Below are 94,385 nucleotides of genomic sequence, written 5' to 3' on the forward strand. Positions count from 1 at the left end.
CATCAAAGTTGCTTGAAAGTATTGAGGGAGATTTGATAGAAGCATATGAAGATGATCTTCGCAGGGTAGGAGAGGCAACGGCAAAAAGACGACTACTGTTCAACGTCATCAAATTCCTTCGTCCGGGAATTCTACTAAGACATCATTTTTCATTTCAACTCATGCAATACGCTATGCTGAAAAGTTATTGGATTATCGCCATAAGAAACATCAACAAGAGCAAAGTTTTCTCCACCATCAATATTCTTGGACTAGGCATTGCCATTGCTGCCGTTCTGCTCATCGTTCAATTTGTGATGTTCGAGTTAAGCTATGATAAGTTTCATACAAACTTCGATCGAACGTATCGGATCACAAACGACAGATTTCAAAATGGACAACTTATCCAGCACGGCACGATTACTTACCCTACGATCGGACCAACGATGGCAAAAGATTTTCCAGAAATTGAAATGTATACCCGACTAATGCCCAGCGGCGAGTTGAATGTTAAAATAGGCGAAAACATTTTTCAAGGAGAAGAAGCAATGTTTGCGGATGAACACTTCATGTCGGTATTCAGCTTTCCGATGCTCGCGGGCGATCGCGTGAAGGCATTAAAAGAAAAATATTCACTCCTGATCACACGAAAAACCGCGATGCGTTACTTTAATGTGAAGGATGAGAACTTTGATGCTGTAGTAGGCAAGACCGTTTATTGGGGACTCGATACACAGCCCTACACCGTCACAGGTGTCTGCGACGACATCCCGGAGAATTCCCATTTACAATTCAACGCCTTAGTCTCATATGCATCATTAATTAGTCCGGATGACCATGGCGCCGACGACAGTTGGACATGGTCTGATATGCGACACTATTTGGTTCTTGCGCCAGGCACCGATCCAAAAACACTTGAAGCTAAGTTCGATGATTTCAGCGAGCGATACTTTAAAGGCGACAAGGTATCGGGAAGCATTGAGAAATTTTACCTCCAACCGTTAAAAGAAGCACACCTGTATTCAAACTATGAATACGACATCGCGAAAACTGCGAATGGAAAAGCAGTTTGGGCAATGCTCATTGTGGCTGTGTTTATTCTCATCATTGCAGGAATCAACTACATTAACTTAACGACGTCACGTGCACTGGAGCGCGCAAAAGAAGTAGGGTTACGAAAAGTGATGGGCGCGGTAAAATCACAACTTGTTAGGCAATTCATTTTTGAATCTGTGCTTGTTAGTCTATTAGCCTTCATCGTTGCTATTATACTCACGCAAATCGTACAGCATCCGTTCAATCAAATCATCGGTGGAAATTTATCGTGGTGGGTCGTCCTTTCACAAATAGAAATGAAGGTAAAATTGTTGATGCTTGGCACCGCTGCTGCGGCGATAATCGTGTCTGGATTTTATCCAGCGTTTGTACTTTCATCCCATCAGCCCATCACAGTGTTGAAGGGCAAGTTCCGACATACAACAAAAGGTAACGTGCTTCAAAAAGGATTAGTAATTTTCCAATTCATGTCCGCTGCAGTGCTTATCACGGGTACGATCATGGTGTCGCAGCAAATTAAATTCATGAACAATAGCGACCTTGGAATTAACATTAACAATACCATCATTGTTGAATCGCCCGAACGAACATCATGGGATTCGACATTCATTCAACGCGTTGAAAGTTTCAAAAATGAATTGCAAACCATCGACAATGTAAAGTCCGCTGCAACATCCAATAATATTCCTGGCGCGCGATTGGGCCGCACCTTCAACGTCCATCTTTCCGATGCTTCTTCAGGACCGAAATACACCATGAGCTTCCTCGGTATCGATCATTCATTTGTCCAAACATTTGATCTTAAAGTTGTCGCTGGACGTGGTTTCGAAACGACAGACCATCACGCTGACTTTGATCAACTTCAAAATGCCATGGTCAACGTAGGTGCTACACGCCTTTTGGGAATGAAATCACCCGATGAGATTATTGGACGCCATGTTAACTTCTGGGGCAAGAACTGGACGGTGGTCGGTGTAATACCTGATTATCATCAACAAGGATTGAAGAATGCAATGGAGCCGATGATCTTTTTTCCTGCGTACTCAACCTACTACCCAACATCGATTAAGATTGGAAGCGGCGACAGCAAAGCTACGTTGGCACAAATTGAAGCAACGTTTAAAAAATTCTTTCCCGACAACGTCTTCCAATATTCATATCTTGAAGATCGCTACAAATCACAATACAAAGACGACAATCGCTTCGGGCAAATCGTCAGTATATTCACCATCTTGGCCATCATCATTTCTTGTCTCGGGCTTATTGGGCTGTCGTCGTACACGGCCATTCAGCGGACAAAAGAAATTGGCATACGAAAGGTGCTCGGCGCGTCGGTGATGAATGTAGTTTCGTTATTATCAATTGACTTTATGAAACTCATTCTCATAGCGACTATTCTCTCATTGCCAATTTCCTACTTTGTTTTAGAACGATGGCTCGACGGTTATGCTTACAAAATCCGTATGGAATGGCTACTCTTCCTTTTGCCCGTTGTATTAATTGTTGTTATCGCGGCCCTGACGATGAGTTTTCAAATCATCAAAACGGCGCTTACGAAACCTGCCGACACGCTTAAATACGAATAGTAATTTGCGCTATCGGAAATTTCTTATTCCACGCGCAAGTTATCTACGGGATTGGTGTTAGCAGCTTTCCATGTCTGAGATAATATTGTCGTCATCCCCAATGCCAGCATGATAGCCAAACTGACGAGAGCTTCCACGGCGCCGATGGGAACGTTATAGTATTGTGCTGTGAGCAAGAGTTTTCGCATCAAATAAGTCACTGTTGGAATTGTGATGACACTTGCGATAATGATCAGTATCACAAAATCTTTAGACAACATGTACACCAGACTTTCGGATGAGGCACCCATCACTTTTCGAATACTTACTTCCTTAACCCTGTTCCTCACGGTGAATACTACTGTGCCCAACAACCCAAGGCACGCTACCGTGATCGCCAGCATTCCCATAAATCCCCAAATCTTTACAAGAACAAAATAAAAGCCATACGTATCGCGGATCTGATCGGACAAATACGCCGATTTAAATTTTGTTTCTTTCCCGATGGACTTCCATATATCTTCCATTTCAGAAAAAGCATGGAGGGCATCCGTCGGCGCAAGATGAACGTTTGCGTATACAAAATCTTTCGGCGCATATTCAAAGAAAAAATTTCCAACACGATCATTCAAGCTTGCATAATGAAAATCTTTTACGATACCGGCAACACGAACTTCCCTTTTATCCGGCAACATAATCACCTGACCGATGGCGTCGTACTCTTTTAGATCGTCAGGATTTGCGCTGATGCTTCTTGCAAATACTTCATTGATAATAATCATACGCGAATTGTCGATAGAGTCACTGCTAAAATTTCTTCCGCGGATCATCGTAAGTCCCATCGTCGACATAAAACCTTCGTCGATCGACATCGTGCTGGCGGCTAAGGAATCTGTTTTTCCAACAGCGTGTACAAACACCTCCGGCACTGACCCCGCACCTAACGCATGCGATGACATCGATATGGTTTCGACGAACGATAACTTTCCGAATTCATTCTTTACTACCTGAGGGTCGGCCTGCTGAAGATCAACATTCAGTATATTGTTCTGTTCAAAACCTAAATCGTAATTGACAGAATACCGGTATTGTTGTATCACAATGACAACTGCCATAATGAAGCCAAGGGATAAAATAAACTGAGTCATGATCACCAACTTGCGTATGGGCATGCGAGTCCATTTTCCGGTTTGCAGTGCTTTACCTTTCAACGCCGTAACAGGAACAATCTTCGAAAAATGTAGGGCCGGTACAACCCCTGAAACAACGCCTACGAATAGCGCAAAGAGTATAAACCCTACAAACGTGCCAAGAGTAGGATTCAAGTCCACCAGGTCCGTTTCGCCGGCAATAGCAAGCGCTTCATCACGCACAATCTCAAAAAGGAAATAGGACAACACCAGTGCGAGCAACATAATCATCGTGCTTTCTACAATGAACTGCGTGAAGATCTGATGTTTCTGTCCACCCATAACTTTACGAACACCAATCTCCTTCATCCGCTTGAGCGATTGCGATATGGAAAGACTGACGTAATTTGTACACGCCGCCAATAGGATAATCAGTGGAAACATTCCGTTAAGAATCATCGATTCATAACTCCAACCATCTCCGATAGGATTGGACAGCGCATCACCAGGCACTATTTTATCGAGACGCTGAAGTTCAAAAGACGCTTTGTAATCATTTGTCTTGTATTTTTCTTTAGCGATGTCATTGAGAAATCGTTCAATACCAGTAGGCATTGCGTTGTGCGAGAGTAGGAGATAGGTGTACGAATCGGTGAATGTATTCCAATGTTTCTCATCATCGGTGAAAGAAGGGCCGTGATGAGATGTCAACGTTTCAATCGACATGAGTGCTTCGAATTTCATGTGCGAATTCTTAGGCACATTCTTGGCTACACCCGTAATCATCACCTCACCGAAAGGCTCAATAAATGCAAGTTGTCCCATCGGGTCTTTTGTACCAAAAATTTTTGCAGCAGCGGCTTCTGTGATCACCATCGTGTTCGGCTTGGTAAGTGCAGTCATGGCATTACCTTGCAGAAGGGGAAAATTAAACACTGAGAGATAGGCGGCATCTACAAAATATCCACGCACTGGAATTTTAGCGTCACCAACGCCAACGTTGTGAGCCAGTGATCCTTGAACGCGCACCACTTTTTCGACACCGCTAACATTATTGGTTAGCAGTTGAGCCGTGCCAATGGGCGCTGAGGCAAAGGAAGGATTTTCATTTCGATCTTGAACATGCGTGATCACCCTATAAATGCGCGTTCGATTAGGATGAAAATTATCGAATTGAAATACAAATACGACCATCGCTACAAAAAGTAAACTGAGCGACATGCCTACCGCTAGACCGAACACGTTTAGCGTCGCGAAAAATTTGTTCTTAGACAAATTCCGAATGGCTGTTTTAAAATAGTTCTTGAACATACCTGGCGTAAATTGAGTATATGAAAAATGATGAAAAGCCGCGTCCTTCTTGCGCTTCACGAGCGTGTATGAAAAAACTAGCGACACAACCCTACACCAATATCTGAACCCTGCTCGAAAGCGGCCGTAAAGCTTCACATCGGCATAGAACAGCTCCTCGATATCACCCTGCAAATCATCAACTTGAGCTCTCTCGCTGTAGCATTGAAGCAGGTATGAAGCGAGTCGTGGCGGCCTGATTCGTGAATCCATAGAATTTCCATTTATATCCACAAGACGACGAACTCGGCAATATGTTTCTATTATTCAGAATAAATATTTTTGAATTTTAGTTGGCTGTCCTTTCAACCTAAAGAAAGGCTCATTTAAAAAGATAAGTGTGGAACTAGAAAACGATAAGATAAAGTATCACCCATTTTAGGGTAGCGCGTTGAAAACAAAAGATGAAGTCTTCAGGCGTTTTGCTTTTACTCAGATCAAGTTCGTTCTTTTTGGTGGCTAAAAGGCAGAGGGTTAATCAATGTTGATACTCAATTTTTTTCACATGCCACACAAAATCGCGCATGCCCGTTTTTACAATTACCTCGTCACCAACTTCTTTTTTCATCAGCGCACGCGCCATTGGTGAATCCATCGAGATGTAATCCTTGGTGTCGAAAATTTCGTCTGGCCCGACTATTCGTAGTCGCTTTTTTAAGCCTAGTTCATTTTCAATTTCCACCCAGGCGCCGAATAAAACTTTCCCTTCTTGAAAGGGCGAGTAGGGCACAACCTTCAAATCGTCGATACATTTACGGAGATAAAGAATACGTCGGTCTATTTCCCGCAAGCGCTTCTTATTGTAATGGTAATCTGCATTTTCGGAACGATCGCCAAGGCTCGCTGCCCATGAAACTTTTTGCGTCGTATCTGGGCGTTCAACGCGCCACAATTGATCTAACTCCGCTTTTAACTTTTCTAAACCTTCGGGCGTAATTAATTGCGTCTTCATGTTCCTTCTCGAATAAAAATGCGGAAGCTAATCAATTACAACGCGCGAAAGAAGCCCATCTTGATATTCATAGTGCCACGCGTCAATCACCCTGTCACCAGAGAGGTCCAACGCTTGTACCAACTTATCATCTTTATCGTACTCGTAGATCAACCGATCACTCATCGATTGGGATGAAGCGGTAAGGCCCACAGGCAATCCATTCCTGTACGTCCAATCGAGATGTGATTTAATCACCTTTTGGTTTAGCTGATCCACGAGCCAACCGTCAGCATCAAATAAATATTCTCGCGCACTTCCGGCACTGTGTTGTGCTACGATTTTCGCTAGCGTGCGATCTTCATCTTTTCGATATTCAAATATCCAACTTCGCTCACGGCGATCTCCCTTTTCAACAACGTTTATAGGATCTCCATGAAGATTAAAAGTAAATGTTGTTGTGTACGCTAATTTATTTCCCGCCTTATAAATCAATATAGTGAGCGATGTAATCTTGCGCTTGCGCATGAGGTCGGCATTGATTTTAAACGGAAGGTACGCCATGCCCGGAACGAAATTTCCAGGAACGCCAGAGGGATAAAGATCCGATCTCAAATCAAAAAAATGATTTTTTGGCTGCTCTTCACCCAATACTGGTAACGCTTTCTTCAGCTTAAACTGTGGTTTGTCATAGAGCCCCAAGATGTTTCTTGTATCGAATTTCAATATGCCAGTAATCGGGTCGATTAAAATTGATATCGAGTCGCCACGCATGTAATGCACCAAGTTGTTACCTATTCGCTTCATCGACAGCGGCGCATCTTTGTCAAAGAACACAAAGTAAGAAGGAGACCTCCGACCAACCTTGCGAATGGTTATTCGTTTCATACTTACCCCAGGGCCAAGAACTGGAATCGAATCAATTTTAATATTTTCCCAAACGCCCTCGATCTCACCCGTAGCCTGCCCCGACGTACATCCACACAAAGACATTGCAATAAGCGTCGTCATAACAATACGTAGAATGCCTTTCCACACAGATTTAATTTTAGAAGCAGCAATGTACATGTTTTAGTTAACGCAATCGGTGTTATTATGCGGATCCGCTGTGATCTGCCTTTATATTTAACATAATATAAATTATATAACGAATTTAGCCAGTTAGCCGCAAAAGGTTCTGAGCCCAAATTCATCCGCCGCCGCACCCACGACTAAGCGATTCAACTTCGAAATGTTCTCAGGAAAGACCTTCTACTAACTGTTAACAGCATGAATCACTCACTCCACGGTGGTTTGATTCCATTGGAGCGCGCATAGGCTATCAGTTGTCCGAGGTGTTCGTTGGAATGACCGAGCATGATCAAAATCGCTGACATCTTGGTATACTCTCCTGGGAATGGAAATTCAACTTTCGTTGCTAGTGTTGCATCTGTGGTGCCCTTAATCGCTTCTGTCGCTACTTCGTAAGAGCGCTTCAATTCTTTTGCAATGGCATCTTTCGTCTTCAAATCTTTTTCGAGTGTTTCCATGTTTACGCCATCGGGAATTTTCGCACCCAACTTCGATGCAAACCAGTAATTAGCGGAAATAATGTGCGCACAAACCTGGGCAACATTTCGCACTCCCGACTGCGGAGACCACGAGTACTTATCGGCAGGAATAGCTTCCGCCAATTTCATAACATGCCCAGAAACAAAGGCGATTGAACCCGCAGATTCTTTTTGGAATTGCCCCTGCGCAAAAATGTGCACGGAAAGGGTCAGTGCTAAAAACGTTAATAGTGTTTTCATGGTGGAAGGTTTATTGATTGCAGGAAGATAGTAAAAATATTTCCGCTAGTCTTCGTCTGGCTGGTTTCAGATTCCGCAGATCACCGCTTTCTAGTAGTACGATCTTTTAACTATACCGACCGCGTCTTGCCTAGCAAAGTAAACTCAACAATAATTTTCCCCGCACTGAAATTCGAGTACAATAGCTTCACCAGATTACGATTATCCATTTCAAGCGCTACATCGAAAGCGTGCTGATAATTCTCGGGATAAACATTCAGCACTTCTATTACATTCAGCATATCGGTGTCACTACGGCGGGCGTGTAATATCATCATTATATCGCTGTCTAATTTGATCGCATCCATGCTTCAAGATGTAAATGTAATTCGACATTTTAAAATCACGCGCTTGCTCACGGTCTGCAGTTTAATGTTGGAAATAACTTCTTCACTGGCCACTCATCTCCGACACAATGGCGTTCATCAATGCTTCAGCACGCTTATGTTTTACGACAGGAGCAACCTGCCCTCCCCAAAACAAAATCAGATCCCACTTCTCTTGTTCTAGTGCCGCGCTCCTGATGTGTGACATAAACTGTGACTGTAATGGGAAAGGTAGAAACTTCTTTTCTTGGTTGACTAAATCTTTTGCAATACGACTCGTAATTCCGCGCCCCAATCTTCCCGTGAATGCACGCGAAAGCGTCGTATTCCGCGCACGCTCAGAGAACAACATCTCTCGATGCATAGCCGTAGCGTTGGACTCTTCCGTTGCCAGAAACGCCGTGCCTATCTGTACACCATCAGCGCCAAGCGTTAACGCAGCAGCCACTCCTCTCCCATTCGCTATTCCACCCGCGGCAATCACCGGTGTTTTTACGCTCTCTTTGATTAGCTGAACTAAAACAAATGTGCCCGTCGTAGAAGATTCAGCGGAAGCAAGAAACGACGGACGATGTCCACCACCTTCAAAGCCAGAAGCAACGATCAAGTCAACGCCTGCAGATTCCAGCGCGATCGCTTCATCGACCGTTGTCGCTGCACCAACCGTTACAATACCAAGTTTTCGACACTGCTCCAAAATGTCCGCTGCAGGAATACCAAACACAAAGCTGAATACTGCAGGTTTCTGACGAAGTATAACATCGACTTGATTCTCAAATCTACTCCTAAATGATTCAGGCTTACTTGGCAAAGCAATACCAAGCTCATCGAAGTACGGCTTGAATAAATCTTGCGCCTGTTTAAAGTGTTCTTCTGAAACATCCTCGGCATCATGATCAGATACCCATAAATTGATATTGTATGGCTTGTTCGTCGCTGCTTTTATTTGTGTGTCTATTTTAAAAATTTCTTCCGGCGTCAAGGTGTATGCGCCATATCCACCAAGGCCGCCAGCATTGGACACCGCCGATACTAGCGCTACCGATGACAGGTTGCCGCCAAAGGGACCTTGTAATATGGGACATTTAATCCCTAAAATTTTTGATACGTTCGTTTGATACCACATTGTACTGTTTTGCTTAATCGATCACAACATCTGACATCATCTTGTTGACAATCACCCAGCGTCCATCAATCTTATGAAACGAAAGGAACTCTTCATAGTTAAAGTCGTACATTTTTACTTTCACTTTCGCCAAAGCAATCGAATTGATCACTTCAACAGAAAGTATCGTTCCTTTAAAAGGCTTACCTGAATCTTTCGGACTTTGTCTATTCCTGACTACCTTCAAATATTCATCACGCGTTTTTGCGTACGGTGCACCTTTCACATCGCCGTATAGCAATGTGCCGGTATGTAAAACATTTCCCAACTTCTCGATATCACCAGTGTAGATTCCGTCGAAATATTCATTCGCTAATGCTGCGGTAATCGCAAGCGAATCTATTGTCTCATTTCTCATAGCTTCTGATTTTATGATTTGTTAAAATATGATTCACCTTCTTTAACTCACGTGATGTCCTGCGCCCATTCCACCATCGACATTTATAATCGCTCCGGTTATAAAAATTACTTTTCGCAACGGCATACACCATCGCGGCCACGTCTTCTGTTTCACCAACTCGATTTAGCAGATGAATCCCTGCATTCCGATCCGCATGTTCTCCGTGCATCGGTGTACGGATTATCCCAGGCGCAATGGTATTCACCCTGATGTTGTGTTTTCCGAACTCCGCGGCCAACTGCAATGTAAGCGCATGGATTGCCCCTTTTGAGGCGATCGGTGCTGCGCTCGGCGCGCCTCCCAAGGCATGATAGACTAGCGGAGTGCCTATATTGATCACAACTCCTTCACCTGCCCGCAACATCTGCGGAATGATCGCCTGTGTTGTAAAAAAAGTACCCTTCAAATTCGTGTTCAAAAATCGGTTAAGATAATTTTCATCGACTTCTAGAAAAGGTTTGGTTTCGTAAATACCAGCGTCGTTCACCAGCACATCAGCCGAACCAAATTTTCCCAAGGCCGTTGCCAATAATTTGATTCCAGTATTCTTTTCGCTTACGTCGCCCGCGAACATGGCGAGGCTATTACCACCGCCAAATTCATCGTAAACCAATTTCAGTTTCGACTCAGTCGTCGCGTTGATCACGACGTTATCACCGCGTTGCAAAAAATATTTTGCTACTTCTCTACCGATGCCAGACGAGGCACCGGTAACAATGATCGTTTGTTTTTTCATGTTACTTTTTATCTGCTGTTATACCACGCTCGCGAAGAACAGACACCTGTTCACCGGCAAATCCCCAATTATCGAGTTGCACCTCTTCAATCACCACATGGGTAAGTTGAGGATCCTTATTCAACACGTCTGTAATAACATCCGTTACGCCTTTGATCAATGCTTTCTTTTGATCACGGGTCACTCCTTCTTTTGTTATTTCAATTTTTATGTAAGGCATAATTTTGTTTGATTAAACTAGACTTAATATTTCTTGACGTAAGCTTGCAATGATAGTTACCTGGAGTTCAAAATCATTGTATATCAATGTATCCCCAAGGTTGGTAAAGAAGTTTCCTGACCGGAACTTCATATCATATTTCGTGCGATCAATGATGATTCTTGCATCAGCGCGAAGCACACCGTTCTCTACGCGAACGATTGTATCAAACGCGATACGATTCGTAATCCCTTTGATGGTAAGATTTCCTTCGACATGATTATCGCTCACTGAAATAATTTCTAGAACAGCTTCCGGAAATTGCTGCGATGAAAAGAAGTCATCGGAAGCCAGATGCCCTGCAAATTGGGCATTGGTTTCGGGATCTGTGATGTCAAGGATTTTAATGGATGTTGTATCCACTATAAAGAATCCTTTGATGAGTTTGTTATCAGAAACAACGATCTCCCCGCGTTTAAGATCTATCGTACCGTCGTGTGCTCCTGTGACTTTCTTACCAACCCATGTTATGTTACTTTGGGAGCTGGTGATATCAAATTTTTGAGTCTCCATTTATTTGTGTGCTTTAAATTATCTACACAAATAAACGGGCAACGACTCAGGATGGCGGGTGACCTAGATCACATTTGCCTGTCAGGAATCGATATGTGACGTAGATCACTTTACGTATTGTACAACCGACTTAAAGTCTCCCTCGACACCCCTAGGTAAGCCGCTATTAAGTTTTTGGGAACTATATTATAGACATCCGGGTATAGTTTGAGAAATTCCTCGTATCGAAACTTTACATTATTATTCATAAAAGACAGCAGCCGCTTTTGACTTGCGACATAGCCCCTATTTGTACGCCACCGAAAAAAATACTCCAGGTTATGAAAATCCCTACAGAGTTTTTCTCGATCGTCATTCGTGATAGAGAGGACGACAGCGTCAGTAACCGAATCGACGTTGATGGTTGCGCGGGTTCGTTCGTACAACGCGTGGTAGTCTGACGCCCACCAGGTAGGCATTGCAAATTGTAGGATGAACATCTTCATGTCTTCATTGATGAAGAACGTTTTCAAACAGCCAGATACAACAAAATATTCCTCATCCGCCATATCTCCCGCTGTAACAACAGCTTGTCCTTTCTGAAATTGCCGCAGCTTGAATTGGGCAAAGCAGTGATCAAATTCTGCATCCGTTAACTGGGTAACTTTCGCGATGTGGCCCTTCAGCAAATTTTTCGCATCCATGCTCAAATAAATTGACTTTGAAAGGTACCCTTTTTCGGCCTGTATTCAACAATGTCCGAACGCTTGAAATCCTAAATCCAGTTCTGCGACACCATACTGAATTTGACAACACATCAATTGATAAATGGCGTGTTCTATCTTATTATTGCTATCTTCCGACCTAACGTGAAGTTCCATGGTATGCTGCGCAACAAGCTAAAAATATTCGCGATGATATTCTCTATATTGTTTTGGACTGTCTCCGCGTTCTATTTTGTGACAATCAGATATTTCGGCCTCGGAGAATTTGCGCCACCAGATCTCGATTACGCCAACGTCGCTACTTATGCGGCATCTGTGGGTTTTTCTATCGGATTACTCTTCGGACTCGTACCGCTGACAAGCGCAGTTTGGTTCAAACGACGACAATCTTTCACGAGCGTCATTCTCATTGGAACGTGTTGTTACGTGGCTTTCTTTGCAGCGGTTATATTCATTGCAAGCGCCATCGGAAATTCAATGAAATTCGCCTCTTCCTATCTTTTTTCACCAGACGGGTTGATCGTTATTTTCCACCTCACCACGTCTAGTGCGTTGTATCATTTCATCTTACAGATTAACAAGAAGTTTGGACCAGGTGTGCTTTCGGAATATACCATGGGAAAATACTTCGCCCCGAAAGAAGAAGTGCGCGCTTTCATGTTTTTGGATCTGAAGTCTTCCACACATCTAGCGGAGACGCTTGAACATGTCACATATAGCAAACTCATTCAGGATTGTTATGCAGAACTTACGGATCCGCTTATCGATCACTTCGCCCACGTCTATCAGTATGTCGGTGATGAGGTCGTCGTGTCATGGACCATGAACCAATCATTCAGTGCTAACCATTGCATCAATTTCTTCTATGCCTTTCAACAACGCTTAGAAGGAAAGAAAAAGTATTTCCTTAAACGATACGGCGTTTTCCCTGAATTTAAAGCTGGCACACATTGCGGAAAAGTGACTGTAGCAGAAGTCGGTGAAATCAAAACTGAAATTGCCTATCATGGTGATGTACTCAACACCGCATCCCGAATTCAAAGCCTATGTAATCAATTCGATAGAAAGTTATTGATTTCAGAAACACTCTTAAACCATTTAGCGGAAACACACCACCGATCAATAGCATTTGTCGCAGAAGTCGCACTTCGCGGAAAGGAGTCGGCTACAAAAGTATTTGCAGCAGAACGATTAGACTCAACATCGAGCACGTCCCTACCCTAGTTAACGCGGCGCTGTTCCGCAAGTCGTGCATAAAGGCTATTACTAAACACATTTACTAGCCCAAGCCCAGAGTAAAAATAAGGTAATTTGAATATTCTTTTTTTTAAAACGGCAAGCGTCAGTAGCCACTCCGTTGTGCCGTAGTGCGTTCGAAGGCGTTAATGTTATTTCGTCTCCCGCGTTGGTTCAATCACACATTCGCAATGGGTGTTTTTATATTTCATGTTCTACATTTCTTGTGGCGCCGAAAAATAATTACCAACCTAAACTCAGAAAGAAATGAACCTTAAAAATCAGGGCAGATTCATATTGAATCACAAAGTACTTCACTTTTTCCTCGCGATTCTATTGCTCTCCACTGTGAGCTGCGAACGAGACGAAAGCGCGACACCGAAACCAACAACTGACAAACTTGAAAAATATTTGCAGTTCCTAGAAGAATCCGGATTCCATCGGGAGCACATTACGTATGATGCCACAACAGAAGAATTCACGGTTGAGAAAGACATGATCTTATCAAAAACTCAAATTGATGAGTATCTCGCGGAAGGCCCAAGTGCAAGTGGAAAAATCAAGCAGCGTCGCTATACATACATTGTTAACGGATCGCGTGTGACAAACATCAAATATTATGTTGATGGAACAGTACCGACCGATTGGAGAACGGCAATCAGTCAAGCGATTACCCAATGGAATAATGTGAATGGAACAGCGCTTTTCATTTCGCTGGTGAATACCAGCTCCGGCGCCGATGTCCGTGTAAACGCGATCACAGAGAATGGCGCCTCATGGATCGCTCGCGCCACACTTCCTTCTTCTGGCGGCGCACCTGGCAGCATCATGACCATCAACACCTATTATAACACGCTTGATGCGGGCAGAAAACTTTTTGCAATGGCACACGAAATGGGACATAACTTCGGTCTGTTACACACGAATCAAACTGATGGAGCCGTTATTCCAGGAACACCTGTTACCGATGCAAATTCTGTGATGAACTCTTATGTGTTACCCTGGAATGGGTTTACGCAGTATGATCAAGTTGCCGTACAAGTTTTGTATCCAAACAGCGGAGGTGGTTCGGTCACACTTCGTCAACATTGCGATTACTCAGGATGGACAGCAAACTTTGGTATAGGCAGTTATAACCTCGCCGCACTACAAGCAGCCGGAGCCGTCAACAATGATGCGTCTTCAATTCGCGTTCCCGCGGGTTTACGTGTGACGTTTTACGAAAACGATAATCTTACGGGTGCTACCCTAGTGCGTACTGCGGACGATAATTGTTTTGTTAATGAAGGATGGAATGACCGGGTGTCGTCACTACGGGTGGAGGCGAACTGAGAAGAAGTAAGAAGTAAGAAGTAAGAAGTAAGAAGTAAGAAGTAAGAAGTAAACAAACAAGAATGACTGTCTCATTGACTGAGGCAGTCATTCTTTATATCATTAATGGGTGATAGATCACTTGAACGACGCCGGATTTAAATACTTTCGTTTGTATCAATTTTAAGTTAAGGCGTTGCTGTAATTTTTCGAATAGCGGCTTCCCACTTCCTAACACGGTGGGATGAATGGATAATCTATAAACGTCGATCAAATCCTTGTCGACAAAAGTCTTGATCAAACTCGCGCCACCGTACAACCATATATCCTTTCCCGCTTTACTTTTCATTGTATTTACATATCCTGAAATATTATCACTCACGGTGATGGCATTTCTATCATTGAAACGTGCACGAGAAAATACGACTTTTTCTTTTGCATGGACGGCACGCCACACAGCACGCGCTTCTTCACTTTCGTGAGCATCCGGCTGGTAGTTACCCCATGCTTCGTAGCTTACACGCCCATAAAAAATCGTATCTACAGTTGACAGGAACCCTTGAAAATCCATGTCATCGTCCATGATACACCAGTCGATTTCACCATTCGGACCTTCTATAAAACCGTCTAACGTGACGGCTAAATCTAAAACCACGTTTCTCATGATGTATTGTAAACTTCAAGAAACAAAAATGTACGGCATGGATGTGCTCCCAGCGTTCAATCAACGCAGGGCAATTTTTATGTGCTCAAGATGGTGACGCACATGCCACGCGGTCATCGCAATGGCCTGCTTTTGTGTGAGCATCATTTTCCGAACAGGATGGTAGTACGCGATTTCCTGTTGTTCTTCAGTTAACGATCGCATTAACAGCACGAAACGTTTGGTGATGCTTTCGATCATATCCAATGCGTCGGGCACTGGCGATGTTAGCCCATCCGTTGTATGAGCCCATCCCGGAATGTTTACCAAAGTAATTTCCTTATAATCAGGTTCTGTCAAAGCTTTCTTCATTCTAAAGAAATGAAGCATCTGCATGTCGGCGACATGGCTTACAAGCTGTTGTATATTCCACGCTCCTTCACGGTAAGTCTTTTGCAAGTCGTTAGGCGAAAGGTTCGATGTTAACGTTCTATACTTTGCAACAGTCGATTCGATTGTATCGATAAGGTCTGCTAACGCTTCTTTAGTAAGATTTGCGGGCGATTCGAATGTACCTATTGGAAATTTGAGTTGTTCAAGTGCGTCTGTCATACGGTATTATGATTTCGACAAATATAGCGAATGCATAAACTTAAATCACGCGGAAAAAGTTTCAACGGAGACCTACATCAAATGAAATCCCTTCTTATGGGGTTAAAGCTATCAACCAATCTCGCTGTCTTGGAAAGCAACTGTATCGTATGCAACTTATTCGAGGGCACGCTGAACATATCGCCAGCTTTCAATATTTGATCTGGTTCTCCTTCGCAAATAAAAATGATCTCCCCTTCTGCCAGGTAACAGGTTTGTTCATGCGGATGTGAATGCGGCGCATCTGGTTCATCCCAGGGACCATTGGTAAAATCAATAATCACTGTCATCAGGTCATTCAAATAGAGCAACTTCCTATTCACGCCTTCTTTTACTTGATGGGCAGGCGTTTCATTATATTTTAAAACAGGCATAAAAAATTATTCAATTTTTGTTCTACTTCGTATTTCCTCTTTTCTAAGTCCCCAATAAGATAACAATTCTTCGGACGACATCATGTTCATCTTTTTCCACACCAATTTTGGATCGTAGTAGTAACCATCTCTAACCTCTTTCATGAACGAACTTGTTTCTCGCAAAAAATCTTTCAAGCGTTCAAATTTACTTTCAGCGAACTCGGTCGTCAACTTGTCAAATACATCTTCAGCGCACAGTTCATGCAAAATCAGGCTTTTCGTAAACTGCGTAATCGCTTCAACTTCATTGTGATTAAACAACGCAATCCGTCCCAACAATATGTACGGATAGCTCAAATAGCCCTCTGACTCCAATTCAATTTTCTCCGCTAACAATTGCAAATCCGGCAACGTCGGCTTTTCAATGTTTCCTTTGAGGCCGTAACAATACTCCATAAATTGGGCATATCTGAGATGTGCTGAACGGTTAACAGTGATTGTATTGATGTGCTTTTTACAAAGATCAATAGCGCGCATCATTGCTACATCGGCCATCACTGTTTCATTTCTCGTTAAATGTATTTCAGCAATCTGTTTCAACAATTCAACAATGCTGACAATTTCATTTGCACAGTCAACATCATTACTTATGATTCGTTCATATATTGTAATTGCTTTAGAAAGAAAATCAACACGCGCCAATCTCGTTCCGATCTCATGAAAGAATTGCGCGCATTCATAAAAATCTATTCGCGTTATGTTCTCAGGATTATAATTCAAAGCATGTTCAGTCCAATGCAACGCAATTGAAGCTGGAAACCGATCACCAGACTTGCGCCATTCGAGTTGCTGCCTTAAATGTTCATACGCAAGTGCTAGCGGGTATGCGATCTTTGTGCCTAATTGATTCTCTAAAGTATACATTCGTTTTTCAGCATCGCGTTCAAGATCGGATTGAGCCGCTGTTATTTCCGATTGTTCAAAATTCATGTAGATCAATTCCAGAAGTGATGACCAGGGCCCATCGATCGGCGAAAAAACAATCGCCTCATAAATTTCGTCTACAGCCTTTTTCCAATACTGAAAAGCATGGCTAGCATCTGCATCCACCATCCAACGATAAGACAGCGAAAGCAAACGATGAATTTCTATTTTCTCCGCTGGGCACGACACTAAATACTCACGAAATGCAGCGACTGTATCTTCTAAGATTGCTGCAGACGAAACTAGATTATTTTTACAAGCTTCTTCGAGCTGTATGTGTAACGCAAAACTACGATGCTGCCATTTCCTTTCGCGCGTCAAAGCCTCAAGCTTATCGACCATTGGCAACAATAAGCTCACACCGACGGAAGTTAATTTCCCACAGGCGTGATCATAGTTCATGTCCCAAAACAAACTGTCATAGCCATTAATAGCCAGGTCTTGCAATTCGAGTGTTGACAACGATCCGTTTTTCGTTTTTTCGAAGAGCTCATCGAGTCCATCCACGTCGTAGTTAGCCGCACAATTCATAATTTGCTCGTGGAAAATAGACATCTCGTAGGGCTCATCTAAAACACGATTTGTAACCGTCGTATGCCGCAGGTATTGCATTAAATTCTTTTCTGAATGAATCTGGAAATATGGATTGGCTACATAATAGTATTTAAAATACACATGCGTCTCAGTTTTAACGCGTTGCTGTCGCGCAGCATGCACACGAGCCTGTAACGCGTCAACACTGCAGTATTCAAAATATTCGTCGGAATCTGTTGCTTTGTTCGTGTGTTCAATCACAATAAAGGGGAAAACATCAATTTGAATCTGATGTACAGAAGCAAGTCGTCGCATTTCCTCAGAAAGTCCGGTGAGATAATCGACTATTTCGTGTTCCGTTGACGCGATTGCTACAATCCAGGTTTCCGATAACTGCTTAATTCGTGCTATATACATAAATGAACCTTTGGCCGCTTGAAGCAAGAATAAACCACAGACTGCTCATTTCAAATGATTGACTGATTCGTAATGCTAAATATTTACAACGTGATGGTGCGCGTGTAGATATCGATAAAAGGATCAACAAGCCACATATAGACAAATCCTATATCTCCATAAAAACCATCAATTTGATTTATCATGCTCATGGTCGTAACCTTGAGGGCTGATTACGAAATGCGACCAACAATTTGTAATTTCTCCTTTCGTAACAGCATGGTATTTCGAACCAAAAATTTACAAATCTATAAACATGGAAAACAGCACGCCCACAAAACAAAAGTCGTTAAATGTTAACGACAGCGAAGTCAAATGTCCGTTTCATGGCGGTTCGCTCAAGCAAAGCGCCGGTGGCGGAACACGAAATCGTGACTGGTGGCCCAATCAGTTAAAGCTGAACATTCTTCGTCAGCAGTCTTCATTATCCAATCCGATGGATAAAAATTTCAACTATGCAAAAGAGTTTAAGTCACTCGATTTGAAGACTGTTAAGAAAGACATTTTTGATTTGATGACGACATCACAAGAATGGTGGCCAGCGGATTATGGTCACTATGGTCCATTCTTCATTCGTATGGCTTGGCACAGTGCCGGCACGTATCGAGTGGGTGACGGGCGTGGTGGCGCTGGTGCAGGACAACAACGTTTTGCTCCGCTCAACAGCTGGCCTGATAACGCGAACCTGGATAAAGCACGCCTATTGCTTTGGCCAATTAAGCAGAAGTATGGTAAAAAATTATCGTGGGCAGATTTGATGATTCTCGCCGGTAACTGCGCACTCGAATCGATGGGATTCAAAACATTTGGTTTTGCCGGTGGACGTGAAGATGTGTGGGAGCCACAAGAAGATGTTTATTGGGGATCTGAAACAAAATGGTTAGGCGACGAACGCTATACAAAGTCGCGTGAACTCGAAGCTCCACTTGGTGCCGTGCAAATGGGACTTATTTATGTTAACCCAGAAGGGCCTAACGGTAATCCAGATCCCGTTGCAGCTGCGCGCGACATTCGCGAAACATTTGGTCGCATGGCCATGAACGACGAAGAAACAGTAGCGCTCATCGCTGGTGGTCACTCCTTCGGAAAAACACACGGTGCTGCCGACCCTGGTAAATACGTTGCTGCAGAGCCCGCTGCCGCTACAATTGCTGAGCAGAGCATGGGTTGGAAAAATACATTTGGGAAAGGACATGGCGCCGATACAATCACCAGTGGTTTAGAAGGTGCGTGGACAACTACACCGACAAAATGGAGCAACAACTTCTTCGAAAACTTGTTCGGCTTCGAGTGGGAGCTTTCAAAAAGTCCGGCTGGAGCGCACCAATGGAAACCAAAAAACGGTGGTGGCGCTGGAACAGTACCAGACGCGCACGATAAATCTAAGAAACATGCACCAACCATGTTGACAACAGATCTTTCGTTGCGCTTTGATCCGATATATGAAAAAATATCGAGACGCTTTCTCGAAAATCCGGATGCCTTTGCAGATGCATTTGCAAGAGCGTGGTACAAGCTTACACACCGCGACATGGGTCCGCGTGCACGTTACCTGGGATCAGAAGTACCTGCCGAAGAATTGATCTGGCAAGACCCACTTCCTACAGCAAACTACAAACAGATCGACGACGGTGATGTAGCAACACTTAAAGCGAAAGTTTTGTCATCAGGGCTTTCCGTGTCTGAATTGGTTTCGACAGCATGGGCATCGGCTTCATCATTCCGTGGCTCTGATAAGCGCGGCGGTGCCAATGGTGCGCGTATTCGTCTTGCTCCACAAAAAGACTGGGACGCAAATAATCCCGCACAACTCGCTAAAGTGTTGAAAGCTTTAGAAGGAATTCAAAAGGATTTCAACGCGCAAGGTGGTGGTAAGCAAGTGTCAATTGCCGACTTGATCGTGATCGCCGGAAATGCAGGTATAGAAAAAGCTGCGAAGAATGCCGGTAAAGACGTAAAAGTTCCTTTCACACCAGGTCGCGTTGATGCATCCCAAGAGCAAACTGACATCGAATCATTTGAGGTCCTTGAAGGTGCTGGTGATGGTTTCAGAAACTATGTGAAGTCGCATCACAAGTCTGCCGCCGAGGAAATCCTCATCGACAAAGCTCAGTTGTTAACGCTCACAGCTCCCGAACTTACAGTATTGGTTGGTGGTATGCGTGTGCTTAATACCAACTTCGACAAGTCGCAGCATGGTGTTTTCACGACGCGTCCAGAGTCGCTCACCAATGACTTTTTTGTGAATCTATTAGACTTCGGAATCACGTGGAATGCAACATCAGACGCACAAACTGTATTCGAAGCACGCGATCGTAAAACCGGAAAAGTAAAATGGACGGGAACGCGCGTTGATTTGATCTTCGGCTCTAATTCTGAATTGCGTGCCCTTGCTGAAGTTTATGGTTGCTCAGATTCACAAGATAAATTTGTGAATGACTTTGTGGCGGCATGGACGAAAGTGATGAACCTCGATCGTTTCGATCTACAATAGTCACTTCAATATTAAATGAGAAAAAAAGGCAGCTTGTCAAGGCTGCCTTTTTTATGTGATATCGAACAAGGAATGACGCATCTCCCCCTCCAAGTTTACGCGCCACTTCCTCGTTCTTCAATCATACCCTTAACCTTTTATTTTCAGAAATAAATTGATGCCTAGCGGCTCCTGATCAACAACGATACATTCTTCTTTGGCGCCTGCCAATAGGGAAAGCCGTATCAATTCTTCTTTACTACGATGAATAAGAATCCAATCTCCAAAAATTTCCATGTACCCCCTATCTGTATTGTCTTCTGAGAAGTTTCCAATAATGATTTCTCCTCCAGGCTTCAACCAGCTCATAAATCGCTTTAAGGCGAGTACAAAAATCTTATCTTCAAAATAATCAAATAGGCCTGCCGACCAAATCACATCGAATTTATCTTGCGTAGAAAATCGGAGCACGTTCTTATTACAAAAAGTAGTTTGTGAAGCGTAATCCCTACAAAGTTCCTGCGCAAAAGATAGCGCTCTTGCATCCACGTCAATACAGGTTGTTTGCAAACGTTGAGGATCAATTTCCTGGTAAAGCTCAAACAGATCACGTGCAGGTCCACTGGCAACATTCAACAGCGTCATTGATGAGCGTTGCGTCTGTAGCGTGGCTAACATTTGCGCTTTAAAATAATCCTTTCGGTTACGAACAGCTTGCGTCGCGCGTAACGCATGAAAATATTGATCCCATTTTTTGTAACGTCTGTGCGACGTTTTATAAAATGTGTAGATTTTGTCGATCAACAAATAATCACCCGCGTATCCAAGTGGTTTTCGATACGCATAACCGTGAACAGTTTCTTCCAAAAATTCCGTATGAAAGCACTTCTTTAATGAATCAAGTTCATGAGGCATCAGATCGCCTTCTTTCACTGCTTGATGCAAATTTATCATTAGATCATCAAGCACATTGTAGTCAGATCTATCAGGACCACCCTTCGCGATAAGGCGTTGAAGTCTCTCAGTAAAATCCTCGAGCATTCTGTTCTGCGAAGATGTTTCCGAGAAACCTTCGATGAGCGAGTCATATGAATGAGAAAATTGTTGTAATTCCATGGGTCTTTTATTTATGTGATACGTTAGTTCATTTTTATTTGACATGGCGATCCCACGACTGCCCAATGGCAGCCAAAATTTGGATCGCTATAAAATGTTATTTCTTAGAGGACAGTCTCAACGACTGACTGATGTTTTACAAGATATTTTTTTGCATCCTCGGGATTGTCCAACCAAGGAAAAAGACTCGGAGGATGATTGAATCCATTGACGATATCCGAAGCAATCGAAGGATTTTGTGCGGCTGCCCCCAGTAGCTCCACGATATGTGGTTGTGGCGGTGATAAAATAATATCGCAAAATCTGTTCACGTATTTCGAATACTCCCAGAACGTGTCAAAAGTCTGATTCATCCAAGCAGCATCAAAGGGGCGATTTCCATGAGCGATGATAACATTCGCATAACAGTTGGCCATCTTTGTAGCATTGTTTCCACCTTGGCCTACAATCGGGTCGTTGAGAATCACGGTATCACCAATGCCGAGCACGCAAGCCGTAGAGTTTAAATGCACGACAGGTTTGCGAACCGTAGGAACAAATGAGCCTTTTAGGAATGCATCGTCACTGATGAGCGCGGCATTTTCAAATGCCTGGTAGTGCCATGGCATCAGTTGTTTCATCATTTTCTTCATTTCAGCGAGCATCTCCGGACCAGTTTCCGCTTGATCAAACACATCCATTGGACCCTGCGGCACGATCTCCATGAGAACCCAAGCACATTGAATATCATCTTTATGATAAAATGCACTTGTAATAATTTCGCCGGCACCCATGATTTTACACAGTGTAATAGAATCAAAACGAGTTCGTTCGCGGTCCGCAAAATCATTGATATGCAATTGAACAAGCTTACGCGCAGGCGTTGTCCACGTCGACTTTTCATCGTCGCGCTGAAAGAGTTTCGCCAGCGGACCTTTTCCAGACGACACCACAACAAGATCAAACGCTTCTGTGCACGCCAGCAAATCAGATGGGGTCGTTGAACTCACAACAAATTTTCCGCCTTGCTGTTCGAAATACTTTATCCATTGATAAAATTTAAGTCGCTGGTCAATTGACACACCGGCTTTGTCTAGCTTTGATTGAATGCTAAAAGCGAATTGTCCATCGGGCGTCCCGAAGTTCATATTGAAACCTGTTGAATGAAATGCGGTTTCACGCCACATGTCGATCCCAAGCTGTTTCTCCAATGTAATGCTGTCGCTAAAGAGGTACGTTCCACCAGTAGGCGGTCCGTTGAAAATTTCTTCGGCCGTCTTTTCCGATATGATTGTTACCTGGTAGCCGTGTTGCAACAAACTAATGGCGAGATGCAAACCTGATTGTCCTGCGCCGATAATTGCGATTTTTCTCATGCGATGTTGGGTATCGTTTAACGTTATGACAGCAAAGCTAGGGCATGGACCCTATGCCATTCTTTAAGGTATTGTAAAAAAGTATTAAAAAGTATTAAAAAATTGCCCGTCCTTTAATCATAAACAACGTGTGTGCTAGCTTTACCAATAGCTGTTGAATATACAAATTGTTGGCCGATAACCACCTAAATCAGTTTACCTTGATCGCAATTCCGGGCTATACCATCATCGATGTTCTATCGACAAATTCATCGATTGCTCTTCTACGCGCTGAGAAGGCCGCAGATGGAACACGTGTCCTTTTAAAAATACCTTTGGGGGACAGCGTCGAGTCGAAAAACGCTATTGAAATTGAACATCAATATAATGTCCGTTCCAAATTCGAGTTAGACGCCGCCCTGCGAATCACTGATAAACTGTGCATCGATTCAACCTTATTTTTAGTATTTCAGAACGTAGAGAGCATTCCATTACAAAGTTATCTCGAAAAAAAATTGCCGTCCCTTGCTGAACTCCTTAGCATAGCCATTCAACTCGCATCAATCGTTGAAACTCTTCACGCCTATGATATCATTCTCCATGATGTTCGTCCTCAAAGTTTTTTAATCGATCCGATTACATCAACCGTCACCTTGTCGGATTGGCGACACGCACAACACACCGGGCTTCCTTATCCGAAAGACTACCGAGAAAAGAAATTGGCTACTGCCGCAGCGTACATTTCTCCAGAACAAACCGGTAGAATGGAGATCGACGTTGACGAACGATCCGACATCTATTCATTAGGTATCGTACTGTATGAATTGTTCACGGGGCAACCGCCCTTTACGCGAAGCGACACCAATGAATTGGTGCATGCCCACCTAGCCATCGAACCGATACCCCCGACGACCATCAATGATTTACTTCCGGAAACACTATCGGAAATCATTTTGACACTCATTCAAAAAAAGCCTGGCGATCGCTACCAACGCATGCGCGCGGTAAAATCAGATCTTATCAATTGTTATCACCAGCTCATCACGAAAGGCAAAATTGAAAATACTGCTTGTCGCCAATATGACGTCTCGTCGACTTTTAAAATTCCATCAGATCTCTATGGTCGTGAAGATGAGCTTGAACACGTGCTTCGCGCGTTCGATAGCATCGCCGTGCAATCAGAATTTATTTGCCTGCAGGGAGGTTCCGGGATTGGAAAATCTGCATTTGTCCAGGCGATACAAGCCAAACTGCAAAACAAAAACGTTATATACCTTCAGGGAAAATGTGATCAGCACAATCAGCGCGTTCCTTACGGCGTATTTGCGCAAGCATTAAATACCTTTGTTCTTCAATGGAAAGACAAAGACAAAAAGCAACAAGGTAACACGATAGCAGCACTCCATGCGCAAGGCGAGGCCCTAAGCATTGTCACGAATATTACACCGGATTTACGGCAAATATTAGGTTGCCACGCACTGCCACCACTCGCGCCAGTGGAAGCACAGAAAAGACTTGCTCTAGCGCTCACGAACTTCCTACAGACATTAGCAACTGGCGAACATCCGTTGCTGCTATTCCTAGACGATTTACAATGGGCCGATGAGGCGAGTCTCGACTTCATCAACACACTGAATGATGCACGAACAAAACATATCATGATCATTGGCGCATCGCGTGAACTGACAGCACCATTTGGTCGTCCTTCATCATCTTACAAAGGAAAAACGCAAGCGCGAAAAATTTCGCTCACACCTTTAACAGAGCGTCATGTGGCAGAACTTTTGGCTGATACACTCGGAAGTCATCCAGTCAAAACACAACCATTGGCTGACCACATCATTACGCACACACTCGGCAACCCACTCTTCATTCACGAGAAGCTTCAGACACTCCACAAAGAAGGTTTTCTATATTTCGATGATACCCGCAGGCAATGGACATGGTCGCTAGAAAAGATCCGGGCGAACAATTGTGCCGATTCATCGTTGGCTTTGATAACTCAGAAGGTTCAGCGACTATCGAAAACGACGCAGCAAACTTTGATTTATGCGGCATGTATAGGCATGCACTTTGACCTCTTCACGCTCGCGGCTTTACTTGACAAACCTGATCACGAAGTAGCCGACGAACTACGAGAAGCCACTCACGAAAACTTAATACATCTCAACCGGAATACTCCTGCAACAAAAGCAGGCCTTCCCAGAATATCCTATACGTTTGTGCACGACCAAGTGCAACAAGCAATACGAGCCTGTATAACATTGGTAGAGAAGCAAGAAATAGAACTCAGCATCGGATACTTTTTACTTGAGCGACTCTCACCAGAAGAATTGCAGAACAGAATATATGTGGTGGTACATTACTTCAACGCCGCGCAAGCACTACTTGAAACAGAAAATCAACGGCTTGAAGTTGCAAAACTCAATTTCCAAGCTGGAGAAAAAGCAAAAAGTACAACCGCCTACGCCCTCGCTCACCAATATTTCGACACCAGTTTAGAAATGATTAGCCAATCGCTGTGGTCAACTGACCATCGCTTTTGCTACAATTTGTATTGTTATACCGCCGAAACAGCCTACTTAACACGTCAATTTGAAAAAGCTGATTCCTTAATTTCTAAATTGCTAAAAGCTGTTGTTGCAAATCACGAGCATGCTTCGATACAGCTTATCCAAATCCAGTCTCTTGTTTACCAACAGCGAAACAAAGAGGCCGTTGAATTGGGAATTGCTGTCTTGAAATCGCTAGGCGTAACGATACCAACACGTCATGCAACGGCAAACGTATTGTGGAAATACATCAAAAGTAAGTGGTTGATACGTGGCAAGAAGCCAGAGGACCTTGAGAAGCTTCCGATCATGCAAGACCCAAACGCAATATTAGCGATGCGTACGATCCAGAGCATCACGGCTTCCGCATACCACGTGATGCCGAACGTATATCCGCTGCTAATTCTGAAAATGTTTGCATTATCCATCCACTATGGAAACGCCGTAGAATCACCGCTTGCCTATGCGACCTATGGTGCCATTGTGAACGGCATTGAATTAAATAACAGCGTCTGCCATCGATTCGGTCGGGTAGCGATTAACATGCTTCACACTGGAAATGACACTGCCATCAAACAACGAACACTATTGATATACAACTTGATCAACAGACCATCAGGTGAAAGTATTCATGAATCAATAGATGATCTCCGGCAATGTTACAAAACCGGTATCGAGCAGGGCGATCTGGAATATGCTGTTTACACTTCCAATGCATATTGTATGATGCTGTGTTTATCCGGGAAGAATCTATCATGGGCAAAAGATGAGATGATTCGATTGAATACAGCGCCATGGGCGATAAATCCGGGAAATACAACAAACGACAACGAAGCACTTATCCAATACATCTCAAACTTACTCGACGAAAATGGCGACACGGTTGACCTTACAGGTGAATATTACGATGAAGAAAAAGGGTTCCCTACGATCCTAAAAGCAAGTCAGTCTTCAAAACTATTCACCTGCTACATTTTTAAAATGCACTTGTGCCTCGTCCATGGCAATTATGACGCTGGTATCCAAAACATAAAGCTAGCACAACAATATGAAACCAGTAGCCATGGCGTTGTACTCATGCCAATATTCTACTTCTATGCGTCGTTATTATATTTCGGTGCCTACGAAAAAACAAGAGGTACGAAACTACTACGTAACGGAAAAGATTTCAAATCAAAGTTAAAACGATGGGCAGATCAGGTCCCCGTCAATTTTCTGCATCGATACCAACTTGCACAAGCAGAATTTTATCGTGTTAGTGGAAACCACGAAAGTGCGTTGGCGCACTATGACCTCGCCATTCGGCAAGCACAAGAAAATCATTTTGTGCAGGATGAAGCGCTTGCACACGAACGCCTTGCGCAATTTTGGACTGACCGAGGACAAAAGAACGCCGCGCGCACCTACATTTCCAGTGCGTTGGATGCGTATAAGAAATGGGGATGCGAGCTTAAGATTAGGCATATCACTACCCTACTCGGTTCTCAAGACATTAGCCGCGATAACAATACTCCGGTAACACTACATGAGCAAAGTAATCCATCTTCTTTAGACCTGGCGACAGTCTTGAAAGCTTCCACAACGCTGTCGAGTGAAGTGGTGTTTGATAAACTACTCGATAAGCTCATGAAGTTCGTGATCGAAAACGCGGGAGCGCAAGCCGGATATTTTATTATTGATTGGGGTGGAAAATTATTTATAGAAGCACGACAAAGTGTAAACGACCACAAAAGTATCAAGTTAAAACTTGCTATTTCCGAAACGACGCTCGTACCGCGCAGTATCATTGAGCACGTTTTTCAATATCGCGAGGACGTTGTACTTCATGATGCACGCGTTAACAATCCATTCTCAGATGACCCATCAATCGTGTCCGGGCAAGTTAAATCGGCACTTTGCATTCCGGCGCTTAATCAAGGTAAATTAGTTGGCGTGCTCTATTTGGAGAATAACTTAATGAGTGGTGCGTTTACGAAAGACCGTGTAGAACTACTTAAGCTGTTATCTGGCCAGATTGCTGTATCCATTGAAAATGCAATTCTGTATGAACAACTCGAGCGAAAAGTTCAGGAACGTACAGCTGAAATTCAGATTCAAAAAGAAGAAATCCAGAAACAGAAACAACTTGTAGAAGAGAAATCGCAATTCAAAGAGCAATTCTTTGCAAACATGAGTCACGAGATAAGAACACCCATGACTGCGATCATCGGGATGTCGGAACTTATCTTTGACACGCCGCTATCGGAAAAGCAAACGGAATATGCCAAAGGAATAAAGTACTCTTCAGAAAATCTCCTGGCCATTATCAACGATATTCTAGACTATGCAAAAATTGAAGCGGGCAAATTCTCTTTCGTGAATAAACCGTTTCAAATACGAGATCGCATTACACGACTACAATACATCGTCAAGCAACTTGCAGAAGAAAAAGGGATAACACTTCTTATATCGATCGATACAGCCATACCGGACCAACTGATTGGCGATCCGTTACGATTACATCAAATCTTGCTAAATCTTATCAGCAACGCCATCAAGTTTACAGAAAAAGGAAATGTATCTGTCACCATCACGCAAGTATCCGCAAACGAAACAAGCGTAATACTCTCCTTTAGCGTTAAAGACACCGGTGTGGGGATAGCCGAAGAGAAACTCAATTTTATCTTCGAGACATTTTCAAGAATTGAAGACGAACTTAACGTACCTGGAACCGGGCTTGGTCTTTTCATCGCCAAAAAATTAGTCGAGGAACAAGGTGGCAACATGACCGTTTCCAGTAAACTCAAAGAAGGTACTGCGTTTCAATTCACGCTTCCATTCCAACGATCGCGCGCACTCATAAAAGACGACGCCGATATAGACATGACGTCACTATCCGGAACAAAAATTCTACTGGTAGAAGACACACTTTTTAACCAGGTCGTTGCTGAAGAAATTCTAAAAAAGATTATTCATAATCCACAGGTTATCATTGCAGAAAACGGAAAAGTTGCGTTGGAAAAGCTTGATCAGCACACGGTAGACATAATTCTCATGGATATCAAAATGCCGGTGATGGATGGTTACACCGCTAGTCGGGCGATCAGGTCGCGTGATGGTTATGCTTCGTTGCCAATCCTTGCTTTTACGAGCAATGCGAGTCCAGGCGAAGCCGAGAAATGCAAAGCTGCCGGCATGAATGATTACATCACAAAGCCAATTGAATCTAACAAGTTGAAGCAAAAAATTGCAGCGTTACTCCTGCCCAAAGCCGAAACGTGTAATTTTTAAGGCACACTTGCCAACAAGCTTCGACATCCTTTTTCAAAGGAAGCAATCTTATCGCTGATGATGTCTGTGTTACCTTCATCGGCCAAGGTTTCAATTTCTATTGCTTGTGCAGCCAACGACTCAACACTAAGGTAAGTAAACTGAGTTTTCATACTGTGTGCAACCGTTGAGAGAGAGGCCCAATCCTCATTGAGCAGATGCGTCCGCAATTCTTCAAGCTGCTGCGGACACTGCGTTTTAAAAATAGTAAGGAATCGATTGACGAGATTTTCATCCTCTGACATTAGAGTCTTCAGGTAGGTAAGATCTAGCGACTGCTGCATCTTATTTGATCTGTGGTGATGGCGAATCAACTTTAACAATCAACTTATATCCTTCGCCATGAAGATTTAGAATTTCGATTGCATCTTCATCGCGCAACAGTTTACGAATCTTACTCACATATACATTCAAACTGTATCCACGAAATTGCTCGTCGTCGCCCCAGATATTTTTCAACGCTTCATCACGCGTAAGGACTGCATTTTCTCGTTCACACAACAACTTCAACAGCTTCGATTCGATTGATGTAAGTTTGATATGCTTATCGCCCGAAACTAATTCTCGAAGTCCTGATTGAAACGTTAGTTTCCCTAACTTAAACGTTCCTGGCGACTTAATTTTTTCTTGCACCTTCACACGTTTTAGAATGGCGTTAATACGAAGATAGAGTTCTTCCATACTAAACGGCTTCGTCAAGTAATCATCGGCGCCCAATTTAAGCCCTTTAATTTTATCCTCCTTTGTCGACTGACCGGTAAGAAAAATAATTGGCATGTCCTCATATAATTCTCTGATTTCAGCAGCCAATGTAAACCCGTCTTTGCGAGGCATCTTAATATCAACAATACACAGGTCCACTGGTGTGGTTCGGAGAATATCGAGTGCTGCATCAGCGTCGTGCTTAAGCGTAACTTGATATCCACGCATCTCAAGATATTCTTTTGTCAGTTCACTGTAATGAACTTCATCGTCTATATGCAGTAAGTGCGCAACGGTCATGAGGGTAGAGTTTTGTTTCGCCAACTAATTGCGAAGGGAAGTTACGACATTATTTCAATTCAAAATAGTACCCGATTAACCCCGGAACACCGTAAAGCAACGCATAGCCTACTGGCCATTTTAATATTTTTTTATACTTCTTAATATTTTCTTCAATCCTCGCCTTAAAGCCGACACTAGTTTTGTCGTGTTAAATCATTGGTTCCCTCGCCAATACAAAAAAATGTCTCACGATTAAACACAAAAAAAAGATGTCCTCTCTAAATTTTAACTTCACAACAAAGGCGACAAGGTTACTATATCTTGTACTCGTTGCCTTGACATTAACCGGGTTTTTCCCCTCCCATGCACAGGTTGGAAAAGAAGATCTCCCCGACATTGATCCACAAGTTTTTAAAGATTACATGAACAGTAAATTGAATGGTCAGGTTCGTGGCTATTCATTCTTCCTAACAAAAGATGGAAACTATGTTACATCTGATGCAAAAGGTGTTGCCAGAACAGCACAAGACAACAATGGCATTCAAGCACCTTATAAAGTAACGACGCTGCAAGAAATCGCCAGCGTAAGCAAAATGATTACCGCCGTAGCATTACTCCGTGTGTTGGAGAAATCAGCTACTGTAAATGTAAACTCCGCAATTGGGCCGTATCTTCCAAAGGGCTGGAAAGTAAGCCCGAGCTTTGCTGCGCTTACGTTTCGACAATTACTATCGCACAAAACTGGCTTACGTACGGATACAACCATCGTTGGCATTGGCTATGAACACGTATTGGAACAATATGGTGCAAGACCGATTAATCCTGAACTGCGCAAACTAAGAAGCTATTGGAATGCCAACTATCAACTCATCCGCATTACCATCCCCAATATCATCGATGCTGCACATCGACAAAAGGATGCTTACTGGGCAGCCATGAAGAAAGCAGGCTTGATTTCTGCGGATCAATACAACAACCTGATCGCAGAAAGTGGATCCACGATTTATCGAAACTATGTGAAGGCATTTTTATTTCAACCTGCTGGGGTAACAACTGCTACTTGTAATCCACTTGCCGTCGATGACCTCGCATGGGCTTACGAAACAAAAAACAGCACCAAGGGAACACCTGGAATTGACTACAGCTTGTATTGCAGTAGCGGATTCTGGCAAATGTCAGCGAGAGACGTTGCGCTATGGATGACGAAGGTGATGAGTACAGAAACCATTATTAGCAACGCAACCAAGTTGATCATCAACAACACCACCAATATCGACTCCGTTGGGTGGTCGGATAGGAACAAAAGAGCGAATGGCTATTACTATGGACATGGCGGTGATATCTATTGGGGAGACTTTAAACCTGAAGTACATTCGTATTTGATGTACATGCCAGGAAATTATGTCGGCTATGTACAGGTGAACTCAAAAGAATTTGGTTCCTGGAATCTTAGAAGTCTACTCTTTCAAGCTTATGATGCAGCGCGAAAATTTCCATACAACTGTTACAGCAATGGCGCTACCTACCAATTCCCCAACAGTTCTACAGCAGGCTACATCTCAAAAGTGTCGCTGGGAAAACTTCAGCAAAGTAGTGGAAAAAGTACTGGCTATACATTCTTCAACAACTTTACGACCAGATTCAAGCAAGACAGTAGCTACACGTTGACGCTAAAATCAAGTTACACCAATGTGGCAAGTCCTGTGTATTGGTCAGTGTGGGTCGATTACAACCATGATGATGCCTTTCAAGGGAACGAGAAAATCTACGCTGTCAAAAGCACTAGCGGACTTGTCGTAACGACTAAAATTAAAATTCCAATGTCTGCGATGTTGGGGACTACACGGATGCGCGTTGCCTTAAAAAGACACGATACCGAGATCATCAATAACGCCTGCGATGATTTTCAATTTGGCGAAGTGGAAGATTACATGGTCGACGTAACAAAACCGTGCGGACTGATTACAAATCTAAATGCCGTCAATATATCATCGACTGGCGCACGACTTACCTTCAATAAACCTATTGATAATGTGAGTAACTACACCTTGCGCTATCAAGAAGTTGGCTCAAATTACTTTCAATACACTGTCGTTGGCGTGTCGAACGATGCAACAATTATTTACCAGGCATTGAACTTGAAACCAAACACTAATTATCGTTGGTCGGTAAGATCGAACTGTGGCGACTTTGGCGCGTTTCAATACTTTACCACCCAAGATGTAAATATTTGTGGAACCGACGTTTTCGAGGCAAATCCCAATAGTGTAAACGCAAAGGCAATCAATTTTGACGAACCAATTACCGCATTGATCTGTAGCAATACAGCAACCGCCGACCAAGATTGGTTTAAGTTCACTGTTAGCAGCAATACCCTTGCTGGGACCAAGGTACAAATCGATCTCACGTCGCTGCCTGCTGACTATGATCTTTACCTTCACGCCGGTGATAACACACCTCACATTGGCGCATCGCTCAAGAGAGGCACGACGAGCGAAGTGATTGAAAAAATCCTTACCGCTGGAACGTATTACATTAAAGTAGTTGGATTTGTTGGTGCAGAGCATACACATGACTACTACAGATTAGCACTTACAAAATCCGGCGATATCTCGACTTCCCAATCGCAAGAAGACAGTTTAGAAACAGAAGAACCGGAAATTGTTATCTATCCCAATCCCGTTGCCGATGGGATCATGTACGCGGAGTTCACAACGGCAGCGCTACAGGAAGCTCCGGTCGTGCAACTCTTTGAACCGACTGGCAATGAAGTCAAAAATATTCGCTACGATAGTCAGGACGGAAAAATCACCATCGACTTGCACAACGTTACACGAGGAATGTACACGTTACGAATTACGTCTGGCACGCAAATGACAATAAAACGGATAGTCGTAGAATAATAGCAGACTTTGCGGATAAATAAAATGTGCATCCTCCATAATTACTAACACGGAGGATGCACACTATTTTTTAGAATGCGTGATTACCGTTTGATAAATTTCTTACGGTAAGTTGACTTTGAATTCACGTTCAAAATGTACAGCGCTGCTGGGAGTCCTTCAATGTTGATCATCGACTTTATAACAACCTTCTCTCCCACCGGACTTCCCATCGTTGACGTAATTTGAACAACCGTACCGTCGTTTACACCTTCAATGTAAAGGAAACTGCTCGCAGGATTAGGATAGAGTTTGATGGCTTTGGCCAGATCGCCTTCGACATCCGTGACTGTTTCAACGACCACTGTTACCTCATCCGAAGCGCTTGTACCTTTCTCGTCTATCACCGTTAACTTGAAGACGTATGTCCCTTCAACAAGTCCAGCGGCGTGCAACGTAGGGGTATTCACACCCGACAGTACCGGTGTATTCGGACCACTTACCACACTCCAAGCGTATACACTAATCTCCTCGACACTCGTGACATCACTTTCAAGCGTCACTTCCGTAGTAGGAAGCGCAAGGGATACGTTGTCTCCAGCATTTACAACGGGGGCGCTACCTGCTTTGTGGCCGTAAACTTCTAACTCAAATATGGAATAACCATATGGCGTTGCCCGTGTTGTTCCATAGATTCTTACGTAACGGCCCTCACCAGAAAGCCCAGTGTGATCATTAACAAGCGTCGAATTTCCTGTTACTGTTTTTGCCACGACCCAGACATTGGCATCCTCAGAAAATTCAATTTTATAATCTTTTGCATAGGCCGGTTCCCATGTAATCTTCACACGATTAACAACGTATTGATCACCCAAGTCAATCTGAATCCATTGCGGATCAGCAAACAGACTAGACCACCTTGTGTTTACATTTCCGTCCACCGCTGCCGAACCTGGCGTTGTCCCATTTTCAATCGACGACACCGTTACTGTTTTCAACAGTGCAAGGTTAACCGCAGCAGGAACAACAACCACCGTCATTTCATCGGTCGCTGTGAGTCCCCCCAAGTCATGTACACTAAACTTAAAAACATATGTGCCGGCAACCAGGTTAGTCACCGTAACTTCTGCTGAGCCTTGCGTGCTGAAGGTAGGTTCGTTAGGTCCACTCACCAGCGTCCACTCATACGACTCAATGGTGCCTGTATCTTCTCCTATTCCTTTAAGCAACGCGCTGGAAGTTGGTAATGTAATGGTTTGATCATTTCCTGCATTCGCCGTAGGAGCCTCATTCGGCATCACGGTCACCTTCACGATATCGAAAGCTGTCGCACCTTCATTGTCGCCAACCGTAAGCTTAAATTCATGTACGCCTTCTGCAAGATTATTTACAGATACCCTAGCCTTCCAAGTTTGATCGATCGTTGATGAACCTGGCCCACTTACAACGGACCATTCGTAAGACACTATCGTTCCGTCAGCATCTGCGCCAGATCCCTCGAGTCCGACGTAATTCGTGGGCAATGAAATAGAAACATCTTCACCTGCATTTGCTTGTGGCAATAAATTCGCGCCGACAAACACGCTTACTTCATCAAAACCATCCACACCGCCATCGTCAGTCGCCGTGAGACGAAACACATAAGTACCTTCGATGAGGTTCGATGCGCTTAGCGTCAACGTTGTACTGCCGGACAATGTCGGCGTATTCGGGCCAGAAACTTTTGTCCAGGCAAAAGCTTCAACCGTCCCATCGGTATCTTCTGCAGTACCTGTCAGAGAAACACTTGTACCCGAACGAAGTACTTTATTCTCACCTGCGTTTACGAGGGGAGCTTTGTTCGGACCGAGGTCCGGATCCGCCGCGAGGCCTCCTTTGAAATAAATATTATCAATGGCAATGTTGGCAATATTACCTGTGCCCAACAGCTGAAAGAGTTGTGTTACTTCCATGAAATTAACGGCATCATAAAAATCACTTAATGGAATTTCCACCGTTTGCCATGTTCCATTCCGTTGAAAGCCATAGGGCGTCTTACCGGGTTCGAATGCAATCCACTTTTGCCCTTCGCCATCGCGTGTACCACTTTTCATACCAATGAAAAACGGCGTCGCTGCATCTGACGTCTTCAAAGAGAAAACGAGTTTAGCATTTTCATTCTTGAACGCCGTGAGATTATGCATCGCACTTGCCGTAAAAGCAGCGCCAAACCATCCTTTATTATTGTGCGTAAACGAAAGCACTTCAGTACCTTCAGCAGGCGTTGTTACTTGAGGGTTAAGCGTAGTCTCCCACACAAAGAAATCGCCTTCTGTTCCGAGATCAAATTTATCAACACCTACATGTGTATCACTGTAGATTACATAGTCACCATTTTCAGGTGTAATTTTCGTTCCATCTGACCAGTAAATGTTGTCAATCGCAAAACTCACCGGCGCAGATGGGCTATCGCCAACCAAGTAAAACATGTTGTTGATCGATCTAAACTCAATGTTACCAAAAGCTGTAAATGGGATCACTACTTCGTGCCACTCACCGTCGCGAACTAAACCATATTGATTACCCGCCGGATCCAACTTCACTGGTTTTGATTGCGTCGAACCTTGTGCATTGCCATTCGCCTTACTAATAAATCCAATTGATATCGGCCAAGTCGACGTTGTTTTCATATGAAAATGCAATTGGCCGTCAATGAAGTTTTGCATATTCTTCACGTGGTTAATCCCTACTGGGATTCCCATTCCAAACCAATTTCCAGGACTGGCGGTATACGACAATACCTTCTCGCCTTCCTGGGCCGTCGATGCCGTAGCTGTCAAGTTGCTCCAAATGTCAACAATGGGCATGGGACCAAGTGAGTTTGTTACCGGGGTCGTTTCTGTAAATACGCCGAAGGTGCCCGTCTCGCGTGCATTATTCACCGCTTGAAAAGTCTCCGTGTCTTCGTTCTCATACACACGAACATAATCGATCAGCATTTGTGCCGGCATCGGCGCAGTAATCTGATTCGGGTCCGTTATCTGCACAAAATTCTGTCCGCCCACCGCAAGATTAAGAATCACGAAAAATGGACTATTGAATTCTTTGATGTTTGCATCATTCGCCGGTATTGCAAATTCGTAAAACCTCACGCCATCAACATAACCTTCAATTTTCGTTGGCGTCCATGTCAACTTGAACAAATGAAATCCATCGTTGAATGTACCTGGGATAGTCGTACTACCAGTAGCCGAAGCGTTGCCCCACCATCCATTGCCTGGCGCATTGGGATCTAAGTCACGGAAATTATCTTGAAACCAGTGTACGGTCGTGCTGGCTTTTTTATTAGCAACATTGTTTTGCCAGTCATCTTTGAAACCAGCTTCCAGAATATCGATCTCACCAGAACTCGGCCATCCTACGTTTGGATAGTTTGCTCCGAGCATCCAAAATGCCGGCCACAATCCATTTTGTAAATCCGGTAATTTCATACGCGCTACGATCGTTCCATACTTGAAATCGAACTTTCCAGCGGTGTTAATTCTCCCAGATGTAAATTGTTTGTTCTCTGGTGCTGCACCATAATTTTCGCGGCGTGCTTCAATCACCAGATATCCTGTATCCGCTGGATTGGATTTTGATCCAACGAATACGTTCGACTCACCGGATGTATAATACTGCAACTCGCCGTTACCAAATCCGCCGCCACCAACTTCTGTTGTCCATTTTTCCGGGTCGAGTTTGGGCGTTCGAAATTCATCAGACCATACGAGTGTTTGGGCATTTGTCGTCACCGCAACGGTCAGCAAGAGTAGCAGTATTGCGACACGACACAACTTGTAGAATAGCATCATCAAAGGGTTTGGGTTGGGTTAAAAAATATCAGCAATTGGTCTTAAACACCATTCGCATTATCCAAAAATGCTAAGTTTAATCACACAACACATACTAGCGCATACGTTTTCACTACACTATGGACTACATCATAACTACTTCAATTGATTTTTACCTGCGTTTCGAATGATAAAACTAGTTTCGATAAAAACTCGATCGTTAGCACCACCGAAATCTACACTTCCTAATACCCGGCTTGGAAGTGCCTGTAACCAAACTGGTCAATGAAGCATCTAAGACTGTGAGTGTTCAATTTACTCCATGGCACTGTTCATTTTTATACAGCAAGATTTCGCTGAAGTGGATTTTCGCTCAAATTTCAGACGAAAGAAACGTGGATTGATTTTTGGCACTGCCAGCAAGTTCCATCACTAAATAACGAAGCTCATGTTCTTCAACTATTTTAAAACCGCTTTTCGAAGCTTGATTCGCCATCGCTTCTTTTCAGCCATCAACATCTTAGGATTGGCCGTGGCTATGTCAATATGTATGACCGTGATCATGCTTGTAGCAGATCAAATGAGCTATGACCGATACAACAAAAATGCTGATCGCATCTACCGAATCACGACACTGGATGTAGATGACAAAGGTAACGTTATGAAAGAAAACCAATTCAACGCCGCCTCATCGATGCCAATAGGCCCAGAGTTGGTTGAACACTACACTGGCGTAGAACAGTCGGTGTGTATACGGCGAGGCTTTGGAAACGGTTGGCTTGAATTCGAAAACCAAAATGTAAACATCCCTCTATCAGGTTTCTTTGCCGATCAAAATGCGCTTACCTTTTTTGGCTATGAGCTACAATATGGAGATCAGGCAACAGCACTAAAAGATCCTTTTACAGTCGTGCTTACACGTGCTGCCGCAGACAAGCTCTTTAAAGAAGAAAATCCAGTAGGACAAACACTCAAGGTTGGTGACATCGGTACTTACACCGTCACTGGCGTGTTGAAAGATGATGGAAAAAAATCACATATCGTTTTCGAAGGATTAGCGAGTATGGCCTCTGCAATGAGCCTCGAAGCTTCAGGCAAACTTGGCAAACTTTCTGGCGACTGGACAAACTTTTGGGAAAGCTGGACATACATTATGGTTGATCGTGACAAATCGCAAGCCGACATCCAAAAACACCTCGACAAGATCTACGCCCAACATATAGGGTCAACGAAGCAAGGTGTACACAAAATGGTTTTGGGGTTACAACCAATGCTGACCATTACACCCGGAGAGTTATTGAACAACAGCATCGGCCCACAGTTGCCATGGCTATTTGTTTATTTTCTTGGCGGATTAGGACTCGTTATTCTACTGACATCATGTTTCAATTTTACAAACCTTTCCATCGCGAGGTCGCTTACCCGCGCACGTGAAATCGGCGTGCGTAAAGTAGCGGGTGCCGCACGCTGGCAAATATTCACACAGTTCATTATAGAATCTATTGTTGTTGCGCTGATGTCTCTAGCGCTCGCCATTGTGATCGCCTTGTTCATGAAGCCAATTGTATTGCAATTAAACTTTGCGCGCTTTTTCCGCTGGGACTTATACAACGACACGTTCATCTTTGCAATCTTCATTGTATTTGCCCTCGTTGTAGGTGTACTGGCAGGATTCTTCCCAGCTGTTGTACTTTCTGGTTTCCAGCCCGTGAAAGTTTTAAAGAACCTTAGCAGCATGAAACTATTTTCAAGGATGGGAATGCGTAAAGCTTTATTGGTATCACAGTTTACGCTGTCGTTGTTTTTTATTCTGACAGTGATCGTGATGTATAATCAATTGAATCTGTTTATGCATCAGGGACATGGTTTCAATATGAAAAACAATGTTATGGTGAGATTAAACGCCACAGCATATCAACCGCTAAAAACGGAACTACAAAAATATAATAACATAACATCGGTATCCGCTGCATCCCATGTGCCTGCGGCGGGAGTCTCATTCGGTTGTGGCCTCAAGCGTAAAGCTGACGATCCAGAGCCAGTTGATGCAGGTTTCTTTCTGGTTGATGAGGACTATCAATCAAACATGGATTTAAAACTCATGGCCGGTAAATTCTTTGACCCGCACCACGGAGAATCGAATAAAAACTTCATGATCATCAATGAAGCCGCTGTTAAAAAGCTTAACTTCAAATCCAACGAAGAGGCTATCGGCGAGCCAATGATATTCATGAATGATTCCACAATGAAAACAATCGTGGGTGTTGTCGGCGACTACAATCACCGTGACCTTACGCGCGCAATTGCTCCAGCTGTACTGCTGTATGACCCTGGTCAATTTAGTGTTGTTCAAGTTGCCTATGTTGGCACCTATGAAAAAGCAGCGAAGACGATTGAACAAGCTTGGGCAACTGTCAACCCTGGCATTAAAATCGACTACAGCGAAGTTTCGTCAGAGGTAACTAAATTCTATGATATCATCTTTGGTGATTTAGTTAAAGTTTTGGGATTTATATCATTCCTTGCGATTATGATTTCGTGTCTTGGACTTCTTGGTATGGCAACGTACACTACTGAAACGAGGATCAAAGAAATCTCTATTCGAAAAATTCTAGGATCCAGCGGCAGTGCATTGGTAATCCTATTATCAAAAGGTTTCCTGTCAATGCTCGGAATAGCCATTCTCCTTGGTGTACCGCTGTCGTATTTTGTCAACAGCCTCTGGCTCGAACAAATTGCCTACCGCACAACCTTTGGGCTAGGGGTGATCAGCATTGGCGTGCTTGTCCTTATCGTCTTTGGTGCAATCACCATTGGCTCACAGACATTACGCGCGACGTTTGTAAATCCAGTCGACAATCTAAAAAATGATTAAAAGTTACACTAGCTGTTGGTTCCTTGTAGGATTACCAACAGCTAGTACTTTTTCCTATTCAAGATACTCCAACGCCTTCAATAACACGGGATCGATTCCATCATCACGATTTGTCTTTGACGGGAAAGGAGCCTCTATGTGCGGTGTGATGCCGCTAACTTCATAACACGCATCGCTAGCATCTGCCCAACGCTCATTCGATAAGGTGACTGTCCAACCATTGGGCATTTTCTTATTGAGCATCGTAGAAAAAATTCCATTCGTGCGTTCACCAATTATTGTTACATTCGGCAGTTGCTTCATTGCCAGCGCGAATGTCTCCGCTGCACTCGCTGTAAAATTGCTGGTGAGTACCACAACATTCTTGGTAAGTTGTGTATTACCCGTTGGCGCCAGCGTGATTACCTGGGTTGGCGTAAATGACAACACGTCACGCGCAGAAACTTTCCATACCGGTTGCTGTTTACTCGCAAAGCGTCCTGCCAATGCCAACGACACAATATCTAATCCACCACTATTAAAACGAATGTCGATAATGACATTGGTACAATCCTCAAAATCGTTTACAACCCGATCCATCACGTGGTGCATAGCAGGAACTTGACTCTTCAAATCGTAAGGTTCTGTTAAGCCGTTCATTTCTGCAATTTGAAGATAGCCCGTTTCTTCATTTGCCTTTCCCCACAAAACTTTTCCATTTGCACCGACGTGCGCTCCATGCGGAAGGTAGTTTGAAATATTTGAGAGAACCTTCCCATATTCTTGCTGGATGTATTGCTCGAAATCTCCACCCGGTTCCCCTGCATCTACATACTCTTCATAAAAACGCACGTATAGCCGTTGCTGACCCGCCTGAAAATATCGGTCCTGGTTGTCGTACAATGTCACATGGTCATCACCGAAAACAGATAGCATCTCCGTTGTGATGTCCCAAAGATTTTCATCGGTTACTTGCTCACGGTAGTGTTCTCTTATTAAACCCCAATCTATTTCACGCGCTTGAAAAAATGCATAATGCTCGTTGAACAGCGCCCATAGATAATCGAAGTTGGTCAAGGGATCCGTCGTCTTCAATCCCCCATCGTCGCATATTCCCGGCAGCGCATCTATTTTGTTGAACACATATGTATTTACAGTTGCCTGTGCATGGTACAAAAAGTGATTCCGATCTTCTGCCACCGTCACATTCCAAACCGAAACATCGTCGCCAGCTACATCGAAAAAGTCACCACGCATCATACAACCCGCGCCAGAAATATCGTAGGTCTTCGCTTTGCCCTCGCGAATCCATAACAGTCTGCCGTAACCTTCCGACAGCCATATTCCTTCCAAAGATGTAGCCTGATCGACTATGCCTTGATCATGATCTGTTTGACAAGCTCCAAAAAACATGATGATGGCACTCATCACGAAACCGAATCGCATCTTAGCGTCCTTTTGCTGATTGATCTTCATAATTATTTTTTCTCCAGTGACACAAAAGATCAAAACAGGATGTCGGGAGGTTGGCGAAACACGCGAAATAGCGCGCGACGTATGACAGATAGAACCTAAAGTAGGGCGAAAAACATTGAAGTACGTCACCGATCCAGCCACTTTCGAAATGCAGGCGCACGTTTTTGACTGATGATTAGCGGAACGGCCGGCTCAGGGTTTAAAGCAACTCTCATTTTCCCGAATGTTTCCGGCGAAAAAGAGATGCATGCTTTCAATTGAACGATGTACTGACGGTTGGCCCGAAAGAAGTCTCTCTCGCACAATTGATTTTCCAACTCCTCAAGTGTTTGATCAACGCGATAAATCTCATCTGCAACGGTACGAACAAAATTGTAATCACCTTCTTTATAAATGTAAGCTACCTGCGCTACACTCACCGGAATTGTATTATTACCTTTCTTCACATGCAATACTTCACGCCGTTGCGATACAATTGACCTCGGAACTGAAGTCTGACGCGACGTCAATTCCAACAGCTCGCGATTGGCACGAGCAAAAAGATAACGGGCAAAATAGATTAGATTAAAAAAAACTATTAGTAGCACTACAAATGGAAACTCATAGTAAAACCACGTCGTCTGCTCCATGTGCTGATCTAATACAAACGCGAATTGAAGATTGACCAGTACATATGCCAAAATTGCGCACAAAACAATTCCAAAAGAGAGCTGTAAGAGCATGCGTTTTACGCTAGCCTGAAACCAATCATAACGACGATCCAGACGCTTTCCAATCCACTCGAGATATTCCAACAGTAGCCACGCCACAACAGCGCCGGAGAGAACATCTTTGTAGTAGAACGACTGAAGCCACAACTCAAGGGTGCTCTCCCTCCTACCGATCATTTCAATAAAATGTGCACATAATAATGCAGCAACGATTTTCCACCAAAGGTATTTAAAACGATGCATTCCTCGATTTTTATACCGAAAGACAGCGCACTTGCCATTAGGTTGCAATCATCCCATTTTTTTTGTCAGTATTGACGAATGTCGTTTGCACGAGAAAGTGTTTTGCATCACTATATTTAGGAAAATCAAATTCATTCACCATGAATGATTCGATCAAGACCATGCGTGTAGCGAAGACCTTTTCCGATGCAGTCAGTCCATTAAGAAACCTCTACCACCCGGTTCAACCTACTATTACAGAAAAAGATAACGACGTTGTGTATCAAGAATTCCTGCCTGCACAACAATTGCAACCCTTTGTTTACTGTTATTGGGAACTACGAACAATAAAGAAGCTTGAAGTGCCATTTCAGTATCGGGTCGTAGCGGACGGTTGCATCGATATCTACTTCGACTTACACAATCCAATAGAAAGTTATGTCATGGGATTTTGTAAAAACTATACAGAATTTCCGCTTGAACATCAATTTCACTACGTTGGAATCCGCTTTCTACCAACCATGTTTCCACAATTGTTTAAGGTCGACGCATCTATACTAAGCAACCGCTATCAGTATTTGCGAGATGTGATTCCGGCACCAGCGCAATTCATTCAAGAAAACATTAACAGCAAACTAACATCTACGAAGATGGTCTCAACAATTGATTCTCTCTTGCTCAAAGTATTGGCTGCTTCCGATTTCAATAACGATCCCAGGCTATATGGCGCTATTCAAAATATCCTATCTCGATTCGGTGTTGTTAATATTGAAACAGATCTTGATACTGGCATCAGTGCGCGACAACTTCGCAGGTTATTCGAATACTACGTTGGCGACAGTGCAAAAACGTTTGCCAAAGTGGTTCGTTTTCAAAACATTTTGCGTGCCAAGCCATCCACACAAAGTCTTCAACATAACAAACTTTTTTACGACGCTGGATATTATGATCAGGCCCATTTCATTAAAGAATTCAAAAATTTTTATGGCGTAACACCGTCAAAAGCGTTTGGGCGGTAGTAGTGTCTATCACACATCGCAGATTTCAGTTTGTCCGATTTTTACAATTGTACGTTCGCGCTCAACTGCACATTTGTATCATAAACGACAATAACATGAAACACATACTTATTCTTCTGATGTTCGTAACCTATCTTATGAATACAGCCTTATCACAATCTACCAACCAAACACTCAACAAAATGAAACTTAACGCCGGCGTCATCACCACAAAAATTAAAGAAACCAAAGCATTTTATCAGGACATTCTTGGATTTGGTGTCACGTTCGAAAATGAATTCTACTTGCTGCTCCATACCCCGGGGAAACAGTCTGAAATTAGTTTTCTACTTCCCAACCATCCGAGTCAACAACCACTATTTCAGAAACCGTTTCAAGGGCAAGGCATGTATCTTACCATTGAAGTCGATGATGTCGATAAACTTTACAAAGAGATTCAGAAAAAAGGTATTCCGATTAAAATAGAAATTCGCAATGAGCCTTGGGGTGATCGTCATTTTGCTATCGAAGATCCCAACGGTGTGGGAATAGACATCGTGAAGTACTCTCCTACGCAAGAGTAAGAACTCGAATTTGATGCCGATCGTCACAAACCCGAATGTGTCTGTGGCGTTCGGTTTCATTCGTATAGATTTCAACTACCACGTTACAAATTAGACGGACACGCATCAGCCGTCGCATGCGTTCTTGAATAACTTGACGGAATTGCCCTCCCTTTTTGTCGCTTTAACACCCGGACTCCAGTCTTTCGGTTCACTAGGTTTGTATCGTAATCATTCACAAAAAAACATTAACACGATATGCAAATCGCCATCAACTTACCCGTAACCGACCTGAAACGTTCAATGGATTTTTATGCACAGTTAGGATTCGTCAACAATCCGAATTTCACCGATCATACTGCAGCCGCCATGACCTTAAGCGAAGAAGTGATTGTCATGCTGTTGACACATTCAAAATTTAACGAGTTCACAAAAAAGAAAATCGCGAATACACAGGAAGTGATTGCTGTAATTAATTCCCTGTCAGTAGAAAACAGAGATGCTGTCGATTCACTTGTCGCAAAAGCACTTAAGGCCGGCGCAACGGAAACTTTATCAAATCAAGATATGGGATTTATGAAGGTACGTGGGTTCGCTGATCCTGATGGTCACCAGTGGGAAGCATTCTTCATGGATATGACTCAAATGCCAACTGAATAATTAAAAATTACGGGTCATGAAAAACAAGATTCTATTTGTACTATGTCTTCTTGTCGGCCTTCTATTTCTTAATGGTGGACTGAACAAGTTCTTTAACTACATCCCTGTTCCGCCAGATTTACCCGAGGGGCAAGTAAACATGTTCACAGCCATGATGCAGGTCGGATGGTTAATGCCATTGATTGCAGTCGCAGAGATCGTTGGTGGAATTTTATTTATCATTCCACGCTTTCGGCCACTGGGAGCCATCATCTTATTTCCAATCCTTATCGGCATTCTACTGACCAACTTAACCGTTGCCCCCGAAGGGATTCCATTGACATCGATCATGTTTGCCATTTGGACATGGGTAATCATAGAAAATTTTCCTAAATACAGACCTATGGTCAACAGTTAATTAAAAAAAGAGCCCGGATATTCCAGGCTCCTTTTTTATGTTCTATTGAGAACGGTTCATTTATAAAGCGCCGTTTCCGTTTGCTTTCAAGAGTTCAATTGCAAATATTGATCCGCCATCTGTTGGCCTTTCAAACCAAACCTTACCCTTCATCAATTCCATATAACGTTTTACTAGCGACAGCCCTAAACCATTTGAACTCTCACCTGCAGTCGGTCTAACGCTAAGCCGCGCAAATTTTTTAAAGAGACGATCTTCTTCTTCTACAGGAACACCGGCACCGTAATCTCGAACGCGGATTTGAATTTGCTCATCGGCATTCGCAACAAACACTTTAATTTGTTTTCCTGACGGCGAGAATTTAAGCGCATTAGATACGAGGTTTTCCAATACTAAGCGGAGATAGGTCAAGTCAGCCAATACCATGCAATATTTTTCAACGTCCGCATGAATGGATATCCCTTTATTTTCAGACGCTTGTTTAAATGATTGTACCACGTCCATCACCACACCGCGATAATCCGTTGGCTGCAACTTCACGCCGCCGTCGCGATATTCAAGCGTGGCCATCTCGAGCACGTGCCTGACAAGAACCTCTGCATTGTTTGACGCCATGCCGATCATGTCTACCATTTCCTTTTGCTCCTCAACCGCCACTTGTTTCTCAAGCATCTTTGTAAGGATGCTGATGTTCGCCAGTGGATTTCTAAGATCGTGTGCAAGGATGCGAATGATATTATCCTTGTCTTCAATTAGTTTTTCAAGCTCTGCCGATTGTTTTTCGATTGTCACTTTTTGTGCTTCAACGTCGTCCAACGCGCGCTGCATGCTGCTTTCGAACGTAAACGATACGACCATGATGATCATCAACAATCCCGGTTGAATACTGAGAAACCAAAGTGTGCGCATCGATACATCATACTCTACTGGGAGTTTAACGCCATTCAACTCAAGAACACCAAATGCCCACATGCACGATACTGAAAATATTGTCCAGTAAATTGCCGATGTTTTTCCTGCGATGAGAAGGCCCAAAACCGGGATGGCAATTATCCACGGATAAATTGCAGACCACATGCCGCCGGAAAAGTAAGTCAACACCAGCACCGTGATGGATCCTATCGCCGTAAAGAAATTGGTTATAATGACTAGGGGAATTTTTGTCCGCGTGAGGAACGGTAAAATAAAGTATCCAATCACATTGAACAACGTGAAGTAGATTCCTTTGTCATAACCGAAACTAACACTTAGCACCACGTAGGAGGTTGAAAAAATACTTGTCAGGAGACAGGCTTTCACCAGCAATCGCGCTTTACGAAGAACTTTTGCATCTTCGTAATGATCCGGGTGGATATACCAGTCTATTATCTTCGCTACGTTCATTGTCGAACACTCCCCTTTTTAAAACAATTTTATAATGGCATAAGCTAGCCACGTGCCTATGAAAATCCAACAGCCTTCTATTAAACCGAGGAGAAAAGTACGTCTAATTCTCCTGTGTTCCGAATAATAAATGATTCCCGGTAACGACACGGAAATAAATGCCTCTGCTATAATTACATAAATCGGTGCATTGAACAGCATTGGCGTATTGGCATTGTAATACCACCATCCGGCTTCCTTGGCAAAGTGTTCATACGTCGGAATGTACAATCCGCCCATGATGCATAAAAATATTGACGCTCTTAGCAGCCCGTATCGCGACGTGAGCATCATGCCAAGAAAACTGAGTTGAAGCAATACATTCGACCACGCAAAAGGCATATACAACGGAGAACTCCAAACCATCGTTTCAGCACCTGGCCCCGGATAAACCAAACTATGGATTACATCAACAAGATAGTAATCGGTGACTAGTTCAAGTATTCCGGCTACAGTTCCGAAGATCGTGAGTCGCACCAGCAATGGATTGTCTGAATAAAATGCGTAGCCGAGGTAAAATGCGTATAGCCCATACGTGATGACGCTTGCAGATATTGGACCCCATGCGAAAATCGCGCTCAGCTTCGACCACAACAACAAAGTAAAAATAGTAATGAGAATGACAACGGTCGTGCGTTTATTCAATCCCGGTATTGAATTTTCTTGCATGAATTTGATTTAATTATTAATGATTTCAGATTTTTTCTGTAACGAAATACGGTAGCCAAGAATGCCTGGTGTCGTGGCTTGATCTTTCCAAGTTTCGACAAGTCCCCAGTTGGCTTGCAGCGATGGCGGTATCACAAACTGTACTCCCTTTCCGCCATTCACATGATAGATCATACCCTGTAGCAACACTTTATTAAAAGTCGCAATAATCTTGCACACAAAACGATCATGATCGTCTTCCCGACTTATTGCCGTGTTTACAAAGTTTGCAATAGCGAGTACGAGCTTATCACGAATGTCGGCAGTCTCTTCTATGCCAATCATCGTCGCGAGATCTTTTCCCGACGATTTTGAAAAGTCTTGAAGAAAATACCACATCAAATAAACTGGAACATCATCAAACGCATTTCCCGGAATCATCCTGTTCATGAATTTCACACACGACGCTGTAAGTGCTCTGCCTGCATCGGACGTCGCCGCCTGATGCTTCAGAACTTCAGTCGCCAATTGAAATCCTTGCTGATGGGTATCAGGCAACAACGAATCGTCGAGGCCAAGCAATTTGCCAACGATACTCCAGGTGTGCATCCACGCGCTTGTTTCTGTATCGTCGAGCTTCACACCGAGACGCTTAAGTCCAGTTAATATCACGGGACCAAACGACATCAACGTGCCCGCCAAATCTTCTTGATTGATCGGCTCTCCTAACGTTGTCGCATCCCACACGCGTGGTGATTGCTTCACAAAAAATCGAATAGAGGCGTGAATCAGCCTTACTTTCTGAAGCGTTACTACCCCAGTTCCATGCTCCGACAATCCTCCTTTCGACAAAACATTAATGATCATCTGTCCTGTCTCCATCAATCGTCTCGCGAGTGGATCTACGCTTCCGTCGGGAGACGCTAAAAGTCTCCCCGTATCAAACAAAACTTGCGCGCCATTGCCACAGCAATAACACATTGGCAGTGAGCTCACATTGAGCAACATAAAGATGTTGGGTCCGTAAAGCTCAAAAAGTCGCTCAGCTTTCTTAATCATCGTTTGATCAGCCCACAGCGGAAGCTTCCCACTTTCGGCGATGTAATCATCTAACGATTTCGATATCTCCTCTCCTAACGACGCAAACATTCCAGGTGCGAATGAATTGTTTCGCACCAATGTCATTAATATCTGGTTGATTTGTTTTTCTTGGCCCGAGTCGATGATCGCCTTAACTACTTGATCAGCTAACGGATCGGTTACGGATCTAAATTGCTGCAGCGAAGCTCCGCTGATCGCAGCAGCATTAAACGAAGGTTTCAAATGACAATGAGGTTAAAAAATGGTTCAACCAAATTTAGTCATTACAAGCGAACAAGCAATACGGCATGTATAGATGACCTTCGATATCGTTGGCAGCGACGTTAGAATTATTGCTGCCAACGCTCAACGCTACCTAATTTAGCGCAGCACAATTTTATGAACTTCAATGTGCTTCTCTGTAACAAGTTTTATGAAATAGGTTCCGGCACTTAAACTTTCAACGTCTAATCTGAGGGCATCCATCGAGTTCAGATTCTCATAATGATTTGTCATCAACAATTTACCGGTCACGTCGGTGATGGACACAGCAACATCCGATGACGTATCCAAACGTTTGACAAAGACCTCATCGACGCTTGGGTTCGGATACACCAGAAAGTTTTTCACTTGCTCCCCGCTTTCTATCATCACAGCAATGACGTCGAAGTAGGTTTTTGTACCGTCCAAGTCTACTTGATGAAGCCTGTAGTACACAATGCCGTTGGCTAATTCATGATCGAGAAATTGATAATATTGCCGCTTTTGTGTGTTCCCTTTCGAGGCAATCTTTCCAAGATCATAGAACGAAAGACCATCGGTGGACTTTTGGATTACAAAATAATCATTGTCTTTTTCGGTCGCCGTCACCCACGTTAACGAGACATGCGTTCCGCGGAATTGGCCTGCGAAATCAACCAACTCAATAGGGAGCGGAGTGTCATCACTCCCTGAAAAAATTGCCCAACTTGAAAAATCTGTGATCCCCGTTACGACCACACGCGATGGATCTTCATCCGGAGATGCCACACTTTTGAGTCGATACGATTCCCATGCCGATCCTACCGCATCCCACCGCGCAGCAAACGCCTGACTTTGATTAAATGATGGTTGTCTAACGTTATCGGGATATTGAAAAATGGTTGAGGCTACAGCAGACACAGGGAATGCCGTTGGCTCAATAGACCACATCGCAAGCAAGGGGTTTGTAACTGTTCCAGGTCCTTTCGCCGTAACGGGATTTACACCTTCTACAAATACCGTTACATCTGTAGATCCTGTACTAAAACTAATGGTGAGTGGCAGATAACTTGCCGCCGTGCCCACAGGAAATGTCGTCGATGAAGTGGAAACATTCCGCATGAAATTTCCCACGATGTGTCCGGATGATCGCGTCACAATACTTGACGCACCACCTATCACTTTAAAACTTCCCGTCACGATGTTTCCTTGAACGAATGTTAATCCATTCGCAACCTGTATGTCCGTATTGAGGGTGACGCTATTCGCACTCTTATTGACGGCGAGCGTAGCAAAGTTTGTCTCTGCACTTCCTCCAATGGTCTGCGGAGCCGCTCCAATAAATTCAACGGTACCGCTACCCGCCGCATAAGCGCTCGCAGATACATTGTTCGTCCAAATTCCTTGTAAAGATATCTTCCTATTGTTCGCGCTATTGTCCAAAGTACCACTTGCAATCGTCAGATTTCCACGAAGTGTGATATCGGCATTGGGAAGCATAATTGAACCCGTTGCGTTTACAACCACATTATTGTAAAACAACTGCGTTGACAGCGCATAGCCGGTACCCGTGTACTCAACCGTTCCGCCTGAGTTATTGACAAATTGATCGTAGGCCCCGCCTGGAAAAATTCCAGATGATAACGACAAGGTACCCGAACCAAGTACGTTTCCAAAGTTGTGTCCGAAGGTAGCATTTGCAATCAAGAGCTTGGCACCAGATCGAACTTCAAGACTAAATGTATTTTTGGAATTCGGTGCTGCTACAAACGCCGTCGATAATGTCACCTGATGAGTCGCATCAATGATCACCGGCGCCCCTGCAGAAGGAACTACACCACCAATCCACGTTGCGCCAACGTCCCAGTTTCCGCTTTGTGCAGAAACAAATGATTGTACAGATTGAAATGCCGACGGGTTACCAGCGGTATAATCTCCTGAAATATAATTTACGCCCGTGGCACCACCATCGATCGTAATTAAATTCGATACAGCCGTGATAGTACCGACGCCAGTACCTTTTGTCCAGTTGCCAAAGAATCGTGCCGCATCATACAAATTCTCGTTACCATTAATGTCTTCGTTATTGTAGGTGTAGATGTGCTGAACCGTAAGCCCTGAAAATCCCGTGCTACTCACATTCCAATAGTAGTCAAGCGCATCGAACCCCACAGTAACTGATGGGTGCTTTCGATTTACTGGCTTCACGGTGATCGTACCTACTGCGCCGTTTGCCGTTGCGGTGTATTGTACAGGTGTATACTTACTCGATGTGCCCAACGGAAAAGTAAAATTGAACGCACCTGATGCAAAGTTTTTCGTTACACCCTGATCACTTAGCGTACCATTTGTGCGAATCATATTCAACGCGTTTGGAGATCCTCCTATTGTCGCGCTTTGGCCAAGCGTAAGATGCGTCGATCGAATATCCATGATGCCACTCATAAATGTCAGCGTCCCATTGATTGTTTGGTTTGTCTCAAGCAACAATCCATTCGCATTGTTAATCTCAACGTTGCCAAAAATACCTTGACCATTGCCGGAGAGAATCTGCTGCGCTGTGCCATTAAAGATCATCTTCCCTGCGCCTGTACTGGTGTGACTACTGTAATTATTGACACGCTGCTTTACCGTGATCGTTCTGCCGTTGTCAAACAGTGTTCCCGTGTTAATGTTCAAAGTTTGATTAACAACGACATTCACGCCCGTCACAGACACTATTCCGCTCGATTTCGTATTCGCAATGTTTAAATTATTAAACGTTACAGTCCCAGATCCGGAAAGTACTTGATCAACCGCAGCACCCGAGAAGTAGGTTGTGTTAGCGCCTGGTGTATACGTACCGTTCACGACAAAATTACCTTGCAACAACAAATCAAAATCATTTGCAACAAACGACGATGATGCGCCTATTGTAAAAGTATTTTTTATCGTAAGATCTCCAACAGTAAGGCTAACAATCGGGGCGTTGGTTGAATTTATTGTGAGATCATACAACGGTATGCTGGAATACATCTGCATGTTTTGACCTACCGGCGTATACAAGGCGCTTCCCATCTGTATAGTTCCACCTGTTGTGTAAGATGTTGAGGGCTGTAAATAAAGTGATGCTATCGTCGGTGTTCCTGATTGCTGACGCGCGATGATCAACGTTCCGCCCGTCATTCCAAAGAGACTACCATCATTCAAGACCTCAAGTAGTGAACGATTACTATTAGGAGCGGATTGCGTCCCGATTGTCACGGTACCTCCAGTCTGAATATAACTCAACGCGCTGATTGTCGAGGTATTGGCCCTCCGCACTTGTGACCCAACACGCAACTCACCTCCGTTGACTTCAATAAACGAGTCTCCACCACCCGCGACTTCAATGTAGTTATCACTGGTACCACCGCCTTCTATGTAAAAAGTACCTGCGTCAATTTTCAATTTTCCCCCAAGTAAGAGGCCTGCTCCTGTACCCGTAGTCGTAATTCTCAAGTTTCCGCCATTCAAAAACAGTTGTGCAGTGTAGGGAATAAAGTAATCGCTTCCATTGTTGCCGGAGCTAATCACCAACGTCTGACTACTCGACAACTTGAATGTTCCATTTTGAAGATCTAATGCTTTTGCCGCCGATGTTGTGGCTGCAGAAAGTGAAAAATTAGAAAGATTTACTTCAAGCAACGGCGTTTGTGTTGTTCCCTTGTTAACAATGAGGCGATTGAAATCTGTTGTCGCTCCAGTTCCGGTTATCGTATTGTTTGATGTTCCCAAAAAGGTCACATCGCAAATTCGCGTCGCATCGTTCATGTTAAATGTACCGTTGTTGATCATGCCACCATTGAGGTTGAGCAGATTGGTCACAACGGTACCGGTAGCCGCTACGCTAAAACTACCCGCCGATTGAATGTTCAATAAGTTTGTTACATTAATCGTTCTTGCTAAACCATTTTGATACTGCAACGCTCCGGCAATAATCAAATCATGTAGCACATCAATGTTCCCGATCCCTGTTGCCGTGTTACTAATCGCTGCTTTACCAGTTCCGGTGATCGCAGAAATTGTCAGATCATTGTATACGGTTAAATTAATATCAGGAAAGGTTATCGTTCCGCTTCCAGGACTTATAACCAAATTCATATAGGTGGGCAAGGCCAGTAGTGTCGGCGATGCTGACGTGGTCGGCAATTTAAAGTCAAGTGCTGTTCTATAGTACTCAACAGTGCCTCCCCCTGTAGCAATGAACTCTCCAAAGTCACCGGCAGGAAATTGCGCCGTAGCACTTGCTGATGAAATTCTCATTCGCCCATTGCCTTTAATTTTCTCACCCACCGCAGCGCCAAAGTTGTGACCTGTCGTTGTCCCTAGATCCAACGTACTTCCACTACTTAACTTCAAATTACCTGCATTTCTTGTGTTCGTCGTCACAGTAACGGTATGGTTGAAAGACGTACCATCACCAATGAATACAGGGTTATTACTGGAGGGTGTACTTCCGGATGCCGTTCCACCAAATGTTACGTTAGACCATGTCGTCGGCGATTCCCAATTTCCGCTCGCGCGACTGTAGAATACAATGACAGCACTAAATGCCGTAGAAATGCCTGCCGTATATTCTCCAGCGAGGTAGCTCACGTTGGTGAACGGAATCGTATTGGCGGCGGAATTTACACTAGCAGATGTTGTCCACGTTGAAGGATTGTTGAGATCATAAAAACCACCGATGTAAGATGTTTCGGTACCAACCACATCACCTTGCACGTATTCGAATGTTGAGCTAATATTTTTCGCTCCCGTGAATCCTGTATTGCGCACTTCCCAATAATAGTTCAAGGCATTTGTGCCACTCACAAATGGGTGTCTAACATTCACAGGGTTGATCGTGATGCTTCCAAAATTAGCAGCCGACACAACGTTCATTACAACCGGCGTGTACTTTGATGTTACCCCTAACGGAAAAGTGAATGTACCCGCTGACGGATAAATCTTTGTCAGGCCACCATCAGAACGATTCCCGGCAGTCTTAATCATTTTTGTACTCGACGGCGACGACACCGAAATTGACGCGGAACCACCGAGTGTTAAATTGAATTGTTTTAAATCAAGTACTCCGGCCGTGAGCGTGAGCACACCATTTACAGTTTGTTTTACCGAAAGTGCCGCGCCGTCCGCATCGTTGAGCTCTAAGTTTTGAAACACACCATTACCAGATCCTGAAAGTGTCGATATCGTTCCTACACTATTATTCAATCTGATACGCCCCGTACCCGTGTGCGTAGCATTGTTAACAATATTACCGCGTACTGTAACCGTTTCCCCTCCATCATTCAGTGTTCCCGTATTCAGCGTGAGATTACCGGCAACAGTTGTCGTAAGATTGCCGGCTAATGTGACGACGCCTGTTGCAAATGTATTGGCGATAGTGAGGTTATTAAATGACAATCCTGAAGGGCTGGTTACGGTTTGATTTCCCGTACTGCTATTAAAGATCGTTGTATTCGTACCTGTCGTATAGGTTCCTTGGTTGTTAAAGTTTCTACCTACTGTTAAGTTCAGGTTGTTGGCATTGAATACGGCTGTAGCACCAATCACAAAATCATTGAGTACAACCAGCGGATCATTCGTCAACGCTACATTGCCGATACCTGAACCTTTAATCGAAGTAAAATTATAGAAGGGAACTGTAGAGCGAACCAAGTGCGAGGTTGCCGAGTTGGTTGTTACTTCCACCAATCCTCCAGTGACATCATAGTTTGCTGCATCTGCACGAATGTCAATCGCTCCCGTTAGTGTAGCGTTTCTAACACGAATGGTGCCACCCGACATTCTGAAAATCGTCGATGTCTTATCCAAGCTAAATTGTGCAGCAGACGTGTTGTTTTCTCCTGTACCCGTTACAATGAATTCTCCACCGGATTGAACGTAGGCACTTCGATTATTCGCTGCACCCGTACCCGCAGTAGATGCTCTTAGCTGACTTACCGTAACGGTGCCACCTTCGATGATAATTTCAGAAATCGTTCTGTATACAATTCCTGCACTTCCGTTGCCATTCCAATTGCCACTGCTAACACGCAACTTACCATACAACGTGAGCCCTGTATTTCCTGGCGATCCAGAAGCCGCATCATAAGTAGCAACCGTTGCTCCGTTTAACCATATCGCACCACGCTCTGGAATAAAAAAGTCGTTACCTCCAGTAGACAACCTAGGAATGTTGATACTACTACCGAGCTTGAGCGTTCCATTCTTTACCCATAACGCTTTATTGATTTCTGGATTTTCCGCACTATAGGGAGCAGTTGTTGAACCATTTGCCAATTGCGTCGGCGCATACAATGCAAAGTTTGTCGCATTCATGTCAAGGATGTACGTCTGATCAACTCCCTTATCAACGATCAATTTATAGACATCGAATTTAGTTGCTGCTCCAGTAATTGTATTATCTGAAGCTCCTTTCATCGTCAGTATAGCTGCGCCTAAACCTGTGGCATCAGCATACTGAACTGCGTTTGAAAGATCAATCGATCCGTTGGCAACAAGATTCTGATAAAAGTTCAACTCATGAATCTGGTCGTTCCCAATGGCCACCATTGCGCCACTTGATATTGTCACGTTGCCAAAAATGTTAACCGTTAATTTATTGCCTGCACCAGAACCGATTGTTGCTGTTCCTCCTGTTACTGAGAAATTTCCATTCACGACGATTGTGCGCGTAGGACCACCGATAACTTTATTTCCAGTCCCGGACATGATCACGTTGTTGTAATATGGAATGTTGGTCGCTAGACCTCCGGTGTAGTCGTAGTACTCAACCGTGCCTCCTACCGGGGAAACAAATTCAAGGAAGTTACCAGTCGGAACAGAAGTGGTTGCAATGCGAAGCAACCCCGCACCGCGAATCGTACCAAAGTTATGTCCTCCGAAAGTTTTAATATCTAACGTTCCTCCTGATTCAATTTCCAGTGAGGTTAACGTTTTGTTAGCCGATGCCATGAACATTGTTCTTCCATTGAGAATGATCACACGATCGCCATTGTTCGGGCCACCCGCGCCGGGCTGTCCTTGCAAGATTGTACCGGTAGGATCGGTGGTCCAGTTGTTGGGCACATCCCAACTTCCTGACTGATAACTGTAGTATGTCTTCGCAAAATTACTGGCATCCCCCGCGCGCCATTCCGATTCTAAAAAAGTATTACCTGCGGCATTTACACCAAAAGTCCGCGTGGTTGTATTATCGACAAACGATCCCGTTACATCGTTGTCAACGTTGTCTGCAAAGCGTTTAACAACCAACGTCGGCGTGCCACTGATGGTAATCTCTGATGCGTCATACTTGAATGTGATCCGCGCGTTCGTGATCGCAGAAATGTTCGTCGTTTTTACATACCAATACCGTTTAACGATATTGTCATTGGTCGTCGAAAACGGAATAGCCTTGATTGCAATCGAAGCGGTTCCCGAAATAGAGGCCCCCAGTTGTGTTATCTGTGCATAGGAATAAATCGTTCCTGTCCCTATTGGATACAAGCGCTGAAAACCTGTCGCTGTAGTAGACTCGCGTATCAGTACGCCATTGGTGGAATTGGTACCATCTTGTAAAATCATCCGTGTGCTGCTGAAATCCGTCGGCGCTGTCCCGCCTGCATTTCCGCTAATAATTCCCGACGGCCCAATGGTCAGATTATAAACATCTAAGTTCACAACACCTGCATTCGCCAAGGCCAAAGTACCATTAACGCGCGTAGCATTACCCAATATCAATTGAAGTCCACTCGCCTTCGATACTGTCAAGTTATTAAAAGTAGTTTGTGACGTTCCGGTGATCGACTGATTCGCCGTAGCGTTGTTGAAGTTCACGGTCCCTGATCCTGCAAGTGTACCATTGTTGATAAAGTTTCCAGTTAACGCAATTGTATTTGCGCCGGTAGCTAACGTAGCGGTCGACTCGATTGTCAGGTCCTTCGTCACTTGTATCGATGCCGACATTGTCTTGGTACTCGCGCCTTGAATTATTAAGTAAGCATACGGTAAAGGAGACGTACCAATATTGTAGTTAACGGTACCGTTATACGCAACTGTTCCTGTCCCTGAAGATGTAAGGAATGATGTAAACGTGCCGGCTGGAAACGTCGTCGTTCCACCAACCGTTGCCGACAAGGCGATTGTACCTGCACCTGTTACTGTCCCTAACGTATGTGTTGTAATCGTTCCTAAGTCTAGCGTACCGTTTACTACCGCTGTTGATGCTGACACTGAAAGCCCCGCGGACACAATTGTGCCTACGCTAGTCGTCGCCATGGCTATTTCTAAATTTGTAAAGTTAGCGGTCCCTGTGATTGTTTGATTAACGCTGCCCATGAACTTGACCGTGCCCGTACCCGGGGTGAAGGTTCCGTTGTTCACATAGTTTCCCGAGAGATTGATTTTGAAAGCCCCTGCTTGTAGTGTTACCCCCGATGAGATCGTTAAGTTATTTGCAATCGTTACATCTGCTGTGAGCGACTTTATGCCTGAACCTGAAAATAACAAATTAGGAAATGTGGCAACTGTGCCTGGCGCTGCTACCGACTGTGCTGCCCCCGCGTATTCAATTGTACCATCTGCGCCATCAATCGTTGCTAAATATCCTGTGGGGAATGCCGCTGTACCATAAATCCGTAATACGCCGTTGATATCAATGCGCATTTCAGAAACACTGGTGGACCCATTGATGGTGTATTGCGTAGTATTGTCGCCAAGCTCTAAATATCCTGCGATGATATAGAGACGGTCGGCGACTGTCCAATGGTTCGTTAATTTTATCGAGCGATTGTTTTTGTTTACCGTCAAACTGTTCAGCCTAGAATTTCCCAACGCCGCTGTTCCACCCAATGCCACATTACCGCCGATCTCGATAATTAAATTCACGACTGTCCATCCACCTCCCGGACGCGCTAAATCTGTAAAATCAATTACACCATTGTTTGTCAAATTTCCGTTGTCGCCTTGGATAGCCAAAGTATGAATTCCTTCTGTTAAGCCAGTGTTTCTGGTAAGTGTGCCATTAACATCAACGCTCACCGGACCGCGTACATTGAGTCGTCGGCCGACGTTGTCGTTTCCAAAAATGAGCGAACCGGTTTGCACCGGCGTCCCAACGGTGAGGCCACTGATCTCGCGGTCAATGTCAAGCACAACATTGTGTCCGGCGGCAATGATGACAATATCCGTCGAGTTACTTCCCAACACACCACCAGGAATCTGCGGTGCCACAGCGCCAGCATGATTTTCCACCGACCATGTATTGACATCATTCCAACTACCGCTGCCACGACTATAATACGTCGTTTGACCTTGCGCACTTGACAACACCACCAACACGAGCGCGACGAGTAATAGAATAGATTTTCCCGTTCCAGTAAATAGTTTATACATAACATCTAATTTGATACAACAATCCTCTAAACAAAATGGACGTAAACCAGAAACACTTTATGACAACACCCGGTATATCGGGGGAATAGCGTAAGTACAGGAAGGGAATTAAATCAATAGCAAGCAAAGTTCCCTTGCCAATGCTATTCACATTGCATGATTAAAATATTGAATTGAATGAGGATTTCAAAAGTTAAAGCTTCGAAACTCCAACTATGACGCTCGATATCGAAACCATCTTCGAGAGCGAAATTTCAAATTGGGAAGTAGTTCATTATTTGAAAACTAGCGCGCAGTTATTTTATGCAGCATGGTCGATTCACATCCCCAATAGGCTTTTCTTTGTCTCTTTCTTTGGCTGTGCTTGTGGCTGTTCAGCAGGAGTAACTTGATTTTTCTCCATCATGTTATTTGATCCTTGTCCACCAAGCACCACCGCTTCGCCTTCTTGATAAATATCTCGCCAGCTACCTGGTCCGGCACAACGACTCTTCGCGGAGTTTGAAAGAATATTATCGACACAATTATAAAACACTTCATCTGGCGCTAGTGAACTAACCGCGGGAGAATTATAAAAAAATCCTTCACTTTGCAGGTAACGTTTACGACCATTTGAAAAATTCATTTGTACCGGAACAAGATCTGGCATCGTATACACCTCCGTATAGTTGTTGTAAAACTTATAGTGTTTATACATTAACTTCTTGGATCCCGGATCCTCGTAACCCAATGCCAAAAGATAGCCCCTGCACGTTGCATCGCTACAAAAAACATCGGCTTTGAAGTTTATTCTAAATTGAAGGCGAACGTAACTCACATCCCCGGCAGCCTTCTCGATGCTATAACGGACTTGAAGCGCCTTATCACTCTGAATAAACAGCCAATCCGAATAATCATTCACACGCTCACCGCTATTTGATTGCGGAGGAGCCGATGGATTTTCAAGTAATTTTTTCTTAGCAAGATTAAACTCCTCCTGGGTGATGATTCCTTCATCCAACAATGCTTTTAATTTTCTAATTTCATCTGCTAAGGTACTCCCATTTGCATTCGTGGTATTCGACTGATTAATCGGCGTTGCTGTTGTTTTGTTCGTCACGGTTCCTGTCGTCGATGGCAAAGAAACTGTTTTAACATGCTTACGTGTGTCAGCCTCCAAAAGCTTTCTGATGTTATACTTTTTAGTGATCGGAAATTTATAATTGTTTAACGCTTGCAAATTGATAACCCAATCGCCAAGTTCTTTTGTAAAGAAAAAGTTATACGGTGACGCGCTCAATCCAAATCGTCTAACGTCTTTCAAATTATCCGTATTCACGAGAAACAAACTGTCGTAAATGGTGTACACCAAATACTTCTCGTCGGGTGTTAATGCTAATCTCGGAATCAACGGGCAATCATTTTCTCGCGCAATATTCCCGTGTACAGTCTCATACTCTTTAGCATCAACAAAATTATACCCTGGCAGTGATTGCTCGCCCTTTGCGTTGCGAATTTGAATCGGAAGTGACGAGTCTGTTAGCGCATACGCATCAGCGGAAATTTTTCCAACATATCCCTTTCGTGATGTGAAATACAACTCGTTGCGCTTCGTTTTGACAATCCCTGTTAATTCATTTGTCATGTAGTCAGTATTGACTGGTCCTTCTGGACGCGTAACAACGAATTTCGATTCATATTGCTTATTCGTATTCACCCAATGAAGCACAGCGACAGCGTTGTCGCGTTCTACGATAAACTCACTTCGGAAATAAATGTTTTTCGTACTATACACGCGCCTTCCTTCTTTACCGACTTCGTATTCAGCGGAAAACGCCTTCTTTTTATCAGCTCTGAATTCATATTTAAGCAGTTTATTTCCGGACAATCCCAGGAAGCGATAGTCATACAACAAACCATTTTCATCAAATATGTAAGGGTCTATACCCTTCGGGCGCAGCACGGCGTCATCTGAATGAATAAGATCGCCTGTTTCTGCATTAAAAATATAACCACCGTCCTTCAAGCAATTTTTACAAGGCACATCATTCACCGCGTCGCCCAACTTATGCAAGTAAAAAAACTTTTCCCCTGATGCTACGAGTAGCGTCGATGGATACTGTTCCCAGTACGAACCGTATTTATAATTATTACCATCATGGCGTTTATCCACCACCATGAGTTCTTTCGTGATATTTTTCTTTGGATTGCTGAACACAAGAATGCCTTTCTCAACTCGCAATGACGATCCAAAATCAAAATCGTAACGAAATATTGGTGTAAGCACCTGTCGTGAACGAATGCCCACATATGCGTCTATCAATGCTGCGTTCAAATGCGCATCGCGTTCAGTGAAAACAATATCGCCACTAAGCTTAGCAAGTTTACGGTAATCGTCTTTAAATTTCTTCGCCTCTGCCAGCGCTTCTGCAAAAGCTTTGAACAATTCTACACCCATTCCAATAGCCAAAGCATTCTCGTACGAGCCCGAAATGTCTTTCAATCCAGACATCAACTCTTGATCATTCAGAAACGTACCGAACTCATAGTTACCATTGCTTGATTTCAATTTCCTCGCCAGTAAATGATATTGATCAAACATCAAATCAAGCTCTAGCTTCGTTTGTTTAAAACGACTATCGTTGACGAGCCCCGGCGTGTTATCAAAGGCCGTCGAAAGATCAAAGTATATTTGACGATAGCTCAGATCCTTATCCGATCCTAGGCTATTGCTGTAATGAAGTAATGTATTTTTAAGTGCACCTTCACTGAGTTGAGATGCTAGGTTCGTTATGAAACCTTGATCGACTTGCAACGGATTCTCTGGATTATTTTGCAACGATGCAGAAAGTTTTGTCAGCGCACTTTCGATTGCTTTATCGTTCGATGGTTGGGAAAATACTGTCAATGCAGAAAGAACAAAAACTGCCAGGAGAATATGAACGCGCATGATGAAGGTGTTAAACATGTTTTGAAACACGGCCACACAGGTCAAGATCTTCGACCAATAGGGATACCGTTGCGCAGCAAAGATAGAAACTCAAAACGACATTTCTTCTCGTCAATTACTGAACATTATACTGCTGCCGGAGGTACACGAGGCCCTAGTACCCAATCGGCTTACCTTGCTCCCATTATTGGAAAGTTACGAGCACCTTGCCTGCGCACTTAGCCTAAAACACTCAAATTTGGGCGTTTTATCTACCTGGCTGCCTGCATTTTAAAATTGGTACATCTTTCGGTATATTCAACCTAGACACCAATTTTTTGCGGCAGTATGGATCGATTTTACGCCACCAGAATGCTCCCGATGCGTGGATTTTTCGCGACGCTGATTATCTTATTTTCATCGCTGTTTTCAATCGATTCATTCGCGCAGGATGACTACGCCAAGCAACGTCAACGACACCAACAAAATCACTATCGTGTACAAGACAATCTGATCTCGCGCGCATGCCATCTCCTTGATAGAAAACGCAGTCATAGTCCGCGTAAACCAATGTTTGCGAGCAAGAAAACAAGCTCCAGCAACACCGGAAGAGTCTTATCATCGTGCGTCGCGCTAAAGAAGGATCCTGAACCCGAGCCAAGGCCAGCACCACAAGTAGCGGTCACGGAAGAAAAACTTGAGCAACTTCATAAAAAGGAAGATCAAGTTTTAGCACTGAATAAACTGCCTGTTCCGAATTCAAAAAAACATGAAGACATTCGCGAAAAGGTTGCTGATGACCTCAAGAAGAATCCCATCACTGGACCACGCCCGCTAGCGCCGTTATACTTTCAATTCAATCAAGATGAATTCTCCGTCGTTGATATGGAGCCATTTCTCATTGCCGTCGAATATGCATTGCAAGGTCGTCACGTGTTGATCGAAGGACATACGGACAGTCGTGGTCAAGATGATTTCAATGTCAAACTATCGGTGAAGCGCGTGCAACGTATCCGTCAGTTGATGCTTGACATGGGGGTTCCTGATTCCAATATATCTGTAGTCGGATACGGTGAAGAACACACAAAAAAGAACGAAGGAAAAAACGAAGATGAACATCAGAACCAGAGACGCGTTGACTTCACGGTGTTTTAATTGACATCGCCGCGCGGCATTTGCTCTCGTCCGTTTACATATAGCTTACTCGACACAAGAACACCATCAATATAAACCAACCACTCACCTTCTTCCTTTCCGTTAACAAACTCACCGATTTTATATGTATCAGAAAATCGTGATTCGTAAGGTCCATGCAACACGCCATTTCGATAACGCGCAATAAGGATGTCTGTACTGTGTGTCGAATAGAATTTCACAGATTCAATCTTGTCGCCATTGACATAGCTGATACTTCGCTCTTCAATTCTACCATTCCACGAACGATCCAATTGATGCCCGACTTGTTTTCCATGGTAAAAATTGAACCACGAGAGGGTATCACCATCCACAACACGAAACCATTTGCCATGAGGCTTTCCATTGATAATTTCGCCCACTGCGTCGTAGGAACCATCGAGACCTTGAATCGTTTCACGAATACGGTGATCGCCATGTGTTAGAATGTCAAAGAAATTTATAGAGGCTGCAATTTGTTTATCCGATTCGACCCCACGCTGCTCCATCGACTTGCTACACCGTGTCGATTCCAAGTACATCGTTCCTGATGCAAACATTAACCAAACTGAATTAACTTTAAATGTAAGGCCGCACTGTTCAGCTTGCACGGGCGTGTACACCGAAACCGTATCGTAGTCAATTTTTGAATGAAACTTCTGTTCGATATGAAATAACGCTTGCGACAATAAACGACCATTGACGGAGACTGATTTTACAGACTTGATTGTTCCTTTGAAAATGATATCATTCAGCCAAAGATCCTCAACAGAAACTTTTCTGTTAGTCCAGCATTGGCATGCTGACGCTGTGAGCACTGCAACGAAAACCAATAGCCACGAGAGACCAATTGATGTATAAAATCTAGATGTCATCATCGAATAAACAGGGCAAGCTAACGCGAATTACACGCCACAGCAAATCACTGACGTTAACTTGCATTTTCACAGGATCATCCGTCAATTTAGATGACCAAGTGCATCATTCGATCACTGTATCTTAATCACGATTTTTCCTTTAACATCGCCGGCGGCATAATAAGCGAAAGCGTCACAAGTTTGCTCCAATGGAAAAATCGTGTCGATCACTGCACGTAACTTTCTCTCTTGCATTAACCGCGCCATATAATCCAGATCTTTGTTTATTTCATAGGCCATCATTCCCAGTTTTTGTTCCTTACTTGAAATCCATGAGCTCAAGAACATCGCTTGAAAGATCGCCTTCATAGAACCACCAACCATTAAGAACTTACCTGTAGGCGTCAACGATTTCTTGTACGCAGCGAGTGGTCTATTCGAAACAACATCAACGATTAAGTCGTAACGCAATCCATTCTCGACAAAATCTTGCTGGGTATAATCGATACAATGATCAGCACCTAAACTCTTTAACAATGGAAACTTATCTGCTTTATCAACGATGGTTACTTCTGCTCCAATTGATTTTGCTAATTGAACCGCAAAGGTTCCAACGCCACCGCCAGCACCATTAAACAACATGTGCTGCCCCGTTTGAAGGCGTCCATGATCACGAACACTTTGCAACGCCATCATGCCTGCTTGTGGAATGCAGCAAGCTTCTTCGTACGTAAGGCCGTGCGGCATCAGCGCTAATGATTTTTCATCGGCACAGGCGTATTCAGCAAAGCTGCCCCAGCCGTCATTGGCAAGATCGCCAAATACAGCGTCGCCTATTTTAAACTTGGTCACTTTGGCACCGACAGCGTCTACGCGTCCTGCGACGTCAGCGCCTGGAATTTTATATTTCGGACTAAACAGCCCCCACGCCCGCACAATAAACGGTTTGCCCCGCACCATATCCCAGTCCCACGAATTGATACAAGCTGCCTCAACTTTAATCCGCACCGCGTTCTCGTTGGGCATCGGCATGGGAACATCCTCAAACTTTAGAACTTCAGAATTTCCGTAACGGGTGTAGCAAATGGCTTTCATCATTCCGACGACGATGACGCGCGAAAAAGGTTACATGTTGACCATCCATTTCAATGTTTTTTCCCTGAAAACGGCTGTGGCGTTTATTCAAAAAGTTATGTATCTTTAATCACAGTTGAATTGACATAAATCCCTCCGCCGCCCATGTTCACAAATCCACTCTTAGCGACGATACTACTGACAGTAGTCATTACAGGTCTAATCGTCTGGTTTGTTAGTAAATTCAAAAAAGCGCGTCAATTAAAGAATCTCGGTGCATTAAACGTATTCTCAGTTTGCTTGGAGTTACTCGCTAAGCTTTTCTAAAATCAGCTACACCTTCTTCTGCCTCAATCTGTGGTGCTCATTTTCATGGGGGGCCGTAACAGCGTCTTTGTGTTTCAGATTTAAAATATTTTATTTGCCACAAATACAACCTCGTTGAACACCAAATTCACTCCATTCTCGTTTCTGTTTATCTTTTTACTATTAATTGCATGTGGCGGCGAAAAGACCGAACATGAACAGTACGAAGATGCAACCTCTGGTATTCGCTACAACACCTACAAAACCGCCTCGCGTGTTACCTTGAAAACAAGTGTTGAAGCTTACAATCTCGCCAACGCAGACTCTAATAAAATTCAAGAACCATACCTGCATTTGTTGTTAGGCTACGGATGGACTATTTCAGGAAAGCCGACCTTGGCATTCGCTGAAGCTGACATTGTAGAAGAAGATAAAGATGCTAAGCTCGTTTACCTGGCCCAATCATTACGATCCATTACGATGTACCAAGCTGGTTGGCCCGGCATCGCCAAAGAAGAGGCGATAAAGGCGAAGGAAAAAGTTGCCAAGACTCCCAATACAAACGTAACGTATGAAGCCGCTGTGTTCTATTTGTTAATGGGAACAGTGTTCGTGAAAGAAAAAGACTTTGAGCAAGCTAAATTCTTCTGGGCGGGGTTTGCAACCGAGACCGATATCCATTGGCCTTATCAGTTATGTGACGCCGCAGCCGATCTTAATGCTGGGCGTATTCAACAAGGATTGCAAAAGGTGAAAGTGATTTCACAAGATCCCGCCGTACCTCCTATTTTACGCGCAGCCCTCGCGGCGGAAATTTCTAAAATTGAAATCCATGCCGGCGGTGACGTCGATTCTTCAATGTTCTGGCCCAAACTAATCGCCGGACTGATCTGGGAAGAATTGAAAAATTCATCCGACGCGACCTTACGCAAGATCGCAAACATGGCACGAGACCTTCAACAATCTTTGCCTAACTAAATTTCAAAATTACTACGGCTCGATACTCATGGTCAGCAACGGAATGACTTTCACGTAACCGTGCTGATCTTTTCTGAATTTATAAGTGTAGTTGTAGTGCGTTTCTAATTTGCTCTCGTTAGGAAGACCGTTGATCAAACAGATATTTCGCTCACCAGCGAAGTTGATTAGCTCTTTCAAGTACGGCGCGGAAATCTGTCCTACCTCATCGATGATACAATGAACACTGAAATTGCGCGCCGTCTTCTCTGTTGACTCCTTGATAAACACATTCAAGAGTGTAATGTAGATCACCGCTTTTACCAGCATGTCGGTTCCGGTCGATCCTACGCGATCGATTTTTTCAATCCACCCTGTATCGTTTTTTCCTTCTTTAATTCTAAAGCGAAGCTCGAAAAGATCTTGCACTCTGATTTCTTCATACTTCTCCTCGGCAATAGTCTTCTGAAGATCGTTCAACAACTCCACGGAGCGCCTATCGATCTCTCCCTTTGATTTGTTATTCTGATTGAAAAGGTTCGCTTCACCATACAAGAAAGGATTCTGCTCGCGGAATTCTGAAATCTTCTGCAACTTCCGGAGAACCTTATTTTCACTGTCTTCCGACTTGAGCTTAATGTATTCGATCAGCTTTGAACTCTCGAATGAAGCTTTACTAAAGTCGTGCTCCATCTTATCGATCATTTTATTGATACGACCTTTATGCTCAATCAAAGCCTTCATCTTACTTGAAATGGCGTCAATTAACATACCATGACTTTTCGCCACTTCCGCTATCGATGTTTGAATTTTATTCTCGTTATAAAACTCTTGAAGGTATGCCGCGAAGCGCTCGTACTCCACTTCACTTGCCTGAGCTCCTATCTTAAAGTTCAAGTGATTATCCGGACGGAAACGCCCAGCAAACTCCGTGATGTTATTCCGGAATTTCTCAAACTGACTGTGAAACTCGTTGTCATTCGCTTGAAGTTGTGAGCATAGACCAATGATACCTGTTTCTGCATATTCCGCGGTTGCACCTTCGATCATATGTCGAAGTCTGTCGAATAAAATACGATCGCGGAAATGATTCTCAAAATGATCTAAGCCGTCCGTAAATTTCTTGAGCGATTCTGCAAGCGCGCGCACATCTTCCTGCAATTGAACTTTCCGTGCCGCGAAGAGCTGTTTCTCCGTGCCGAAAGCTTTGTCCGATTGCCGGATGCGATCTTCCAAGCGTTCCTTTTCCTTCCGAAATTCTTCAGCCTTATCAAACAACTCTCGCTTATCTTTGCGATAATCGGCAATCAACTCTGCATTCTCTTCAAGTTCTTTCAACGCTACCTTAATGGAATCAATGTCTGTGCGAAGTTTCTTAATCCGTGTATCGTCAATGCCCTTCTTTTTCAGCACTGCTGATTTCTCTTTCTGAAGCTTTTCTTTTCTTTCTCGAAACTCTTCCTCTTTTTCCGCGCGTTGCTCCTTGACATTTGCATTCTCGCGCTCGAAACTCTTGCCTAACTTCTCAACCTTTTCAGCAACATCTGCTTTAAGTTTTTGAATATTCTTATTGACTACCGCATCAAGCTCTGTTAAGTTCTGTTTCAACGACTCAAGTGTCTTCTTCAATGTTTGTTGATGGTTGTACACCTCAAGAAGTTCCTTTTCTCTCAGCGCCTCGCCCTTTCGTTGCCACTCATACAGGTCAAGCTCGTACTGCTTCTCCTTCTGCGTATCTTGCTCCGCTTCATATTCAAGTTGCGAAATTTCGTTCTTGATATGCGCCGATTTCTTTCCAATACCACCAATACGACTCTGTTCTTCCCGGGCTTGTGTTTCGCGGAACTCAAGGAACGCATGGTTTAGCTCAGCGATTTTCTCCAAGTAACCTGCTTTCTCTTGTTCATATTCTTCGAGCGTCTTTGAGTGAACCTTTACATTACTCAAATCCAACCCAATGCCATAAAGCGTATCGATATTTTTCTTGGTCAACGAAGGCTTTAGCTCTTTGTTGAACAAAATTTCTTCATTACAAACCTTTCCGATGGTCTCGTACCATGTTGGATAATGCTCTTGAAGGAAACCAAACAACGCATCTTGGTGAATTGAAAGCTTGTCGTCGATTACTTTGATCTTCTCTTCAATAACAACAAGCTCTTGCTTATTTTTCTCAACGTACTGTTCTGAAGTAATTCTAAAACGTTCACGAATGTGATCACCTTCCTTCTTCAAAGAATCGATCATATTATTCTTCACCGTTAACGCAGATGTACGTTCCATGCGTTTCTTCGCGATCTCAGCCAAATGATCTTTGAGTAAGGTAACTTCCTTCTCAAAATATTTGCGCTGCTTAATCTCACGCTCTCGGAAACTAACATCCTTCGCTTCAAGTTCCTTCTCACTCCTCAATTGCTTAAAGCGATCGGACTCTTCCGCGTGCCGTTCCTTAATTTCAGCCTCTTCTTTTCGATATGCGTCTTGAATCTTATTCTTCTCCTCTGTGAAGCGCTTATCCAATTGCAGCGCTTGTGAACTTAGGACGTGATCAAGTTCACGGCGTTCGTTCTCCAGTGCATCAAACAACGTTTTGAACTGCTGCTCTGTATCACTAAATCCAGCTGTCAATGTTGCATATTCATTTTCGCGTGCCTGAAGCTCCACCAATAACTGAGGCTTCTCCTCTGCTTCTCGTAATAAGTCTACAATTCCTTTCTCCTCGTAGTCGCGTTGTTTTTTATCAGACTCACGGAGTTTAGACTTCAATGCTCCGATCTCCTGGTTTACATCTTTGTTCCGCTCTTGATGCGCCACTTCCTTCTCTAAATATTCTTGCTCAATACGAGAAAGCTCGTCACGCTTTACCGCAGCCTGAATTCCCACACTTTCTTTCTGTGCTTGCGCATACTTTAGCGCTCCGCCCAATTCACCCGCAAGCGAGCGTTGCTTCACCTTCAGTTGCTGTAACTGCGAAAAGTTATCACGAATCAGGTCGCTTCGTTGGGAATTCTCTTTTCTAAAAAATGTCTCTATATCGTGGTATCGCTCAGCAAACTGGCGGAGTTGACGTTCAATTGTTTTCAACTCAATCGTTGTATGCTTTGAACTAATGGAGTTCGCAATACACTCTTTCACGAACTCTGCGCGAATTACCGATTCGGAACTTAAGAAAATCGACGTGATCGCTAACGGAATATTATGATAGTTCGCATTCCCTTTCATCAGGGCGAACTTCTTGTACTTCTTATCCGGATCTGCTCCGTAAATGATGTTCCTATAGCGTTCGAACGTTTCAATCTGATCACTATAGCCTATTTTGTTTTCATTGAATTTTCCAAGTACAGCTTTCGGCAATAAAGCCTCGCTATCGACGATGTAGTGATCTTGGACAAAAGGGCTCTCTACAAATCGATAAAAGAGTTTATTATTCCGATATACCGCGACATGAAAAACGCCTTCCTCCGTAGCGATTTCGTAGATGATATAGGAATTGGGAAATTGAAAATAATAATCTTCAAAAGATTTCTGTGAGGGCGATATACCTAGTCCACGTGTATTCGCACTATAAAAAAACAGGATTGCTCGCTGCAATGTTGTTTTCCCCATATTGTTGGTTCCAACGAAGCATGTATTCCCCGCAATCTCAATACTTGAATAATCTGTATTCGCAATATTTATAAAAATAATCCTATTGAGGATTCGTCTGCTCTCCATCGTCTTCAATCGTTATAAGTGAAATAACTTCTTCCAAGTAATGGATAGCGTCCATCACCTTGTATGTATCCTCATCCTCTTGCTCAAAAAATCCAGCCGCAGTGAGGTCGCCTGCAATCTCCCCGACTTTATCAACCATTTTCTCTCGTCGCGAAAGCGCATATATCTTCTGCTTCAGTCTTTCGTTAGAAAAACACTCTTCCGCAATTTGCGTTACGCGATATCGGGTGCCAACAACAGGTTTATTATCCATCGATGAAAAGAAGTCCATAACATCGATGTAATACGCAAACTGCTCCAACTTCTTTTCGATAATCAAGTTGGGCTCATCCGTTTGACTGAAATAAAAATAATTATGACCGCGCTCGAGGGTATAGCCGGTATGACTAAAAAATTCTTTTAGAATAGTATAGTTATCCTCGTAGTTGATAATATCGAAGAGTTTTCCTTTGCTCCCATTTGAGCTAATGAAATTCCCTCTACTTAAAATCGCAAAAATATCCGGCGTATGTTTGGGGATGTTGTTCATTTAACAGCTTTCTTATTGGGTTTAATGATTGCATAGCCAAGCTGTAGCTTCTGCTTTTTTTCGTTGATGTATTGCATCTTTCCGAGCTTTCCGGAGATCAACAGTCTGTTGTCATAATCAATAGTAATCCCCACATAAAGTGAAATCCGCTTTTCTAAACTCAAGGTGCCAACCTTCTCCGGAAAATTGTAGTTCAATACAAATTGAAACAAGTCACTATCCGACTGTAGGAACTTCTCCACAAGGCCTGCTATGTTCAAGCTTGCCGACTCCTCAAGATTGTTATCATCGAAACCGGCAACCATTTTTCCTGCTGGCTTGCGATGATTGTTACGAAGTAAATGCAACTTCTTCGCAATCTTCTGTGTGATCGTATAGCCGTGGTCAGTATGCAAAAAGTCCAACGACAACTTTGACTTCAATGGATTTCTCCTTTGGAACATCAATGCCCTTGTTCCGATCACAACGTCGACGAAATTGGTTTTGTATTTCAATTCTTCGTAGTCCTTCAACTCTTTTAAGCGCTGAATCTTTTTGTAGATCGCTGCTTGATGTTGAATCTTGTTGATATAGTCAATGATCTGCGCCTGAATTTCATTCAGATAATCTCTATTGCGCACGAGCACGTAACGTAAATCCAACACTATCGAATTTAATTCCGCATCAATGATCGTATTAAACAAACCTTGAGCATCCGACACGATCTGCTCTGACTCCATGATCAGATTGATAATATCATCACGCTTGCGCTTGTACTTGTCGAGCTCTTGTAGTTTGATCAGATAATTATCCTGATTCTTATAAGTATCATCGATGTTCTTGTGAAGCTTCATAACCTCACGCGATGTAGTCGAATTGATCTTTTTAAGTGAGCGCTTGATATTCCGTAAGAACTTCGGATTAACGTCGATGTGATAATACTTGAGATTCTCATTTAACGAACGAATATTGTCCGTAATGAAGCTCGTCGTTACTTCACCGATCTCAAGGAATTCTTCAATAAAAGTCGTGATGCGGTCGTCGAGACCAATTACGTTGTTGTTCTCGTGGATGATTTCGTAGTTGACCAGCTTTTCAAGCTTTTCATCCGACATATCACCACGGGCAAGAATCTCCGACTTGTTGATCGAATCCTTGTTACCAAACAAGATTTCAATGACCTCCTTATTTTGATAGAGGAGGTTAACAAGATCCCGTATGGTAAGTGGTGCCTTCAAATCGTCAAACGTTTAGTAGGTATCCGGCATAGCAAGCAGGAGCCGAATCCAGTCTACTTCAAACCAAATTTGTAGCCCAAATATCTACAGGGGCCACCAAAAACTTAAATCAGGTTAAGAATTAGCAAAAATGGCTGCTTTTACCCATGTTCGCCATAACCCGACCCCAATGATACTTGATCCCCCGGGTTTCGGCAAGGGAAATCTTTACAAATAAAATATCCCCATAAACCGCCTTGCTGTCTTCTGTTATCTCTATTTTAGCGACCTGAAGTTAGCACGGAACCCACTTGAAACTCAGACATACGCCCCCATTGTCGCACCGGCGCAGACGTACATTTTTCGTCGCGCATAGTCTTCTCATCATACTCATTCTGTTGACCGCTCCGCTTTGTGGCTTTGCTCAGTTCACAACCAATTACCAAGCGCTGCCCATTGAAGATACTATACCTCCCACTTACTTATCTGCCTTGAATACACGCCTCTCAGGCGCTCAAGCAGCAATCTCTGAATCTAACAAAGCTGTTATCGCTTCCATTCGGAAATACTTACAAAACCGCACCGACTATGTTATCAGTAGGTTCAACGACGACTACATCATCAGCGATCCAACGTTAACATCTTCCCTGCAACGCCTCTTGAAAGATATTTATGATGCTAATCCACAATTTAAACCGGAGACACACGTATTCGTTTATCGCAGCGAGGCGGTTAATGCTGTAAGTTTTGGCGAAGGAACTATTGCCCTAACGCTTGGGCTACTCGCGCGCATGGAAACGGAAGGACAGATTGCCTTTGTCCTATGTCACGAGTTAGCACATTACCACTACAAACATTCCGACAATAAAATAGTCGCGCTTTCAAAATTGTATAACGACAAAGAGTTCAAGAAGGAAGTCCGTTCGATCAAACGAAGCGATTACGAGCAGATCACTAAGTTTTCCAAGCTCGCAAAATCATTGGAGCTTTCGATCACACATCATGGCCGCGAACATGAGTTCGAAGCGGACTCTCTTGCGCTACGCATGTACCGAAATTTGACTTCTGATGTACATTCCCCGATTCGTACGCTGGAGATTCTGGATAGCGCCGACCGCGATGAATTCCCTAACAATCTCGATCTAAAGACGGCACTTCACACCGACGCATATCCCTTCAAAGACCAGTGGCTTGCGTACACACCATCCAGCACTTGGCACGCAACATCGGAAGATAACGACAGTACGCGTACACACCCCAGTTGTCAGCGACGCATCAAAGCCTTACAGCGTCAAATGAAAAGTCTACCAGCCTGCATCAATAATAAGTTTAATGCAGACGCGCGGAACACGCTTCGTGAACATTGTCGATTTGAACAAGTAGCATCGCTGGTACACTATAAGCGCTATGGCCGCGCACTATTCGAGTCACTCAAACTTGCAGCACGATATCCTGACAATGCCTATGTTCATGCCATCATTGGACAATGTCTCTACCAGCATTACGCTCATCAGCAAAACCATGAACTCGGCAAGGTGTTGTCGCTCCCTGACCCGCGGTTTGCTGAAAACTACGATCGGTTCCTCACCTTCATGCATAATCTTCGACTAAGTGAACTTGCGTCGCTCTCCTATCATTACATGGCGTCACGCAAAGATCGCTACATATCGAATGAAGAATTTCTTTTCGGTTGGTGGATGGCATCTCAAACAGGTGTCGGCAATGTAGCATCCGACGAAATCAAAAAAGCGTACATCAAAACATTCCCGCACGGGAAGTATATTAAAAAGTTTAACAAGTAAAATCCCAATAAATAATACAATGAGAAAAATCTATCTATTCATGTGTTGTATGATGATCGCCATTCAGATGACGGCACAAACATCAAGCACAGAAAATGTTAAAACCGTTAAGCTTCGAAGTGCAGGATCCATTATTCAAAATGGTACCGTGAAAGGTTACTTCAATTTTTACAACGTTGAGAAAAAAGATCGCAAAAACAACAACTACCAACTGACGATAACAGACGAGAACCTTCGTGAGATCAATTCCATTACGATTACGCGCCCGACTACCTATTTACTCGTAGAAGGGATCTTCAACGGAACGTCATTTGGATTTTTGTTTTTCGATCAACAAAAGAAAAGTCTCGAGCTCATCGCTTACGATCAAACGCTAAAAGAACTTGGCAAAGTAACCAAGACCCTAAAGAACAGACAAGGATACGGCACATACATGTACATGGCGCAAGGCAATGAGATGATGACCTCGGTTTTCATTGCTGTGCCTAACAAAGGTTTTCTTTTGTATGGTATCGAAGATGAGTCAAAATGCGATTATGAAATAGAATTTTATGACAACAGCATGAAAAGAGCGTGGGCTATTTATGGTCCAAAAGATGAATTCGATTTTGAGAACGCCGTGGAGGGTTTCCAAAGCGACCAATATATCGGATCTATTGTTATGAGACGCACCGCGCTTCTAGACTTCAATCCAGAAATGGACCTTTTGGTAGTGAACACATCAGACGGTAAACAATTGTTCCGTGTGCCAATGGAAACGTCAAAATACAAAGTGGCACTTGCCGACCTATCATTCGATGCTGCTAAACAGCAGTTCACAATGTTTGGTGAGTACTTCAACAAGGAAGACAACTCGCTGAAAGATCCTAGCCAAGGTTTCATTACCGTAGTGCTTGACATGAAGGGGAAAGTGATTTCTGAAAAAGTTAACAGCTGGAAAAAAGAAATCGCCGCAAAAGTACCTGCAAAACACAAGGAAGCCTTTGAAGAAAAAAGTATACTCTTCCACGATTTTATCAGAACGGCAGACGGAGATTACTTCGCTATCGGCGAGCAGTATAAGAAAGGTGGCACACCGATGACCTTAAAACTAAACATCTACGACATGGTCATCCTCCAATTCGATGCGAATTTTGCTATGAAGAACGTTCACGTATTCACAAAGGAGAAGAGCGATTTTTCAATCCCTGGAATGGCCGGCATGATCGGTGGATCGAAAATGCTTTCATACTTCGCGAAAGGTTATGGCGGATTTGACTATGCTTTCTCTCAGGTAGCTGCAGACAACAACACGTTCATCATCAACTACGTGAACTTTGAACGTGAGAAAGGTCAAAAGGGGAAGAATCAACTCGGTTCTATTGTCTACACACCGGAAAAAACTTTTACGGTCGACAAAATTGATCTTGTTAGAAAAGGGAGCAAATATTTCGTTTACCGCGCGAAGCCTGGCTACGTCATGATTAGCGAATATTTCGAAAAAGAAAAACGCATCGACAGACGACTCGAAAAAATAAACTACTAAGGTTTAAAAACAAAATCATAAGAGAGCCACAGACAAAATGTTTGTGGCTCTTTTCGTTAGAGGACATGTAAACTTCCCTTTAAGCTTTCTGCTTTACGCTACTAGTGTCCGGGGAATTTTTCGTTTTGAAAATAGCCCGCGTTTCTAATCACTAATCTATCGTTTTTGATTGCGTAAAAAAGAAGGCTGTTAAAAAAAACAAATTTAATAGAGCGTGCGTGCGGTGGCCCAACTTAAACGCGGGGGAGTTCAGGCATGTGCGATGGGCAGCATGTTTAAGTTTCCCCTTTTTCTTTTGTTACTTTTCTATTTGGGGAAGCAAAAAGAAAAGTAAGAAGAGGACGATGCTCGAACTTATCAGAGGGACTCAGTAGAACATTCAAAAAGTTGATAAGAGTAAAGTGCGATCCGGTTTTGGGGTCGTTATAAAGAAGCTTTCTCCGGACAACCAGTAGCTTTCCACTTTAAGCTTTCTACTTTCCCCTTTCCAGTACTCCCTTACAAGCTTTCGGGATTGCACTCCAAGTTTTTCAGCAAAGTGCGCATTAACTATGTCGCTTATTTGACATCTAACTTTTGCCCGTTAAATTCACTTATGCCAAACAAAACCTTGCTGCGTCGGTTATTAGCCTTCGTTATTACACTCGTGTTCTTAAGCGCCTGCCAACGTTCATCTACGCCGCGAATCTTAGTTTTTGCGAAGACAAAAGGATGGAAACACTATTCAATCCCTGCTGGACTAAAAGCGCTCCTCAACCTGGGAAACGCTAACAATATCGACGTCGATACGCTGCGTGACGCATCAATTTTCAACGACGATGACTTAAAGGGGTACAATGCCGTGGTGTTTTTGAATACCACGGGAAATGTGTTGAATGCGGAACAACAAGCAGCCTTTGAGCGATATATACAGGCCGGTGGAGGTTTTGTTGGTATTCATGCTGCAGCATGTACAGAATATGAATGGCCTTGGTTCGGAAAACTTGTAGGCGCATTTTTCGCCAATCATCCAATGAATCCCGGCGTTCGTAAAGGTGTGATTGAGGTTATTGACAAGTCTCATCCCGCAACGGCTGGCCTACCCGCAAGATGGGAACGCGAGGAAGAGTGGTACAGCTTTAGAAACTTCTATGCCGGAATCAAAGTCCTTGCGACGCTTGATGAAAATAGTTACGAAGGCGGCACGAACGGAAGCTACCACCCCTACAGTTGGTATCACGAATTCGACGGTGGCCGATCTTTCTACACCGCTGCAGGACACGATGATGCGAGCTATACAGACTCGCTGTTTCTACAACACGTACTCGGAGGCATTCAATATGCCATGAATCACGCTCCCCTCGACTATTCTAAGTCGTACGCCGTTCCTGTTCCCGAAGAAAATCGCTTTGTCAAAACAGTGCTCGTCAATGATTTGAATAACCCTATGGAACTTGCCGTGAGCGATGATGGAAAAATATTCTTTACAGAATTGCGTAGCGGTAAACTGATGATGTTCAATCAGCAGACATCTCAGCACAGCGTGCTTCATCGCTTTAACATTTGCACACGTGGCGGCACGGGTGTAATCGGTGTTACGCTAGATCCTCATTTTAAACAGAATCATCATCTCTATGTGTACTATGCTCCCGCGACAACGGCAGAGCCAATCTATTTTAATCTCTCTCGTTTCACATTAACATCAACATTCACATTCGATTCGTTATCGGAAAAGATACTGCTTAAAGTTCCAGTTCAAGAAAACAGCGGCGCTCACCATGGCGGTTCTCTTGCGTGGGATAAAGATGGAAATCTTTACCTCTCTACAGGCGACAGCTCCAGTCCATTTCCATCGAATGGATACGCGCCTTTAGATGAACGTCCAGGAGCAGAACACTATAGTTTGGATGCACAACGCGGTCCTTCCAATACAAATGATTTAAAAGGAAAAATACTTCGCATCCATCCTACTGCCGACGGGAAGTATACCATCCCGAAAGGAAATCTTTTTCCAGAGGGAACTTTAAAAACACTACCAGAGATCTTTGCGATGGGATGTCGAAACCCTTATCGTATTGCGGTCAATCCAATTACAAACACAGTCTATTGGGGAGAGATTGGTCCGGATGCAGGAAAAGATAGCTTGCAAGGTCCTCGTGGTTACGATGAGTTTAATCAAGCAAAACGAGCAGGAAATTTTGGATGGCCTTACTTCATTGGGAACAATCAACCATATAATCACTGGGACTTTGAGAAGAACATCAAGCGCGAGACTTTTGACGTAGCAAATCCAGTAAACAATTCTCCTAACAATACGGGGCTAACGAAATTGCCGGCGCCTCAACCTGCGATGGTATGGTATCCTTACATGGCGTCCGACAAATTCCCAACACTCGGCCAAGGTGGACGAAGTGCCATGGCCGGAGACTTCTACTCCTATGACGATCAAAACTCGTCGCCGACAAAATTTCCCAAGTATTATGATGGCTGTCTTTTTGTTTTCGATTGGATGCGCAATTGGGTAATGACGATGCGATTTGATGACAATGAAAACTTAAAACGTATTGAGCCATTCATGAGCGGCAATGGTGATTTTAGAAGACCGATCGACATTGCGTTTGGAAAAGACGGCGTGATGTACATGCTTGAATACGGATCTGTTTACGGTATCGACAACGAAGACGCGCGCCTTGTGCGAATCGAATACAACGCAGGGAACCGAGCACCGATTGCTTGCGCTGGAATTCCCGACACAACAGCGTCATCTTGGGACAAGAAAGCAAACCTAACATCGGAACGCTCTTTTCCACAACTGAATAAAATTGTTGGCCCTTGCCCCTTGAAAGTACAATTTAGCAGTAGCCAATCAAAAGATCTAGATGACGACGATGAACTCAGGTTTTCTTGGACAATTCGCGGCGAACAATTTGATGCCGCGAATCCTACATATACGTTTACAACGCCAGGGGTATACTACGCCATTCTTAATGCTACAGACCAACACAACGCTTCCTCACTTGACACCGTCGTCGTATACGCTGGCAACACAGCGCCCGCTGTTGATATTCTCACAAAGGACAACAAGTCCTTCTATTTTCCTGGGCAATCGTTTCGTTACAGTGTTCGTCTCTCCGATGCCGAAGATGGTTCTCCTTTGCCACGCGATGCAGTTGTTAAATTCTCCTATAGCCCGAATAGCATTGCAGCTTCACCTGATCTTATCGCGAAAAATAAATTGACGCAATACCAAGAACCAATACATCCTGGGCAACTGAAAATGATGGACAGCGATTGCAAAGCATGCCATACAACGGATAAGGTATCAGTCGGCCCGTCATACATTCGTATCGCCCAACGTTACCAATCACAACCAGGCGCAATCGACAAACTTGCAAAAAAAATCATCATGGGCGGTGGTGGTAACTGGGGACGTGACCACGTGATGAGCGCACATCCACAGATCAACATGGAAGACGCAAAAGAAATTGTGCGATACATCTTATCCATCGGTGACGTCAAGCTGCACGCTCAACACCTTCCGACACAAGGCAGTTTAAATTTCAATCACACAAAAGAAAGTGAGCCCTTTGGAACATACACCATCCAAGCAAGTTATACGGATAGAGGGTTCAATAATGTGCCTCCCGCACAAGCACAAGAAGTTATTCACTTGCGAAAAAATCAATTCCGACCCATTGACGCTGATGTTTATGTTGGTATTGATCGATGGTCACGCGATTACGGCGTTTCGAAACATAAGGCATACTTCATGTTAAAAAATATTGACCTCACAACGTTAACGGGTTTTGACTTCGAATACATGGCGCCAAAGTACGACGGCGAAATTGAGGTCAGAACGGATTCATATGCCGGACCTGTTATTGCTCGCGCCAAATTCAACAAAACCGGTTGGGACACGACATCGACTACATTCGCCACGATAGAAAAACCGCTACGCGAACGTCATCATCTCTATTTCATTTTTATCAACAGGAACAAACCTAAAGACGAGCTGGTAAAAGTATTGTCAGTCACGGTCAAGAACTAAAAGAAAAGAGCAACAGGCAAATAGCGCTGTTGCTCTTATTTTCTTTAATCGGAACTATATTATTTTTTCTCGAAGCGTGTACTGTGTCTCAGTCTGTCTTTTTGCACTACAACCAGGTGAATCCCCGGGCGGAGTGAACTCACATTGATCTGGCCTTCTTTAACCTGACCAAGTAATACTTCCCTTCCGGTAAGATCGTAGATTGTAACACGACCACCTTCAAGTGATTTCGCGAGTTTGATATTCAAAACATCGTCAGTAGGATTCGGAAACAACGCGATTGGTTCTTCACCAACTTCTTCAAACGCCGGTGTTGCTTCACGCGCAGCGTTACCCGTTCTGGTAATGCGAATCCAATTGATGTTCCAGCCACCAGCGGATGCAAATACACCTACGTTGTACGTTCCTCCTGTTACATTCACGGTATGCGAAACCGTCGTCCAATTTTGCCATCCTCCTGTACCAGGGATGCCAACCTGTCCTAACACAATGGCACCCGCGTTAAGATCAAGAGACAACGTTCCACCTGTACCACCACTGGCTACGCGATACTCAATGAGATAAGCGCCAGTCGATGGGAAGTTGATGCTGTTGTATGCCATCCAATCGTTGGTTTCAATCCAACCCACGTTTGAACCACCACCAGCGTCAGTTGTTACTTCCGTTTGTACACCCAACATCGCACTGTAGTTTTCAGCCTGAATAGTTTGTGAAGCACTTGCAGCTGATCTTACGCGAATTGAAGAAGCGCGATCATTCCAACCCGCTCCCACTAAACAACTGTTGTCGCCAGTGATCGTAATTGACGCGCCACCATAGTTGTCGTGCTCGTAAAGAACAACTTCATAACCAGCATTTACGCGAAGTGAAGAAATATCGTCGTTAACAATGCCACGCGATACAAGTGCAGACAATGTGTAGTCGCCAGCTGGAACGGAAACTGCTGTACCGGCATAATTACAATCTTTATAGAACGTAGCTACACCGTTAGACGCAACGGGGATGCTACCGGTCACAAAATAACTACCCAACGAAGCATAGTCCGAGTAACCATCTGTTGCAGGATTGCCAGCGCCTGTATTGTCAACAGAAAGGTAATAAGTGCCCGCACTAACACTCGCGCTAAGAGACGCATTCAAACCTGCTGGGTTCGACGTCGCGATTACGCCACCAGAACTGTTATATAAACGTGCAATGATATCGAGATCGCCATGGCGCGATACGGTATTGATATTTAGATTAATTGTGCCTGACCCACTATTAAAAGAAAAGAAGTCAATATCCGTGTTGCGTTCAATAATACCTGAACGGTTTACACTACCAGAAGCAATTGCCGTGGCTGATCCTGTGCCATTGCCATAGTCATCATCACGGTAACCAACATTGTACGTGCCGCTCGTAATTTTTGCAAGATCATCTTCTGTATTGTTTGCAAAATTATACTGGCCTCGACTCCATTGCGTGATCGGTTCGTAATAACCAACGCCCATGATTGGCGCCCAATCGCCGTGACCAGCGAAATAACCTTCACTAGGATTTGTTCTTCCATCGTGACCAAGTCCGAAGGTGTGACCGATTTCATGAGAAGAAGCCTCACCTGCACCTTTACCGCTGAGTACGAATGTCCAGCACGGTGTATCGTCATTCCAATTAAATGAACCGATATAGGCAACACCGCCTGCACCAGGCGCTGCTGTGTTTGTCGGCGTGATAATACAACGCATGCGCATGTTCTTTGGATATGAATTGAACACAGCTTCGTTGGTTGTAATATTCAAATGGAACGGGCGAAAATCTTCCGCTACAACTTCCCATGCCTCTTGCACGAGCGCATCGCTCATACCACTTGGTGCCGCGTTAATCGGATTACCATTATTCCAAGGTGTTCCGGAAACGTAGTGGCCATCAAAGTCAAGCAACACGCAACCACGTGCCCCCGGGAAACTTTGTAGGTTAGTAAGCGCCATCACAGAAGCGTTCGCATCGACGTGCGATTTCGCTGGCGTTGGCATTTTTTCATAATTCACGCACAACACTTTGTTGATGTCAACCCGTTCAATAAAGGCATTTCCATTAGCATCCGTAGTGTACTCGTATGCCCGGTTTTCAGAACGAATAATAATATTTCCTTTGACATCGCTGCCATCCGCATTGATGACAAAACTTGATCCTTTCATTCCAGCAACCTCCCCAACGAGATAAGTTGAACGCGCATCTTTATCATCCCGATAGGTAACAGACAATTTCAGCGTCTCGTTGTTGCCCACGTTTAGATCAATCATGCTGCGGAATTTTGCATTGGCCGTAGTGCGCAGTTTTGTTTGGATGTTTTCACGGAAAGTCGAAGCTTTTCCAAGGGGTACTTTCTTAAAACTTTGCTGCGCATAAGTCAGCGTCCCGGCGAAGAGCGATAGTATGAATGCCATACATATCCTGTAATTGTACTTCATAGTAAGTGGGTTAAGTTAAATATATAGTTTAGGTAAAAGACAATACGTTAACCGTTCAAGTACACTGGCACTTGATTCAAATTCAATTAGCAATTCGCATGATTGAGGTTACGGCGTGAAAATGACAGACTCACCAGACTGCGCCTAGCGGATGCGTTGTAAATGTCCGCTCGCACATCCAGCGATGTACTACATTTTCACAGGTGTCGCGATGTTATGGGAAATCGCAACGATTGTGGGAGTGATTGTAAAGAAAGCATGAGAAAGGCCTGAAGTCAATAAATTCAATACATCAAGAATACATCATATCGACTTTTACGTTACTTCAATCTTTACACTTCTTAATTTATACCTGGAAAATCCGGTATCCTTTTGATCAAAATGAAAATATAGAGCTTCCCCAGGCCGCATCATAGGCAGTCGTTTAACGGACCAGTTCGGATGCTTTTTCAGCGAAGCCGGGACCAATGGGAATTTCGTTCTCTCCTACCCAAACGGTTCGTTTATCCAAACGCGTTACGTGTAATTTCGAAACGATATAGAAACGATGAACACGCACAAAAGTCGTAGGAGGAAGTAAATCGGAAGCCTCAGTCATAGTAAGACGTGAGATGATTTTCTTCCCATCAATCACAAATTGCACATAGTTACCATTACTTTCTACATATCGAATAGCGGCAAGCGCTACTTTAATCTGTTCATAGCCGCTTTTGATAAATACATGATCTTTTATTGGCTGTTGATATCGAAGTTGATGCTGCTCAAATGCTTTGTTGCAGGCTTTCAAAAACCTCGTCAACGCGATAGGCTTTAATAGGTAATCGATGGCGTCAAGTTCAAAACTTTGAACAGCGTGTTCGCTATACGCAGTCGTAAAAATAACCATGGGCGGTTGGTGAAGTGCTTTCAGAAAATCAATACCAGAAATGTCTGGCATTTTGATGTCGAGAAAAATAAGATCAACGGAATGCATCTTCAAGAAGTCCATTGCTTTAAAAGCATCCGTAAACGATCCTATTAAATCGATATGTTCGGTTTTCGACGAAAACGTTTTGATCACTTCAAGCGCGATCGGCTCATCATCAATAGCGATTGCTTTTAACATGTCTATCGAAGTTCTAGGGACAGTTTGGCAATGTATTCATTTTCAACCACAGATGTCGTCATTTCGTGCTGGTTCGGGTAGAAGAGCACAAGCCGCTGACGAACATTCTCCAACCCTATCCCGCTGCTATGCTTCTCCGGATCATTTGCTTTCGACGCAGAAATACTGTTTCGCACCGTAAATTCCAATCGTTCATGAGTACAACGAAGCTCAACTTTTATCCATGATGGCATTGTCATACTTATCCCATGCTTGAAGGCATTTTCAATAAACGTGATTAACAGCATCGGACTGATCTTTTTTTCGCCGCAATGAAGTTCGTCAATGTCCACGGTAACTTGAACATTCTCCAGCAATCGAAGTTTTTGCAATGAAACATAATTATCGATGTACGCAATCTCCTTGTCAAGTGCGATAAAATCTTGATGGTTTTCATGTAACATGAAGCGCATCATGTCACCTAACTTTTGAATCCCTTCTGCAGCGTTCGGCGCATTTTCGCGAAGTGCCGTACCATACAAGGTATTTAAGGCATTGAATAAAAAGTGCGGATTAATTTGTGCGCGCAATAATTGCAGGTCTGCACTTGTTCTCGTGATGGTTTCCTCTGCGCCACGCAGCGCCATGAATTTCTCCTTGCGTTGCTTGTAATAGAGCCATGACAAGGGTGTTACAATAGCGAATTGCACAATCCAAGAGGTGACGAATATTTTACCAACGTTCGGGCCGGGTAGAATGGATAATTTAAAAAGGATTATCGAAAAAGAACTCAGTATGACAATGGCAAAAACTTTCAGTAAGGTGCTCAGCGAAAGCGGCTCATCATTCGACGTCGGATAAATCAAATACACATTAAAGAAGAATACGACGAGCGAGCTTGGAAAAATAGCGAGGTAAACAACAACGATTGCCGGACTAAACGCGACATCAAATACACCAAAGATGGCCAGTAATGAAAAATAGATAATTACGACTAGGGCAATCTGGTTAACGACCATTGTTCGAAACAATTGATGATTGGTGTTTTTATCGATACCCGTAATGATTGCTTCGCGCACAAAGCCATACACGACATAAATCAAAATCAGAATAACAGCCCGATCAAGGCCAAACCATATCACGGTCAGAGGCTGCTCGTTGTACCCCAATATTGCTAAAGACCTCCAACCACCATAATTGAAAAAATGTGGATGAGCAAAATAGGTAGCAACATTGGTAGCGAACGCAACCACAAAACCTACAAGTAAAATGTGAAGCGGGATTTTCAACAACGGCGTGAGACGAACGTCGCCGCTTAGTAGCACTTCTTTGACAAGCCTTACAACATACAAACTGAGCCAGTAATAACATCCCATCAGCACGAGGCGAATCCCCAACTGTGGACCTAGTATGTTTTGAAAATATCGGAACGGTAAACCGTGTTCGCGATAGACTGTTTCGAGGTAAGTACGTTCACCCGGCGACATCATCATTGCGTTGAAACAATCCGCAGCCATTACAGACAATGTTAGGATTGCGACCAGGTAGCCCTCATACTCACGCCATTTAATTTTCATATCTCGTTTTTTCTTCAACATTACGCGCTTTCTTTTCACCGTATTGGCAAATGTGATGGAGCTTCATGAAAATGTGACGAAGCGACCAAATACGGTAAATTTTCAATCGCGGAATGCGTGAATGTGGTTGATGGTTGTATCTTAAAGAAAATTTTAACCATCGCGTACTATGCAAATCTCTGCACTGTTGTACTTCTACGGAACATTCTTGATTACCTGTGGAATCGTTGCTGTCGCCTTTATAGGTCTCAAAGCGAAAACGGCCTTGGCTTCTGGAGGAAGTGCCGGTGTAATTGCCATTCTTGTAGGATGGCTTCATGCTAATCAGAACGCATCCGCCGCTTGGGTAGGCATTCTTTTATCTTTAGCACTACTCGTTGTTTTCTCGTGGCGCGCCACAAAAACACTTCAAAAAGTCTTCGAGCTTATTCCAGCAAAACATCCGGACCTCAATGGGAAAGGAATTGCATTTTTAATCATTGCGTTAATGGCCGTGATGTCGCTTGTCGTCCTTATGATACAAGTTGTTTCGATGGCCAGCACATAAAAAAAGCACGCTGCCAGTTTCATTCAACCGACAGGTGCTTTTACCTAACCCCAAAGTTTTATGTTATTTCCATCCACCACCGAGTGCACGATAGAGTTCTACCTGCGCGCTTCGCTGTTGTCTGATAATAATTGACTCTTCAATACTTGCACTCAACGCACGACTTTGCGCTGTGATTACTTCCAGATAATCCGCCATGCCACTCTTGAATAACAATTGAGCGTTGCTTACGGCTGTCTCAAGACCATTAACGCGATCGTGTGCAAACGTACGCTGATCTGCTGTTCCCTTGAGTTTTACCAAGGCATTTGTGACGTCATGCACCCCTACCGTTACTGCCTGGCGAAATGCTATCACACTCTGCTCACGCTGCGTCTTTGCAATTTCATATTGCGTACGAAGCGCTCTTCGTTCAAAGATCGGCTGCAACAAAGTTCCGCTTGCCAATCCAAACACAGATGTTGGAACAGAAAACCAATCACTCGCTTCAAACGCATTTAATCCGCCAGAAGCGCTGAGTGTCAACGATGGATACCGATTTGCTTGCGCAACACCTACCCTTGCGTTCGCGGCCAACAAGGCCTGTTCACTTGCACGCACATCAGGACGCAAGCTAAGCAACGCTGCTGGTACACCTGTGGCATACACCGAATCCAACAGGGCGTTGTCGTAAACTTCGCGATCGATCGTTCCTGGATAGTCGCCCAACAACAAACGCAAACCATTTTCTTGAAGTTGAATCGACTGCAAGAGTTGTGCTCTCAGCAATTTTGCTGTCTGCGCTTGTGCTTGCGCTTGTTGCACCGCCAACGAAGTCACTTGTCCCGCAGACTTTTGCAACGACATGATCGTTGTCGTACTATCGCTTAGGGCTACGTTACGTTCTGCAATAATCAACTGCGCATCAAACATCTGCAAGGTGAAATAAGCATCTGCCACGGCTGCAATTACACTTGTCTGCACCGCACGCGTTGCTTCATAACTCTGAAGATAGTCTGCCATAGCGGCCTCTTTTCGATTCTTGATTTTACCCCAAACATCGATCTCCCACGACAACGTCGCTGACACAGAATAATCCTCGATGTGATTCGTTTTCAAAAACGAGCTTAAGCTGATACCATTCAAGCTATTGCCCGATGGATTCACAGTTGATGCGGAAGCTTGCGCCGAAAGTGCCGGAAGCCATCCTACTTTAGCTTGCTTTGCCAACGATTGGTAAACCTCTACGCGTTTTAGAGCTTGCTGATAATCAAAATTGTTTGTCAATGCCTTGTCAATAAGGGCAACCAACTTTGCATCCTTGAAAAACACTTTCCAATTCTGTAGAGCAAGACTACTATCGCCCGTAGTTTGTGCGCTATAATTTTCGGGCAACTTTAAGTCAGGTCGCGTATAGTTGCGGTTTGCGGAGCAACTCCAGAGTACCGTTACAGCAACTAATATGACTACGATATATTTTTTAAACACTGCGTTCATGTATTTAGATAGTTTGAGGTTCGACACTTGAATCAGCATGAGCTTCACTCTTTGAACTCACGCGTTCATGCCAGTATTGGAAAATCACGAACAGTACGGGTATCACAAATACACCAAGCAATACCCCGGTTAGCATTCCTCCCAACGCACCCGTACCGATCGATCGATTTCCTAACGACGATCCACCCGTTGCCCATGTAAGTGGTAATAATCCTACCACGAAAGCGAATGATGTCATCAAGATCGGACGAAGACGAAGGCGCGATGCTTCCAAAGCCGCATCAATTAACGTGTGACCACTCTTGCGTTTTTGAACAGCGAATTCAACGATCAAAATTGCATTCTTCGCCAACAGACCAATCAACATGATTAACCCGACTTGAACGTAGATGTTGTTTTCAATACCAGCGATTCCAATGAAAGCAAACACACCTAAGATTCCTGTAGGGACAGTGAGGATAACGGCCAGTGGAAGAATGTAACTTTCATATTGTGCTGCTAGAAGGAAGTATACAAAAAGCAAGCTGAGCAAGAAGATGATACTGGTTTGTGAACCGGATCCCAATTCTTCACGCGTCATACCCGAAAACTCGTACGAGTATCCTCTCGGCAGCGTTGCTTCTGCAACTTCTTGAATGGCTTTAATCGCATCACCAGAGCTGTAACCAGGCTTAGGCATACCGTTGATGGTAACGGAATTGAACAGGTTGTTTCGTGTTACCGTCTCTGGTCCATAAGTTCGCTCAAGCGATACCACCGACGACACAGGCACCATCTTGCCAGCTTCGTTCTTGACAAAGATGTTTTGTAACGACGATGCGTCCGTTCTATAGTCAATGTCTGCTTGGACAATCACACGATAGAACTTTCCAAATCGGTTAAAGTCTGATGCGAAGCTGCTACCATAATACACTTGAAGCGTTTGCAAGAGTTCGCTGATAGATATACCCAACTGCTTGGCTTTCGCTTCATCGATCTTGATGTTGTATTGCGGATTACCTGTGCTAAACGTCGTGAAGGCGTAAGCAATCTCAGGTCGCTTAAAAAGTTCACCGATAAATCCCTGTGCAGTGGCGTTAAGCTTGTCGAGTTGACCACCCGTACGATCTTGTAAGATAAATTCAAAACCGCTGGTGTTACCGAACCCTTGTACCGTCGGGAAGACAAACAAAAACACATTCGCTTCTTTGATGGCGCTGAACTTCTGGTTAATCAAACCGATCACCTCGTCAATGCTGTTGTATTCACCACGTTCCCCAGGTGGTTTCATTCTGATAAAACCTACGGCATAGTTCGAGCTGTTCGCGTTGGCCACGATGTTTAATCCCGTAACAGCACCCGTCCTTTCCACTGCTTCAACATCTTTCAAAATCACGTTGATCTTGTCCATTACTTTTTGTGTGCGATCAAGCGAAGCCCCTGGCGGAAGATTCACAGAATAAACAATGAATCCCTGGTCTTCTGTTGGAATAAATCCTGTTGGCGTGGTTCTCATCAGATAAACCGTTACGGCCGTTACAACGACAAGACCGGTAATGGCAATCCACTTTCTACCAATCAAGAATTTTATGCTTTTGGTGTATCGTTCTGTTGTCGCTTCGAAGCCAGCATTAAAGGCTTTGAAGAAACGTTTTCCAAATCCGGCTTTCTGGTTTTCGTCGTGGCCATCACCATGATTACTCTTTAAGAACAACGCACACAGTGCTGGGCTTAAGGTCAACGCGTTCAACGCAGAAATCAAAATGGCAATCACGAGGGCAAAGGCAAACTGCTTGTAGAAAATCCCAGCAGGACCTTGCATGAATCCAACAGGAATAAACACGGCCGCCATAACCAACGTAATGGAAATGATTGCACCCGAAATTTCATTCATCGATTCAATCGTTGCAGCTTTAGCTGATAACTTCGTACGCTCAAGTTTCGAGTGTACGGCTTCAACTACCACGATCGCGTCGTCTACCACAATACCGATCGCAAGCACAAGTGCAAACAGCGTCAACAAGTTGATCGTAAAGCCGAACAATTGCATAAAGAAGAACGTACCGATAATCGCTACCGGAACAGCAAGTGCGGGGATGAGTGTTGATCTAAAGTCCTGCAAGAACACAAACACCACTAAAAACACCAGGATGAAAGCGATGATTAGCGTTTCCTCCACTTGATAGATAGAGTCGTCCAAAAATTCTTTCGCGCTAAACATCGTGAAGTATTCTACGCCTTTTGGAAAAGACGTAGACGCCTTCTTCATTACCTTTTCAGCTTCCGTAAGGATGTCATTAGCATTAGATCCTGCACTTTGAAAAAGAGCAATACCAATACCTGGCTTTCCTTCGATAACGGTGTTTGCACTATACGCAAATGAACCAAACTCAACACGGGCAACATCTTTCAAACGGATCATAGAGCCATCACCCGCTGCTTTCAAAATGATATTCTCAAAATCTTCATTCTTCGACAATTTGCCTTTGTATTTCAAAATGTATTCGAACGACGCTGTACTACTCTGGCCAAAACGACCCGGTGCGGCTTCCAAGTTTTGTTCTTTAATGGCATCGAGCACATCTTGCGACGAAAGATTGTAGGCTGTGAGACGATCTGGCTTCAGCCACACACGCATCGAATAATCGCGTGCACCGAACACCATCGCTTGACCTACCCCTGGCACACGTTGTAGTTCTGGTATGATGTTGATCTTGGCATAATTCTGCAGGAACGTTTCATCATAGGTTGTATCATTACTAAAAATGAGCGGCACCATGATCATACTATTCTGCTGCTTTTGCACAGAGATACCCGTCTGCACAACTTCCTGAGGAACTTGGCTGATGGCTTTCGACACACGGCTCTGCACGTTCACAGAAGCGAGATCAGGATCTGTTCCTGTCTTGAAGAACACGTTCAACGTCATCGTTCCATCGTTACTTGATGTCGACGTCATGTACGTCATGTTCTCAACACCGTTGATGGCCTCTTCAATGGGCGTAGCCACAGAACGCGCTACCACTTCGGCGTTCGCACCAGGATATACTGCGGTAACCTGTACCGTTGGCGGCGCGATGTCTGGAAACAACGTGATGGGCAACGTGAACAAGGATAATAATCCTAAAAGCGTGAGTATAATGGAGACTACAGTCGAAAGGACTGGTCTTTCAATAAATTTTCTTAGCATGAGAAATAAGTTTTAAAAATCGCTTCAATGAGTGGTGATGTTATTGCATCACTTTCCTTTTTGAAGACTGTCTAGAGATACAGGCTGTGGATCAATCACGGTACCGTCGCGGAGTTTGTCGAGACCTGCATACACAATGCGATCACCAGACTTCACACCTGTCGACACGAGATAAAAGTTTTCAAATCTATCCGCCACACCGATCGGTGTACTGGTCACCATATTTTTAGCATCCACCGCGAGTACAAAAACTTTATCTTGAAGTTCAAACGTTGACTCCTGCGGTACGATTACAGCGCCATCGACCACGCGTGGAATACGAATCTTACCTGTAAGACCAGATCGCAGCAATCCATCGGCGTTCGGGAAAATAGCACGGAAAGCAATGGCACCGGTTTGATCATTGAACTGTCCTGATACAATTTCAACTTTACCCGTATGCGGGTAAATCGAATTGTCGGCCAACGCTAGGGCTACTGGCGGAATTTGACGAAGCTTCTCTTCCAGGGTCTTGCCAGGAATGTTCTTCGTAAAATTCAGGAAGTCTACTTCACTGAATGAGAAATACGCATAAACAGCTTTCACTGCCGACAATACCGTTAAGGGCTCGACGGTACTCATACTCACCAAGCTTCCTGTTTTAAAAGGAATCTTGCCGAGGTATCCGTCTGCAGGTGCCTTCACACTGGTATAGCCCACATTGATAGAAGCGCTTTGAACCAAGGCGAGCGCTTCATTTACACTGGCTTGCGCAGCGTCACGTGCAGCTTCAGCTTCCTTCAATTGAACATCAGAAACCACATTGTTGGACACGAGTGGTTTTATCTTTTCAACATTCAGTTCTGCCGTAGCAAGATTTGCTTTCGCTGTGGCAAGGCGGGCGTTGGCCGTATTATGCGCTTCACGATAAATACGATCATTGATAATAAAAAGCGTCTGTCCCTTCTGCACATAAGCACCCTCATCAACAAGAATGCGATCAATATAGCCACTCACTTGTGGACGTATTTCAATATCTTGAATCCCTTCGATCGTCGTTGAAAACTCTTGATATGTTGTGGCTTGTTTTTGCGCTAGTACAAGTACAGGAAATTGTTGAGCAGGTGCCGCAGCTGCGGCCTCTCCTCCTTCCGACTTCGTGCACCGTGTCAGCAATAGCGTTCCCGCTACCAGCGACAGGGTGAATATGGTTACGGCTTTGTAGTTGTTCTTGAAATTCATAAACGGTTTCGGTTAAAAAATTATTAAGTGGTTGTTAGCTTTTTGGCAATCGAACTATTAACGCCTCGTCGCTAGCGGTTGATCTTGTACGCGATGGTTTCCTTTTCAGCAAGCATGAAATGACCAACAGCAATTGGCAAATGACTAAAAGCCACACGCCAATGACCAACTGCTAAAAGCAAAGTGCTAAAAGCGAAATGTCTAAATACTAATGATGGTGGTTGAACGAGGTTGCGTGAACAAAGTTAGTGGTGCAAGTCTCGAATTGATTTACATAATCAGGGCATTAATTGTACTTTTCACGGATCGTGCGCTGAAAAGCGCTCGGCGTAAAACCAGTATGCTTTTTGAAGTAACGATTAAAATAGGAATCATCCTCGAAGCTCAATTGTCCTGCAATTTCTTTCAAATTGTAATCCGCCCAGAAGAGAAGACGCTTCGCCTCCATGATTCGCTTCTCATCGATCACTTGCTTTGCCGTTCTTCCTGTCGTTGTCTTGATTAAATCATTCAAGTGACCCGGTGTCACAGACAACATCTCCGCGTATTGCGCTACCTGAGTTTTCTCTTTGAACTGTGCATCTACATAGGACTTGAATTGCTCGACAATCTTGTTTGAACTCATGTCCATCATCATGATAGAGGCCATGGCATCACGCATCCTCGCGATCGTAATGATAAACGCATTCAACAAGTTGCGTATGATTATCTCTTTCTTCGGTTTATCGCTTGAAAATTCCTTTAACATGAGGTCGGCATACACGCGCAACTCTTCCATGTCCTTTTCATCGGCATTCAGAATCACGTTGGTAAACATACACTCCCAACAAGCAACCCAACGCTTCATCTCAGCAATCAGAAAATCTTGGCTGAACGAAATACAAATCATTTCAGCATCATCAGCGGATTCGTATTGATTGATTTGATCAGGCCCGATGCAAATAATCGCGGGGGCATGAATCTCATGACGATCGAAGTCAATGTACCGTGTCATACTTCCTTTCAAAAGCAACGATACGTTGTAACCTTCCTGACGATGAGGGATTTGCAACTTACCGAGCACGTCAACGGTGGTCATATGCGCAATGGCAAAATCGTTTTCGCCAGAGCAATGCATAAAATTATAAACGGGAATAACAGATTCGGTTGTGTGCATACGTTAGTCGTTAGGGTAAGGTTAGTAATGCCGCTTGGAGAGAAAAAGTTCGGAGAAGGGTAGCTTTTTTTGAAATCAGTGAGCTTTTTTTGGGACTAACAGTCGTTGGGAAGTTTCGTTAATCGTGAATCGTTAATCGTGAATCGTTAGACGTGAATCGTGAAGAGAATACCATTGTGCCGCGGGCCCTTTAGAAATTCTAACAGCATAACTCAACCACCCCCGAACGGGTGACATGATTCTACCAAACCCGAAGCAGAACTCAACCAACCCCGAAGGGGTGACACGATTCTAACAGCAGAACTCAACCAACCCCGAAGGGGTGACATGATTCTACCAACCCCGAAGGGGTGACATGATTCTACCAACCCCGAAGGGGTGACATGATTCTACCAACCCCGAAGGGGTGACATGATTCTACCAACCCCGAAGGGGTGACATGATTCTAACAGCATAACTCAACCAACCCCGAAGGGTGACATGATTCTAACAAAGCAGAACTTAACCCCGAAGGGGTGTTAATATTGCTTAGTCGTGAAATGCTTCCTTAATTGTGACAAACCGCAGCCACTCATACGCGCGCAGTTCTCAAACCACTGCCACCTTAACCTTCTTTCCCTCTTTGATGTGATTGCCGATAACTCTTACCGTAACAATCTGACCGTCGACGTCGATCTCCGCTTCTGCAAAACCTCCAAGAAAATTGATTTTCTTGATCTTTCCTGTCGCGCCTTTCTTCGTAGGACCGACCAGTGAGAAGCTCTCGGGTCTGATTAAAATATTCTTCGTCTTACTTTTCAGCTTTAGCCCTGGAAAAAGTTTTGCCTTGGCTGGCGGAATCACATTATACTTTCCAAAAAGACCAGCAACATATTCATTCACAGGCTCGCGATAAATTTTATCGGGCGTTCCTTGCTGAACGATCTTTCCATCTTTCAACACGATGATCTTATCTGCCCACGGCAGTGTATCATCGGGATCGTGTGATACCAGCACACAGGTTATCTTCAATTTTTCGCCGATGTCACGGATAACATCTTTCAATGTATTTTTGTGTGGAAGATCCAAATGTGAGAAGGGCTCATCCAGTAAGAGCAGTCGTGGCGAAGAACACAGCAAACGCGCCATCGCGATGCGTTGCTTCTCACCACCAGAAAGCTGATCTGTTTTACGTTTTAATAAATGGCTGATCTGACAGACCTCAAAGAGGGTTGCCGCCTCTTCTGCAGATAACATGTTCGCATACTCCAATACTTGCTCAACACGTAAAAACTTGGGAAGCTCAAAATGCTGCGACAGGTACGCAATGCCCGGATGACCCGGCACCAACTTTTCAAACACAGCATCGTGTACAGATTTTTGTTCAAAGAAGATTTCCCCTTCGTCAGGACGCGCAAGTCCGGATATCAATTTCAACAATGTACTTTTCCCCGACCCTGTCTCCCCCGCGACCACTATCTTTTGGAGTTTGCGTTGTGTGAAGGAGATATCTTGCAAGACAAAATCTTGTGCAATAGCTTTCTTAACCGATGATAGTTTGAGCAGGGTCATAGTGTTCTCTATTTATGCTTATTTTCCCATGTATCCATTTTGATCTTTTCGATCAATAACGTGTTCTTAAATTCGTGAACCGCTTTGGCCATCTCTCCTTCTCTTACTTGCAACGCTTCGTACTCGCGATCATGACTTTCAATCACGGGCTTTAACTTGGCCAGATTATCCTCCATGCCTTGAATGGTTGCCGCAATCTGCTCGCGCTCATCGCTGCTAAGCGTTGTATCGCCAGTCTTGACGTGATGCAGCGTCATTACTTCTTCAATGTATTGAATCATATCCCAAGGGTTGTTGGGACGATTCCATGTGAATTGAATGTTACACTTGCGGCATTTATAGCGGTTACTTTTCCAACCTCTTTCGTCCTTGTCTGTGCCGACAAGTTTGATCATGTCGCGCGTTTTGCACTTCGGACATTCAGCATTGTCCTTCACGAGTTTGCCAAGTTGTTCCCGCTCCTTCAAAATGTGTGCGCGTGTGTCAGCGTGTTCGTCGAGGTGTTCAATGAATTTATCAACCGCAGCTTCTACCTGACGGTTCTCCTCTCCTAGCTTACCTTCTCCAATCAGTTGCTTTGCTTTCTTCTTAAAGAAAGTAGCAACTTTCACCAATTCACGTTCATCAGCCTTATAGTTTGGATTCATGCGCAGCGTGCTTTGTCAAAAATATCAAATCAAAGGATTCAACCGCGTGTTGATCGCAGAAAGATTTACCAGCCCGCATTAACTAATCGTAGTTAGGAACGGTCGCGGTCGGTTATCTGTTATCTGTTATCTGTTATCCGTTATCAGTTATCGGTTGGTTTGTGTCCATTGCTTCACGTCAATTTTACAAGACATTGATTGTCGCTGATAATCCTGAACGAAAATGATCACGCTCACATCTTCGCGCGACTTTATTTCCTTCGCGAAACTTGGCGGCACTGTTCTCAAACGAAGCGCAGGCAAAGTTCGCACCGCTAACACCACGTGACCACCGCGCAGACTTGAACCAGTCTTTGAGATAGACTTGCGCGAGGTGGGTGCATTTTACCTTTCAATTCTAGAATCGACATTTGTTTTGACATAACTTTAAATTTTTCGTGAACCATTTATTTTCTACACAGGCCTTTGAACCATCACCATTCGCTAATATGGCTAAGGCTTTCTGTGCCGTTAATGTTTCAAATCTATCGGAGCAGTTCGCAACCAGTTTGCGTAGTAAAAAACTTTTGTAAATATTTTTAAGTTGTTTTCCAGATCCTTTTTACGGAGCTGTCCGCTACATGTTCCCTGTGATAGCGGAGAAATAGCGGACACGTAGCAGACATATACGGGACATATACGGAGGAAACAGCGAGGAAAGCCGGGAAAAGGCCATCTGAACAAAAAGAAAGATGGCTTAGAAAGAAGGTAGACATTGACATAATTTGTCACACTTGTTACAACGGAATGGGATTAGCATATTAGTCTGCCGTTTTTATTCACGTCAGTCGTAAATTGACACGACATGATAATCGCTAATAAACCATGAACAAAAATGTTTACCAACTGATCATCGCGCACTTTGTTTCCTGCGCGAAACTTGGCGGCATAGTTCGCAAGTGTATGCGTCGACGAAGTTCACTCCTTCACTCCATTAACACCGCGCATGTCATTGCTCAGACTTGAAACCAGGCAGTGATAAGACACTTGATTAGGTGGTAATGAAGACTTGCATGAGGTGGAGTAATTTGAAGATTCCAAGTACCTTTTCTTTACGCGACAAAAACACTTAAATGAAAACATTTTTACTCATCGCTGGTTCGGTAGCTGCATTGATTACACTACAGCTATTGATTATGACCGGTTACGCCATAACCTCACTAATATCCCATAAATACACTGATGAAGATCAAAAGAGAATTCTTCTATTGCTTACCTTCCCAGGTATCGGGTTACTTATTTTTGGCTCACTCACGTTCTTTCTATTTCGGAAAGCAGCGGCCAAAAACTAATCAGGGATAGAATCTCCTAGCGCAAGTCCTGGTTCTTGGGCGTTGCACGTGAGCCGAGAGACTAGGACCTAAAACACTTTCAGTCTTTAGCTGGTTCAAGTCTTGCGCGCTGCACGTGGGCTGAGAGACTTGGACCTAAAACATTTTCAGTCTTCAGACTGATCCCAAGTTTAGATCAATAACACTTCGATCACATTATCCGTCCGTCTCGAATAACTATAACTACCCGCACTGCTGTACAGATAGTCTTCAGGAAACCTTTAGCTAGTTCAAGTCTTGCGCGCTGCACGTGGGCCGAGAGACTTGGACCCAAAACATTTTCAGTCTTCAGACTGATCCCAAGTTTAGATCAATAACACTTCGACCACATTATCCGTTCGTCTCGCATAATTACCCGCACTGCTGTACAGATAGTCTTCAGGAAACCTGACGTAACCTGATACCACTGGATTATTATGAATGTAATCTACCGTCTTATCTACCTTCTCATTTGTATTGAGCTCAATCGGATGGCTATGCTGCTGGCCAAAACTGATAGGTTTTGTTGTTAACATTCCTTGATCCTGCCCTCTTCAATAACCACAAAAGCAATTCACGGCGACTTTCTTGCGAATTGTTTTCGATCGCTTCTGTAATCTTAACAGAAGTATATTTCTTCAAATCACGAATGACACCTTCTAATGTCTGTTTACCTTGTCGGGCGATAATCATGTGAACGTGACTGCTCATCACACAATAAGCTGAGGAGCAACCTGCCAGGGATAGGTTCTCCCGACAGAATGTCGATCATTGAAAGGGATGTTGTTGAGTCAACATCCTTTTTCATTTTCAAATATTCTGGAGGGCATATGCCTAAAAAAACCTTA

At 43.8% G+C, this 94,385-nt stretch carries 61 protein-coding genes (1 of these 61 running past the window's edge); 18 read left to right on the forward strand and 43 right to left on the reverse strand.

The annotated features are described in order from the left end of the window. Positions 1-2,621: the 3' portion of an ABC transporter permease gene (locus tag DQQ10_RS15165; RefSeq protein WP_112747734.1), read on the forward strand. Its footprint begins 52 nt before the window's first position; only the last 2,621 of its 2,673 coding nucleotides appear in the window; the start codon falls outside the window, past its left edge; the stop codon is at positions 2,619-2,621. A 23-nt stretch (positions 2,622-2,644) separates the two neighbouring features. Here the strand turns inward: DQQ10_RS15165 and DQQ10_RS15170 are convergent, their stop codons facing one another. From DQQ10_RS15170 to DQQ10_RS15220, 11 genes are all read right to left on the reverse strand, one after another. Beyond that, positions 2,645-5,293: an ABC transporter permease gene (locus DQQ10_RS15170; RefSeq protein WP_112747735.1), complete on the reverse strand. Its 2,649-nt coding sequence runs from the start codon at positions 5,291-5,293 to the stop codon at positions 2,645-2,647. A gap of 265 nt (positions 5,294-5,558) precedes the next feature. Beyond that, positions 5,559-6,032 carry a transcription elongation factor GreB gene (greB, locus tag DQQ10_RS15175; RefSeq protein ID WP_112747736.1) on the reverse strand — a complete coding sequence of 158 codons (474 nt, stop codon included), beginning with the start codon at positions 6,030-6,032 and terminating at the stop codon, positions 5,559-5,561. Positions 6,033-6,059: 27 nt separating this feature from the next. Then, the gene (locus DQQ10_RS15180; protein ID WP_165823950.1) at positions 6,060-7,022 is read right to left on the reverse strand and encodes a hypothetical protein; all 963 of its coding nucleotides are present in this window, start codon (positions 7,020-7,022) and stop codon (positions 6,060-6,062) included. Between the two features lie 263 nt (positions 7,023-7,285). Beyond that, on the reverse strand, positions 7,286-7,801 hold the full coding sequence (locus tag DQQ10_RS15185) for a DinB family protein (RefSeq protein WP_112747738.1): 516 nt from the start codon (positions 7,799-7,801) through the stop codon (positions 7,286-7,288). A gap of 110 nt (positions 7,802-7,911) precedes the next feature. Continuing rightward, positions 7,912-8,118: a hypothetical protein gene (locus DQQ10_RS15190; protein ID WP_165823951.1), complete on the reverse strand. Its 207-nt coding sequence runs from the start codon at positions 8,116-8,118 to the stop codon at positions 7,912-7,914. 112 nt (positions 8,119-8,230) lie between these two features. Beyond that, positions 8,231-9,292, reverse strand: a complete 1,062-nt coding sequence (locus DQQ10_RS15195; protein WP_112747740.1) for an NAD(P)H-dependent flavin oxidoreductase — start codon at positions 9,290-9,292, stop codon at positions 8,231-8,233. A gap of 13 nt (positions 9,293-9,305) precedes the next feature. Then, complete coding sequence (locus tag DQQ10_RS15200) at positions 9,306-9,689, reverse strand: nuclear transport factor 2 family protein (protein WP_112747741.1); 384 nt, start codon at positions 9,687-9,689, stop codon at positions 9,306-9,308. After that, positions 9,679-10,467 (reverse strand): SDR family NAD(P)-dependent oxidoreductase, encoded by a 789-nt coding sequence (locus DQQ10_RS15205; RefSeq protein ID WP_245970428.1) that lies wholly within the window; start codon positions 10,465-10,467, stop codon positions 9,679-9,681. The genes DQQ10_RS15200 and DQQ10_RS15205 overlap by 11 nt, the downstream gene beginning before the upstream one ends. Position 10,468: 1 nt before the next feature. Beyond that, on the reverse strand, positions 10,469-10,687 hold the full coding sequence (locus tag DQQ10_RS15210) for a tautomerase family protein (protein WP_112747742.1): 219 nt from the start codon (positions 10,685-10,687) through the stop codon (positions 10,469-10,471). A 12-nt stretch (positions 10,688-10,699) separates the two neighbouring features. After that, positions 10,700-11,239 carry a YceI family protein gene (locus DQQ10_RS15215; protein ID WP_112747743.1) on the reverse strand — a complete coding sequence of 180 codons (540 nt, stop codon included), beginning with the start codon at positions 11,237-11,239 and terminating at the stop codon, positions 10,700-10,702. A gap of 110 nt (positions 11,240-11,349) precedes the next feature. Further along, on the reverse strand, positions 11,350-11,922 hold the full coding sequence (locus DQQ10_RS15220; RefSeq protein WP_112747744.1) for a Crp/Fnr family transcriptional regulator: 573 nt from the start codon (positions 11,920-11,922) through the stop codon (positions 11,350-11,352). A gap of 210 nt (positions 11,923-12,132) precedes the next feature. Here DQQ10_RS15220 and DQQ10_RS15225 point away from each other — a divergent pair, with 210 nt between their 5' ends. Next, positions 12,133-13,167 carry an adenylate/guanylate cyclase domain-containing protein gene (locus tag DQQ10_RS15225; RefSeq protein ID WP_165823952.1) on the forward strand — a complete coding sequence of 345 codons (1,035 nt, stop codon included), beginning with the start codon at positions 12,133-12,135 and terminating at the stop codon, positions 13,165-13,167. A 279-nt stretch (positions 13,168-13,446) separates the two neighbouring features. Continuing rightward, positions 13,447-14,511, forward strand: coding sequence for a M57 family metalloprotease (locus tag DQQ10_RS15230; protein ID WP_112747746.1), 1,065 nt, complete (start codon positions 13,447-13,449; stop codon positions 14,509-14,511). 94 nt (positions 14,512-14,605) lie between these two features. Here the strand turns inward: DQQ10_RS15230 and DQQ10_RS15235 are convergent, their stop codons facing one another. The 4 genes from DQQ10_RS15235 to DQQ10_RS15250 all read right to left on the reverse strand — a co-directional run bounded on the left by DQQ10_RS15235 (position 14,606) and on the right by DQQ10_RS15250 (position 18,075). Next, positions 14,606-15,154: a dihydrofolate reductase family protein gene (locus DQQ10_RS15235; protein WP_112747747.1), complete on the reverse strand. Its 549-nt coding sequence runs from the start codon at positions 15,152-15,154 to the stop codon at positions 14,606-14,608. 60 nt (positions 15,155-15,214) lie between these two features. Then, the gene (locus DQQ10_RS15240) at positions 15,215-15,745 is read right to left on the reverse strand and encodes a DinB family protein (protein WP_112747748.1); all 531 of its coding nucleotides are present in this window, start codon (positions 15,743-15,745) and stop codon (positions 15,215-15,217) included. Between the two features lie 77 nt (positions 15,746-15,822). Next, a complete protein-coding gene (locus DQQ10_RS15245; protein WP_112747749.1) occupies positions 15,823-16,158 on the reverse strand; it encodes a cupin domain-containing protein in 336 nt (111 codons plus the stop codon). 6 nt (positions 16,159-16,164) lie between these two features. After that, on the reverse strand, positions 16,165-18,075 hold the full coding sequence (locus tag DQQ10_RS15250) for a hypothetical protein (RefSeq protein ID WP_133259662.1): 1,911 nt from the start codon (positions 18,073-18,075) through the stop codon (positions 16,165-16,167). 295 nt (positions 18,076-18,370) lie between these two features. Here DQQ10_RS15250 and katG point away from each other — a divergent pair, with 295 nt between their 5' ends. Beyond that, positions 18,371-20,608 carry a catalase/peroxidase HPI gene (gene katG, locus DQQ10_RS15255; protein WP_112747751.1) on the forward strand — a complete coding sequence of 746 codons (2,238 nt, stop codon included), beginning with the start codon at positions 18,371-18,373 and terminating at the stop codon, positions 20,606-20,608. A 129-nt stretch (positions 20,609-20,737) separates the two neighbouring features. Here katG and DQQ10_RS15260 read toward each other — a convergent pair whose 3' ends face one another. Then, on the reverse strand, positions 20,738-21,703 hold the full coding sequence (locus DQQ10_RS15260; protein WP_165823953.1) for a class I SAM-dependent methyltransferase: 966 nt from the start codon (positions 21,701-21,703) through the stop codon (positions 20,738-20,740). Between the two features lie 104 nt (positions 21,704-21,807). Then, on the reverse strand, positions 21,808-23,058 hold the full coding sequence (locus DQQ10_RS15265; protein WP_112747753.1) for a styrene monooxygenase/indole monooxygenase family protein: 1,251 nt from the start codon (positions 23,056-23,058) through the stop codon (positions 21,808-21,810). 200 nt (positions 23,059-23,258) lie between these two features. Here DQQ10_RS15265 and DQQ10_RS15270 point away from each other — a divergent pair, with 200 nt between their 5' ends. Then, positions 23,259-28,859, forward strand: coding sequence for an AAA family ATPase (locus tag DQQ10_RS15270; protein ID WP_133259663.1), 5,601 nt, complete (start codon positions 23,259-23,261; stop codon positions 28,857-28,859). Here the strand turns inward: DQQ10_RS15270 and DQQ10_RS15275 are convergent. Both DQQ10_RS15275 and DQQ10_RS15280 read right to left on the reverse strand, forming a co-directional pair. Then, positions 28,856-29,182, reverse strand: a complete 327-nt coding sequence (locus tag DQQ10_RS15275; protein ID WP_112747755.1) for an Hpt domain-containing protein — start codon at positions 29,180-29,182, stop codon at positions 28,856-28,858. The genes DQQ10_RS15270 and DQQ10_RS15275 overlap by 4 nt on opposite strands. A 1-nt stretch (position 29,183) precedes the next feature. After that, complete coding sequence (locus tag DQQ10_RS15280; protein ID WP_112747756.1) at positions 29,184-29,900, reverse strand: response regulator transcription factor; 717 nt, start codon at positions 29,898-29,900, stop codon at positions 29,184-29,186. Positions 29,901-30,151: 251 nt separating this feature from the next. Here DQQ10_RS15280 and DQQ10_RS15285 point away from each other — a divergent pair, with 251 nt between their 5' ends. Then, positions 30,152-32,785 carry a GEVED domain-containing protein gene (locus tag DQQ10_RS15285; RefSeq protein WP_112747757.1) on the forward strand — a complete coding sequence of 878 codons (2,634 nt, stop codon included), beginning with the start codon at positions 30,152-30,154 and terminating at the stop codon, positions 32,783-32,785. Between the two features lie 83 nt (positions 32,786-32,868). Here DQQ10_RS15285 and DQQ10_RS15290 read toward each other — a convergent pair whose 3' ends face one another. Beyond that, complete coding sequence (locus DQQ10_RS15290) at positions 32,869-36,597, reverse strand: PKD domain-containing protein (protein ID WP_112747758.1); 3,729 nt, start codon at positions 36,595-36,597, stop codon at positions 32,869-32,871. A gap of 427 nt (positions 36,598-37,024) precedes the next feature. On the opposite strand from DQQ10_RS15290, the gene DQQ10_RS15295 reads away from it, so the two are divergent. Further along, entirely contained in the window at positions 37,025-39,451 is a 2,427-nt protein-coding gene (locus DQQ10_RS15295) for an ABC transporter permease (protein WP_112747759.1), read from the forward strand. A gap of 54 nt (positions 39,452-39,505) precedes the next feature. Here the strand turns inward: DQQ10_RS15295 and DQQ10_RS15300 are convergent, their stop codons facing one another. Both DQQ10_RS15300 and DQQ10_RS15305 read right to left on the reverse strand, forming a co-directional pair. Then, positions 39,506-40,906, reverse strand: a complete 1,401-nt coding sequence (locus DQQ10_RS15300) for a S41 family peptidase (RefSeq protein ID WP_112747760.1) — start codon at positions 40,904-40,906, stop codon at positions 39,506-39,508. A 125-nt stretch (positions 40,907-41,031) separates the two neighbouring features. Continuing rightward, complete coding sequence (locus tag DQQ10_RS15305; RefSeq protein ID WP_112747761.1) at positions 41,032-41,859, reverse strand: LytR/AlgR family response regulator transcription factor; 828 nt, start codon at positions 41,857-41,859, stop codon at positions 41,032-41,034. Positions 41,860-41,999: 140 nt separating this feature from the next. Between DQQ10_RS15305 and DQQ10_RS15310 the strand changes: the two genes are divergently transcribed. The 4 genes from DQQ10_RS15310 (at position 42,000) to DQQ10_RS15325 (ending at position 44,456) form a co-directional block, all read left to right on the forward strand. Further along, positions 42,000-42,857 carry an AraC family transcriptional regulator gene (locus DQQ10_RS15310; protein ID WP_245970429.1) on the forward strand — a complete coding sequence of 286 codons (858 nt, stop codon included), beginning with the start codon at positions 42,000-42,002 and terminating at the stop codon, positions 42,855-42,857. 95 nt (positions 42,858-42,952) lie between these two features. Further along, on the forward strand, positions 42,953-43,420 hold the full coding sequence (locus DQQ10_RS15315) for a VOC family protein (protein WP_221409738.1): 468 nt from the start codon (positions 42,953-42,955) through the stop codon (positions 43,418-43,420). A gap of 237 nt (positions 43,421-43,657) precedes the next feature. Continuing rightward, on the forward strand, positions 43,658-44,059 hold the full coding sequence (locus DQQ10_RS15320) for a VOC family protein (protein ID WP_112747762.1): 402 nt from the start codon (positions 43,658-43,660) through the stop codon (positions 44,057-44,059). A 16-nt stretch (positions 44,060-44,075) separates the two neighbouring features. After that, entirely contained in the window at positions 44,076-44,456 is a 381-nt protein-coding gene (locus tag DQQ10_RS15325; protein ID WP_112747763.1) for a DoxX family membrane protein, read from the forward strand. 60 nt (positions 44,457-44,516) lie between these two features. On the opposite strand, the gene DQQ10_RS15330 is transcribed toward DQQ10_RS15325, so the two are convergent. The 5 genes from DQQ10_RS15330 to DQQ10_RS28245 form a co-directional block, all read right to left on the reverse strand. After that, on the reverse strand, positions 44,517-45,839 hold the full coding sequence (locus DQQ10_RS15330) for a sensor histidine kinase (protein ID WP_112747764.1): 1,323 nt from the start codon (positions 45,837-45,839) through the stop codon (positions 44,517-44,519). Between the two features lie 18 nt (positions 45,840-45,857). After that, positions 45,858-46,547: a DUF6989 domain-containing protein gene (locus tag DQQ10_RS15335; protein ID WP_112747765.1), complete on the reverse strand. Its 690-nt coding sequence runs from the start codon at positions 46,545-46,547 to the stop codon at positions 45,858-45,860. A gap of 9 nt (positions 46,548-46,556) precedes the next feature. Next, positions 46,557-47,849 (reverse strand): oxygenase MpaB family protein, encoded by a 1,293-nt coding sequence (locus DQQ10_RS15340; RefSeq protein WP_112747766.1) that lies wholly within the window; start codon positions 47,847-47,849, stop codon positions 46,557-46,559. 138 nt (positions 47,850-47,987) lie between these two features. Next, positions 47,988-57,245, reverse strand: a complete 9,258-nt coding sequence (locus DQQ10_RS15345) for a T9SS type A sorting domain-containing protein (RefSeq protein WP_112747767.1) — start codon at positions 57,243-57,245, stop codon at positions 47,988-47,990. 319 nt (positions 57,246-57,564) lie between these two features. After that, a complete protein-coding gene (locus tag DQQ10_RS28245) occupies positions 57,565-60,174 on the reverse strand; it encodes an SHOCT domain-containing protein (RefSeq protein ID WP_245970430.1) in 2,610 nt (869 codons plus the stop codon). Positions 60,175-60,501: 327 nt separating this feature from the next. Between DQQ10_RS28245 and DQQ10_RS15355 the strand changes: the two genes are divergently transcribed. Further along, positions 60,502-61,308, forward strand: coding sequence for an OmpA family protein (locus tag DQQ10_RS15355; RefSeq protein WP_112747768.1), 807 nt, complete (start codon positions 60,502-60,504; stop codon positions 61,306-61,308). Here the strand turns inward: DQQ10_RS15355 and DQQ10_RS15360 are convergent. Together DQQ10_RS15360 and DQQ10_RS15365 are read right to left on the reverse strand one after the other, a co-directional pair. After that, positions 61,305-62,204 carry a toxin-antitoxin system YwqK family antitoxin gene (locus DQQ10_RS15360; RefSeq protein ID WP_112747769.1) on the reverse strand — a complete coding sequence of 300 codons (900 nt, stop codon included), beginning with the start codon at positions 62,202-62,204 and terminating at the stop codon, positions 61,305-61,307. The two genes, DQQ10_RS15355 and DQQ10_RS15360, sit on opposite strands and share 4 nt — an antisense overlap. Positions 62,205-62,315: 111 nt before the next feature. Then, complete coding sequence (locus tag DQQ10_RS15365) at positions 62,316-63,281, reverse strand: NAD(P)-dependent alcohol dehydrogenase (RefSeq protein WP_221409739.1); 966 nt, start codon at positions 63,279-63,281, stop codon at positions 62,316-62,318. 417 nt (positions 63,282-63,698) lie between these two features. On the opposite strand from DQQ10_RS15365, the gene DQQ10_RS15370 reads away from it, so the two are divergent. Further along, on the forward strand, positions 63,699-64,541 hold the full coding sequence (locus DQQ10_RS15370) for a hypothetical protein (RefSeq protein WP_112747771.1): 843 nt from the start codon (positions 63,699-63,701) through the stop codon (positions 64,539-64,541). Between the two features lie 12 nt (positions 64,542-64,553). Here DQQ10_RS15370 and DQQ10_RS15375 read toward each other — a convergent pair whose 3' ends face one another. From DQQ10_RS15375 to DQQ10_RS15385, 3 genes are read right to left on the reverse strand one after another with little or no spacing between them, the layout of a single operon-like run. Beyond that, a complete protein-coding gene (locus tag DQQ10_RS15375; RefSeq protein WP_112747772.1) occupies positions 64,554-68,231 on the reverse strand; it encodes an ATP-binding protein in 3,678 nt (1,225 codons plus the stop codon). Next, the gene (locus DQQ10_RS15380) at positions 68,206-68,760 is read right to left on the reverse strand and encodes a condensin complex protein MksE (protein ID WP_112747773.1); all 555 of its coding nucleotides are present in this window, start codon (positions 68,758-68,760) and stop codon (positions 68,206-68,208) included. Before DQQ10_RS15380 ends, DQQ10_RS15375 begins: the two co-directional genes overlap by 26 nt. Beyond that, positions 68,757-69,977, reverse strand: coding sequence for a hypothetical protein (locus DQQ10_RS15385; protein WP_112747774.1), 1,221 nt, complete (start codon positions 69,975-69,977; stop codon positions 68,757-68,759). Before DQQ10_RS15385 ends, DQQ10_RS15380 begins: the two co-directional genes overlap by 4 nt. Before the next feature lie 290 nt (positions 69,978-70,267). Between DQQ10_RS15385 and DQQ10_RS15390 the strand changes: the two genes are divergently transcribed. The 3 genes from DQQ10_RS15390 (at position 70,268) to DQQ10_RS15400 (ending at position 77,310) form a co-directional block, all read left to right on the forward strand. Then, positions 70,268-71,758 carry a M48 family metalloprotease gene (locus DQQ10_RS15390; RefSeq protein ID WP_112747775.1) on the forward strand — a complete coding sequence of 497 codons (1,491 nt, stop codon included), beginning with the start codon at positions 70,268-70,270 and terminating at the stop codon, positions 71,756-71,758. Positions 71,759-71,777: 19 nt separating this feature from the next. Continuing rightward, complete coding sequence (locus DQQ10_RS15395; protein WP_133259664.1) at positions 71,778-73,283, forward strand: DUF6770 family protein; 1,506 nt, start codon at positions 71,778-71,780, stop codon at positions 73,281-73,283. Positions 73,284-73,878: 595 nt separating this feature from the next. Continuing rightward, entirely contained in the window at positions 73,879-77,310 is a 3,432-nt protein-coding gene (locus tag DQQ10_RS15400) for a ThuA domain-containing protein (RefSeq protein WP_112747777.1), read from the forward strand. 59 nt (positions 77,311-77,369) lie between these two features. Here DQQ10_RS15400 and DQQ10_RS28125 read toward each other — a convergent pair whose 3' ends face one another. From DQQ10_RS28125 to DQQ10_RS15415, 3 genes are all read right to left on the reverse strand, one after another. Continuing rightward, positions 77,370-79,760 carry a carbohydrate-binding protein gene (locus DQQ10_RS28125; protein ID WP_221409740.1) on the reverse strand — a complete coding sequence of 797 codons (2,391 nt, stop codon included), beginning with the start codon at positions 79,758-79,760 and terminating at the stop codon, positions 77,370-77,372. Positions 79,761-80,184: 424 nt separating this feature from the next. Continuing rightward, entirely contained in the window at positions 80,185-80,865 is a 681-nt protein-coding gene (locus DQQ10_RS15410; protein WP_112747778.1) for a LytR/AlgR family response regulator transcription factor, read from the reverse strand. Between the two features lie 2 nt (positions 80,866-80,867). Next, positions 80,868-82,421, reverse strand: coding sequence for a sensor histidine kinase (locus DQQ10_RS15415; protein ID WP_245970431.1), 1,554 nt, complete (start codon positions 82,419-82,421; stop codon positions 80,868-80,870). 169 nt (positions 82,422-82,590) lie between these two features. On the opposite strand from DQQ10_RS15415, the gene DQQ10_RS15420 reads away from it, so the two are divergent. Then, the gene (locus DQQ10_RS15420; protein ID WP_245970432.1) at positions 82,591-82,968 is read left to right on the forward strand and encodes a TMEM14 family protein; all 378 of its coding nucleotides are present in this window, start codon (positions 82,591-82,593) and stop codon (positions 82,966-82,968) included. Positions 82,969-83,031: 63 nt separating this feature from the next. Here the strand turns inward: DQQ10_RS15420 and DQQ10_RS15425 are convergent, their stop codons facing one another. From DQQ10_RS15425 to DQQ10_RS15450, 6 genes are all read right to left on the reverse strand, one after another. Beyond that, on the reverse strand, positions 83,032-84,444 hold the full coding sequence (locus DQQ10_RS15425; protein ID WP_112747801.1) for an efflux transporter outer membrane subunit: 1,413 nt from the start codon (positions 84,442-84,444) through the stop codon (positions 83,032-83,034). Between the two features lie 4 nt (positions 84,445-84,448). Next, the gene (locus tag DQQ10_RS15430; RefSeq protein ID WP_112747779.1) at positions 84,449-87,613 is read right to left on the reverse strand and encodes an efflux RND transporter permease subunit; all 3,165 of its coding nucleotides are present in this window, start codon (positions 87,611-87,613) and stop codon (positions 84,449-84,451) included. 48 nt (positions 87,614-87,661) lie between these two features. Then, entirely contained in the window at positions 87,662-88,834 is a 1,173-nt protein-coding gene (locus DQQ10_RS15435; protein WP_112747780.1) for an efflux RND transporter periplasmic adaptor subunit, read from the reverse strand. Positions 88,835-89,120: 286 nt separating this feature from the next. Continuing rightward, a complete protein-coding gene (locus DQQ10_RS15440; RefSeq protein ID WP_112747781.1) occupies positions 89,121-89,990 on the reverse strand; it encodes a helix-turn-helix domain-containing protein in 870 nt (289 codons plus the stop codon). Between the two features lie 588 nt (positions 89,991-90,578). Continuing rightward, positions 90,579-91,541: an ABC transporter ATP-binding protein gene (locus DQQ10_RS15445; protein ID WP_112747782.1), complete on the reverse strand. Its 963-nt coding sequence runs from the start codon at positions 91,539-91,541 to the stop codon at positions 90,579-90,581. A gap of 8 nt (positions 91,542-91,549) precedes the next feature. Further along, positions 91,550-92,188 (reverse strand): hypothetical protein, encoded by a 639-nt coding sequence (locus DQQ10_RS15450; RefSeq protein ID WP_112747783.1) that lies wholly within the window; start codon positions 92,186-92,188, stop codon positions 91,550-91,552. 1,112 nt (positions 92,189-93,300) lie between these two features. Between DQQ10_RS15450 and DQQ10_RS15455 the strand changes: the two genes are divergently transcribed. After that, positions 93,301-93,519, forward strand: a complete 219-nt coding sequence (locus DQQ10_RS15455; protein ID WP_112747784.1) for a hypothetical protein — start codon at positions 93,301-93,303, stop codon at positions 93,517-93,519. Between the two features lie 344 nt (positions 93,520-93,863). Here the strand turns inward: DQQ10_RS15455 and DQQ10_RS27760 are convergent, their stop codons facing one another. Further along, a complete protein-coding gene (locus tag DQQ10_RS27760) occupies positions 93,864-94,073 on the reverse strand; it encodes a hypothetical protein (protein ID WP_133259665.1) in 210 nt (69 codons plus the stop codon). Next, positions 94,033-94,248 carry a transposase gene (locus DQQ10_RS28425; RefSeq protein WP_165823954.1) on the reverse strand — a complete coding sequence of 72 codons (216 nt, stop codon included), beginning with the start codon at positions 94,246-94,248 and terminating at the stop codon, positions 94,033-94,035. The genes DQQ10_RS27760 and DQQ10_RS28425 overlap by 41 nt, the downstream gene beginning before the upstream one ends. Positions 94,249-94,385: the final 137 nt, after the last annotated feature.

Origin of the sequence: Pseudochryseolinea flava (assembly GCF_003286915.1) — a bacterium.
Taxonomy (GTDB): Bacteria; Bacteroidota; Bacteroidia; order Cytophagales; family Cyclobacteriaceae; genus Ohtaekwangia; species Ohtaekwangia flava.

What these genes read in the sequence shown, in the direction of transcription:
- DQQ10_RS15425 (WP_112747801.1), bottom strand. Translation starts at nt 84,444, where the DNA reads ATGAACGCAGTGTTTAAAAAATATATCGTAGTCATATTAGTTGCTGTA.
- DQQ10_RS15200 (WP_112747741.1), bottom strand. Translation starts at nt 9,689, where the DNA reads ATGAGAAATGAGACAATAGATTCGCTTGCGATTACCGCAGCATTAGCG.
- DQQ10_RS15395 (WP_133259664.1), top strand. Translation starts at nt 71,778, where the DNA reads ATGAGAAAAATCTATCTATTCATGTGTTGTATGATGATCGCCATTCAG.
- DQQ10_RS15445 (WP_112747782.1), bottom strand. Translation starts at nt 91,541, where the DNA reads ATGACCCTGCTCAAACTATCATCGGTTAAGAAAGCTATTGCACAAGAT.
- DQQ10_RS27760 (WP_133259665.1), bottom strand. Translation starts at nt 94,073, where the DNA reads ATGTTAACAACAAAACCTATCAGTTTTGGCCAGCAGCATAGCCATCCG.
- DQQ10_RS15230 (WP_112747746.1), top strand. Translation starts at nt 13,447, where the DNA reads ATGAACCTTAAAAATCAGGGCAGATTCATATTGAATCACAAAGTACTT.
- DQQ10_RS15415 (WP_245970431.1), bottom strand. Translation starts at nt 82,421, where the DNA reads ATGAAAATTAAATGGCGTGAGTATGAGGGCTACCTGGTCGCAATCCTA.
- DQQ10_RS15330 (WP_112747764.1), bottom strand. Translation starts at nt 45,839, where the DNA reads ATGAACGTAGCGAAGATAATAGACTGGTATATCCACCCGGATCATTAC.
- DQQ10_RS15300 (WP_112747760.1), bottom strand. Translation starts at nt 40,906, where the DNA reads ATGAAGATCAATCAGCAAAAGGACGCTAAGATGCGATTCGGTTTCGTG.
- DQQ10_RS15375 (WP_112747772.1), bottom strand. Translation starts at nt 68,231, where the DNA reads ATGGAGAGCAGACGAATCCTCAATAGGATTATTTTTATAAATATTGCG.
- DQQ10_RS15195 (WP_112747740.1), bottom strand. Translation starts at nt 9,292, where the DNA reads ATGTGGTATCAAACGAACGTATCAAAAATTTTAGGGATTAAATGTCCC.
- DQQ10_RS15450 (WP_112747783.1), bottom strand. Translation starts at nt 92,188, where the DNA reads ATGAATCCAAACTATAAGGCTGATGAACGTGAATTGGTGAAAGTTGCT.
- DQQ10_RS15205 (WP_245970428.1), bottom strand. Translation starts at nt 10,467, where the DNA reads ATGAAAAAACAAACGATCATTGTTACCGGTGCCTCGTCTGGCATCGGT.
- DQQ10_RS15225 (WP_165823952.1), top strand. Translation starts at nt 12,133, where the DNA reads ATGATATTCTCTATATTGTTTTGGACTGTCTCCGCGTTCTATTTTGTG.
- DQQ10_RS15220 (WP_112747744.1), bottom strand. Translation starts at nt 11,922, where the DNA reads ATGGATGCGAAAAATTTGCTGAAGGGCCACATCGCGAAAGTTACCCAG.
- DQQ10_RS28425 (WP_165823954.1), bottom strand. Translation starts at nt 94,248, where the DNA reads ATGAGCAGTCACGTTCACATGATTATCGCCCGACAAGGTAAACAGACA.
- DQQ10_RS15265 (WP_112747753.1), bottom strand. Translation starts at nt 23,058, where the DNA reads ATGAGAAAAATCGCAATTATCGGCGCAGGACAATCAGGTTTGCATCTC.
- DQQ10_RS15410 (WP_112747778.1), bottom strand. Translation starts at nt 80,865, where the DNA reads ATGTTAAAAGCAATCGCTATTGATGATGAGCCGATCGCGCTTGAAGTG.
- DQQ10_RS15380 (WP_112747773.1), bottom strand. Translation starts at nt 68,760, where the DNA reads ATGAACAACATCCCCAAACATACGCCGGATATTTTTGCGATTTTAAGT.
- DQQ10_RS28245 (WP_245970430.1), bottom strand. Translation starts at nt 60,174, where the DNA reads ATGCGCGTTCATATTCTCCTGGCAGTTTTTGTTCTTTCTGCATTGACA.
- DQQ10_RS15260 (WP_165823953.1), bottom strand. Translation starts at nt 21,703, where the DNA reads ATGGAATTACAACAATTTTCTCATTCATATGACTCGCTCATCGAAGGT.
- DQQ10_RS15360 (WP_112747769.1), bottom strand. Translation starts at nt 62,204, where the DNA reads ATGATGACATCTAGATTTTATACATCAATTGGTCTCTCGTGGCTATTG.
- DQQ10_RS15180 (WP_165823950.1), bottom strand. Translation starts at nt 7,022, where the DNA reads ATGACGACGCTTATTGCAATGTCTTTGTGTGGATGTACGTCGGGGCAG.
- DQQ10_RS15185 (WP_112747738.1), bottom strand. Translation starts at nt 7,801, where the DNA reads ATGAAAACACTATTAACGTTTTTAGCACTGACCCTTTCCGTGCACATT.
- DQQ10_RS15320 (WP_112747762.1), top strand. Translation starts at nt 43,658, where the DNA reads ATGCAAATCGCCATCAACTTACCCGTAACCGACCTGAAACGTTCAATG.
- DQQ10_RS15315 (WP_221409738.1), top strand. Translation starts at nt 42,953, where the DNA reads ATGAAACACATACTTATTCTTCTGATGTTCGTAACCTATCTTATGAAT.
- DQQ10_RS15295 (WP_112747759.1), top strand. Translation starts at nt 37,025, where the DNA reads ATGTTCTTCAACTATTTTAAAACCGCTTTTCGAAGCTTGATTCGCCAT.
- DQQ10_RS15440 (WP_112747781.1), bottom strand. Translation starts at nt 89,990, where the DNA reads ATGCACACAACCGAATCTGTTATTCCCGTTTATAATTTTATGCATTGC.
- DQQ10_RS15285 (WP_112747757.1), top strand. Translation starts at nt 30,152, where the DNA reads ATGTCCTCTCTAAATTTTAACTTCACAACAAAGGCGACAAGGTTACTA.
- DQQ10_RS15355 (WP_112747768.1), top strand. Translation starts at nt 60,502, where the DNA reads ATGGATCGATTTTACGCCACCAGAATGCTCCCGATGCGTGGATTTTTC.
- DQQ10_RS15250 (WP_133259662.1), bottom strand. Translation starts at nt 18,075, where the DNA reads ATGTATATAGCACGAATTAAGCAGTTATCGGAAACCTGGATTGTAGCA.
- DQQ10_RS15290 (WP_112747758.1), bottom strand. Translation starts at nt 36,597, where the DNA reads ATGATGCTATTCTACAAGTTGTGTCGTGTCGCAATACTGCTACTCTTG.
- DQQ10_RS15430 (WP_112747779.1), bottom strand. Translation starts at nt 87,613, where the DNA reads ATGCTAAGAAAATTTATTGAAAGACCAGTCCTTTCGACTGTAGTCTCC.
- DQQ10_RS15420 (WP_245970432.1), top strand. Translation starts at nt 82,591, where the DNA reads ATGCAAATCTCTGCACTGTTGTACTTCTACGGAACATTCTTGATTACC.
- greB (WP_112747736.1), bottom strand. Translation starts at nt 6,032, where the DNA reads ATGAAGACGCAATTAATTACGCCCGAAGGTTTAGAAAAGTTAAAAGCG.
- DQQ10_RS15210 (WP_112747742.1), bottom strand. Translation starts at nt 10,687, where the DNA reads ATGCCTTACATAAAAATTGAAATAACAAAAGAAGGAGTGACCCGTGAT.
- DQQ10_RS15305 (WP_112747761.1), bottom strand. Translation starts at nt 41,859, where the DNA reads ATGCATCGTTTTAAATACCTTTGGTGGAAAATCGTTGCTGCATTATTA.
- DQQ10_RS28125 (WP_221409740.1), bottom strand. Translation starts at nt 79,760, where the DNA reads ATGAAGTACAATTACAGGATATGTATGGCATTCATACTATCGCTCTTC.
- DQQ10_RS15275 (WP_112747755.1), bottom strand. Translation starts at nt 29,182, where the DNA reads ATGCAGCAGTCGCTAGATCTTACCTACCTGAAGACTCTAATGTCAGAG.
- DQQ10_RS15240 (WP_112747748.1), bottom strand. Translation starts at nt 15,745, where the DNA reads ATGACAGACGCACTTGAACAACTCAAATTTCCAATAGGTACATTCGAA.
- DQQ10_RS15435 (WP_112747780.1), bottom strand. Translation starts at nt 88,834, where the DNA reads ATGAATTTCAAGAACAACTACAAAGCCGTAACCATATTCACCCTGTCG.
- DQQ10_RS15170 (WP_112747735.1), bottom strand. Translation starts at nt 5,293, where the DNA reads ATGGATTCACGAATCAGGCCGCCACGACTCGCTTCATACCTGCTTCAA.
- DQQ10_RS15190 (WP_165823951.1), bottom strand. Translation starts at nt 8,118, where the DNA reads ATGATGATATTACACGCCCGCCGTAGTGACACCGATATGCTGAATGTA.
- DQQ10_RS15455 (WP_112747784.1), top strand. Translation starts at nt 93,301, where the DNA reads ATGAAAACATTTTTACTCATCGCTGGTTCGGTAGCTGCATTGATTACA.
- katG (WP_112747751.1), top strand. Translation starts at nt 18,371, where the DNA reads ATGGAAAACAGCACGCCCACAAAACAAAAGTCGTTAAATGTTAACGAC.
- DQQ10_RS15235 (WP_112747747.1), bottom strand. Translation starts at nt 15,154, where the DNA reads ATGAGAAACGTGGTTTTAGATTTAGCCGTCACGTTAGACGGTTTTATA.
- DQQ10_RS15365 (WP_221409739.1), bottom strand. Translation starts at nt 63,281, where the DNA reads ATGATGAAAGCCATTTGCTACACCCGTTACGGAAATTCTGAAGTTCTA.
- DQQ10_RS15245 (WP_112747749.1), bottom strand. Translation starts at nt 16,158, where the DNA reads ATGCCTGTTTTAAAATATAATGAAACGCCTGCCCATCAAGTAAAAGAA.
- DQQ10_RS15280 (WP_112747756.1), bottom strand. Translation starts at nt 29,900, where the DNA reads ATGACCGTTGCGCACTTACTGCATATAGACGATGAAGTTCATTACAGT.
- DQQ10_RS15215 (WP_112747743.1), bottom strand. Translation starts at nt 11,239, where the DNA reads ATGGAGACTCAAAAATTTGATATCACCAGCTCCCAAAGTAACATAACA.
- DQQ10_RS15335 (WP_112747765.1), bottom strand. Translation starts at nt 46,547, where the DNA reads ATGCAAGAAAATTCAATACCGGGATTGAATAAACGCACGACCGTTGTC.
- DQQ10_RS15400 (WP_112747777.1), top strand. Translation starts at nt 73,879, where the DNA reads ATGCCAAACAAAACCTTGCTGCGTCGGTTATTAGCCTTCGTTATTACA.
- DQQ10_RS15345 (WP_112747767.1), bottom strand. Translation starts at nt 57,245, where the DNA reads ATGTATAAACTATTTACTGGAACGGGAAAATCTATTCTATTACTCGTC.
- DQQ10_RS15325 (WP_112747763.1), top strand. Translation starts at nt 44,076, where the DNA reads ATGAAAAACAAGATTCTATTTGTACTATGTCTTCTTGTCGGCCTTCTA.
- DQQ10_RS15310 (WP_245970429.1), top strand. Translation starts at nt 42,000, where the DNA reads ATGAATGATTCGATCAAGACCATGCGTGTAGCGAAGACCTTTTCCGAT.